The sequence below is a fragment of the Saccharopolyspora oryzae genome (genome assembly GCF_027853915.1).
Lineage (GTDB): Bacteria > Actinomycetota > Actinomycetes > Mycobacteriales > Pseudonocardiaceae > Saccharopolyspora > Saccharopolyspora oryzae.
Map to the genome: position 1 here is coordinate 1 of NZ_JAQGLA010000001.1, position 113380 is coordinate 113380.

The following is a 113380-nucleotide window of genomic DNA, read 5'->3' on the forward strand; positions in this document are numbered from 1 at the left end:
GGGGCGGCCCCCCCCCCCCCCCCCCCCCCCCCCCCCGCGCCCACATCACGTCGAGGTGATCGGAATCGCGTGTCATGCCAGCAAACGCGAACTCGCCCGCCAGCCCCGCCGAAACCCCACAACACCGGGCTGTTCTCCGGGCACTGTCCCGAGCCCGCGGATACATCGTTCGTTGCAGATCGCGATCCGCTCAACTGGCGAGCAGATCGGACTGAGCACTGTGTACCGAGCTGGTACGCCTTCGTCACATCGGGCCTGGCGCACACCGATGGCACGACAGCAGGCCCCGTTGCGCTCGACGAGTCGTCGGCTCGCCAGACTTCGAGCAGTGCATTGCGGTGTCACTGCGCGTTCCGTGGAGTAGTTGTCTGGACTGCGATGGTCCTGCTGGGAGCGTCGTCCAGGCTGGCGCGGTCGACGAGGATGAGAGGGACTGCAATCGCGGCGAGGACGGCTCCGATCAGGCAGACCCAGGTGAGGGCAGCGCCGTGGGTCAGCGCGACTGCCGCGAGGACGGGAGTGCAGCTGATGCCGAGCTGGAATGCCGACACGGTCGTCGCCCCGGCGAGGGTCGGTGCGTCTCCGGCGATGGCGAAGACACGGCCGTAGATCGCGGGGTTCAGCACGAAAGCAGCGACGCCGAGCAGGAACACCGTGGGGATCACCGCCCAGGCGTTGCCGATCGTGATCATCAGGGTCACCGAGAGGATCACGATAGCTGCCGCCCCGCTGAGGAGGGCGAGGTGCGGGCGCCGGTCGGAGATGCGTCCGCCGATGGACAAGCCGACGAATGCGCCGATGCCGAACAGGGCAAGGATCGCAGGGATCCAGACCGCCGGGATTCCCGTGATGTCGGCGAGCATCGCCGAGAGGTAGTTGAACGTGATCATGTACGCCGCTGTGGTCAGGATCGTGATCCCGTAGATGCCCCACAGCCGCGGTGTGCGGACCGTGGTGAGCTCCCGCGAAACACTCGGTCGTGCGGTCCGGGAACCCGTGCTGGCTGCGGGGATTCCGACAGCGCACCCGATGAGCCCGACGAGGGTCAGGGCGACCACGGCCCAAAAACCGCCTCGCCACTGGGTGAAATGGCTGAGCAGGGTGCCGGCAGGTCCTCCGGCCACCATGGCCACGCTCAGACCGCTGACGACGACCCCCGAGGCGCGGGCATTGCGGTCCGGTGTGACCAAGCTGATCGCAGTCACGGAAGCAACGGCGAAGAAACCAGCGTAGGCGACGCCGGAAATCACCCTGCTCAGCAGCAGGACCTCGTAGTTCCCCAGCAGCCCGGCGGCGATGCTGGCCGCGAACGCGCTTTGAGTGGCGATCAGCGCCGTGCGCCGGGGCCACCTCAGGCTGAGCACGGCGAACGGCGGACCGCCGACCACAACACCGAGCGCGAACGCGGTGATGAGGAACCCGGCTGAGGACAGCGGGACCTCGAGATCGGTAGCCACGGCTGGCAGCACGCCCGCCAGCAGGAACTCCGCGCTGCCCATCGCGAACAGGCTGAAGGCGAGCAGGTACACGCCGACGGGCAGCCTCGCGGAGCTCCGGGACGTCTCGACGGGGTTGCGGGTCATCAGCTCGCACCCCCGTTGTCCGAGACTGCGGCGGCAAGCTCGCGGTCGAGCAACCAACTGGTCATGGCGATGCCCGCCGTGCAGCCCGCACCCGCCGCCGCGACGACCTGAGCGCGCGGGTTCACCACGTTCCCCGCGGCCCACACTCCCTCAACGGCCGTGGCACCAGCGGCATCGACCGGGACCAGCCCGCTCACCGGGTCCTTCGCCGCGCCCAACGTGGTCATGATGGCGTCGTGCGGCACCGGACGGGTCCCGACGAAAATCGCATCGCACGTCACCGTTCCGCCGTCGTCCACTTCGATCACCACCGGCGCTCCGTCGCCGTCGACCGCTGCGACTCGTGTGACACCTGCGTCAACGAGACGCACGCCGTAGGCGGTGAGGCGCCGTCGTTCGGCGGCGCCGACCTCGACTCCGTTGACGCAGAACGTCACCGAGGGGCTGTGGCGGCGCATCAGAGCTGCCAGGTGCGCCGAGTGCGGAGCCATCGCGCTGCCGATCACTGCGATGGTGCGCCCCCGCTCCTCGTAGCCGTGGCAGTGCGGGCAGTGATGCACCAGCGACGCCCACCCTGCGGACAGGCCGGGAACGTCGGGGAGATCGTCGGTCAGACCCGTGGCGACGAGAAGCGACCGGCTGCGCAGCAAGCGCCGGTAGTCGAGCCGCAGCTCGAACACACCGTCCTCGGCACGGCGCACATCGGTCACCGTCGCTCGTGCCAGCGTTCCGCCGTAACCGGTGAACTCGTCCTGCCCGGTCGCGAGGAACTCCTTCGGCGCCATGCCGTCCCGCGTCAGGTACCCGTGCATGTGGTCTGCCGGGCCGTTCCGCGGCGCACCACCGTCCACGACCAGCGTCGCGAACTGGGCCCGCGCCAGCACGATCCCGGCCGACAGGCCGGCCGCCCCGCCACCGACGATGACGCTGTCCCACACCGTCTCCGCGAGCGATTCGCCCAGTGGGTACGTTGTCGTGTCCATTCGGATCACCTCCACGGACAGGATCGGGAGGTCCGACCGGAATCGACAAACAACGTTGCCGTTTCCGGGACGCATTGGTTGACTGCGTCGCATGGAAGACCAGCCCACCGTCGACGGAGTGATCGAGCAGATCGCACCCCGCCTGCGGCGCGCCCGCGACAAGAAGGCCGTCAGCCTCGCCGATCTCGCGCGCTCCACCGGCATCTCGACCAGCACGCTGTCCCGACTGGAATCGGGTCAGCGCAAGCCGAGCCTCGAGCTGCTCCTCCCGATCACCGCAGCACTGGGCATCCCCCTCGACGAGATCGTCGCCGCGCCCCGGATCGTCGATCCCCGCGTGCCCCAGCAACCGGCGAAGAAGGACGGGCGCGTGCTGATCCCGCTCTCACGGCACCAGGGAGAACCCCGCGCCTACAAACTGATCATCCCAGCGCACGACGAACAACCCCACCTGCGAACCCACGACGGACACGAATGGCTCTACGTGCTTCGTGGGCGCCTGCGTGTACGTCTGGGAGACCACGACTTCATCATGGGTTCCGGAGAAGCAGCCGAGTTCGACTGCCACATCCCGCACTGGTTCGGCGCCACCGGCCGCGGCAAGGTCGAACTGCTCAGCCTCTTCGGAAAATCAGGCGAACGCATCCACCTGCGCACCAACCGCCGCTAGCTCGACTAGCCAGCGAGGTCGGTCCACCGCACAGCTGTCCCGGCGAATGCTGACAGCACTTGTCGGTCCGAGCCGTGGCTGAATCGCTCCTCGTCGGTGTTGTGCTGAAGGGGGTAGTTGAACGATCATCAAGGCCGTCAAGGTGTCGGGAGTGGGGACGAAGATGGCGCTGGATGATGCGGTGAACGGCAATGCGGACCTGGACGACGTGGACATTTCGCGTCCCAGCGCCGCCCGGGTCTACGATTTCTGGCTCGGTGGAGCGAACAACTTCGCTGTGGACCGCGAGATCGGCCAGAAGATCGTCGACGCCGTACCGGAGGTGCCCGCCGCCGCCCGCGCCAACCGGTCGTTCCTGCGGCGGGCCGTGCAGTGGTGCCTGGCGCACGGCATCGACCAGTTCTTGGACCTGGGCTCGGGCATCCCGACGGTCGGCAACGTGCACGAGGTGGCGCAGCAGGGCAACCCGCACGCGCGGATCGCCTACGTCGACAACGAGCCGGTCGCCGTCGCCCACAGCAAGAACCTGTTGCGCGGCAACCCGTACGCCTCGATCACCCACGCGGATCTGCGCGATGTGGACGCGGTGCTCACCGCGGACGGGGTCGCCGGCCTGCTGGACTTCGACCGGCCGATCGCGTTGCTGACGCTGATGGTGCTGCAGTACTTCCCGGACGACGAGGAGACCACCGAGCTGGTGCGGCGCTACCACGAGAAGCTGCCGTCCGGCAGTGTCCACCTCGTCTCCCACGTGACCGCGGACGACCCGGTCGTCGACGGCGGCACGGCCGCCCGGATGAGCCAGGCCATGGCGACTCCCACCTACGCCCGCGACCATGACGCCTTCGAAGCACTGCTCGGCGGCGCGCCGCTGGTGGAGCCCGGGGTCGTCTTCGCCCAGGAATGGAACCCGGACCAGAACAACAGCGAACCAGAGAACTCCTGCGTCTACGTCGCGATCGCCCGCATCGACTGAGGTCGTTGAATCCGTCCGCTGCGCCTGAACACCAACATCCATCCACGTTGAGCGGCCCGGTTGCTCAACCGGGCCGCTCAACTTCGTGCCCGAACGCATCGACCTTTCCAACGCCGTGGAGCTGGAAGCCGACGGTTTCCCGCTGAACTGGCAGGACTTCCGATGGAATGCGTATCCCTGTTCGACGACGTCACTCGCCCGGCGCGCGGTAGCCGAGCTCCTTCGACACGGCCTCGTCGACCTCGGCGGGAGTCATCAGGACGACGGTATCGGTGCGAGCGGCACCGGAGCCGCTGACGGCCAGTCCGATCGACGCCGCCGAGGCGTTGTCCGGCAAGTCGATGATGACGTAGGTGTCGTACTCGCCGAAGGCGAAGTAGAACGACTCCAACTTGCCGCCGAGCTTCTCCGCCACGCTCCGGATGGCGTCCACCCGAGCCGTGCCGCCCTTCTTGCTCAGACCCTTGACGCCCTCGGCGGTGTAGACCGCTCGCACCAGGTACTTGGTCACTTCGATCACGCCCTCGATCCGTCGTTCGCAGGCAACAAAATTGCTGGTCGTCGAGAAGCGTGATGCCGTCGACGGGATGTCCGCAAACGCTCTCCCCTGAACGGGTCCGAATGCCGTGTATTGGCCATACATCAAGTCGGGCACCCGGAGTCCAGGCGGGCGCTGAGGTTCCGCTACCCGCACCGCCCCGCAGGACGAGGATGAAAACCCTCAGTTGAAATGACGTGACCGGAACGGTCGGCGTTCTGTCCGCTCCGGCGATTCCGCAGGTCTTTTCGCGTTCGTAACCTGCACCTTACCCAGGAGCGCTCTGCGCGACGCGAACGAGGAGATGTTGCCATGCCTCTGGAACCAGCATCCCAGGCTTTCCTGGCACAACTCGCCGAGTCGGGTGGCCCGGCAATACACGAGTCGACACCCGCGATCGCACGGATGAGCGGACCGATCTTGGCCGGTATGAGCGGGCCGGGCCCGGCGGTCGCATCGGTGCAGAACATCAAGCTGGAGGGCGCGGGCGGGCAGTTCCGGACTCGGGTTTTGACGCCCGAGGGCACGCCGAAGGCGATCATCGTGTACTTCCACGGCGGTGGCTGGGTCCTGGGTGACATCGATCTGCAGTACGACCACTTGGGCCGCCAGCTGGCGAACATGACGCAGTCGACCGTCGTCCTCGTCAACTACCGCAAAGCCCCCGAGCACCCCTTCCCGACCGCGATCGAGGACGGCTACGTGGGCCTGACCTGGACCGACGAGCACGCCGCGGAGCTCGCGCCCGAGGGTGCGCCGCTGATCGTCGCCGGTGACAGCGCCGGCGGGAACATCAGCGCGGTGATGACGCTGTGGGCTCGCGACAAGCAGGGGCCGAAGATCGACTACCAGGTCCTCGTCTACCCCGTGACCGACTGCGACCTGAACACGGCGTCCTACCTCGCACCGGAGAACCAGCTGCTGCTCAGCCGGGACACCATGGTCTGGTTCTGGGACCACTACATCCCGGACGAGCAAGCACGCGAGAACCCCGGTGCTTCCCCACTGCGCGCCGCAAGCCACGCGGGCCTACCTCCAGCCCTGGTCTACGTCGCGGAGTGCGATCCCCTGCACGACGAAGGCGTCGCCTACGCGAAGGCACTGGAGGCCGCCGGTGTACCCGTCGCCCTCGAAGAGGCCAAAGGGCAGATGCACGCGTACTTCCAGATGGCGAAGATCCTGCCCGGGTACGACGAGGGCGTGCGGCTCGTCGCCGAGCACATCAACGAGTTCATCGCTTCGTTCGGTGAGGAGGGCTGAACCGTGCTCGACCACGACGTGATCATCATCGGTGCGGGGTTCGCGGGGCTGTACCAGCTGTACCGGCTGCGCCAGGCCGGTTTCGACGCGCGAGTCATCGAGGCCGGCGACGACGTCGGCGGCACCTGGTACTGGAACCGCTACCCGGGTGCGCGGTGCGACATCGAGTCGGTCGAGTACTCCTACTCCTTCGACCCCGAGCTCGAGCAGGAGTGGGACTGGAGCGAGCGCTACGCCGCGCAGCCGGAGATCCTCGCCTATGCCCAGCACGTCGCGCAGCGGTACGACCTGCGCAAGGACATCACCTTCAGCACGCGGGTCGAGAAATTGGACTGGGACGAGGACGCGACCCGGTGGACGGTGACGACCGACGACGGGCAGAGCCGGACCGCGGCGCACGTGATCGCGGCGACCGGCTGCCTGTCGAAACCGTCCCGCCCGCGGTTCGAGGGCATCGATGACTTCGCAGGCCTGGTGTACTGGACCTCCAACTGGCCGCACGAGGGAGTCGACCTGGCGGGCAAGAAGGTCGCTGTGATCGGCACGGGCTCGTCCGGCTTGCAGACGATCACCGCGATCGCTCCGATCGTCGGGGAACTGACGGTCTTCCAGCGCACGCCGAGCTTCGCCGTCCCCGCGCACAACGGACCGAACGAGCGACTCGCCCGGGTTAGGCCGCACTACCAGGCCTATCGCGAGGCCAGCCGGATGACGCGGCTCGGGTTCCAGTGCGACGACGGCACCGGATTCCTCGCGGAGACCGATCCCGCGGAAGCTGCGGCAGAGCTCAGCCGACGCTGGGACATCGGTGGCCTGTGCTACAACTCCGGCTTCCGGGACATCCTCACCGATGCGAACGCCAACGAGGTCGCCGCCGAGTACGTGCGCAGCCGGATCCGCGAGAAGGTCGAGGATCCCGAGTTGGCCGAGAAGCTGTCACCGCGCACATACCCGATCGCGAGCAAGCGGATGTGCGTCGACACCGGCTATTTCGAGGTGTACAACCAGGACAACGTGTCACTGGTCGACATCAACGAAGAGCCGATCCACCGGATCACCTCGACGGGAATCGTCGCAGGCGGCATCGAGCGCGAATGCGACGTGATCATCATGGCCACCGGTTTCGACGCGATGACGGGCGCGCTCGGAGCGATGGAGATCCGCAACGGCGACCGGACCCTGCGCCAGAAGTGGGCCCACGGTCCGCGGACCTACCTGGGGCTGATGTCGGAGGGCTTCCCGAACCTGTTCACGATCACCGGGCCGCAGAGCCCATCGGTGCTGTCCAACATGATGACCTCCATCGAATACCACGTCGACTGGATCACCGGCGCGCTGAAGCACCTGCGCGAGCAAGGGCTCAACCGCATGGAAGCGGCACTCGACGCCGAGGACAACTGGGTCAACACCACCAACGACGCCGCGGACCTGACGTTGATGCCGCAGGCCGCGTCGTGGTACATGGGTGCCAACATCCCGGGCAAGCAGCGCGTTTTCATGCCGTTCACCGGCGGAGTCGGAACCTACAAGCAGATCTGCGACGGGATAGCCGTGGCGCACTACCACGGCTTCGAGTTGAGCTGATGCGCCGACAGCGGCATTCCAGGGACGCACCGCCGGAAACGGGTGGACTACTGGGCTGTCTCGCCCGTCCACCGCCGGAACGCGCGCACGAAGCTCGAGCCCTCCGCGTAGCCGAACCGCTGGGCGAGCTCGGCCGCGGAGAGCGTCTCCCGGCGCATCGTGTCCTGGACGATGGTCAGCCGGACGTCGTCGATCAGCCGCCGGTACGTGGTGCCTTCTGCCGATAGCTTGCGGCGCAGCGTTCGGGATGACATGTGCAGCCGCCTGGCCAAGTGCTCCACCCCCGGGCCCACCCCACCGTTCTCGATCAAGTACTCGCGCACCGCCTTCGCGACCCCGCCGGCACTGCGTTGGGCCAGCAGCCGGTCGCACAGCCTTCGGCAGACCTGCGCGGTGTGCGGATTGCCGTGCGGCATCGGGCGGTCCAGGTAGTCGCCGTCCAGGTACAACGCCGTCGTCGGTGCGCCGTACCTGACCGGAACCCCGTAGTCGGGAAAGGGCAGCCCACCGGAGGGCTCGGGGAAGCCGAAGTCCACCTGCCGCAACGGGATCGGATCGCTGCCCTCGAACATGTGCTGGTGCATCACGACAATCGCCGCGCAGTCGCGCTCGACCAAGAACCGGCGCACATCGGCGGGGATGCGGTGCCCGCGCATCCGCAGCACGAACCGGCCGAGTTCGTCCACCTCGCCGGTGATCCGGGAGAAGGCGAACGTCAGAGCGGCATAGCGCAGGCCCACCTCGACCATGTCGCGCACGGTCGGGCTGCTGATCAGGGCATATCCGTAGATGCCGAAGGTCGTCAAGTGGTAGTGGCTCCCGACCTCGAGACCGAGCCCGGGTGGGCTGCCGACCTCGCGGAGGATGTTGCGCACCACCGCCAGCTCCTGGGAGGCCTCGACCAGCAGATCGGGATCGTGCAAGGTGTCCGGATCGATGCCCGAGCCTGCCAGGCACGCCACCGCCGACATCCCACGAGTCGCCGCGAAGTCGAGAAGCAGCACCAATCCGGCGGTGGTTCGCGGGAAGTCCCAGTCGTCGAAGCCGCTGGCGATCACGTGCGGCCGTGCAGGCTCCGCATCCGCAACCGGGGACATGCCCGACCTCCCGTTCCGCCCTGGACAGCATCACTGGCGAACCGGGGGCGGTCGCCGGTGACCTGGCAGTTCCGAGCTCTCGACGGCGAGTCCGCTCGACCACCGAAAACCCGCGCGACGTGGTGGCACCACGAACTCGCCGAGGTGCCCCGCGGTCACGTCGCAACATCCGCGGTTCCTATCGCAGCACGACTCGGCCAGCGGATCAACTTCCCCCACGGAGTCCGGAACCATCGCTGCACGGCAGTCGCCGAGCTCGCTGAGGTGCGCCTGCTTCGCCTCAACACCTGCTGATCCGCTTCGCCCTATCTCGCTGTCTCCCACGCTTTCGCTGCGCTGCGACTCAACGCCCAGTCGGGTATTAATGATCGCGTCGGCGGGTAGGACGTGGTCATGGCTAAGGACAAGAAGACAAGCAAGATCGTCACCGATCCGGATCAAGCCCTTGCCCGCGCGCGGGCGGCCGCCGAACAGGTCAAGCCGAAGAACGAGGCGCTGTACTGGGCGATGATGGCTCAAGCTTTGTTCTTGAGCGAGCTGCGCGACATGATTCGCGAGACACGCACTCCCCGAAGTGGGAGCGTGGAGCTACCCGACCAAGCGCCGCCACGGAGAACAGCCAGGGTTGACGTCGTTGAGAAGTAGCACGCCGTGGATATCGTCGGTGCTTCCACGCAAACGCCCAGGTCCCGCCTCGTGCGCACCACCTGAGGCACGACGCGCAGAAGCACACAGCCAATGCATCCACTAGCTGGAGCCGCGATGCCGGGCCAGTCTTCTCGAGCCCCGACCCCGCTTACCAGTACCGGCTTTAGCTGCCCGAGCTGTCGGGATGGCACCCTCAGGTGGGAACGTCTCCTCGGCCGGCCGAGCGCTCGCCTCAGTCGAGGCTTCGGCTTCTTCAGGGGTCTGTTCCCGGCCGAGTGAAGGTTCCACTGGTTCCTTCGGCGAGCGCAACAGACGATAAGCGACGTACGCCATGGCAGCCGCTGCTGCGCTCCCCGCCGCCACCATGCCCGTACGCCTCGAAAGCACCATCCTCCGCTCGTGGACCTTTGACCGCCAGGCAAACCTGTGCTTGCCACGACGCCTCGGCGCACGAGCTTCGAACACGTCCTGGACAACCTTGCCAACGCGGCGCAATGCGATCTTTGCCATGTCCCAGAGGTGCAGCAAAGATCCGAGGAGCGCGGCCAGAAACGCCTTGATCTTTATCATGTCCCGAGCTTCCAATCACCGTTTTCATCACACGCGCGAGCAGTTGCAGTCCATTCTTCAGGCGCAGGGGTCTGGACGCCATTCACGAGGCTGTCGATCATCACGTCCCTGAGCGAAAAAGGTCGCCCATGTGAACTCGCTACGAGCCCGGTGCCACCTCCAAACATCGCTCAATCTAGTGAGGCGATCAAGCGTCAAAGCTCGCGCGAAAAATCCGAAGCACGTGTCCAGAGCCTCCAGCCGCGGTGACTCAACCGCGCTGCGTTGCCGCGCGAAACGCCGCCACCACGGCACTCACGATCAGCACCAACAAGACGATCACAACCAACACGACCAGCAGCATCGCCAGCAAGATCGTCCCCACCACCAAGACAAATCTGGCCTGCCAGCTCATACCGGCCGGTGAACCGTCCATCGCTTCCCAGGCCGGACTCTTCCCGAGGGTGGCTGCAGGAACCTGTGAGCTCGACCGGAAGACACGAACACGTTGCGATCGGGCTGTCCTGATCGGACCTGTTCGCCTCGTTCTGCGCGTGTGACTACCACTCACGCTCCTGAATACGTGATTCCCGGCGCCAGCCGGGCTGATTCTTCCCCTTAGCATCCTGGCCAGTACCGCGGAACTCGCCGAACTTCTCCTTGGCGGCGTCGATCATCCCCTTGGTCTTACCCTTGGCCCCGCCCTCAGCCATGCTCTGCATCAGCTCTGGAAGGTCCTTGCCGCCCGTCTGATCCAGGTCCAGCCTGTTGGTCGCCTCGGCGAACCGCAGGTAGGTGTCCACGCTGGCCACGACGACGCGCGCATCGACTGTGAGGATCTCGATCCCCACGAGCGAGACACGCGCGAAAACGTCAATGACCAGGCCCTTGTCGAGGATGAGCTCAACTACATCTGCAAGATTGCCTCCAGTTCGCCGCTGTACCGGGGACCCACCGCCGCCTTGCATGCTTGCGACGGTCATGCGATCACCTTCTCCGACTGGGTATCACAGGTTCACGGCGACGCCGTCCGTGTTCTTCCTCATCCTCCTCGTCCTCGACGAAGCCCTAGGCACTTCCGGGTACTCCTCGACCTAATCGCCGTCCTCGTCTCCTTCGCGCTCCTCGGTTTCGAATTCCTCATCCACTTCTCCGCAGTCCCCGTCTCGCGCGGCAGAGGGGGTATTTCCTCCCGTGGCTTCGTGCAGCCGGCGGAGGACGTCTTTAATGATCTTCCGGTTTGTCGGGTGTGCGAGGGGGTTTCCCCTGTGGTCAGTCATCGCGAGGTAGCAGAGGGCCGAGCGGCCCAAGGTCCAGGTTGAGGTCCTCAACGGCGAAGCCGAAGCGGTCGCGGAGTTCAGCCATCGCCTCTTCCAGCTTCATCAGAGCCAAGCCCAGCTCTTCCACCTGGTCCTCGTCGAGGCCGCCTTCATCCACACGGCGCAGGGCCTGCCGTTCCATCAACTGGCGCAGCAGTTCGATGATGGTCAGGACGAGCCGGACCAGGTCGCGTTGAACCGACTCCGCGTCGGTTTCTATGCGGTGCGGTAGTCCCCGCTGCCTCTCTGGTCGGTGGTAACGCGAAGATTCACCCATCGTCGACCTGCTCCCACGAGTCGACGTCCACCGTGGCCTCATGGATCGAGGTGATGATGGCCCGCAAAGACACCCGCACCAAGTCGACACCTGCCAGCGAGATGGTTACGTCGCCGGCCAGCACGACGCCGCCCGCCAACAACCGATCGAGCAGATCGACGAGTGCGATCTCCCGGGAGTCGCGAACCGTGAGCGGGCTGATGTCGCGGCCCGCGGCAATCGCGCTCACCGCTGATCCGCACCTTCCACCATCACGAACGAGTACGGGGCCCACGGCCCAGTCAGCTCGATCCGCATGGCGCTCTCCGCGGCGATGCTCTCCACCGCCGCGATGAACTCCTCGGTGCGCGCATCCTCCACCAGGTAAGCGCCGTTGAGCACCATCAGCCCCTGATAGCCCGCCAGATCGCGATTCTGCGGCGGATGTACTCGGTTCGCATGAGACACATCGCTGAGCGCAGCGTGGATCTCCTCGGCTTGCCGCCACGCATCGCGCTCCGCCTCGGCCTGTCCCTTCCGCCGTTCCCGGAGCTTGCCGAGGTATGCCTGCCCTGGCCGATCTTGGGCCCCACCGGGCTCCGAGGTCGTGGACTCCCGCTGCTCCTTCCTGCTGACGTCAGCGAAGGCCTTGACCCCCCACTCGACATGACCGGAGACGAGCTCCAGGATGTCGGCGAACACCGGTCCTCGTTCCACGAGTGCGGCCCGAACGCGGTCATCGTTGTAGTAGACCGTGGCAAGGGCCAGCGGGGCGACAGGCGCGGCGGTGACGGCGGCCTCGACGACCCGGCTGTGCGCCCGGACCGTGGTTGCCAGCCACCCCATGTCTTCCAGGTTCTTGCGCAGCCCTTGTTCGCCGAACTCCGCGGCATCGACAGTGCTGACAAGTGCGGCAAGGCCACCGGACGTGACCAGACGGACCTCTGACCCGGCGATTCCTGCCACACGCTCGGAAATGCCCACGCCCGCTCGCAAGATCGCGTAGACGTAAGAGAGCGTTTCAGCCATGGTCCTGCTCCTCAGTGCTGCGTTCGCGCACCTCCCGATGAGGTTCGGGGAGCGGCTCGTCCGCACCTTCCTCCAGCGCGGCCCCGGTCGTGCTGCGCCCAGATTCGAGCTCGCGCACCTGCGATCGCAGCAACCGGTTCTCTTCGACCAGGTCCCGGTGGCCGGACGACAGCGTGGGGTCGTGCTCCCACCAGTCGATCCCCATTTCGCGGGCGCGCTCGACCGAGGCTACGACCAGCCGGAGCTTGATAGTGAGCAGTTCGATGTCCAGCAAGTTCACCTGGATGTCACCGGCGATGACGATGCCCTTGTCCAACACCCGTTCCAGGATGTCGGCGAGGTTCGCGGACTGCGGCTGCGCGGGCGTCGTACCGCGCTCTCCGTACCACGTCGGTGCGCGGGCACCGCCTCCTCGCACCGCTGGAGCGGTGGTCCGGTCGTTTCCGTCATAGCCGTTCATCGTTCGTTGCCTCGCCCTCTGGCATAGCGGTCGACCCGGCGGTAGGAAACGAGATCACCGTCCTCGTCCAGTTCCGCCTCGTACACGGCCAAGATGTCGGCCGTGTCCGGAACCCGGCGGCTCTCGACCACCTCGACGTCCACGACCCAGCCCGTTTCGGACCGCTCGAGGGACGTGACGCCTTCCGGCTGTCGACCGGTCAGCTCGTACACCTGGCGCACGGCCATCCGGGCCACTTCGGCCGCTTTGAGTGAATGCTGTGCTCGCACTCGGCCTTTGTCATCGTCGCTGTCGTGTTCCTGGCGCGGCGGCCGCTTCGGCTCCCGGCCCCGCTCCGGGCTGCTCTTCGTCGTAGGTGTCTTGGATCCCGTCTGCCGCGGGAGATTGCGCCGGCGGGGCTCCGCAGGCGGCTCGCGATCTCCTGGTCCCTCGCGCCGCGCCGTGGCCACCGGGTCACATCTCCTTTCCTCGACGTCGCAGATTTGCCTCGAACAGCCTGCTCAGCAATTCGTCGTGCAACCGGTCGCGTTCGGAGTCGGATAGCTCACCGGCTGCGTAGGCATCGTCGACGTCCGCGATTTGGCGCTGGATGAGCGCGGGGTCGTAGTACTGCTGCTCCGCCTGCTGCTTGACCTGTTCGGCGGCCCACACGACACCACGTACTGGTGCCAGGGGCAAGGTGAGAAGTCCGGTGATGAGTCCCATGTTCAGTTCTCCGGCACGAAGTCGTAGGGAGCGAGCGGACCGATCAACCGCAGGTCGATCCGTCCCGCCCACCGCTCCCCCAGTTCGTCCATGGCCTGCTCGAACTGCGGGATCTGCTCGCGATCGACTAGGAACGTGACGTGCACGGCATCGTCTTCGGCTGCGACCGCATGTGGAAGTGAAGCAACGGAGAACGGTTCGAGCGAGGCCACTAGCGTCTCCGCATCGGAGTCGCGCTTCTCGTCGACGGCGTTGCTGACCAGTTCACCCAGTCGCACGCGCTCTGCGTAGCCTGCGTCTTCCGGCAGACCGCTGAGATCTTCGCGGAGCTGCCGGACCTCGGGCACTTCATGCACGATCTCGCGCAAGTGCGCGCTCTCCGCGTATCTGCCCCGAACGGTGAACTGAACGAGTCCTTCGAGTTCGGTGAGCATGGCCTCGAAGCGGTCGTGATGGGGTTCCAGCAGCTCCTCGACGACCGCGTCCGCAGTTGTCACGACCGAACCAAAACGCATCGGTATCACGGTCGTTTTGGCGGCGAGGGTGTCCAGGACGCGCTCGTGCGCAAGCAGATCTTCACGGGTGCCGAGCGGTCGAACCAGCCGCACCTCGCTGATCAGCGCAGAGAGCTCGCCTCGCGAGGCCAGCACGACCTCGGCTTCGTCGTCCCCGACGGAGGGAAGCACGTCTGGCAGTTCTTCTCGGCGACCGATGATGCCGTAGACGTACACAGCTTTCTCGACATCACCCCCTGGTTTGGTCTGGACATCCTCGGCGCGCTTCGCATGCGTGGTCATCGTTCACGCTCCCGACTCCGCGTGCGCTTGACTGGCTGCTTCTCCCGCTTCTCCGCCTGATGGTCACTCCGGAATTCGTCGAACTTGTCCTTGGCAGCATCGATCACTCCCCTGGTCTTGCCTTCGACGCTGCTCTGCGTAACGCCCTCCACCAGCTCCGGGAGGTCCTTGCCACCCTTCTGCTCCAGGTCCAGCCTGTTGGTCGCCTCGGCGAACCGCAAGTAGGTGTCCACACTGGCCACTACAACCCGCGCATCAACAGTGGCGATCTCGATTCCCACCAGGGAAACCCGAACGAAGACGTCGATGACGAGCCCCTTGTCCAGGATGAGTTCGACAACTTCCGCCAAGTCGCCCGACGATCCGCGCTGCACCGGCGATCCGCCGCCCCCTTGCATGCTCGCGACGGTCATGTGATCACCTTCTCCGGCTGGACGTCATCGCTTCGCGGCGGCGTCGGCCGCGCTGCTCCTCTCCTTCGCGGCCTTCGCCCTCGTCGTACTCCTCATCGCCTCCACCCTCATACTCCTCGGCTTCCGATTCTTCGCCGTGGTCCGCCTCCCCCTCCTCTTCTTCGCCGCCGTACTCGCCCTCCTCTTCCTCTCCGTATTCCTCGCCTTCCTCTTCCTCTCCGTATTCCTCGCCTTCCTCGCCCTCCTCAGCGCCCTCTTCGGCTTCGCCGTACTCGCCCTCGTACTCCTGGGGCTCTTCCTCGCCGCCCCCAGGGGCGTACTCCGCTTCTTCCTCTTCGCGCAAAGCGTCTTCGTGGGTCTTCACGACCTCACGATCTCGGATCTCGCCGCGCCAACCTTCGACCGTGTCCGGCTCCAAGATCGTCCGCGTCATCAGGTGCCGCTTTATGTACTTGAAGTCGGCGCGAACACGGCGGCCCTGCGCACGCCACATGTATGCGGTCTTCTCGAAGAACCCCTGCGGGTAGTACTCGATGACGAGCAGGATCCTGGTCATGTCCGGCGCGAGCGCGTGGAAGGTGACGGAGCCATCCACGGTCCCCTTCGCCCCTGTTGAAGTCCACACGATCCGTTCGTCGGGAACCTGTTCGACGATGGTGGCTTGCCAGCTCCGCTTCGAGAGGAAGATCTGCGCCTGCCAGTTGACCTTCTCGTCCGATTCCTGATCCACACTGAGGACTTTCTTCGTCATATTTGGAAAATCCTCGAATCTGGTCCACTGGTCGTACACGACGCGAACCGGAAGCCCAACATCATTGTGCTCGATGATGTTCACCACCTTGGACTTCCCCTTCTTCCCCCCTTTTCCGCCACCCATGCCCAGTGCACCTTTAATTTTTTGCCCCAGGCCCGTCAGACCGGCCTTCAGTCCCGACTTGACCGGGGATCCCCCTTCAGCCATCTCCTTGGCGCCCGTAACCGCTGCCATCAGTCCGGCGCCGCCGTTCTCCGCCGATTCGGTCAACCGCTCGGTCATTTCTTCGACCTTTTCGCCGACCAAACCGGCTGCACGCTCCCCGGCCGACGTCAGTAGCTCCTTGGCACCAGCCTTCAACGGCTCAAGCGGCAGTTCTCGCAACAAGCCACCCGATCTGGATTCGCGACTTTCGCTGGACGGTTGCGCCATGATCATCACCCAGCCCGCTCAGGAGGTCTTCTTGGGAGCCGAAGGCTTGGACCTGGAGGTCGCCGGCTTGTGCTGGCCCTGCCCCGCAGAACCGCCGATCCGGCGCTCCGCCCGGCCGCTCGAATCACTGGAGGACTTGGTCGCAGACGTCGTCTTGCCCCGCGCACTGGATTGCGACGTCCTCGAGGTTTCCTTCCCCTCGGCGGCATACCTCGGCCGCCGCCCGCTCAAGCGTGCGGAGTGCGCGGGCGTGCGGCGGCGTTCCGTTCTGCCTTCCACGGACTTCTCCGCAGTCCGTTCTTCTTCGTGTCCCTCGGACTCGGTCTCTTCCTCGGCCGGAGTCCCTTCCGAGCTCGCCCTCCGCCGGGTTGCCTTCTTGCTGAGGTTGGCCACTTCTTTCCCGGCGCCCGAAAGTTGCTCTTCGGCGTCTTCGACGTTGACCGCACGCAGACCGGCGGCGCGTCTCGTCAGATTGTCACCGAGCGATTCGATCTTGCTCGTCGCAGCAGCCAACACCGCTGATTTGGCCGCGTCCAACAGTCGCTCTCGCGCCTCTCCCGTGAGCTTCTGCACCTCTGGAGAGGCTCCCAGCAGTTTGCCGCCCTTGGCCAGCAGTTCCTTGGGATCCGAGAAACGTCGTCCCGCCAACATCCCCGCAGCTGCGATCGCGAGCTTCATCTTGCGACTGCGCCCGAGGGCATAACCGACGGCTACCGCCAGCGCGATTTGAGGTCCTGATTTCATGATCAGCTCCCTGCCCGAACAGCCGGGCGGGCCTGTTGCCCGCAGTCACGATCGATTCACGCAACCGAATACCAGGGTTCGGCGCTGTCATTTCGACCAAGCGCCGAAGCCCGATCAGCCGACTTCCACGACCACCGTAGTCGGCTACCCGCCCACTGGACACCGGACACCTGCGTCGCGGGGCGATTTCGTGATTTTGAAATACATCAAACTTTGCCATCACGGCTGTCACCCACGATGGAATATCATTGCCTGGACTTGAAAACGAGATCACTGGACCACGCCGGCCCGCTGAAGTTCCTCGTCCACGATCCCGCTCACCCAGCCTCGCAGGGACCACGGAGGTTCCGAGGTGTCGTGCTCTCGTCGATACCGGCGCCGCGCCTGCTCACCACACAGCTTCGCGGATTCTTCATCCGCTGATCCTGAACATATGGTCAAACCGATCAGGGCGGTCAGCACGCTTCGGCCGGCTGCGAGCGTCGCCAAAGTCCCCCGCGCCGGCGGCACGGGTCTGAAACTGCCCAGCAGCAGCGCGTCACTGATGTCGGTCATCACGCGACCTACTACAGCCAGTCGCAGCGGATCCGGGCTGGGCGCGAACACCAGGGCCAGCCCCGATACGACGTCTCGGGCACCGATGCCCCGGCAAAGCGCCGCCGTACCTGGGGAAGTCGTTCCGGCTGTGCCGGTGAGCCCGCATGGAACGGCCAGCGTTTCTGGACGAACAACGACGGTCGCACCAATCGCGGCCGTACCGATGCCGAGCAAACGAGGGAACCACGACATGGTGCCGCCCCCTTCTTCGAGATGCGAATGCCCTAACCGGACAGAGCGTCTTCGATCAGTGGAGCACCCCACTGGCATGCTCCACCGGACGCACGAACACCGTGCTCGCCGACCAGTATGCGCTTGGCGCGTGCAAGACGAAGATGGACGATGTGCGGTAGCCGTCGATGCTTGCACGGTGGTCTTGATGACCGAAGTCCTCTTGGCGAAACCCCGCCTGACAGGTAACTTCCAGCGCCCGAGCTAATTGGCCGCGGCCTGAGTCAGCGCTGGGCCCCCTTCTTCGCTGACTTCTTCTTCGCTCTTGCCTTGGGCTCGCGCGCTGCCGGGATGGCACCTTCTGGTGGAACGATTGCTTCGTCCGCACTCTCGCCTAGCGGCGCAGCTCCTTCCACCGGAGCCCCTGCCGGTTGCTCGGCTTCGCTGGTTTCGAGCGCGACCGAGCGGGTCATGCGATAGGCAGCGTAGGCAGCTCCAGCCCCGGCCGTAATGCACGCCGCAGTTATACCTGCGCGCTGCAGGAGCAGCTTTCTGCGATTCGAGGCTGCCCGTCGGCGGGCAGGTCTCATGCTGCTCAGCTTCTTGCGCGCCAGCAGGCGCGCGAGGCGCAAGGCGGCTTTCCCCATGTGCCATCGGCCCAGCAGGTAGCCGATGAAAGCCGCCAGGTACATCTTGATTCGAACCAACATCACGACCCCCCGATGCCAAGATCGCGGTATGCACGCCAAGATCCGAACTTGACCTGCGCTGCCCTCTTCCGTTTCCCAGTGTTCACCTCCATTCCTCAGGGCTTCCCGACGCAGTCAGTCGATGAAGGTTCAAGGGCTCATGGCGGGGTTGGCGATAGCCTGCGCTCGGAAAGCGACCGCGACGCGCGGGGCTGCAACTCTCGATCACCCCATCACCACCGCGAAGTAACGAATTCCTCACTGTGCCGCAGTCGCATCGTTTTGATCACGGCGATGACCAGGAATACCAAGAGCAGCACGAGCAACACAGGCCCCAGCAGCAAGGCAAGGGCGAGGCCGAGGACCAGGAGAACCTTGACCTTGACGCTCAGTCCGGCGACCGCGGCCTTCACCGCCGGCCACAACGGGTGCTTTCCCCTCATGGCAGCGGAAACCCCTGCCAGTCCAGATTGCACGCTCGGCGAACCGCTCGCCGAGTCGGCGAGTTTGTCCAGCCAGGCGGGAACCTTTCGGTAAAGCCTGACCAGCAGGTCGCGGACGATTCGCCCGGCAGCCTCCCGTAGCCACCCGGCCGATCGGGCCAGGAATTTCCGGGTCCTGGCGCTGGCCCTGCCCAGCGTAGCCATGCATCGAGGCTACCCACGGGAGGCCGCCACCAACCGATCCAGCGCGCTGGTCGGACCCTTTCCGACGTTGCCACGGAATGCTTCTGCTCGGGTCGGTGGCCGGGCCCTGGTCAGCGGCGCCCTGGCGCTGCTGATTGTCCTGTTCGCGTCCTGCCAACGCTGGCGACGAGCTACCCCACAGCCATCGCCGCAGTCGTCCTCTATGGAACGATCGGATTCTCCGACACCACACCGCAAACACACCGGCTGATCAGCGCCGAGCCAGCCAACGCCGCGTTCCGACGCAAGATGAGTGCGGCGGACCTGACCTACCTGACCGTCGGTCGCAAACGGCTACCGACCACCGAGCTGGTGCGGCGCTACCACGAGAAGCTGCCGTCCGGCAGTGTCCACCTCGTCTCCCACGTGACCGCGGACGACCCGATCGTCGACGGCGGCACGGCCGCCCGGATGAGCCAGGCCATGGCGACTCCCACCTACGCCCGCGACCATGACGCCTTCGAAGCGCTGCTCGGCGGCGCGCCGCTGGTGGAGCCCGGGGTCGTCTTCGCCCAGGAATGGAACCCGGACCAGCACAACAGCGAACCAGAGAACTCCTGCGTCTACGTCGCGATCGCCCGCATCGACTGAGGTCGTGAGTGCGCAACCGCCGTAGAACCTGATCGCGCTACCCGCACGCTTCGCCGCTGTCCAGGCCACCAAGAACCGCTCGCGCACCAGGACAGCCGAAGATCACGAGTCACGTCGCCCACCGCAGCGGTGCTCAGCAGGTGGGTGCTGGACTTCCCCCTGCTGACACACCTGGGCACGCATCGCCTCCAACGCCCGGTGCCGAATCCGTAGCACCTCCTGCCGGGACTGCGACCCGAGCAACAGCATGTCGCTCTGACCGAACGACGAGATCGATTAGACAGCGGCGAGCGGGTCGGAAAGGCTTCCAAGGACCCTGTGCCAGGTGCTCTGCGCGAGTTGTGTCGACGAGCCGCCCGCGCGGTAGCCGGCCAGGCAAGCCGCCGTGGCCCATCCGCGCCGCGAGCGGTCGAGCAGCCCTTGGCGCGGGTGGGGCGTGCGGCGACACTGGGGATGTCGCTGCAGAGGGGGCCGTGATGCAGCCAGGTGCACCGGTGACCGGACAGGCCTACGACCAGCGGAACCAGCAGTGGGATCAGGAGCTGACCGCGGCTTTGCTGGCCGAGTTCGGGCCCGATCAGGGGCGTGCGGTGGCCGCGGTGTACGGCAGCGCGTTCTCCTCCGGCTACCGGGAGGACTCGCCGGTGACGCAGGCGGTGGCCGACATCGCCTGCCTGGAAGGGGACGAGGCCGGGCCGCCGCTGGGCCGGGTGTACCGGTCGCCGCAGGCGGTGGCCGGGTCGGTGCGGTTCCGGATCTGCTGGGCGGGTGAGGCTCCGCTGCTGCAGGAGGTGCTGCCGATCTTCGCCGGGCTGGGGCTGCGAGTGGCCGACCACCGCAGCTACGAGATCCAGCCGCGTGGGCGGCGTGCGGCCCGCGTCGACGATTTCGGGTTGCGGCACGACATCGACGAGCTCAGCGGGCACGCGGCGGCGTTGGTGGAGGACGCCTTCGCGGCGATGTGGCACGGCCGCGCCGAGACCGACGGGTTCAACCGGCTGGTGCTGACCGCGGGCCTGGACTGGCGGCAGGCCGCGCTGGTGCGCGCCGCCTACCACTACCTGTGGCAGGCGGGGTTCGCGTTCTCCCGCCCCTACGTGGAGGCGACGTTGGCGTCCCGGCCGCGGTTCGTGCGGGCGCTGCTGGAGTTCTTCGCAGCCCGCTTCGACCCCGACCAGCCGCGAGGGCCGGTGCCCGCGGAGTTGGAGGAAACGCTGCAGGAGGTCACCGGGCTGGACGAGGACAAGACGTTGCGGGCGGTGCTGGCGTTCTTCTCGGCGGTGGTCCGCACCAACTACTTCCAGCGCGACGCGGAGGGGAAACCGAAGGAGTACCTGGCGTTCAAGATCGACCCGTCGGGCATGCCGTTCGTGCCGCGGCCGCGGCCGTTGTTCGAGGCGTTCGTCTACTCCCCCGCGGTGGAGGCGCTGCACCTGCGGTCGCGGCGGGTGGCGCGCGGCGGTATCCGCTGGTCGGACCGGCCGGAGGACTTCCGCACCGAGGTGCTGGGGTTGATGAAGGCCCAGACGGTGAAGAACGCGCTGATCGTGCCGGGCGGCGCCAAGGGCGCGTTCGTGGTGCGGCGCTCGCTTGCCGGGCTGGAGCGCGCGGAAGCCGATGCGCAGGTCCGGGCCTGCTATGCGACGTTCATCCGGGGGATGCTCGACGTCACCGACAACCTCTTCGACGGTGCGGTGGTGCCGCCGCCTCGGGTGGTCTGCCACGACGAACCGGACCCCTACCTGGTGGTGGCCGCGGACAAGGGCACCGCGCGGTTTTCCGACCTGGCCAACGAAATTGCCGCCGAGTACGGGTTCTGGTTGGGCGATGCTTTCGCCTCCGGGGGTTCGTCGGGGTACGACCACAAGGCGATGGGCATCACCGCGCGCGGGGCGTGGGTGTCGTTGCGCCAGCACTGCGAGCAGCTGGGCTGGGACCCCGATGTCGACGAGTTCACGGTGGTGGGCATCGGGGACATGTCCGGGGACGTCTTCGGCAACGGCATGCTGCTGTCGCAGCGGATCCGGTTGATCGGCGCGTTCGACCACCGGCACATCTTCTTGGATCCCGACCCGGATCCGCTGCTCTCCCACGCCGAGCGGGCGCGGTTGGCGGCGCTGCCCGCCTCCAGTTGGCTCGACTACGCCCCGGAGCGGATCTCCGCTGGCGGTGGGGTGTTCTCGCGGCGGGCGAAGTCGGTGCCGATCTCCCCGCAGGTCCAGCAGCGGTTGGGGGTGCAGGCCGCGGAGCTGACGCCGCCGGAGCTGGTGCAGGCGTTGCTGCGGGCTCCGGTGGACGTGCTGTGGAACGGTGGGATGGGCACGTTCGTCAAGGCCAGCACCCAAAATCACGCCGATGCCGCCGATCCGGCCAACGACGCGGTGCGGGTGGATGCCGACGGGTTGCGGGCGCGGGTGGTCGTCGAGGGCGGCAACCTGGGGTTGACCCAGCCCGCGCGCATCGAGTACGCGCTGGCCGGCGGGCGGATCAACACCGACTTCGTCGACAACTCCGCCGGGGTGGACACCTCCGACCGGGAGGTGAACCTGAAGATCCTGCTGGATGCGGCGGTCCGCGACCGCGTGATCGATGGCGGCGAGCGCAACCGGTTGCTGGCCGAGGTCGCCGATGAAGTGGCGGCGGCGGTGCTCACCGACAGCCGGTTGCAGTCACGGGTGTTGGGCGTGGTGGAAGCCGAGGCACCGGTGCTCCTGGACCAGCACGCCGGAGCCATCCGCAAATTCGAGCAGATCAGCAAGCTGGACCGGGCGCTGGAGTGCTTGCCCGACGAGCCGGAGCTGGCGCGGCGCAGGCGGGCCGGGCTGGGGTTGGCGCGCCCGGAGATCGCGATGTTGTTGGCGCACGCCAAGAACAACCTGGCGCAGGAGCTGGTGAATTCGCCGGTGCCCGATGATCCGCACCTGGCCGCGCAGCTGCTGGAGTACTTGCCGGTGGCGTTGCGGGAGCGCTTCGGAGCGGCGATGGCGCGGCATCCGCTGCGGCGGGAGATCCTGGCCACCGCGTTGAGCAACGACCTGGCCGACCACGTCGGCACCGGCTTCGTCTACCGGCTCGAGGAGACCACCGGGGTGGACACCCCGGATACGGTGCTGGCGTATTTGGCGGTGCGCGAGATCTTCGGGTTCAACGCCTTGTGGTCGGACGTCGACGGACTGGGGTCGCGGTGTCCGCCGGGAGTGCGCGCCGAGATGTTCCACGAGCTGCAGCGGTTCTGCCAGCTGGGCGCGTTGTGGTTCTTGCGCCACCGGCGGCCACCGGTGGACGTGGCCGCGGAGGTGGCGCATTTCCGCGGGCAGGTCCGGCAGTTGGTGCCGGTGTTGCCGGCGGCGTTGGCCGGTTCGCAGGCCGAGGCGGTGGCCGCGCGCACCGCCGAGCTCGAGGGGCTGGGGGTGCCGGGGTTGTTGGCGGGGCGGATCGCGGTGCTGGGCCCGTTGGCGGGGTCGCTGGACGTGGTGGAGATCGCCGGTGATCGCCGTGATGTGGGGTTCGTGGCCGCGGTGTATTCGGCGCTGGACGTGGGGTTGGGGATGGACTGGTTGCAGGAGCAGATCGTCGAGCTGCCCTCGGAGTCGCATTGGGAGTTGCTGGCCAAGATCTCGCTGCGGGACGGGTTGTTCGCGCAGCGGCGGCGGTTGACCGCCTCGGCGTTGGCCGGGTTCGTGCCCGGGGTAGGTGTCGATGAGCTCGTGGCGGAGTGGTTGCAGGGCAATGCGGGGCCGGTGCGGCGCTGTCGGGAGACGTTGGGGCAGTTGCGCGAGGCCGGCCGGGTGGATGTGGCGATGTTGTCGGTGGCGTTGCAGGACCTGCGCAATCTCGTGCAGATCAGCGCTGATCCGCGCGTCCGTTGATCAGGTCCGCTGGCCGGCGAGCTCGACGAGAGCGGTGACGGTTTTCCAGTTGGTTTCCGCGCTCGAAGCGCAAGTGCGATCGGCACCCGTTCCCAGGGTCGCCGGACCCGGTTGCTGGGGTATTCCCTACCTCCGTGCGGGTGCATGCCCCATGTTGCGCAGCGGTCGCGGCGAGTCACGCTGAGATCAGCGAAGTGCGGGGAGGCGACGATGATCGTGCAGCGCGAGTCCGGTCGGGTCGGGTGGGCCAGGCGGAAATCCCTCGAGCAGCAGCTGCACGACGGCCCGGCGCTGCGGCTGGCCGCGCTGGCCCTGCGCTTGGGCGTGTGCCGGCACCGCGTCGAGCACGACTCGCGGGTGCACGAATGCTTGACCGGTGTGCAGGACGAGCTGCACGAAGTGCTGGAAGAACTGCGGGAACTGGCCGGGGAGATCTACCCGCGGGCGCTGGCGACCGCCGGACTGGCTGCCGCGCTGGAGGCGCTGGCCGAGCGCAAGGGCATCCCGGTGGCGATCCGGGTGCCGGCGCAGCGCTTCGACGCCGAAGTGGAAGCGGCCGTCTACTTCGAGGTCGCCGAACGCTTGGCGGAGCTGCCCGCCGATGCGGCGTGCGCGCAGGTGTCGATCCAGCGCAAGGGCGCGGAGCTGGTCGTGGCGATCGGCTCCGACGAGCACGACACGAGCCTGATGAGGATCCCATGCGAGTAGCGATCGCCGAGGACGGAGCCCTGTTCCGCGAAGGCCTGGTGATGCTGCTGGACGACGCCGGCCACGAAGTCGTCGCCTGCGTGGACAACGGCGATTCGCTGTTCGAGGCGCCGGAGACGGCGACCGCCGACGTCGCGGTGCTCGACATCCGGATGCCGCCGGAACCCGATGGTGGCATCAGCACCGCCGAACGGCTGCGCGCGAAGTACCCGAAGCTCGGGCTGCTGCTGCTTTCGCACTACGCCGAAACGCACTACCTGATGCGGATCCTGGACATCGGCACGGAACGCATCGGCTACCGGTTGAAGGAGAAGATCGCCAGCGTCGAGGTGCTCACCGACACCCTGACCCGGATCCAGGACGGCGAGATCGTCATCGAGCCGGTGCTGGCCAAGCGGCTCGTGGAGCGGCCGCGCGGCAAGGAGGAGAAAGCGCTGGCCACGTTGACCGAACGGGAAGCCGAGGTGTTGAAGCTGATGGCCGAGGGCCGCTCCAACCCCGGCATCGCCAACCGCCTGTTCGTCAGCCCGAAGGCGGTGGAGAAGCACGTCGCCAGCATCCTGTCCAAGCTCGGCATCCCACCGGAGGACACCCATCACCACCGCCGGGTACTGGCCGTGCTGACCTACCTGCGCGCCCACTGGACCGAGTCCTGAACCCCCGACTTTGTGCCCTGGTGGAGGCATCACCGCGGCCTAGGGTTGGGGTCGTTCGGGGGGAGTGATGCGCGGGAAGGGTCTGGTCGCGCCGTTTCACTGGTTGGTGTTGGTCGGATTCGTCGTCTTGACCTACATCACCGTGGTCGGCGGTGCTGCCCTGCTCTTCGGGGCCGGGCGGCCGATGATGGTGCCCGCGTTCCTCGCCGCTGCGGTGTGCGTCGCTGGTCTCGCCGTGCTGGACCGGCGGATCGGGCGGCTGCCACCGGCACCGTCGACCGAGATCGCCGCGGTCGCCGGGAAGCTGCCCGCCACGGGCTCCTGGGAGCAGACGCTGCCGACTCTCGCCCGCATTCTGGCCGAGAGCACGCGCGCGGAGCACGCTTCGCTGTGGCTGATGGCCGGCGGCCGGTTGGTCAACTCGGCAGCTTGGCCGTCGGCGCTGGCCGGCACCACGCACACCGTCGCCGACATCGACGCGCTTCGGGCAGTGCCCGGGGTGCGGCATGTGGTGCCGGTGGTGGACGGCCACATCCAGCGCGGCGCGCTGGCCATCGGCAAATCCGAGTCCGCGCCCGAAACCCAGGAGCGGCGGATGCGCGACGTCGCGAAGGGCACGGCTCTGCTGCTGCGCAGCGTTTCCCTCGCGAACGAGTTGCAGTCCCGGGTGCGGCGCGCCCAGGAGTTGGCGGACGAGCTCGACGCCTCGCAGCAGCGGCTCATGCACGCGCGCGATATCGAACGCCGCCGCCTGGTCGGCGACATCGGCACCGTCTCCGAGGACGGGCTCAACGCCATCCGCACCGAGATCCAGCAGCTCAGATCCGCCCTCGACGCAGATCCCGAATCCGCCGCGGAGGTGCTGACCAGGTTGCGCGCGACGTTGGAAGGCGTCATCGAGCGGTTCCGCGCCGTGGTGCGCGGCGTCTACCCCGGCGTGCTGCGCGATGGAGGCCCGCTGGCTGCGCTGCGCGAGCTCTGCGCCGACCTCGGCCGACCGGTGCGGGTCACCGGCGAGCTGACGCGGCGGGTGGACTGGGAAATCGAGTCGGGCCTGTACTACCTGGCCGCTTCGGCGGTCCGGCTGTTCACCGGAACCGAGGACGACCCGGTGCTGGTGCACTTCGCGCAAGAATCCGACCGGATCACCGTGCGCATCACCGCGCCGACGCCCGCGGAACCGGCCGACCTGGGAGCCGCGCTCGCCAACGACGACGACCGCATCGCCGCTCTGGGCGGCGAAGTGCGCTGGAGCCAGGACACCCGGATCAGCGTGGTCGGCTGGCTTCCGGACCAGCTCACCCCGGTGGTCGAGGAATCCGCACCCGAGCCGGCGGAGTCCGGGGCCGCGCCGGACGGCGTCGAACCGCTGCCCGACCGGATCAATCGGCTCTTCCAGCTCGTCTCCGACGCCGTCGAGGTCCGGATCCCGATCAGCGCCGAGGCTCCCCCGGAGCGGGCGGCGCTGGATGCCCTGGATATCGCTGTGCGGGACCTGCCCGCAGGCGATCCGCGCCGCGCGGCGCTGATGTTCGAGCTGGCGCAGATCCGCAGCAGTTCACACGACCTGCTCGAAGAAGAACTTCTCGATCTGCTGCGCAACAACGGCACCGCGCTGTCCGAAGACGACCGGCGGGGAGCGGCGCGACTGCTCGGCGCGGTCGGCCGCGCCCCGTGCACCCGGCTGGCCTTGCCGGTGGGCAGCCCGCCGCAGGAGATCCAGCGGACAGCCGGTGCGCAGCTCGAGCACTGGCGCAGCCGTGCGGAGAATCCGCTGGCACCGCGGGAAGTGCGGGAGATCTGCCGGGGTGTTGCGCTGACCTGCGAGGGGCTGCTGCAGATCAAAGCGGAATGAACCCCTCCACCACGGTGCCCTGCTCCGGTGCGGAGCGGACGGTGAGCCGACCGCCGACCGCACCGGTGCGGTCGGCGATGTTGTGCAACCCGCGCCCGGCATCGTCGCCGCTGGTCTGGAAACCCGGACCGTCATCGGCCACCTCGAAGTGCACCCCGCGGTAGTCGTCGCGGATGGTGACGGTCACCGCGGCTCCCGGCGCGTGCTTGAAGGCGTTGTTGACCGCTTCCAGGCAGGTGAAGTAGACCGCTGTTTCGACCTCGAGCGGGAACCGACGTCGGGCCACCGCTTCGTCGAGCTCGAGGGCCACCGTGGACTGATCGGGGCCGAACTCGGCCGCCAGCGCCGCAGCCAGCCCGTGGTCGGCCAGCACGACCGGGAACACCCCGGCCGCGGTGTCGCCGAGCACCCGGCGCGCCCCCTCCAGCTGCGCCAGCAGGTGGTCCAGGCGACCGCGAGCGGATTCTGGCCGGTCGTGGGTGATCTCGTGCTCCACCGACCCGACTGCCATTTGCAGCGCCACGAGGTGGTGCTGCGCCCCGTCGTGCAGGTTGCGCTCCAGGCCGCGGCGCTCGCTGTCCATGTCGGCGATGGCGCGGCGGCGCGACTCGGCGATCTCGTCGGCCCGCTGCAACGCGGTGTTGAGCTGCTCCTCCAGTTCCAGACCGAGCCTGCTGTTGTGCAGCACCGGACCGAGGATGCCCACCAGGTCGTCCAGCAGTCGGTCGCGCTGCCCCGGGACGTCGGTGGCGCTGGTCCGGTCCACCACGAGCGAACCGATTGCCGAGCCCCCGAACCTCACCGGCAGCACGACCGGTTCCGGCAGCTCCGCCTGATCGGCCGGCCACCGGAAGCACCGCTGGCCACCGGACACGTCCAGCCGCAGTTCGCAGAAGTCCGCGCCCAGCCCGCGCGCGATGACCTCCGCCAGGTCGGTCAGGTCCGGGTGGTCGCGGCCGCTGGAGACTTCCGCGACCTGCTCCAGGACCGTGGCGGGCTCCGGGCGGCGGCCGAACACCAAACGGTCCACCAGCCGTTCCGCACCCGTGTGCACGGGCAGGAAGACCAGCGCGGCCACCACGACCGCCGCGAGCATCCCGATGACGGCGTTGATCGGTTCGACTGCGGCCAGCACCACGAGTGCCGCGCTGCCGACGAGAAGGACCACCAGGGTGTGCACCGACGCTCGGCTGAACAGGTGCTCGGTCTCCCACGGGCGGGTTCGGCGGGTCACCGTGATCAGCGCGCACGGGACCACCGCGAAGACCAGCCGGGCCGGCCAGAACACCACGGCCAGCGACTCGGGGTAGGGCTTCCCCGGCTGGCGCACGGTCGGGTCGAACAACGTCAGCCCCGGCGTGCGCAACGACCACAGCAGTGCGGTGACCGCGCCCAGCACGGTGATGACGATCAACGCCACGGCCAGGGCCTCGCACAGCAACCGCGACTCGCGCCGCATCTCCGGGGTCGGGCCGGTGCGGGCGTGGTGCCGCTGCGCGAAGACCCCGACGACCGACACCAGCAGCCCGAACAAGATCACGAAGCCGATCGTGTGCGGGTAGTTCAAGGTGGAGATGGCCAGCAGATAGAGCACCCCGGCGACGCTGACGCCGACCGCGACCCGCGTCGGCCAAGACGTGAGTCCGATGCGGCCCAGCCTGCCGGCCGGGAACACCACCAGCGCCAGCACGTAGGCCACGCCGCCGACGACGTGCAGCAGCAGCACGTGCCACCAGCCGATGTCGAAGTCGAAGGCGGTCTCGACGACCGGTGCCGAGGCGTGCGCCTGGAGGTTGACCGCCCCGGCCGTGGCCACCAGGGCGATCGTGAGCAGCCGGGTGGCGACATCGCGCCTGCCCGACCGCCAGAGCGCCGCGGCGACCACCAGGTTGAGCAAGCTGAGCAGGTAGTCCAGTAGCGCCAGCCCGGCGAGTTCGCTTTGCTCCGCACCGGCGAGCAGCCCGCGCGCCCACCGGGCGTCAGACACCACCAGCAGGTCGTGGAAGCCGGGCGAGTAAGCGGCGAGAGCGGCCAGCGCACCGATGGTCAGCCATGCCGCGGTCAGCACCACGAATCCGGCGAGCACGGCGTTCAACACCGCGCGGCCAGTCCGTCCAGCGGTGCGCTCGGTCATGGGCTTCTGCCCCCACGTGCCAGTGTCCGCCCCGCAGCGCCCGGAGCAGTAGGTCATACGGCCCTATCGAGAAGATCGTCAACGACGTCCGGGCACAGCCGAGCGACTGACCTTTTGCGGGTCGGGAAGTTCGGCTCCGTCCGCTGCGGGCACCGCCCGGCTACGCAATCGCGACCACGTCCGCCGTGGACAGATCGATCGGCGGTCAGGCCGCCACGTGCAGCGATGTGTTGTAGGCGAGCGTGCCGCCCGCGTGGTGCAGGCTGCGCGCCAAGGCGGTGGCGTGGTCGTTGGCCTGCGCCAGGTGCGGGCCGACCGTTGCCCAGCTGGCCAGGTCCCGGCGGGCCTGGTCCGCCAGGCGGCCGACCAACTCGGCGATCGCGGCGAGATCGGTGAGGACGGCCACCGGGTCGGTGCCCGCGAACAGATCCGCGGCGCCGAGCGCGGTGCGGGCGTCGGTGATGTGCTGCTGCGGGTTCATGGCGGTCGCCCCCTTCGGCTTCCCGGTGTTGTCGATACCCAAATGCTCCCGCTGCCCTCTGACAATTCCGATGGAGCGCGCCCCCGAACCGCCGGTGCACGACCACCGGATTGCGGTGGGGTTCTCCCCACCCGACCGAGCGAGACGATCAGGTTCTGCGCAGTCAAAGGTGACTTGGAACTGCTTGACGGACGCCATCGGCGCGGGAAAGGGCCGGGCCCGGAGATGCAATTCCCGGACACGACCCTCAGCCGCTAGCGGTTGTTCAGTTGCGCGGTGTATCTGTCAGTACCAGTCCGACCCCATCCACTGGTTGATCTTGGCGTTGTTGTCGCCGCTGCCGTCGTTGCTCTGGTTGACCTTGGCGTTGTTGTCGCCACTGCCATCGTTGCTCTGGTCGACCTTGGCGTTGTTGTCGCCACTGCCGTCGTTGCTCTGGTTGACCTTGGCGTTGTTGTCGCCACTGCCATCGTTGTTCTGGTCGACCTTGGCGTTGTTGTCGCCACTACCGTCGCTGCTCTGAGTGATCACGGCGTTGTTGTCAGCATGCGCCGGGGAGGCGGCCATAGCAGTGGCTGGCATGAATCCAATAGCGCCGATCGCGGCAGCGATACCGATGGCCCGGGTCGTCTTGTTCATGGCTATCTCTTTCGGGTTGATGATGCACCGAGTCCGGAGGGAGGTCCTCTGGGTCGTGTCTCTTTTGTGCTTCCTTCACGGCTTGGATTTTCTGTTCCGTCGCCGATGAAAAAATGGTGCACTCAGGCGATCCCCGCTTTCGATGGGGAGTTCCCCCTGAATTGCCAGGGAGATCCCCCGAACCCCGAGTGGGGCCACCCCCCATCCCGCAGAAGAGACAACCCGAAGGCGACGGATCAGCTGGCCGCTCAGGATCTCGAGCAGAACGGCCGAAATTCAATCAGGCTAAGCCGAAAGCACAAGGGAGCAGCCCCATAGAGGATGTCTCGCTCGGATCTTGGTCGGCGTTGCGGGCATGATCTTGGTTCGTGGTCGATGAGTTGTCACCGGCGTCATTCCCCTGTCCGCCCTCGGGCCGACCCCGATCGTGCCGCTGCTCGGCGACCGGCTGCTGACCACGGCCCTCGGCGCGACGCTGGCCTTCCTCGCCACATTCCTGTTGCGGCCCAGTCCCTCCGCCGATTCGGTTCGTGCCGAGCTGGCCTCGATCCTTCGGGCGCTGGCCGAGGTGTCCTCCGATGACCAGGAAGAGGAAGGCACGCAACGGCACGCCATTCTCACCTCCGCGCTGGACACCGGGAACAACTTCCGCCGAATCCTGTCGGAGGTCCGGAACGCGCCGTCGGTCGCGGGACTGTGGCCGGTTTACCTGGCACTGCAACGACTCAGCTTCCAGCTGGCGGCCACACCTCCGTCGAGACTCGACTGCGAGCGAGGACGATCCGTCAGCGCACCACGAATCGGCTCTGCTGCAAGGCAGACTTCGCGACCACCAGGGCAGTCCCGTCGGAAACGCCGTGCTGGCCCCGATCGACGCGGTCGAGGTTGCGTCATGCGAAGGGATGCAAGGCGCGGCGGAGCGCGGCGCGGGTTTCAGTGGCCTGACGCCGGGAAACCGCTGCTCCCGTGAGCACCGCCGAGCGGTGGAACGTCCCGGGGAACAGGTGCAGCTCGACGGACACACCCGCGCGCAGCAGGCCGGAGGCATAAGCCAAGCCCTCGTCCCGCAGCGGATCGTTCTCGTACACCGACATGTACGCCGGAGGAAGCCCGGAAAGATCGTCCGCCCGAGCTGGAGCCGCGTACGCGGGAACCTCCCCACTCCACCCACGCAGGTAGTGCCGCCAGCTCAGCACCGCGTCGGCGTGGTTCCACAGCGGTGTCTCATCGAACGTGCGTGCCGAGAACGTCTCGACGCGATCGTCGACTTCCGGGGCATCGAGCACCTGGAAGCACACCGGCGGGCCACCCCGATCCCGAACCAGCAGCGTCAGAGCCGCGGCGAGCCCACCACCCGCGCTCATGCCGTACACACCGATGCGCGCAGCGTCCACGCCGAGCAGCTCAGCCTCCGAAGCGATCCAGCGGAGCGCGGACTCGCAGTCCCGCAACGCCGCCGGATACGGATGTTCGGGAGCCAGGCGGTAGTCGACGGCGCAAACGACCGCAGGCACATGTGCGCACAGGTCCACCGCCTGCGCGGTGAGGGACTCCAGGCCTCCCATCACGAACCCGCCCCCGTGCAACAGGAGCACGGCAGGCAGCGGAGCGGCAGCGTCGGACGGCCGGAACACCCGGACCGGCACCGGCACACCCTCGACACCCGGAACCTCGTGATCGGTCGGGGTGACCTCGCCGGTCACCACCTGCCCGGCGTTCGAGGCGAGCTCCGCCATCCGCGCGCGAGCCCCGTCGAGGTCGTCGATGTGCAGGTCGGGCAGAGCAGATAAGGCTGCCGCCAATTCGGGATCAAGATGCACGGTTCGCCCCCAGCAGTGCGGGATGGCGCCACGGTCCCACCGAACCAACCCGACCGCACTGGAAGCTGACCGGAGGTTCCATCCTTTCGGCTGGCGAGGGCCGCCTGGATGCGCACCGGACGCGGACAGCCGATGGGATCTGTGCCAAATTCGAGGCGTCCACATGCCACGCCCTGAGGATCCACCCGCCGTGAAGCGGCCGAGGAGACGGGGGGAGCTGATGTCATCCAGCGGCTCGAAACACCCGAGCTCGGACGACGGAGGCGACCGAGGCCGCCTCAAGCGCGTGGGTGCCGCGTTTTGGCTTCCGGCGGCCCGGGCTGCCGCGCGCACTCGCGCCGTCGCGGTGCGCGTGGCCGCCATGGTGGCGGTTCTTGTGACCAGGATTGCCGCTCGTGCCCGGGCCGTGGGGCGGCGGATCGGGCAGATACCCCCGCCGCCGGGCCCGTTTCGTCCCGGATTCTGGCGCAGTCCGATCCGCGGAACCTGGCTGACCTCAGTATTCGGTCTGGTTCTGCTGATCGGCATCCCGCTGCTGTTCGTCACCGGGGTGCTGTCCTACGCCGCCTACAACCCCGGACTCGACCCGGTCAACGACCAAACTCCGGACAAGGGCCTGCTGGGTTTCTACCTCTTCGACTGGCCCACGAATCCGTACTGGCTATACCGCCTGACCCAGGGCGTGCACGTCACGCTCGGCGTGGTCCTCGTGCCCGTCCTGCTGGGCAAGTTGTGGTCGGTGATCCCGAAGCTGTTCGAGTGGCCACCGACCCGCAGCCCCGCCCACGCCCTGGAGCGGCTGTCCCTGCTGATGCTGGTCGGCGGGGCCATCTTCCAATTCGCCACGGGCATCCTCAACATCCAGCTCTACTACGTCTTCCCGGGCTCCTTCTACACCCTGCACTTCTACGGCGCCTGGGTGTTCATCGCCGCCTTCGTCCTCCACGTCTGCCTCCGATTCAGCCGGATGACGCGTGCCCTGCGCTCCCGCAGCCTCGCCGCTGAACTGCGCACCGACCTCGCCCACACCCGCTCCGAGCCACCCGACCCCGACCACCTGGCGCCCACCGCCCCAGCGGCGCCGACGATGACCCGTCGCGGCGCGCTGGGACTGGTCGGAGCGGGATCACTGCTGCTGCTCGTGGTCACCGCGGGACAAAGCATCGGCGGCTGGTTGCGCAACACCGCCCTTCTCGCACCGCACAACCGCGATCCGGGCAACGGCCCGAACGGCTTCCAGATCAACAAGACCGCCGCTTCGGTCGGCGTCACGCCGGCGCTCATCGGCCCGAACTGGCGACTTGAAATCCACGGCCACGGGCCGCCGCTGATCTTCACTCGCGAACAGCTCCTGGCCATGCGCCAGCACACCGCCGACCTGCCCATCGCATGCGTGGAAGGATGGTCCACCGGAAATCAGCGCTGGAGCGGCCTTCGACTGGCCGACCTCGCCGCCGCGGCCGGACTGCCCCACGCCGGAAGCGTTCTGGTGGAGTCCGTCCAGCCCTCCGGTCCCTTCAGCACGGTGGCACTGCGGGGAAACCAGGTCGCGGACCCCCGCTCCCTGCTGGCCCTGCACGTCAACGGCGCAGACCTCTCCGTCGACCACGGTTTCCCGGCACGCATCATCGTTCCCGCCAACCCCGGCGTGAACAACACCAAATGGGTCCACCGGCTCACGTTCAGAGAATGACCATGACACGCTTCCTGCGCTGGTACGGCTCCGGTCCGTTGCACCTTCTCGTCCTGATCTGCTCGTTCGCCCTCGCCGCCTACGCCCTGGTACGGCTGTTCGCCGTCCGCCCGGTCGAGGTAGCGATCTGGTTCGTCGGCGCAGCGATCCTCCACGACCTCATCCTGCTTCCGCTGTACTCGCTGGCAGACCTGTCGGCCCGCGCTGTACTGCGGCATCGCCCCACCCGTCCACCACGGGTCCCGTGGATCAACTACCTGCGCGTGCCCACTTTCCTCTCCGGTGTGCTCCTGATCGTCTGGTTCCCCCTCATCCTCGATCTCTCCGAGCTCTACCCGAGCGCTGCCCGGCTGCCTGAAAACGTCTACCTCGGCCGATGGCTGGCCATCACGGCGGTGCTCTTCGGTGCCTCCGCACTGGCCTTCGCCATCAAACTCCGCCGCGCCGCACGCTTCGAGCAGAAGCACGCCGCACCAGGCGAGGACACCCCACCATGACCACCGGCACCGGGCGGCCCTCCAACCGTGGAAGACCCCTCCAAGTCGAACTGGCTAGCGGTGTTCGGGGTTTTCGTAGTCGTGGCGGCAGCCGGCGTCCCAGGCGGTGCGCTGGTTGCCGTAGGCCGGGATGCCGCCGAAGTCTTTGAGCATGCGGGCCAGGTGCAGCAGATTCCAGGTCATGAAGGTGGTGTTGCGGTTGGTGAAGTCGTTCTGCGGGCCGCCCGAGCCGGGGTCGAGGTAGGAGGGGCCGGGGCCTGCCTCGCCGATCCATCCGGCGTCCGCCTGAGGGGGGATGGTGTAGCCCAGGTGCTGCAGGCTGTAGAGGACGTTCATGGCGCAGTGCTTGACGCCGTCCTCGTTGCCGGTGATCAGACAACCGCCGACACGGCCGTAATAGGCGTACTGCCCGGCGTCGTTGAGCAGGGCGGAGCAGGAGTAGAGGCGTTCGATCACCTGCTTCATCACGGAGCTGTTGTCCCCCAGCCAGATGGGACCCGCCAGCACGAGGATGTCGGCCGCCAGGACCTGCTGGTACAGGTCCGGCCACGCGTCTGCCTCCCAGCCGTGCTCGGTCATATCGGGCCACACGCCGGTGGCGATGTCGTGGTCCACCGCCCGTATGACGTCGACGTGCACTCCTCCTGCGTTCATGATGGTGGTGCTGTGGTCGATCAGACCCTGCGTGTTGCTCGTTTTCGGTGAGCGTTTCAAGGTGCAGTTGATCACCAGGGCCCGCAGATCGTCGTACCGGGCGGGCGGTGCATCGGCAGCGGGCGACGAAGCAGTCACGCGGTCCTCCTGGAAATCCCGCCGCCCAGCGAACGGCGAAGCGTCCACATCCGGATTCAGTCTGCGGGCGGGCCTCGGAAGGCACCACAACAACACCTCGGAATGGCCCGAGCGGTGCTCGAGTTCTGTCGACCACCGCCACCGACCACCGCGCTGATGGGTGACTGGCAGTGGCCGGGTTACCCAGCGTCGTTGACCGGTTCCCGGCCTGGGCGCACTGGTCATTCGCCGACCAATGGCCCGCCCGGAGAACCGCCCTGGAGCTCGTGTTCGGCGGAGGTGAGGCGGTCAGGACCGGCTAGCGCAGGGCTGGGATGGCGGGGACTTCGGCGGCGTTGGCGATGTCCTCGGCGGTCAGCTTGAAGCTGTCGGGATAGCTGTCACGCCGGGTACGGCGGTCGGGTTCGCTGGTGCGCCACATGTAGCGGCACGGAAGGCATTGCAGCACTTCCCACACCCCGGGCACCGGGGAGGTCGTCACGCTGCGGATCTCGGCGGCGGCGCAGCGCGGGCACGCGGTTTCTTCGGCGCTCATCGGACTTTCCTTCCTGGAAGCGGGATTTCAGCGCGTGGCGAGCAGCGAACGCAGGCGATCGGCCCACGCCGCGGTCTCGGGCAGGTCCTTGGTGGGGGTGCTGAAGTTGCCCCGCACGTCGGGCTGCACCGGGGTCGTCGCGTCGATGATCATCTTGCTCGTGATGCCCGCGGGTTGGGAGGCCGGAGCCAGTTCCACCACCGACAGGTTCGGGACGACCACCACGTCCTCGGCGGGGTTGACCTTCGCCGACTGCGCCCACATCACCTGCGGCAGGTCGAACGGGTCCACGTCCTCGTCGACCAGGATCACCTGGCTGACGTAGCCGAGCCCGTGCGGGGTGGTCATCGCGCGCATGCCCACTGCCTTGGCGAACCCGCCGTAGCGCTTCGCCGTGGAGATGATCACCAGCAGTCCGTGCGTGTACATCGCGTTCACGGCGCGCACCTCGGGGAACTCCGCGCGCAGCTGCTTGAGCAGCGGCACGCAGGTGTTCGGACCCACCAGGTAATCGCACTCGGTCCACGGCATGCCCAGGTACAGCGACTCGAAGATCGGGTTGCTGCGGAAGGAGATCCGCTCGATGCGCACCACCGGCATCCGCCGGCCGCCCGAGTAGTGCCCGGTGAACTCCCCGAACGGGCCCTCGAGCTGCCGCACCCGCGACTCGATGCGGCCCTCGATCACGACTTCCGCACCCCACGGCACGTCGAGGCCGGTCAGCGGCGCGGTGGCGATGGGCATGGGGGCGCCGCGCAGCGCGCCGGCCATCTCGTACTCGGACTGGTCGTAGGCCATCGGCATGCCCGCCACGATGGGCACCACCGGGTCGTTGCCCAGCGTGATGGCCACCGGCAGATCCTCTCCCCTCTCCTCGGCCTTGCGCAGGTGCTGGGCGATGTCGTGCATCGGAACAGGCTGCAGCGCAAGGCGATCCCGGTCGATGACCTCGATGCGGTAGATGCCCAGGTTCTGCCGGTCGAAGTCCTCCGGCGCGTCCGGGTCGCGGGAGATCACGGCGGCCTTGTCCAGGTAGAACCCGCCGTCACCGTCGTTGAGCCGGAACAGCGGAAGCACGTCGAACAGGTCGATGTCCGCGCCGCTGACGGTGTTCTCCCGCCACGGCGCGTCCTCCCGGCGCTCCGGCGCGACGGGGAAGTCGTCCCAGCGCCGCGCGAACTCCTCGACCTGCTCGCGGGTGGAGGTCTCCTTGGGCAGGCCCAGGGCCAGCGCGTGGTTGCGCCACGAGCCGTGCACGTTCATCGCGATCCGCGCGTTGGTGAAGCCCTTGACCTGGTCGAACCACAGCGCGGGCGCGCCCTCCCCGATGCGCCCGGCGGCGTTGGCGGCCGCCGCCAGGTCTGGCTCCGGGAGCACCTCGTCGGGGATCCGCAACAGCTGCCCCTGCTGCTCCAGGGTGTTCAGGAACGACCGGAGGTCGTCGTAGGCCATGTGCTCCTCCTCAAAAGAACTGTGCGGCAAGGGAAAGTTTCAGGATGCTGCGCGGTTGCGCAGCCGAGCCGTCCGCAGGCCCTCCCACCGCTGCGCGGCGGGGGCGGGCAGGTCCAGCTGGTCCAGCACGCGGGCGGTGACGTGTTCGACGACGTCGTCGAGGGAGGCAGGGTTGTTGTAGAACGCGGGCATCGGCGGCACGATGCGCACACCCATCCGGGACAGCGCGAGCATGTTCTCCAGGTGGATCTCGCTCAGCGGCGTCTCGCGCGGCACCAGCACCAGCGGCCGACGTTCCTTGATCGTCACGTCCGCGGCGCGCGCGACGAGCCCGTCGGCGTAGCCGGCGCGGATCCCGGCGAGGGTCTTCATCGAGCACGGCACTATGACCATGCCGCCGGTGCGGAAGGACCCGGAGGAGATGCTCGCGCCTTGATCGTCGGGGTTGTGGACGACGTCGGCGAGCTTGCCGATCTCCTTGGCGGACAGCCCGGTCTCCAACTCGACAGTCGCCCGGGCCCACCGGCTGATCACCAGGTGGGTCTCCACCTCCGGCAGCTCGGCCAGCCGTTCCAGCAGCCGGAGGCCGAGCGGAGCCCCGGTCGCCCCGGTCATGCCAACGACGAGTCGCATGCTTCTCCTTTTCGGTCACTCCAGCTCCGACACCCCCACACTAGGAGTCGATATCGCAGGTGAGCAGGTACGCTGGCGACAAACCATGGGAATAATCGGACAAGAACGGTTGCACGGATGCCCGAGATCACCGATGTCGCCTACCGGCCGTGGCTGAGCACACCGATCGGGATGGACGTGGTGGATTTCGCCGAGCTGCGCGAACGGGGCAAGCGGCGGGAGATCGACCTGGCCGCCCCGCAACGGCCCGACTTCCACCACCTCATCCACGTCGCCGGGGACGCCGAACCGCTGCCGCACGTGGTGGACTTCGCCACCCACCTCATCGAGCCGGGCGGTTGGCTGTGGGTGCGCCCGGGCCAGGTCCACCAGTACGCGGCCGAGCCGGGCGGTGCGCTGACCCGATCCTGCGGCGCCATCGTGATCTGGCGCCCGGGTTTCGTGACCGTCGATCCGCCGCTCAGCGAGGCCCCGGTGCTGCCGACCCGCTCGACCGCCCGCCTGGTCGACCTCGCTCGCCAGCACCTGTTCGCCGAGCACGAGGAGCTGGGCACCCTGACGCTGGAGGACCACAACCGGGCACTGCGCATGCTGTTGGCCGTCCTCCTGCTGCGCCTTGCCCGCGCCAGCCCGGAACCTCCTGCCGCGGCACTGCCGGACGGGCCGTTCGCGCGGTTCCGCGCGGCTGTCGAGCGCGACTTCACCCGCACCCACCGCGTCGCCGACTACGCCGCCGCCCTCGGCTACAGCACCCGAACCCTCACCCGCGCCGCACTGGCCGCCTCCGGCACCACCGCCAAGGCCTACCTCGATGCCCGCATCATCCTGGAGGCCAAACGCCTCCTGGTGCACACCGACGCCACCTCGGCCGACGTCGCCCGCCACCTCGGCTTCGAAAACCCCGGCGACTTCAACAAGTTCTTCCGCAAGCACGACGGTCGAACGCCGCTGGCCTTCCGCGCCGAAGCACGCGGCACGACGGAGCCGTGAATCCCCGCGGTCATCGGCGACGTCGTCGTCTGCGGCGTCGCCGATGACCGCGACCTACGCCCGCACCCTCAAGCCGTGGCCCGACGAGCAACTGTCCTCACTGGAGGTCTTGCCCTGATCTCCGTCCTCAGCGCTGGACCGGGTCGCCGTCGGCGCCCAGGAAGGCCTCGAGTTCGGCGGGGGTCGGGGCGGCCTCCCAGTCGCCGGGGGTCGTGCACATCACGGCGCCACAGGCGTTCGCCCGGGCGAGCTTCTCCTCGACGCTCCAGCCTTGGACGTCGCCACTGAGGTAGCCGGCCACGAACGCATCCCCCGCTCCCACCGTGTCGACGACATCGACGCGATGGCCAGGAGCGTGGACCACGGTGCCCCCGGTGTACGTCGACGCACCGTCGGCGCCCCGCTTGACGACGATCTCGCGCGCGCCCGTGGGGTCGAGGGCGCGGGCCAGCTCGTCGATCGCCGAAGAATCATCCGCCACGCCACCGGGAACCCCGTACGCCAGCTCCTCGGGGGAGCCGAACACGAGGTCCGCCTCCCCGACGAGCTCGCCGAGCACCTTCGCGGCGACGTCCGCGGGAGCGAGCGTCGACCGGTAGTTCACGTCGACGCTCACGCGCACCCCGGCGGCCCGAGCCCGCCGCACGACGGAAAGACACGCCTCGCGCGCGGAGTCCGACAGCAACGGAGTGATACCGGTGAGGTGCACGAGCCCGACGCTCTCGACGAGACCCGCGGGCACGTCCGCGGCTGCCAGCCGCGAACCGGCGGAACCCGCGCGGTAGTAGTACACCCGCGACGTCCCCGGTCCCGTGCGCTCCTTGACCATGAGCCCGGTCGCCGCCGCTGGGTCGAGCTGTGCCCGCACGTCGACGCCCTCGCCGCGGACCTCGCGCACGACCCGTCTGCCCAGCGAGTCGTCTCCGACCCGGCCGATCCACGTGACCGGAACTCCGAGCCTGCTCAGGCCGACGGCGACGTTCGTCTCCGCGCCACCGATCCCCACGTGCGCTTCGGACACGTGCGCGAGCGAACCGATGCGGCTGCCGGTGAGCAGGCCCATCGTCTCGCCCAGCGTCAGAATCCGGGAGACCGTCATTCGGTTCCACTCCCCGCGCACACCTCGACGAACCGCCGCGCCCGTTCCGCGAGCGCACCGAGTTCGCCGCCCTTCATCGCGTCCCCGAGCAGCGGGCCACCGACGCTCACCGCCGCCGCACCGGCCGCGAGCCACGCCCGCGCCGATTCGAGGTCCACCCCACCGGACGGGACGGCGGACAGATCCGGGAACGGACCGCGCAGATCCTTCAGGTATCCGGGACCCACCTGGCCCGCGGGGAACACCTTCACCGCGGAGACGCCGCGGTCCCAGGTGGAGAACAGCTCCGTGGGAGTGAGGCCGCCCGGGACGATCGCGATGTCGCGTTCGAGGGCCCTGTCGACGGTGGCGAGATCGGAGACCGGCGTGACGAGGTAGTGCGCTCCCCCATCGGCGGCAGCGTCCACGTCGCCGGGCCGCGTCACGGTGCCGATACCGATGTCGGCCGTCTCCGCGTACCGTTCGACGAGCCCGGGCAGCGCGGCGAACGTCCCCGGAGTCGTGAGCGTGAGCTCGAAACTCCGCACCCCCGCCTCGACCATCGTGTCGATGACCGGTACGTAGTCCTCGGCGCGCTCGCCGCGGATCACCACCACGAGCCGCGAGGCGGCGGTCCTCCGGGGCAGGGTCTGGCGCTCGCTCATGACGTCCGTCCTTTCTCGACTCACCAGTCGTGCACGGTGCCGTCGAGCAGGCGGTTCACCGGGAGGTAGGCGGTGGTGTACGGATGGCGCGCGGCGAGCTCCTCGTCGAGTTCCACGCCGAGACCGGGGTTGTCGCCGGGATGGAGGAAGCCGCGGTCGAACGTGTACGACGTGCGGAACGTCTCCAGCGTCAGCTCGCTGTGCGGCATGTACTCCTGGATGCCGAAGTTGTGGATCGCCAGGTCGATGTGGAGCGCGGCCGCCATGCCGATCGGCGAGACGTCGGTCGGACCGTGGATGCCGGAGCGGACTCCGTAGATGCCTGCGAAGTCGAGGAGCTTCTTCATACCCGTGACGCCGCCGGTGTGCGTGGGCGCCGACCGCACGTAGTCGATGAGCCGCTCGGTGATGAGCGTCTGGTAGTCGTACACCGAGTTGAAGACCTCACCGGTGGCCAGCGGGGTCGTGCTGTGCTGCCGGACGAGCCGGAACGCCTCCTGGTCCTCGCCGGGCGTCGCGTCCTCGAGCCAGAACAGGTCGTACGGTTCGAGCGACTTCGCCAGCCGGGCGGCCTCGATCGGTGACATGCGGTGGTGTCCGTCGTGGAGCAGCCGCAGCTCCGGTCCGAACTCCTCGCGCACCTTCTCGAAGATCGACGGAACGTGCCGCAGGTACGCGGGCGTGTCCCAGTCCTCCTCCTCGGGACGCGTCGCGGCGCTGCCGTCGGCCGCGCGATGCGCGGGCTCGTAGTCGTACCTCTCCCCCGGCTTCGCCGTATCCGAGACGCCGTACACCCGGCCGAGACCGGGAACGCCCGTCTGGATTCGCACCGCGGTGTAGCCCTCGTCCACGTACCCGCGGATCGCCTGGGCCAGCGCCTCGTAGTCGTTGCCGGAGGCGTGCGCGTACACGCGGAGCTTGTCGCGGCTCGCTCCGCCGAGCAGCTGGTACAGCGGAACGCCCGCCTTCTTCGCCTTGATGTCCCACAGCGCCATGTCGACGGCGGCGATCGACGCCATCGTCACGGGGCCGCGTCGCCAGTACGCGCCGCGGTACAGGTACTGCCACGTGTCCTCGATGCGGTCCTCGTCCCGGCCGATGAGCGTGCTCGCGAGGTGGTCCCGCAGGTAGGCCGCGACGGAGAGCTCCCGCCCGTTGAGCGTCGCGTCGCCCCACCCGACGACCCCGTCGGACGTGACGATCTTGAGGGTGACGAAGTTGCGTCCGGGGCTCGTGACGATGACGTCGACGGTCGAGATGCTCACGGTGCTCGCTTCCTCCAGAGGCAGCTTGATCAGTGGTGTACGTCGAAAGTGGACGGTGTGGGAACCGCCTCGGATGCGGCTCGCCGCCGCACCCGAGGCGGGTGCTCAGACGGCGTTGCGCGGATCCCTCAGGTCGCGTCCTGCGACCTCGGGCATGAGGAACGTCCCGATGAGCGGGCAGGCCGTGAAGATGCCGAGCATGATCGCGATCGGGATCCACGATCCGGTCGTCCCGGCCACCCAGGCCGCCACGACGACGGGGCCGATACCGGTGGCGATCATCGCGGCGACCTCCCTGATGACACCGGTCGCGGCGTACCGGTGACGGGCGCCGAAGATCTCCGGCAGCGTGAGGTTCTCCAGCGAGGCGAGCGCCATGACCGACACGTTGTGCATGACGATGTAGCCGACGAACAACTGCGGGACGTCCGCTCCCGCGATCGCCATCATCGTCGGCACGATGAGGATCAGCGAGATCACGCTCATCACCTGGTACATCCGGCGACGGCCGAACTTGTCACCGAGCGCGCCGACGATCGGCACCGTGACGAACGCGCACAGCGAGGAGACGATCACGACGCTCGTGCCCACCGCGGCCGACATCGCGAGCGTGACGGTGATGAACGAGACCATGTAGGTCTGCAGGATTCCCGAGTTGCCCGCCTGTCCGAATCGCAGCAGGAACGCGGGTACGAGCGCCCGCCACTTCTTCTGCTCGAGCGCCTCGAGCATCGGGATGTCGTTCTCCTGCTCCGCCTTCGCCCGGATCTCGTCCGTCGTGAGCGCCACGCCGTCGTTGACGTGGGAGCTCTCCTCGAACACCGGGCTCTCCTTGAGCCGGAACCGGATCCACACGGCGAACAGCAGGATCACGGCGCTGCCGAGGAACGGGATGCGCCAGCCCCACGCGAGGAGCTGCTCCTCGGAGAGAACGGCGACGAGGATGCCCCAGATCGCCGACGCACCGAGGGTGCCGCAGTTCGTGCCCAGCGCGACGAGCGACGCGATGATGCCGCGACGCTTGGTCGGCGCGTACTCGGCGAGCATGACACCCGCGCCGGAGATCTCCGCACCGGCGCCGAAGCCCTGCACGAGGCGCAGCACCGCGAGGAGGATGGGCGCGAGGACGCCGATCTGGTGGACGGTCGGCAGGGCGCCGATGAGCGTCGTCGCACCGCCCATGAGGGCGATCGTGATGAACAGGACTTTGGTGCGGCCCACCCGGTCACCGAGCCGTCCGAAGTACCACGCACCCACGGGGCGGGCGATGTAGCCGACCGCGTACGTCGCCATCGCGGACACGACCGCGAGCGCAGGGCTTTCGCCGGCGAAGAACAGCTGGCCGAAGACGAGCCCGGCCGCGAGCGAGTACAGCTGGAAGTCCATGAACTCGAGCGCGGTGCCGAGCCATCCGGACATCGCGGCGCGTGCGAGATCGCCGGTGCTGCGTTCGGCCGTACCGTCCTTTGCGGTGCCCGTGCCGGGCGGTGGTGCTGAAGTGGACATCGTTGTTCCTTCTTCGGTTTCGCGCGGGGAGGGGGAAGGTCAGAACTCGATGAGGACCTTGCCGGAAGCAGCGGAGTCCTTCGCCGTCGCGAATGCCTCCACCGCCTCGGTCGCGGGGAGCACGTGCGTGATGACCTGGGAGATCGAGGGGTGGGCCGCGAGCATGTCGACGGCCTCGTCGATCTCCGTCGAGAAGCGGAACGTGCCGCGCAGCTGGACTTCCTTCGACACCAGCGGCGCGAGGTTCACCCCGATCGCGGTGTCGGCGAGCATGCCGACCTGGACGACGACGCCTGCGCGGGCCGCCGACGCAACCGCTTGCGTCAGCGACGCGGGCGCACCCGAGCACTCGAACACGACGGGATAGGAAGTCGTCGGGACGTCGTCGCGTCCGATGAGGAACGTCTCGTGGGCGCCGAGCGCGCGGGCTCGTTCGAGGGCGGATTCCTGGATGTCCCCGACGGCCACGTGCTCGACGCCGCGCGCGGCGAGCGCCGCGACGATCAGCAGGCCGACGGGCCCGGCGCCGAGCACGAGCGCGCGAGCACCGACGTCGCCGTTGGCGATCGTGAGCGCGTGCAGCGCGACGCCGAGAGGCTCAGCGAGCGCTGCGTCCCGCAGCGACAGGCCTTCGGGCAGCCTGCGGAGCATGGGCTTCTCGACGAGCACGTACTCCGCGGCGGCGCCCTGCCGGTGCGGGAAGTCCGCGGCGCTGCCGAGGTAATCGCCGCCGGGCCACAGGTGCGGCCGGTCCGCGATGCCGTCCACCGGGGTGCCGTACCGCGCGGGGTGCACGGTCACCGGCGTGCCCTTCGCCCACTCGCCACTCGGATCGGCTTCGACGATCGCGGAGAACTCGTGACCGGGTGCGAAGGGCTCGCGGACCAGGTTCTCCCCGTTCTTGCCGTGGAAGTAGTAGTGCAGGTCCGAACCGCAAATGCCGACGTACCGCACGCGCAGCAGCACCTCGCCGTCGGCGGGTTCGGGGACGGCGACGTCCTCGAGGCGCATGTCCTCGGCGCCGTGGATGAACAGGCCTTTCATCGATGATCAGCTCCAGGAGGTCGGCGGGGGATGCTCAGCGGGAGGCGGCGACGTCGGCGGCCGCGGCGCGCACACCGCCGCGGATGATGAGGGTGAGCAGGTCGGCGACCCTGGCGGTGAAGGCATCCTGCTCGGCGAGGGCGTCCGGGAAGAATCCGCCGTTCATGATGCGGCGCACGTGGTCGGGAACGGTCACAGCGCCGTCGACGGCGGCGGCGAGCCGGTCGCGGGCGGGTTCGACGATGCGCTCGGCGAGCGGATCCGGGGTGAAGCCCGTCGGCGGGGCGACGCACGCGATCCACGCGGCGGTGCACAGCGCGAGGTGGTGCGGCATGTCGCCGCGCCGGAGGTGGAGCAGCGCCGCGTCGGGGATGCGCTGGAGGAGCTTGACGGATCCGTCGGTGCCCACCTGGGTGGTCGCGTGCCCGATGCGCGGGTTGCGCCACCGGGCGTCCAATTCGGACACGTACGCGCCGGCGTCGAATCCGGTGGGCGGGGTGAACGTCGGGAGGTAGTCGTCGGTGATCCCGTTCAGGACCGCCTCGCGCACGAAGTCCTGTCCCCACGCGACGTCGATCGTCGGCGCGCCGGAGAGGATTCCGAGGTAGGCGATGAGCGAGTGCGATCCGTTGAGCAGGCGCAGCTTGACCATCTCGTACGCCTCGAGCTCGTTCGAGAACGTCGCGCCGGCCAGATCCCAGGCGGGACGGCCGCCCGCGAAGTCGTCCTCGAGAACCCACATGGTGAAGTCCTCGGCGGGGACGGGACACAGGTCTTCGACGCCGAGCAGATCCGCGACGAGACGTGAGTGCTCGTCGGTCGTCTTCGGCACGATGCGGTCGACCATCGCGTTCGGGAACGACACCGACGAGGACACGAAGGACAGCACGTCCTCGCTCACGCCTGCCGCCTGCAGGAACTCCTCGACCACGGCGCGCGTGACATCGCCGGAGGACTGGAGGTTGTCGCAGGACAGGACGGCGAACGGCTCACCCGAGGCGGCGCGCTTCTCGAGACCGCGGGCGATCATGCCCACCGCGGTGCGCGGCGTCGAGCCTGCCGGGAGGTCCGCGGCGACGTCGGGGTCGTCGAGCGCCAGCTTGCCGGTCGCGGGGTCGCGCGTGTAGCCGACCTCGGAGACGGTGAGCGTGACGATGCGGTGCGCCGGATCCGCGATCGCGTCCACGACCGCGGCGGGGTCCTGGGCGGCTACGCCGGTGTTGCGGTGGACATCGACCACGCCGGCCTCGACGCCGTGTTCGGAGAGCTGGAGGATCGAGTAGACGTTGTCCTGGGCTCGCATCGGAGCTACGACCCGCTCCGACGAGTGCGCGAAGCCGCGGATGCCCCAGTCGCCACCGGCGGCGGCCATCGCCTGCGCGGTGTAGACCGCGCCGTGCGCGCGATGGAAGTTGCCGAGGCCGAGGTGGACGATTCCCGTCCGGTCCGGGGCGGACGCTCCGAGGAGCGATCCCGCGGGCACGCTCTTCCGGCCCAGTGGCTGTGTCATGACGTCTTCGTCCTTCCACGACGTACGGGCTGTGGTCCAGCGCTGCCGCGCATTGCGTTTCACATTGCGAACCGACCGTTTTGTATGTTGGACCATAAGCTAGACTCGCGTTGAGCGAGATGCAATATCGACCGGGACGACAATGGAGCCATGGAGACCGAACCCACATCGGAGACGCCGCCCGTCACGAGCCTCGACCGCGCACTCGTCGTGCTCGAGACGGTTGCGACAGCGGGCCCCGAGGGACTCGCGCTCGGCGAGATCGCGGCACGCACGGGGATCAACAAGGGGTCGGTCCACCGGCTGCTCCGCGGCCTCGCGCACCGCGAATACGTGGCGCGCGACGGCGAAGACCGCAACTACGTCCTCGGCGAGGCGCTCCGGCGGATCGTGCGGACCTTCGGTGCGGACGACAACCTGCCGCTGCTGTTCCGGCCGCTGCTGCTCGAACTGTCGCGCCGGACGGAGGAACTCGTCCACCTCGGAGTGCTCGACGGACGCCGCGTCGTCTACCTCGACAAGATCGAGCCGGAGCGCTCCGTCCGCGTGTGGTCGCGTGTCGGTCGACGCGCGCACATCGCGAGCACGGCGCTCGGACGCGCGCTCATCGCCGCGGCTCCCCCGAACGACTCGCTCCTGACCAGCTACGCCGAGGAAGCCGACCCAGACCACGAGCACCCCGCGCTCGGCGACCGGTTCCGCGACGCGGTGAACACCGCGCGCAGGCGAGGATGGGCGATCGAGAACCAGGAGAACGAAGCCGGGATCGCCTGCGTCAGCATCGCCCTCACGTCCACGACCTCGCAGGACGTCGCGATCAGCGTTACCGGCCCCGCCGAGCGCATGACCACCGATCGCCTCGCCGAGATCGGCGCCCTGCTCCGCGAACTCGCCGCCGACCTCGCCCCGGAGGAGTACACCCTCATGCCGACAGCGGAGTGACCGAGCGCGGAACGCCTCGCGGCTTCAACGGCCGCCTATCGCGTCGAGCCGTAGCGCCTGGTTCCCAGTACTGCTCACCCAGATCGGGCTACGGGACCCCGATGACCGGCGAAAGCATCGCGACGGCTCGCTGATCCGATCCCCCACACCTCCCACGGGCGCAGGGATCAGGGGATGGGGATTTCGTAGTGGACCGCGGGGCTGTGGCCGGGGTCGGTTCGGCCGTCGTGGATTTGCTTCGCGACGCTGTTCCAGAACGGTTCGGCGCCGGCGATGTCGGCGTTGGTGTGCAGGTAGATCGTGTCGTAGCCCGGGGTCACCGCGACGAAGCGGCAGGCCATGTCGACCAGCTCGCGAGCCAGGCCGTTGCGGCGGTGCTCAGCGCGGATGTAGACGCGGAAGATCTGGGCCGTCGTGTCCGAGGGGTAGCGCTCGGCCAGCCAGGGGGCGTGCGGCGGGCTCTTCGGCCCGTCCGCTCGCACCGCGGTGGTGCCCACGATCTCGTCGTCCAGCGCGGCCACGAACAGCGCCTGGCGGGGGTGGGAGAAGTAGACGCCGTCCATGTCGATGACGTCTGCGTGCCATTGGGGCCGGTAACCGTGGCCGAAGACGTGGTAGAAGGTGTCGAGGATGACCGACCGCGCGCCGTCGGCATCGGCTGGTCCGGCTTCGCGGATCACGTACTGACCGACCCTGCGCTCTTCGAGTTTCGCCACGGTTACCTCCCTCGTCGGAATCGTTGTTGAAAATCATATTCAATTAGTCTGCGGCTATATTTCCTGACCTGCAGTTTTCGGCGAGGAGGCCTGAACCAGCGCACGGGTGGCCGGGTGGTTCGGCGAGTCGAGCACCTCGCCGGCGCGGCCGTGCTCCACCACCCGCCCCTCGTCGAAGACGAGCACCCGGTGCGACAGGGCGGCCACCGCGGGCAGGTCGTGGGTGATCATCAGCAGCGCGCAGCCGGTGTTGCTCTGCAGCTCGGCGAGGTTCCCCAGCAGGTCGTCGCGGCGGCGTGCGTCGAGGCCAGAGGTGATCTCGTCGCAGATCAGCACGTCCGGCCCGGCGAGCATGGCCCGCACCAGAGCTGCCCTCTGCAACTCACCGCCGGACAACCCCGAGGCCCGCCGCATGGCGCTGGACTCGGGCAGCCCCAGCGCGGCGAGCTCGTCGGCCGCGCGGGCGCGCGCCTCGGTCCGGTCGAGCCCGCGCAGCCGCTCTGCCGTGCGCGCGACCTGGTGCAGCACTGGGGTGAACTCGCTGAACGACGCGCGGGCATCCTGGAAGACGTATTGCACCCGCGCCAGCTGCTCTCTTGACCGGCGCCGCAGCACCGGTGACAGCGACTGGCCGTCGAGCAGGATCTCTCCGCTGCGGAAGCGGTGCAGCCCTGCGATGCACCGCGCCAGGGTCGTCTTGCCGCTACCGGAACGTCCCAGCACCGCCACCCGCTCCCCTGGAGCGACTTCGAGGTCGACGTCGTGCAAGGTGTCGCCGTCGCGGTGTCCGGCGCGCAGCCCGCGCACCCGCAGCACCGGGTCGGCGGCCTGCCGTTCCTGCGGTTCCACCGGTTCCGGCCGGATGGGCGAGTCCACATCGGACTCCGCCAGCCGGCCTTCCTCGATGACCAGCACCCGGTCGGCGATCTCGCGAACCAGGTCGAGGTCGTGGGTGAGCAGCAGGATCGCGATGCCCTGCTCCGCCACCGCACGCAGCTCGGTGGCCAGCTGAGCGCGGATCACCGGGTCCTGACCGGTGGTCGGCTCGTCGGCGATGAGCACCCCGGGCCGTCCGATCAGGGCTTGGGCGAGCACCACCCGCTGCTGCTGCCCGCCGGAGAGCTGGTGCGGGAAGCGCCGCAGGTACCGCTGCCCGTCGGGCATCTGGGCCTGCCGCAACGCCTCCAGCACCCGCTCCCGCACCTGCGCCTTCGGCACGTGCAGCCGCGCGATCTCGGCGAGCACCGACCCCACGCGGCGCACCGGGTTCAGGGCCGCTGAGGGCTGCTGCGGGATGTAGCCGACGGTTCCGGGGCCGAACGACGAATCCACAGTGGATCCCTCGATCCGCACGCTGCCCGAAACCGCGATTCCGCCGGAGGTTTCGCCGAGCAGCACGCGGGCCAGCGTGGTCTTGCCGCTGCCGGACTCGCCGACCAGCGCGGTGATCTGCCCGGCCTGCAGGGTGAATGACGCCGCCGAGAGCAGCGTCCGATCTCCTGCGGTGATGGTCACGTCGTGTGCGACGACTGCGGTCACCGGGCCTCCAAGAAGTTCACGTCGCGATTGCGCAACCAGCGGTCGAACAGCAGGTTCACGCCGACCGACAGCACCACGACCAGCACTGCGGGCACCACCACCGCCCAGGGCTGCAGGAACAGCCCGGAACGGTTGCGGTCGACCATCGCCGCCCAGTCGCTGGCGCCGGGGGCGACCCCGACGCCGAGGAAGCTCGCCGAAGCGGCCAGGTAGATCGCCCCGGTCAGCCGGGTCCCCAGGTCGGCGGCGAGAGTTCGGCGCATCGCCCGCGCCACGTAGCTCACCGCGATCCGCGCGCGGTGCTCGCCCTGCAGGCGCATCGCCTCCACCGCGGGCCTGGTCGACAACGACAGCGCGGCGGCGCGGCTGATGCGCACCACGTCCGGAAGGTTGATCAGCACCACGACCCCGACCAGCACCCACATGTTCCCCGGTGCCAGGGCGGCCAGCAGCAGCAACATCAGCATCGAGGGCAGGGCCAGCAGCACGTCGAGCGGCCGCATCAGCACCTCGTCGAGCAGCCGGCTGCGGGTCATGCCCGCCACCAGGCCCATCGGCACGGCCAGCAGGTACGTGCAGGCGGTGGCGGTCAGGGCTGTGATCACCAGGGACCGGCCGCCGAGCAGCACCTCGTTGGCCACGTCGCGGCCGAGGAAGTCGGTGCCGAACAGGTGACCACCGCCGAGCAGGAAGGCCACGTCCTTGGTGGTGTCCTCGGATGCCAGCAGCGGCCCGAGCAGCGCCAGCACGACCGGCACCGCCACCAGCGCCCCCGGAAGCAGGTACTTGATCACCGGCCGACCTCCGAAGCCGGGGACAGGACGCGGGCAGCGATGTCCGCGCCGAGGTTGACCAGCACCGTCGTGCAGGCGAACACCAGGGCCAGCCCCTGCACCACCGGCAGATCGCGTGCCGAGACCGCGTCCAGCAACGCGGTGCCCAGCCCCGGCACGACGAAGATCGCTTCGACCACGATCACCCCGCCGAGCAGCCAGTCGGCGGTGCGCGCCAGCTGCTGCACCGCCGGAACGGCCGCGTTGGGCAGCACGTGGCAGAAGCGGATGCGCGCCGGCGAGAGCCCGAGCCGACGGACGTGCTGGACGTGGGGCGAACGCTGGGCATCGATCACACCGGCCCGGACGAGCCTGCTCAGCGAGCAGATCGGCCGCAGCAGCAGGACCAGCACCGGCAGCACCAGCAGTGCGGGGTCGGCGATCAGGGAGCCGCCGATGGCCGTCGGCGGGAACCAGCCCAGCTGCACCGCGAACACGGTGACCAGCAGGATCGCCATCGCGAACTCCGGTGCGGCGTAGAGCCCCAGCGTGGTGCTGGTGATCGCCCGGTCCACCCGGCCACCCTCGCGGTGCGCGGCCAGCATGCCCAGACCGGTCGACAGCGGCACCAGCAGCGCCAGCGCCAGACCGGCCAGCAGCGAGCTCGGCCCGATGGCGGCGCCGATCACCTCGACCACCGACCGCGGCCCCACCAGCGAGGTGCCGAGATCGCCCTGCGATGCGGCGACCAGCCAGTCGGCGAAGCGTTCCCACACCGGCCGGTCCAGTCCGAGCTGCTCGCGCAGGCCGGCGATGACGGCCGGGTCGGGGTAGTCGCCCGCGATGGTCACCGCCGCATCACCCGGCAACGCTTCGGTGAGCGCGAACACCCCGACCGCGACCAGCAGCACCTGCAACACGCCGAGCAGCAGTCGGCGCGCCACGTAACCGATCACGCCAACCACACCTTGTCGAAGCGGGCCCAGTTGAGCGTGTTGGCCGGCGACGCGTCGTCGATGCCGCCCACGTTGGGGGCCGAGCCGACGATCCAGTCCGACACTCCCCACCAGACGAAACCGCCCTCCTCGAACAACTGGCGCTGCATCCGCGCGTAGATCTCGGCACGCCCACGTTCGTCCAGAGTGGACTGGGCGGTGTTGTAGAGCGCGTCGAACTCCGGCCGCCGCCACGCCGTGTTGTTGGTGGTGGAGGTGGTCAGCAGCCGCTGCGAGAAGTGCGAGTCCAGCGGCATCCCGCCCGAGCGGTAGCTCGCGAGCACGCTGTTCTTGGCGATGTCGGACCAGTACGTGTCCTTGTTGCCCAGGCGCACGTTGAGGTTGAGCCCGATCTGGCGGGCCTGGTCGCTGATGGCCAGCGCGGCCTCCTTGAGCCCGGTGGAGGCATCGGAGGTGTCGAAGTCGATGGTCATGCCCTCGGCACCGGCCTTGCGCACCAGGTCCCGGGCCCGGTTCAGGTCCTGCTTGCGCTGCGGCATCTCGGCGTAGTAGCGGTAGCCCTGGCCGTAGACGTCGTTGCCGACCTGGCCGGATCCCTGCAGCACCGAGCGGACCAGTTCCTCGCGGTCGATGAGGTGGAACATCGCCTCGCGCAGCTCCGGCCGGTCGAACGGCGGCCGGTCCACCTTCATCGCCAGGCCGTGGAAGTTGCTCCGCGGCAGCCGCAGCACCCGGATCTGGCCGCCTGCCTCGTAAGTGCGGGCACTGGTGAGCGTGAGGTCGTTGGCGTACTCGACCTGCTTGCCCAACAGGGCGTTGACCCGCGCCGCCTCGTCGTTGGTGACCACGATCTCCAGCTCGTCGAGCAGCGGCGCGCCGTCGAAGTAGTCCGGGTTGCGCTCGCCGAGGAAGGCCCGTCCCGGCTCGAAGGACTTCAGCTTGAACGGCCCCGAGCCGACCGGCCGGGCGAAGTCGGTGGTGCCCTCCGGGATGATGTAGGCGCCGAGCGTGGCCAGCGCGTTCGGGAACTCCGCGTAAGGCCGCTTGAGCCGGAACTCGATGGTGCGGTCGTCGACCGCGCGGCTGCCGGGTAAGTCGATCACCGACAGGCTGGACTTGGCCCGCCGGCTGCTGCCGGGCTCGGTGATGCGCGCGTAGCTGTGGAGCACGTCGGCGGCCCGCACCGGGCGGCCGTCGTGGAAAGCGGCCTGCCGCAGGGTGATCCGCCAGGTCAGCAGATCGGCGGCGGGCTCCCAGCGTTCGGCCAGGCGCGGCTGCGGGGACATGTCGTTGCCGTAGTCGGCGAGCTTGTCGAACAGCGCCTTGGCGCGGGCGATCTCGACGTAGAGGTCGCAGTCGTGCGGGTCGAGCACCTCGGCGGAACCACCACCGGCGAAGGCGGCGCGCAGCCGGCCACCGCGCTGCGGCGCACCCACCGCGGGCGCACCGCTCGGGGAGCAGCCCGCCAGCAGGGTGCCGGTCGAGACAGCCCCCGCCGCGGCCAGGCCGAGGAAGCGTCGTCTGTCGAGGTTGAACATGTTCGGTCTCCTAGCTGTTGGGGTCGGTCAGTCGATGCGGCGGGCTACCAGGTGGAGCCGGTCACCGGACATGCGCTCGGACAACTCGGCGTCGGCGCTCCACGGGGTGTCGGTGCGCGGTCCGGGCTCGTCGAAGAGCGCGAGCACCTCGAAACCGGTGCGCGCGGCGAAGTAGCGCAGTTCCTGCGGGAACAGCAGCCGCCAGGCGGAGCGCTGCACGAGCTCGTCATCACCGGGCAGCCGCCAGCAGCGCTCCCGGCGCAGCAGCTGCGCGGCGTGGTCGATCCACAGCCGGGTTCGGGAGCTGTACTGCTGGCCGTCGTAGCTCAGCGCGCGCTCGGCGACGCCGTCGAGCAGCTCGGTGTTGCCCAGGAAGAACGCCCCGTTGCGGGCCTCGGCGATGAGCAGTCCGCCGGGTCGCAGGTGGTCGTGGCAGCGGGTCAGGAACCCCTCGAGCTCGGAGTTGTCGTGGCAGTACAGCAGCGCGCTGTCCAGGCAGGTGATCACGTCGAATTCGCGCCGCAGGTCGAACGAGCGCATGTCGTCCACGACGAACTCGGCCCGCGGGCAGTGCTCGGCGGCGTGGGCGACCATCGCCGGTGAGCTGTCCAGCCCGGTGACCCGGTAGCCCTGCTCGCACCACCACCGCGCGTCGCGCCCGGTTCCGCAGCCCACGTCGAGCAGGTCGTCGCCGCCGCCGAACCGGCGGACCACGTCGTCGGCGAACCGGGCCGCCACGTGCTCGGGGTCGGGGAACCACGCCTCGTAGACGGCCGGGTTGTCGGTCAGGAAGTTGGCGTGTGCCACGAGGTCTCCTCATCCGTGGTGGGGCGGGGGCCGATTCCGCTGCGCCGGTGGACCACCAGCACGGCCAGGGCCGAGGACGCGCCGATGGCCACGCACAACACCGAGGGCAGCCACGGCAGATCGGTTCCGGCCAGATCGGTCACCCACCCGATCAGCGCGTTGCCACCGGCGGCGGTCACCCCGGAGGCCAGGTAGAACACGCCGAAGTAGGTGCCGGACAGGTCTTCGCGGCCGAAGGCGGGGATCAGCTCGTAGACGAACGGCTGGGCCAGCATCACGCCGACCGACAGCGCGAACGCGGTGACCAGCACCGGCGCCAGCCGCAACGCGGTCTCGCCCGGGGAGCTCGCCGGCTGGCCCGGCATCGCGGTCGCGGCGATCGCGGTGACCGCGAACCCGCCGCCCATCACGGCCAGTCCGGTGGAGATCGCACGCCCCCGGCTCCAGCGCCCATCGCACCAGCGCGTGATCCGCACCTGCAGCGCGAGGCTGGCCACCGTGGTCACCAAGAAGATCACCGACACCGAGATCGCAGTGCCGGTGAAGCTCTCGGCGAGCATCGGCAGCACCAGGTACAGCTGGTTCTGCAGCGCGAACAGTCCGGTCAACGCACCGGTGAACAGCACGAACCGCCGATCGGTGAGCACCTCGCGCCAGTCGGTGAGCACCGAGGTCCGCGGCCGCGGGACTCCGCGGGCCGGCAGCACCATGACCTGCGCGACCGTCAGCGCGGCGAAGATCAGCGCGGCTCCGATGGCCGAGGCCTGGAAGTCCACCAGCAGCAGCACGCTGCCCAGCAGCGGGCCGATCAGCATGCCGGTGTTGGCGAAGACGTTGAACAGCGAGAACATCTCCGCTCGCCGCTCACCGGCCTCGTGGCTGAGGTAGGAACGCACCGCCGGGTTGAACAACGCCCCGGCCAGTCCGGACAGCACCGAGGCCGCCAGCAGCACCGGCAACGAAGTGCCGAAGGCGAACAGGCCGAAACCCACCGAACGCAGCGCACAACCGGCGATGATCACGCCGCGCGCCCCGAGCCGGTCGGAGGCCGAACCGCCCAGCAGGAACAGGCCTTGCTGGCTGAGGTTGCGCACGCCGAGGACGACGCCGACCGCGGCGGCCGACAGGCCCAGATCCTTCCCCAGGTATCCGGCGAGGTACGGGATCAGCAGGTAGAAGGCCGTGTTCACGCCGAGCTGGTTGACCAGCAGCACCTGCACCGCCAGCGGGTAGCTGCGGAAGAGTCGTACCGTGGTCACGCGGGGCGCACCCCTAAGCCGGTGCGTCCGGCGATGCGCAGCAACCCGTTCTCCCCGCCCAGCCCGGTCCACGGGTCCTGGGCCAGCAGCAGGTGACCGTCGAGGTCCACCCAGCGCGCCATCCCGCACAGGTGCACGGCCGGCGCGATGCCCAACGAGCTGGCGACCTGGCAGCCCAGCATCACGTCGACGCCGAAACCCTCTGCGGTGTCGATGATCTCGCGAGCCGCGCGGATGCCGCCGCACTCGGGGAGCTTGATGTTGATCCCGTGCACCCGCGAGCCCAATCGGCGCACGTCCTCCGCGGTGCGCGCGTCCTCATCGGCGATCACCGGGATCGGCGAGGCCTCGGCGACCTCGGCAAGCAGGTCCGGAGTTCCCGGCGCGATGGGCTGTTCCACCGCGTCGATGTCGAATTCGGTTGCCGCGCACAGCATCCGCTTGGCCTCCTCGAACTCCCAGGCGCCGTTGGGGTCCAGCAGGATCCGGGCACCCGGGGCGGCTTCGCGAATGGCCGCCACCCGCGCGAGCTCATCGGCACCGGAACCGAGCTTGACCTTGAGCACCTGGAAGCCCTGCCCGACCAGCTCGGTGGCCGCCGCCACCGCCTGCTCTGCCGAGGTGATCCCGATCGTGCGCGCGGTCGGTACCGAACCCGGTGGTTCAGCCCCGACCAACTCGTGGACGGCGACGCCTTGCTTGCGCGCGAGAAGGTCGTGCAGCGCCGCGTCCAGTGCCGCGCGCACCCCCGGGGCGGCTTGTGGCAGGTCGGTGCGCAGTGCCTCCTCCGGGGTGAGCTCGGCCAGTTCCGCCTGCGCCTCGGCCAGTTCCGCTTGGATGCGTGGCACGTCGAGCCCGTAGTAGACGCTGGTGACGACCTCGCCGTGGCCGCGGTGGCCGTCGTGGTCGAGAGTCAGGGTCACCGCGTCGCGTTCGGCCATCACCGAGCGCGAGATCCGCAGCGGCTCGCGCAACGCCAAGCCGCTCGCCCGCCAGTCGAGCTTCACGCGGGCACCTCCACGTTCATCAGGGGATCGACGACCGTCCGGCAGCGCGTCCACCCGGTGGCCTCGACCTCCGGGTGCGCGACTTCCACCGGGCGGGTGGCGATCGGGGTGTCCAGCAGTCCCCGGGCCTGGCAGTAGTCGTCGTCGAAGACCGTGCCCAGGTAGCGGTGCGGGCCGTCGGGGAAGACGGTCACCACGTTGGCGCCGGGATCGACGCGTGCCGCCCACGCGGCGACCATGGCCACCGCGCCGGTGCTCCAGCCACCGGTGACGAACGCGTTGCGGGCCAGCGCCCGACAGGTGACCACCGCCTCGCCGGGGCCGACCCAGTGCACTTCGTCGAACTGCGGGTAGTCGACGTTGCGCGGGTGGATGCTGCTGCCCAGCCCGCGCATCAGCCGGGGCCGGGCGGGCTGGCCGAAGATCGTCGAACCCACGGTGTCCACACCGATCAGGCGCACCTGCGGCCAGCGCTTGCGCACCGCGCGGATCATCCCGGCGCTGTGCCCGCCGGAACCGACGCTGCACACCAGCACGTCCACCCGGTCGAGCTGACGGCAGATCTCCGCGCCCATCTCGGCGTATCCGGCGGGGTTGTCCGGGTTGTTGTACTGGTCCGGCCAGTAGGCGCCGGGCAGCGAGCGGCAGATCTCGTGCACGCGGTCCAGCCGCGCCTGCTGCCAGCCGCCTTCGGGATGCGGCTGGTCGACGATCTCCAGTCGCGCGCCGTGGGCGCGCAGGAGTGCCCGCATGCCGGGTTCGAGTTCCTCGTCGACGACCAGCACGACGGGATGTCCCAGCGCGTTGCCGGCGAAGGCCAGCCCGATGCCCAGCGTTCCGCTGGTGGACTCCACCACAGGGGCGCCGGGCAGCAGTTCACCTCGCCGGTGCGCGCCGCGCAGCATCGACAACGCGGCGCGGGCCTTCATGCCACCGGTGCTGAGGCATTCCAGCTTCGCCCAGAAACCGGGATGCGGTTGCGGGAGCGGTGCCGATACTCGGGCGAGCGGGGTGTCGCGGACCAGGTCGAGCAGGTCCGGGTTCATGCAGCATCCTCTCCGGGGTAGCGGTAGAGCGAACTCGGGCCGCCGTCGAGCCAGAAGAACGGGTACGGCTCGGCCGAGACGGCGGTGACTCCGGCGCCCAGGAAGCACGGCAGGATTCCGCTGCCGGTCTGGGCGAAGAACACCAGCGGCTTTCCGGTGGCGCGGGTGTGCTCCAGCAGCGGCTGGAAGGTGCCGTTGCCCAGCACCATCCCCGAGGCCAGCACCGCGTCGCATTCGGACAGCTCGGCCAAGGCGTCGGTGCGCACCGGTTCGCCCCACTCGGTCCGCCCGCCCTTGTAGTCGCAGGCCCGGTAGTCGACTCCGCGCTCGCGCAGGTGGTACAGCAGCGAGTTGACCACGCCGATCACCAGCACCCGCCGCACCGGCGGCAGCAGGTCGACCACGAGCTTGGCCCGGTGCAGCGACTTCTGCAGCGAGCTGCCGCGCCCGACGGCGACCTCCTCGGAGTGCCGGTGGTGCGGCCGCACCGACTGCAGGTAGCCGTCCAGCGCGGCGACGCGCACCGCAGCCGACGGGTGCCGCAGCAGCTCGGCGACCGGGGTGCCGACGCAGTCCAGCACGACGTCCTCGGCGAGCTCGCCGGGTTCCACCGCGCACGAACCCACGGCGTCGGCGACCCGCAGGCTCAGCACGTGGTTGCGGTAAGAGGTGTTGCGCGAGGCGTGCCGGACGCCTTGCTGGGTCAGGAACCCCACGCTCACCGCGGCATCAGCGATCTCCTCGCCGTAGTGTCCGTTGTGGACTTTCTCGATCAGGTCCGCCAGCGAGCGGGGCGCGCTCATCCGATCTCCTCGGCGTAGCGCACGTCCAGCCGCTCGACCAGCGACTCGGCGTGCGCACGCGCGGCACCCTGACGACCGCTGGTGACCATGACGTGGCCCAGGTAGTTGTTGTTGCTGGTCGCCGCACCCGCGTGATGTCCGGCGGGCTTGAGCCGGTAGTCGACCACCGCCGCGTCGCGCAGTGCCTCGGCACCGCGGATCTCCTCGATCGCGCCGGTCCGGGGCGGCAGCAGGAATGAGATCGCCGCACTGGCCGCTCCGGTGTCCACTGGGTCCAGTTCGGGCTTCTCCCCCAGCGCGACCTGCGCGTAGACCGCGGCCAGGTCGATGCCGGTGACCCGCCGGATGAGCTCGGTGATCTGGTTGCCTGCCGGGCGCGGATTGACCTCGACGATCTTCGGCCCGTCGGCGGCGAGCTTGAGCTCGGTGTGGCACACCGCGTTGTCCAGCCCCAGCGCCTCGACCGCGGCCACCGCCGTGTCGGACACTACGCGCTCGGTGTCCGCCTCCAGCGCGGCCGGGAACATGTGGCCGGTTTCGACGAACCACGGTGCGCCGGCGATGCTCTTGTCGGTCACACCGACGACCGTGGTCCGCCCGCCGAAGGTGACCGTCTCCACGCTCACCTCGGCACCGGTCAAAAGCTCCTCCAGCAGCACCACGGGACTGCGCTGCTGGCCTCGCGCGTTGACCGGAAATCCTTGCAGGGCCTCGAAAGCCTCGCGCAGCTCGTCGGCATCGCCGACCTTGCGCACGAACATCCCAGCGCACAGGTCCACCGGCTTGACCACCAGCGGGTAGCCCAGCGCCGCGGCACCTTCTTCGAGTCCGCGCAGCGTTTCGGCCAGCGCGAACGCCGGTCCGGGCACGCCGGCCTCGCGGAGCGTCCGTCGGGTGCGGTCCTTGGCGCAGGCCGCCTCGACCGCCTCCGGCGGCGGGCCGGGAAGGCCCAGCCGCTCGGCCAGCCTCGCGGCGGTGGCCAGGTAGTAGTCGCACGAGGTCGCGACGCCGTCGAAGTTCAGCACCGGCTGCAGCCGCTCCAGGTGCGGCAGCAGCACGTCGGGATCGTTGGTCTCGACGGTCAGCACGTTGTCGGCGCCCAGCAGCGGGTGTGCCCCGGGGACCGGCGCCGAACGCAGGTAGTGCTGCAGATCCCGGGTCACGAAGCTGAACCGGTGGCCGCCCTCGCGGATCGCTCTGGGAAGCAACGTGCTCATCGCGCCGACCCAGCTCTCCACCAACAACAGGTGCCCCACCACGACTCCAATCCGACCGTTTACACGCAACGGTCGGTGATGATAATCGTTTTCAACAAGGTGCTCAACCCGCCATCCAGTGAAGGTGGATGTGACTCAACGTGAACAAGAAGATGTCTGCGGCGGCGGCCGCGGTGCTCGCCGTTCCCCTGCTCAGCGCCGTGCCCGCGAGCGCGGAACCACTGGTCTTCGGGCCCTGCCCGTTCGAAGGTGCCGAGTGCGCCGAGCTCTCCGTACCACTGGAGGCCCGCGAACCCGACGGCGAGGAGATCCTGATTTCGGTGTCACGCGTTCGGGCCACCGGCACCCGGGAGGAGTACCGCGGGGCCCTGCTGGTCAATCCGGGCGGACCGGGCGGCTCCGGGCTGGAGTACTCGGTGAGCAAGGGCAAGAAGCTGCCCCAGCAGGTGCGTCGGTCCTACGACATCATCGGCTTCGACCCGCGCGGAGTGGGGCGAAGCGCCCCGCTGGACTGCGGCGAGCTCGGTGGGCTGTTCAATCATCCTGCGCCACAACCAGTTCCGGCGGACTCCGCGCAGGAACGCGCCCACCTGGACCGATTAGCCGACATGGCGCAAGACTGCCTGCGGCACAACCCGGACGCAGCGGCGATGAACACCATGAACACCGCGCGCGACGTGGACCGCATCCGGGAGGCCCTCGGTGAGCCGAAGCTGAACTTCCTCGGGGTCTCCTACGGCAGCTACCTGGGCGCGGCCTACGCGGCCGAGTTCCCCGAGCGGATCGGCCGGATGGTGCTCGACAGCGTGGTCAGCCCGGACCGCTGGCACGACTTCGACGTGCAGCAGGCCCACGCGATGCTGCGGCAGCGCGACGTGCTGTTCGACTGGATCGCCGCCCACCCCGAACTGGACCTGGGCGCTACCCGCGACCAGGTCCGCGACACCTACACCCGGGCGCGCACCAGCCTGGCCGAAACGCCGGCCCGCGGCACCTTCGGCGCGGCGGAGTTCGACAACCTCGTCTACAAAACCCTTTCGCGCACCGAACGCTGGCGGCCGTTCGCCGAGGCGTTGGCCGCGTACGTGAACTCGGGCAACGCCGACGGCCTGGAGCCCGCACTGCCCGGAACCGACGCCGAATCACGCAACTACGAAGCCGCACTGCGCACCGTGAAGTGCAACGACAGCACGCGGCCGAGCCGCGCGGAGGTCATCGGCGACATCCGCGAGCTGCGCGAAACCGACCCGCAGCCGATCCTCACCGGACTCGAGGGGACCACCTGCGCCTTCTGGGACAGGCCCCGGGAAACCGCACGATTCGGCAGCTCCGGCATGCCCCCGATCCTGCTCACGCAAGCCGAGCACGACCCCACCACGCCGTACGAAGGCGCCACCCGCATGCAGGCCGAACTCCCGGGTTCCCGCATGATCACGGCTCAGGACAGCTACTCCCACGGCCTCTTCGCCAGCCAGCGGATCGCCTGCGTGGACGATGCGACAGCCGCCTACCTGGTCGACGGCCGCCTCCCGAACCAGGACCTGCGCTGCCCGGGCCCCGGCCTTCCCGAATGAGCACCCCACCGCCCACGACGAACGGAACTCGACCCGCGAAGCAGAAGGCAAGTCGGTCGGACACGCGGGCAGGTCGGAGTTGGCAGAATCGGCCTCGTGAAATACGTGCTGCTGATCTGCGATGACGAGACCGTCTCACCGAGCAACGAGGAAATCGAGGCGGATCCGGTGCACCAGGCGTGGGTGGCGGATCTGGAACGGCGTGGCGCCAGGCTCGTCGGTGCGCGGTTGCGTCCGGTGGTGGACGCGACCACGGTCCGGGTCCGCGACGGCGAGACCTTGGTTTCGGACGGACCGTTCGCCGAGACCAAGGACTTCGTCGGCGGTTTCGTGATCGTCGAATGCGCGGACCTGGACGAGGCGATCGAGATCGCCGCTGGACACCCGTACGCGCGCTGGGGCGGGGTCGAGATCCGCCCGGTCTGGGAATGACCGTGCCCGGCGACCAGGTTCGAGCGGCCGTCGAAGCCGCCTGCCGGGACGAGTGGAGCCAGGTCCTCGCGACGCTGATCGGGTTGACAGGAGACTGGGACCTGGCGGAGGACTGCACGCAGGACGCGTTCGCCGCCGCGCTGGCGAGGTGGCCGCGCGACGGTGTTCCGCGTCGGCCGGGCGCGTGGCTCACCACGGCGGCCCGCAACCGCGCGATCGACCGGCTGCGCCGCGACGCCGCCGGTGCGGCCAAGCTGCGCGAGCTCGCCGCGCTGGCCCGCGACCCGGACGAGCCGGTGGCGGAGGACGTTCCGGACGAGCGGCTGCGGCTGATCTTCACCTGCTGCCATCCGGCGCTGCCGTTCCCGGCCCGGGTCGCGCTCACCCTGCGCACGCTGGCCGGCCTGACCACCGCCGAGATCGCCCGAGCCTTCCTGACAGCCGAGTCCACGATGGCGCAGCGGCTGGTCCGCGCCAAGCGCAAGATCCAGGAAGCCGGCATCCCCTATCGGGTCCCGCCGGCCGAGCTCCTCCCACCGCGACTCGCCGCCGTCCTCGCCGTGCTCTACCTGATCTTCAACGAGGGCTACGACGAGCGGCGGCCCCTGACCGCCGAGGCCATCCGGCTGGCACGCGTTCTGGTCCGGCTGATGCCGTCCGAACCGGAGCCGCAAGGCCTTCTCGCGCTGATGCTGCTGCACGAGGCCCGGCGTGCGACGCGCACGGACGACGGCGTGCTGGTCACGCTGGAGAACCAGGACCGGTCCCGGTGGGACCAGGCGCTGATCGCCGAGGGAGTCGCGACGCTCGACGAGGCGCTGGCGACGCGGCGGCCAGGTCCCTACCAGGTCCAGGCCGCGATCGCGGCCTGCCACGCCACTGCGCCGGACGCGGCGAGCACGGACTGGCCGCAGATCGCGGCGCTTTACGCCGAGCTGGGCCGGTTGGCGCCGTCTCCGGTCGTAGACCTCAACCGCGCCGTCGCGGTCGCGATGGCGGACGGCATCCCGGCCGGTCTGGAGCTGGTCGACGAGCTGACGGCGTCGGGCCGGCTCGACGGGTACTACCTGTTGCCCGCGACCCGCGCCGACCTGCTCCGCCGAGCAGGCCGTTCCGCAGCGGCCAAGGAGGCGTACGAGCAGGCTCTGCAGCTGGCGCCGACCGAAGCCGAGCGCCGCTACCTCGCCAACCGCATCCAGGAGTTCTGAAAATTTCCGCGCCGCCGATGTCGATTCCGGGCGGCACTCCTCGTCGGTAGGTCGACAGTCCACCGCGACGAGGGAGAATCACATGACCATCGACCACCGGACCGGAACGCGTGAGGAGTGGCTCGCGTCCCGCAGGAAGCTGCTCGAGGCGGAGAAGGAACTCACGCGCCGCAGCGACGAACTGGCGCAACAGCGGCAGGAACTTCCGTGGGTCCCCGTCGACAAGGAGTACCGGTTCGACACCGACGACGGTGCCGCATCCCTGGCCGACCTCTTCCGCGGCCGCTCGCAGCTCCTGATCTACCACTTCATGTTCGGTCCCGACTGGGAGGCCGGGTGCCCGTCCTGCTCGGCGATCGCGGACGGCTTCAACGGCATCGTCACCCACCTGTTCAACCACGACGTCGCGTTGTCGGCCGTCTCGCGGGCTCCGCTGCCGAAGCTCCAGGCGTACAAGCAGCGGCTGGGCTGGAGCTTCCCCTGGGCCTCGTCGTTCCACAGCGACTTCAACGCCGACTTCAGCGTCTGGTTCACCGAGGAACAGCAGCGCGCGGGAGGTATCGAGTACAACTACCGGCGCGAGGCGGTGTTCGAGTGGCGCACCGGCCAGGAAGGTGGCGGCGAGAGCGCGGAAGCCCAGCTCGCCGACACGTGCGGAACCGACGTCGCCGACTACCACCGCGATAGGCCCGGCCTGAGCGCGTTCGTGCTCGATGACGGCGTCGTCTACCACACCTATTCGGCCTATGCGCGTGGGCTGGACGGCCTGTGGGGCATGTACCAGTGGCTCGACCGGGCGCCACGAGGCCGCAACGAGACCGGCGGCGTCTGGTGGCGCCGCAACGACGAGTACGTCAACGGGTAAGCGCACGACGAGAGAGGACGAACGGTGGAGGGGGAATCGCGCGCCGACTACGGGTACGCCTCTCCAGCACGGGGCACCCGTCGCCGGTGGTTCTCGTGCTGGGACGGTCCGGCCGTTGCCTCGGCGATCCACGGGCCGTCGATGGACGGGTCGAAGATCCCCTCCTCCAGCCAGGAGTAACGGCCCTCCAGCACCGCTCGCGCCAGGGCTCGGTCGTGGGCATCGGTGTTGTGCCACAGATCGCGGAACAGCCGCTCGACGCGACACCGGGCGTGTCGGCAGAAGGTGTCGGCCAGCTCCACCGCCGACTCGTCCTGCTCCTCGGACCGCGCGTACACGCAGGCAGCGCTCATCGCGTACAACTCGGCGCCGATGTCCACGATCCGTCCCAGGAACAGCTGGCGGTGCTCCAGCTCCGCCTGCCAGCGCGACATCCCGTAGAAGGTGTGCCGGGCGACCCGGCGGCTGGCGCGCTCGATGAACCGCAAGTGCCCGGCCAACTGCCCATACCCGGCGAAGCCGGTCGGCAGTTGCCCCTTCCCGACCGCCAGCGACGGCAACCAGCGGGCGTAGAAACCACCAGCGCGGGCAGCGGCGCTCGCCTTGCGCGAAAGGTCCGCCTTCGGGTCGATGAGGTCGCCGGCCACCGACAGGTGCACGTCCACGGCTTCCCGCGCGATCAGCAACCTCATGATCTCGCTGGATCCCTCGAAGATCCGGTTGATGCGCAGATCTCGCAGCAGCTGCTCGACCGGTACCCCGCGTTCGCCGCGCGCTGCCAGCGACGCGGCCGTCTCGTACCCGCGCCCGCCGCGGATCTGCACCAGCTCGTCCGCGACCTGCCAGGCCAGCTCGGAACCGTAGAGCTTGGCCAGCGCCGCCTCGATGCGGATGTCGTGCCGGTCGGCATCGGCCAACCGACCGGACACCTCGACCAGGGCCTCCAGGGCGAACGCGGTGGCCGCGGTGAACGAGACCTTGCCGGCGATCGCCTCGTGCGCACCGATCGGCCTGCCCCACTGCACCCGCCGCGCCGACCACTCCCGTGCGATCTTCAGGCACCACTTCGCGGCTGCCGCGCACATCGCGGGAAGGGCGAGCCGACCGGCGTTGAGCGTGGTCAGCGCGATCTTGAGCCCCTCCCCCTCCCGGCCGATCCGATTGCCCGCGGGGACCACCACGTCGTGCAGCCGGGTCACGCCGTTCTCGATCCCGCGCAGGCCGAGGAACGCATTGCGGTTCTCCACGGTGATACCGGGAGCGTCGCCTTCGACGACGAACGCGGTGATGCCACCGCGGTGCCCTTCCGAGGCGGGCACCCTGGCCAGCACCACGAGCAAGTCGGCCAGCACACCATTGGTGGTCCACAGCTTCACCCCGTTGAGGGTGTAGCTCTGCCCGTCCTCGCCGGGCACCGCCGTGGCCGCCAGCCGTGCCGGGTCGCTGCCCACGTCCGGTTCTGTGAGCAGGAACGCGGTGATCTCGCGGACGCAACGCGGCAGGAACGCCCGCTTCTGCGCCGGGGTACCGAACAACTGGACCGGCTGCGGCACACCCACCGACTGGTGCGCCGAGAGCAACGCCCCGATCGACGGGTGAACCGTGGCGACGAGCATCAGCGCGCGGTGGTAGTCCACCGCCGACAAGCCCAGCCCGCCGTACTCCTCTGGAATCCTGATGCCGAAGGCCCCGAGCGCTTTGAGGCCGTTGATCACCTCGTCCGGGATCCAGGAGTCGCGTTCGATCTGCTGCCCGTCCACCTCGTTCGCGCAGAACTCGCGCAGCCGTTCGAGGAACTCCGCACCACCGGTCGCGGGTTCTTGCTCGGGCAACGGATCGATCAGGTCGATCCGCAACCGCCCGAGGAACAACTCCCGACCGAAACTCGGCCGATCCCAGCGGGACTCGCGGGCCTCCTCGGCCACCTGCCGGGCCCGCGCGGACTCGTCCACCGTGGACATCGCCACCCCCAGCGGCACGGCACGTGCGACGGGAACGAGACCATGTTACCGCTAACGGGTTACAGCGGGAAATCGATCGACTCGCCCCGTTGGCCTGGGCGGCGAGGTCGCCGGCGCGTCGAAAAGCCGACCGGAAAGCTGAATATCAGGCAGGACGAGTTCCAGGTGCAACCGGCGCGCGGCGGGTAGCTCGGACTGCCGAACGACACGAACGTGATCTACGAGCTGCACATCCGGGACGGAGCGGTAAGCTGGCGGCCATCTTTGCTCGGGCAGACATCACAGTCGGCGGTAGCTCGCTTCACCGGTCCACAGTGGATGTCCGGTACTGACTGGTGTTGCGCTGAGCGGACGAAGCAGGACCGACCTGTCAGAAGGATGCCGTGTCGTGACCAGCGTCAACGAAGTGCTGGAGCTCTACCCCGAGCTCGCGATCATTGTTGGCCTCCACACGCTGTGGACCTTCTGGATCTTGACCGACGCACTCGGCCGCCCGGAGTGGCTCGTGGGTGTGCTGAGCTGGCCCGAGCACACCGATGCGCTCTGGGTCGCCAACCGGCAACGGGCGCTCGGTGTCCGACTGCTCGTGGCAAGTCCTGGCAGCGGCGTCGTCTGGCAATCGTCGGGCACCCTCGCCGCCACGCTCGAAGCGCTGCGCGACCTACCCGCGCCCGATGCGCCTGGCGCACCGAACAAGATCCTCAAGTCCGGGCCGTTCTGGCCACCATGCGGGCTCTGCTGACAACCAGCCCCGCGAGCACCTCAGCCGTGGTCGAACGCATCGACTGACGACGTTGAAGGACCGCATGCGAACGCCTGTCCTGTCGGATCCGCAGCCGACGCTGCACCGTCGACTCGAATCCCTGTTCCAACGATGAGAGCGGGCCGGGCGGAGCTGGACCACCATTCCCGGGCCCGAAGACGCGCAGCACGAAGCCCGGCATATCGCTACCCCGGGTGACAGCGGTGAGTTGACCTCGCTGCGCCGTGGTGCGGCACCCATGATGGTTTCGCCGTCACCGATTCGGCCTACCTGCGAAGATCGTGGCTGGGGAGGCCGTTCACCGGGTTCGCGGCGTTCAGATATCGCGCTCCAGTTGGGGGGTTGGAGGCGCAATGAATGATGTTGTTCCGGCTCGACCTGATTTTGCCGGGCGATGGCGCGGGTTCGATCGGGCGCAGGTCATCGAGCACGTCGCCCTGCTCGAAGCCGAAGTACGCCGGCTCCGGGACGAGCTTTCGGCCAAGGATTCCGGCCCAACGCCTGACTCGGAGATCGTCGAGTTCGCGGAGAAGCGGGCGACCACGATCATCGAGCAGGCGCAGGCGCAGGCCGAGGTCGTCTTGGCCGAGGCCGAGCAGGCGGCTGAGCAGATCAGGACCCAGGCCAGCGACCTCGCCCGCCGCTTGGCGCGGCGCCAGGCTGCCCTGGATCGAGAAGCGGCCCAGCTGAAGAGGGAGCACCACGAGCGCGAGCACCGTCTCCGGCGGAACGTTCGGCGGGAATACAAGCGGATCACCTCGATAGCGCAGCACGACGCCGAAGGTCTGCTCGACCGAACACGGCAGCGATGCGAGCGGCGAAACGCCGAGAGCGAGGAACGCAGTCGCCGGATCTGCGAGCAAGCCGAAAGGCAGAGACGGGAGGCGGGCACGGCTTTGGAGTCGCTGCTGCACGAGGTCGTCAAGCAGTCGACCGAGTTGCGAGGACTGAGCCTGCCGAATGCCGTGCGCGGCGAGCCCCGCAGCGAGCAAGTGGGGCACAGGGGCTACGACCTCAGCGTGGCTTCCGAAACCGACGCTGAGGAACAGCACCTTCATGGCGCATGATGAGCTCTCAACGCAGCCAGCTCTGAAAGAGGCGTGTCCCGGACTCGTGCTGTGCCCGGTCCGGGGCACCGCCCGCAGCACGAAAGTCGACTTCGCACGGCCGCACCCAGGATGGCTACCATCTGTTCAGATCTTCCGAGAACTGGTGCTCTGCACCATGTTCGGCTAGTCGGTCGGATCGTACCGTTCGATTCACGTGCGCCGTGATCATCAACGTGCCGGTGCCCGGGATGAAGCTCAGCGACGCGATCCCCCACGCCGACCACTGTCCCCCACCCACACCGCTGCGAGGACGCAAGTGACGCACAAGCCGCGGCGGGCCGCGCCCACACCCCCGCACCACAACATCGTGGTCCAGCTGGAGCTGGATCCGCCCCGCTGGGTGCTCGGATTCGTCGACGTGGACGGGACGTGGCACGAGTCCGTCACCATGCCCGCCACCCCCAGCGAGGACGAACCCGCACAACGCGCCACCCGCGACGGGGTCCAACCCTGGGCGGCCCGCATGCTCGACCGCCCTCACGTCCGTCTGCACCGGGTGACCGACACGCGACGAGCAACGTGGTGGGTCACCGCACCCCACGACGACCAACGCTCGACGGACGAACCGGCCACGACCCGGCAGCCGCTCGACGACCCGGAATGATCCCGCCGGCGACCACCCGACCCGCGAGCAGGGCGTCCGGCAAGGAGGGCACCAGACGCCGGCTCACGGGGAACCCGGATCCTGGGAACGTGATCTTCAAGGTTGATCCGGGGAGGGCAGGTGGAAGCGGAGGTGGAACTTCCCGATCCACACCGCGTCCCCGTCGGCGAGCTCGGCCCGATCGACGGGCCGGCCGTTGACGAAGGTTCCGTTCAGCGAGCCCACATCGGCCAGCACGTAGCGGTCGCCGATCAGCAGCAACTGGGCGTGGAAGCGGGACACCGTGGGATCATCGAGCACCGCATCGCACCCCCGATCGCGCCCCAGCACGCAAGGCGGCTCCACCTCGAACCCCGTCCCCGCATCAGGACCGCGGGTGTAGATCAGTTGCGGCCGCCGCACATGCGCACCGGGTTCACGAGCAGGACGTGGGATGCTCACCGACTCGGGGATCTCCGCAGAAGGCCGGGCAACTCCCTGCGGCTCCTCCGTCGACCCTGAACTCGGCATGCCGGCTGGAGTCTGCATAACACCTCCTGACGGGCAAGAGGGCGACTGGTTGATCAGGAATCGACCAGCCGACGAGAACGGTTCGCGAAGCGAAAATCAGCAACGAGAAGTGGCCACACCGCCGTCCGCGCCGTCGACGACAGGGCCAGCCGCGTGGCGATGGCATGCATGTTCCACAGTAGACGCGCACGGTGCAGGACAGAAGAAGACGCGCTGCACTGCGGAGCCCGCGCTCGCCCACAACCAGACGACTCACCGCCGTCACCCTCGCCGACAATGGAGACATTAACCGAAAGGGAAAGCAGTTGGTGAATATCCGCCGGAGCGACCGCTAAGCACATAGCCAACGCGGCGGGCTCCACCGGTTCGCGGCGAATTCCACCGTCCGGGGTTCAGCCGATGGCAGGTTTCACGCATCGCAGGTATTTCGTGCGACGTTGCTCCAGCAAGTCGGATCGCTCGACATCCGACTGCTCCACCTAGGCCTGCATGGCGCTCTGACCACTGACCCCTGATCCGCGCCGGACTCTCGCCCCCCTTCCTCGAAGGCCCGGAAAACATCGCAGCCACACGAGATCTAGACAGTCCACAATAGACTTATTGCCACCGAAGGTGGACACTTTTCCGGCTCATACTGCCGAGTTCGCCTGAGGAAGAACTGAACGCTTGTACACATGGTCGCTAAAACTCAATCCCTGCAAGAAACATGTACCTGCCGATACTACACGCCTTGGTGATCCGACCTGGCCCCGCCGTGCGATCTTTCCAGCTCGGTCATAGCTTCGATTCGCCGGAATAACCGAATGTGAAAGGTGAAAATGATGACTGCTGGCATGGCGACACAGCAGATTTCCCCGCAAGTTCAGGTTCCCACCCAGATGTCCGGTATGGGGCAGGGCGTGCAGCAAACTCCGTACGGCGGATTCGGACAGCAGATGCCGCCCGTTCCGCAGCAGCCCGGCCAGGTGCAGTACGGGCAGCAGTTCGGTCAGCGCGGAATCCAGGAAGGGATCTTCAGCATTTCCGCGGCGGCGTTGACCGCGGTGTTGGACCACCTGCAGCGGGATCCAGCAGCGCGCCAGTTCCTCGCGGTTCAGGGGCAGCTCACACCGCAGGCACAAGCCAACGTCACGATGGAGGCGGCACGACGCGTGGCACCGATCGTGCTCGAAACCGTCAAATCGATCTGCGGCAGCCAGCAGTCGTTCGGCCAGCAGCCCTGGAGCCAGCAGCAGCCGTGGAGCCAACAGCCTTGGAGCCAGCAGCCCTGGAATCAACAGCAGGCCTGGAACCAGCTGCAGCCGTGGAGCCAGCAGCAGCCCTTCGGGCAACAGTCCTGGAACCAGCAGCAGCCCTGGAGCCAGCAGCAGCCCTTCGGCCAGCAGCCGTGGAGCCAACAGCAGCCCTTCAGCCAGCAGCCGTGGAGCCAACAGCAGCCCTTCGGCCAGCAGCCCTTCGGACAGCAGCCCTGGAGCCAGCAGCAGCCGTGGAGCTCGCAGCTCTGGAGCCAGCCGCCGTCCTGGACGCAGGAGCAGTTCGGCCAGCAGCAGCTGCCGTTCGGGCCGCAATTCGAGCAGAACCCGTTCGGCTGGTGATCTCCCGCTGGTGATCTTCGATTCGACGGCGCCGCCGATGGGCCGCCGGACATGATTTGCGAAATGTCGACCGGGTGTCGTGCGCATTGGCGCGACACCCGGTTCGGATGTGAAAAGGGCTGATGGGCGATGTCAGACAAGAAGAACAACAACAAGATCAACGAGCACGGCGGGGCCGCCGGGAGCAGTTCCGGCAATGGCAGGCGCCCGCAGTCGGATGCGGATGCAGCGGGCACGATCCACCAGCGTCCCGAGCACTACCTGGTCGCGGTGCGCCCACCACACCTGCTACCGCCGGGCGTGCAGCCAGCGGCGGCCGATCCCGACGCCCTGTTCCAGTGGCTGTCCGAACAGCCGGACACCCGGCTGCTCGCCCGGTTGCCCCGACGGCAGGGCTCGAGGACGGCGATCGAGCCGGCCTGCCCGGAGATCGCCGTGGTCGAGATGCCGCCCGAGCGCGCCGCCTCCCTGCGCGGCTCGGTCCAACTCCTGGTCGAACCCGACATGCCGCTCAGCTACGGCGACCCCAATCCGGTGGTCAACCCGCTCGCCCTGCCCGACCCCGACGTCATCGTCGGGCTCCGCGAACCAACCCGCGTGCCGGTGCTGGTCACCGACAGCAAGCACGTCCCGCTCGAAGGGATCGACGTGATCCTGCTCGGCGCCACCTGGCCGGCGCGGGGTCGCACCGGCGCGGACGGTCGGGTCGTGCTCGAACTACCCGACGACACGCTGGAGACCGTCCGCGAACTGCGCGTGCAATCGGCTCAGGACCACTGGAGCCGGCGGGTCGAACGTCCGGCGCTGTCGGCGGACGAGAACGTCGTGGTGCTCAAGAGGATGTCGGAGACCTTCGAGCAGTTCCCCCAGCGCCAGATCACCGGATGGGGCCACGAAGCGCTCGGATTGGACCTCGTCCCCCCGACCCACCGCGCCGACGGCGTGCGGATCGCGATCCTGGACTCCGGCGTGGACGTCGAGCACCCGGATCTGGCCGGCCGCATCGTGGCCGGCCACGACTTCACCGCGGACGACGCCGACACCTGGACCGCGGACGAGATCGGTCACGGCACGGCCTGCGCCGGCATCATCACCGGCACCGACGACACGACGGGCATCTCCGGCATCGCCCTGGACGCCGAAGTGCACGCGTGCAAGATCTTCCCGAACGGCCGGTTCAGCCATCTGATCAAGGCGCTCGACTACTGCATCGATCACGAGATCGACATCGCGCACCTCAGCCTGGGCAGCACGCACGCCTCCGAGCTGGTCGCCCTCAAGGTCCTCGACGCCTGCAACGCCGGCATCGCTTGCATCGCTCCCGCGGGCAACAACGGCGGAATGGTCACCTTCCCCGGCACCCTGCCGTCGGTGCTCACCGTCGCCGCCCTGGGCAAAGTCGGCGAGTTCCCCGTCGACAGCCAGCACCGCCTGCAGGCCAGCGGCCGGCGCACGAGCGCTGACGGCTACTTCTCGCCTGCCTTCAACTGCTTCGGCCGCGAGGTCGACGTGTGCGCGCCGGGCGTGGCGATCCCGGTAGCCGCGCCGGCGGACGGCTACACGCTCCGCGACGGCACCGCGATCGCAGCGGCGCACATCACCGGCCTCACCGCACTGGTGCTGGCCCACCACGACGGCTTCCGGGACTGGTTCCGGGTCCGCAACGCCGCACGCGTCGGATACCTGTTCCACACCATCTGCACCAGCAGTCGACTGGTCGCCCCGGCGGACCCCACCCGCTCCGGTGCCGGACTGCCCAACGCCGCCCGCGCACTCGGACTCCTGCTGCCGGAGATGGCCACCACGCCAGGCTCACCAACCGCGACCGAATTCAACCAGCAGGCTGCGGCTGATCGGCACTAGCCCACCAGCCACACACCGCAACAAACGCAAGTGTCCACAGTGTCCAATGCACTATCCCGCGGCTCGGCCTCATCAGGAGTTATGAGGCCGAGCCGCAGCTCATGCACCGCGTGAATGGCGGAGGCCACGCCGTACCCCGACAGCGGTTGGCCGGCGAACTCGGACAAATCGAGGAGGCGGAGCGCGGCGGCGACGCCCGGTCATCCGAGGGAAAGAAACGCCGCGCGCCACCGCCGCTAGAGAGCGGATCAACTTCGATAGCGGAGAAGCCGGAGCCGGGGAACCGCCGGAGATCGCTCCCTGAGGCGTTCGCGACAGTTCGGGGTAATCGCGAACATCCTGCAAGCGACCTTACGACGGTACGTGCTGACTGTCCTGTTGAGACGATCGGATTCAACCCGCTCGTGGCCGATACATCCTTGACTGCGCAAGAAAATTCTCGGACGCCGTAATTCAAAAGACTTGTTGCACAACAAAATCACATAACCGGGCGCGATCTTGACGACCTGCACTGCTGAACTGTCGATCAGGCGGGCGTCACCTCAAAGGGTCGAGCAACTTGTGACCGGTCGGAGCAGTGCCAGGATCACGCGACATGGAACAATCACAATCACACCGGAGAGGTTGGCTGCTGCGCCTTCCGCTCTGGATCGCATTCATCGCACTGTTCAGCTCTGCCATGTGGTGCAACGTCCGCCTGATCGGTCTGGTGTGGACCGGCGAAATCACAACCGAGTCCACGAGCGAGAACTGGTACACGCAGGCACTGCTCGTGTCCCTGGTGGGAGCGGGCTGGTTCTTCGGCCTCGCACTGCTCTGCGGGAAGCCGGGGTCGACCCGCTCCGGCCGTCAGCGCAAGCACTGCCCGACCACGATCCGCGGCGCCGAGGACGGCTGGCCCCTGCCCCGATGATCGCCCGGCCGGTTTCACGAGAACAGTTGGAGCGACGCGGTCGCCGCGCGCCGACTCACTCAGCGGAGACCGGCCATTCGGGGGCAGCGGTATCGAAATGGGCATCATCGGCCGACTGGCCGTCGAGGAGTTCGGCAAAGCTGGGCGGTGGCGGCACGCTCCACGTCTTCTCGGGGTCGCACAACAGCTCACCGATCAACGTGTCGTAGATCGGTGACTCGCTGCCGGTAGTCATCACGGGCCCTCCCGTCATGGTGGCGTTGCGCCGCCGACTTTCCGCAGCGGCGACCAAGACGCACCAAAGTCGACGAGCCAACGCTTGCTGGGTTCACGGCAGTCCCCTCCGCCTGCTGCCCCAGCGCTCTGGGATGCGAGCCACCGAACACCCCCGGTCGACATACACCAAATGCACGCGGCGAGACCACCCAAATGGATGATCGCAGGTGCGCCTCGCCGTAGCAATAGGCCGTGAACCGGCTGGCGGGCTCAACCCGGCTGGTCGGCGAAGAAGGCGTCGACCGCTTCCCTCCCGTGGTGGATCAAGGCCTGCACCATCTCGGGGTCCACGTCGAACTCGGTGATGCCCACCTCCGCCGTGTCGATGGTGATCGTGCGGTCGCGGACGTCGGGGCGGTCGAGGTGGGTCTGGTCGTTGCCCACGAACGCCGTGACGACGACCTTCTTGAGCACTTCGAACGGCGGCGGCAGCGGCAGCCCGAGCGTGGGGAAGACGTGGTCCATCCCCGTGGGCAGGTCGGGCATGATCCGGACCCCGTAGGTGGGCCAGCGCGCCTGCCGCCCGTCGGTGCGGTCGAAGATCTCGACTGCGAAGTTCGACAGCACCGCACCATCGACGACCACCGAGGTCTCCCCGGTGACCGGATCGGTGAGCTGCTGGGGCTCGAAGAACAGCGGGATGGACATCGACATCCGCACCGCGTCGGCGACGGACTGCCGGTCGGGATCGAGGTGGAACCGGTGGTAGTCCCACGGCAACCGCAGCAGCCGACCACGGGTGATGTCCGTGGCCAGCACGACCAGCTTGTAGCGCTGGTCGTCGTGCAGGTTGCCGTCGTCACCGTCGGGCTCGCGGCGCAGATCGCCGAACGTGGTGACGCCGAGCGCCTGCAGCTCGCGGTCCAACCAATCCTTCAGGTAATCGCCCTCGTAGGCACCGTTCCGGGTGAACAGCGCGAGCGCTTCGCTGATCAGCGGCACGTGCGGCGGCATCCGGTCCGGCACCTGGGACAGTTCGAGCCGACCCATGGCTCCGCGGAGCTGCCTGGTGTCGGCACCGGCGGCCACCAGCGCCGCCACCACCGCCCCGACGGAGGTACCGGCGATCCGCGGAAACGCGTAGCCGCGCTCCATCAGCCCGAGGACGGCACCCACCGTGCCGATCCCCTTGACCCCGCCGCCTTCGAGCACCAGATCCGCCTGCATCACCCAGGTCCTCCCGCTCCCGACCGCGCCCTTCGGGACGCGTCCAAAGATGCTGCGACCTGGCAACGACCACCGCCACCCGCCGGCCGCCCGTTCCGGTACCGAACCGGATCGGTGCGACCACGACGGCAAGTGATCATCCTGGTCCGGCGCGGAAGTCACGTCTCGCGCGGTAGGTCCGGTCGACGTGCCGTTCAACGATGATCAATGACAGGTGCGACCGTCGCTCGTGCCGGCTCTTGCTGACCGGTCAGGCCGCTGCCGAGGCGGAGCTCTGCGCCTGCGCGCGAGCACGGCGGCTTTCGTGCGCAGCGGCCAGGCTGGCTCGGCAGGTCCGGACGACCTGCCGGTTCGCCGCGGTCTCGAGGACCTGGCGGCACCGCGTGCACACCACGGTCACCGATCCGGTCAACTCGTCGACCGCGACGGACGCCTCGGCCTCGCAGCGGCGGCACCAGCGGTGCCCGGTGACGGGGATGACGTGCATCGGCGAAGCGATGCATTCATGTGTCCAGCGACGGTGAACGTGGCAGGTGATGCGCTCGTGAGCCGAAATCTCCTCGCGCTCCTCCACCGCATCCTCGAGGATCAAGGTGTCCGCGAGGTGCCGGTCACGGAGGTCCGCGTAGCGCTCTCCGTACCGCAGTACCTCCGCGGCGCTCGGTCGGGAGGGCCGCGACGAGCGCCGGGGCCGCGGCTCGGTTCGGTCGGGAGGGGACAGGAGATGCATGGTCTCGCCTTGAACGGATCTGCTTCGTCGGATTGACACCAGTGTCTTTAGTCCCGAATGCGCGAACATCGGTGGTACTACGTAGCCCTTGCGTATCTACCTGAAGTGATCGGGGGTTCAGTCTCAGGAGACCTTCAACGCCCCCGCGTCATGGCCGATCCGGCCGCCGACGACGGTGGCGCCGACGGTCAGCTCCCCGATGCGTTCCGGCGCCACCCCCAGCAAGTCGTCGCTGAGGACGACGAAGTCGGCGAGCATGCCGCGGGCCAAGGTCCCCTTGATGCGCTCTTCGTGGACGGCGTAGGCGGAGCCGATCGTGTAAGCGCGCAACGCTTCTCGCACCGTCACGGCTTCGTGCGGACCGATCGGCGCTCCCGAGGCGGTCCGCCGGTTGACCATGTCGTGGATGCTCAGCAGCGGGTCACCGGCGACGACCGGGGCGTCCGTGGAACCCGGGAGCTCCACCCCCGCATCCAGGAACGAGCGCATCCGGTAGGCCAGTTGCCCCCGATCCGGGCCGAGGGCCGACAGCAATCCGTCACCGATCTCCGACAGGAACCGGCCCTGCGGCACCGGGATCAGGCCGAGCTCCGCGATGCGGGCGACCTGCGCATCGCTGGTGACCGCCGCGTGCTCGATCCGGTGGCGCACGTCCGCGCGCGGGTGCAGCCGCTGCGCCTCCGCGTAGGAGCCGAGGACGACGTCCAACGCGGCGTCGCCGATGGCGTGCGTGGCGACCTGCCAGCCGCAGCGGTGCGCCTCGACGACGTACCGGCGGATCTGCTCGGCCTCGTACTGCAGCAACCCGCTGTTCCCGGGGGAATCGTGGTAGTCGCAGCACATCGCCGCGGAGCGGCCGATCAGCGAACCGTCCGAGAGGATCTTCGTCGGCCCGATCCGCAGCCACTCGTCGCCGAAGCCGGTGCGCATCCCGAGGTCGAGGCCGTACCAGGTGGTGCCCGGCTCCAACGCGCCGCAATCGTGCAGTGCGGTGATGTAGGGCATGACCGTCATCCGGACCCCGAGCAGGCCGCGCTCGCGCGCCCGCAGGTAGGCGTCCAGGTCTGCCGGCCCGTTGCCGATGCCGTCGACGACGCCGATGCCCGGTTCGGTCGCGCTGGTCAGGCCGACTGCGAGGGCGGCCTGCGCCCCGGCTGCGATGTTCGCGGTCCACTCCTCGGTCGGCTCCGGGCGGAGTGCGCGTTCGACCAGCTGCATCGCGGTTTCCTGCAGCAGCCCCTCGGCCCGCCCGTCGGCGTCGCGCACGACGTGACCGCCTGGCACGTCTGGCAGTGCTGCGAGGTCGGCGAACCCCGCCCGGGCGAACGCTTCGGTGCTGGCCACTGCCATGTGGTGCGAGGTGTGCATCAGCCAGACCGGACGGCCTCGAGCCACCCGGTCCAGTTCCGCGGCCGTCGGATGGGCGCCGATCTTGTTCTGGTCGTAGCCCGCGCCCAGCACCCAGGCATCGGCGGGCAGCGTCGCCGCCCGCTCGGCCACCGCCTGGTACAGCGCGTCGAGGCTGGGCGCTGCGGTGTAGGACACGTCCAGCTCGCGCAGCCCCTTGCCGACGAGGCTGAGGTGGTGGTGGGCATCGTTGAAGCCGGGCACCGCGTGCGCGCCGTCGAGATCGACGACCACATCCCCGGTGCAGCCGTCCAGCTCCTCGTCGAGCGCGACGATTCGACCGCCCAGCACACCCACGGCGCGAGCCTCGGGGCGGGCCGGGTCGAGGGTGCTGAATCGTCCATTGTGGAACACCGCGTCGAGGCGCAAGGTCGTCATCTCCTTGTCGTTCGGGAGTCGTCAGAGAGCTGCCGGAGCTTGAACCCGGCTCGTGCGCCGCGCGGTGGCCCTGGCGAGCGCGGCGACGCAGCCCGTGGTGATCAGCAGCAGGGCCGCGTAGAACCCGACCACCGGCCAGATCGAGCCGCCGGCGGTCAGCAGCGCCTGGGCCGCGAACGGCGTCGTACCACCGATGAGCGTCGAGCACAGCTGGTACGACAGCGAGATGCCGGTGTAGCGGACCCGGGAGGTGAACGCGCGGGCGAGGAATCCGGCCAGCACGGCGTAGTACCCGGAGCCGGCGATCGTGGCGAGCGCGATGCCGACCAGGACCAGGACCGGTTGCGCCGTGCTGACCAGCAGGAACATCGGCCCGGCGAGGACGACGTTGGCCAGCAGCGAGCACACCATGAACCGGGTCTCACCGACCCGCTCGGAGATCAGCGCCGCCAGCGGCTGCCACAGGAACTGCACGACGGAGACCCCGAGCAGGACGTAGAGCATCGTCTGCCGGTTCATGTGCAGCTCGTTGGTGGTCCAGGACAGCACGAAGGTGTTGGTGAAGTACGCGGACGAGATGCCCATGATCGAGGCACCGATGCCCAGCAGCACGGTCCGCCAGGCGGTGCGCAGCACCTCGGCGATCGGCAGCTGCACCACCTCGCCGCTTTCCCTGACCTGCTCGAACTCGCTCGACTCCGCGACCTTCATGCGGATCACGAGCCCGACCACGACGAGCACACCGGACAGCAGGAACGGAACCCGCCAACCCCACGCGGCGAAGGCCGCGTCGTCCATGGTCCCGGCGGCCAGGAAGACCAGCGTCGCCAGGATCGCCCCCGCCGGGGAGCCTTGCTGCACCAGCATCGCGAACAGCGACCCGCGCCCCTTCGGCGCGCTCTCGGACGCCATCAGCACCGCCCCGCCCCATTCGCCGCCCACGGCGATGCCCTGGACGGCGCGCAGCAGTGCCAGCAGGAACGGTGCCGCCACCCCGATCTGGGCGTGGGTGGGCAGCACCCCGATGAGGAACGTGGCCGCACCCATCATCAGCAGCGTGGTGACCAAGGTGCCCTTGCGGCCCATCCGGTCGCCGAAGTGGCCGAACACGATGCCGCCGAGCGGACGGGCCAGGAAACCGACCCAGAACGTCGCGAAGGAGGCGAGAACACCGGCGGCGGGTGAGGCGTCCGGGAAGAACAGCTTCCCGAAGACCAACGCGGACGCCGTCCCGTAGATGTAGAAGTCGTACCACTCGATGGTGGTGCCGACGAACGAGGCGAGGCCCGCGCGACGGGCTTGGCCCGACGCACCGGCGAGCCCGGCGGGGCGTGGAACAGTCATGGAGCCTCCGGGGACGCGGTTCCTCCGGATCTGCGCCGGAGGAACCAAGGCGGACAGCCAACAGTTTGAATTCGGCCACCGATGCCGTCTAATACTTGATTCCTACGATCCTCATGCCTCGCAGGCATGCCATCCGGGAGGTCACCGTGGAACTGCGGGTGCTGCGCTACTTCCTCGCCGTCGCCGAAACCGAGTCGGTCACCGCAGCGGCACGCCGATTGCACATCGCTCAACCGTCCATCTCACGCCAGCTCGCCGCCTTGGAGAAGGACCTCGGCGTCGCCCTGTTCACCCGCGGCGCCGGTTCGCTGGCGCTCAACGCCGCTGGTCGGCGCTTCCGCCCCGTTGCCCAGGACTTGGTGCGCCGCGCCGAGCAGGCCGTCGACACCATGGCGGCCGTGGGCCGGGGTGAAGAGGCCGCGCTGACCGTGGTCGCCCCTCCGGCCACGGTCGCGTACCTGCTGGCACCGTTCATGGCGGGCGGTGACACGGCGGGACCCGCGCTCCGCGACGCCATCCAGGAGGAACCGAGCAAGGTCTTCGACACGCTGCTGCACAGCGACGCCGACATCGGCATCTCCACCAATCCCGCGCCGGCTCCGCTGGAATCGGCGTTCCTGGGCCGCACTCCGGTCACCGCGCAGGTGCCTCCCGACCACCCGTGGGCCGAGCGCACCACGATCAGCCTGGCCGAGCTGGTCACCGAGCCGCTGATCCTGATGAACCGGGCCAATGCCGCCCGGCTGGTCCTCGACGACGCCGTCACCCGCGCGGGCCTGACCCTCACCGGCTCCGCTGAGACCGGCTCGTCGGCCTTCGCCCAAGCGCTGGCCGCGGCGGGCCGCGGGATCTGCCTGGTCACCGACGACGCCCGCTTCGACCTGCGGGAGCTGATCGTGCAAGCCCCCGACGGCCCGCTGGTCGTTCCCCTGTACGCAGGTTGGGACGCATCCCACTACGCACGCCCGGCCATCCACGCCCTCGTGGACGGCCTGCGCGCCTACCGGAACCAACGCATGCGGCGGTTCCCGGGCCTGTCGCCGGACGAAACGGGGGTGGGCGACCTCAGCTGAGATCGCCCACCCCCGCCCTGCGGTCAGAACATCCAGGGCATCTCGTCGTGACCGAAGTCGTGGAAGTCGCCGAACCGCCCGGAGTAGAACGCCAGGCCGGTGCCTTCCCGGCATCGGAGGTTGCGCACCAGCCCGTAGAACACCGCGTGATCCCCGACCTGGTGTGCACTGTGGACATCACATTCGGCCTGCACCAGGGCGTCCTCGATCATCGGCACCCCGTACTCGCCGTACTCGCAGTCCAGACCTTCGAACCGGGCGCCACCGCGGGTGGCGAACCGGCGCGCGATCGCCTCTTGGCGCGCGGCGAGGATCGAGACGGCGAACCGCCCGGTATCGGCCACCATGCCCGTGGTCCGCGCACCTTCGGTGAGCGAAACCAGCAAGATGGCCGGATCCAGGCAGATCGACGTCAGCGAGCTGATCGTCATGCCGCAGGCGCTGTCCCCCACCCCGCTGGTCACGATGGCCACGCCGGTGGTGAAGCGGCCCATGCTGCGGCGCATGTCGGCCGCGTTCGCCGCTTGGAACGCTGGAAGTGCCATGGCCGGCCTACTCGCTGCGGTAGCGGACTTCGAAGGTGACCACGCCTTCGTCCGTGCGCCACGGACCGTGCGGCATGCCCGGCGGACGGCAGGCGTACATGCCGGCGGTGAACGTCTCGCCGAGGCTCAGGTCGGTGAACGAACCTTCCAGGATGTACACCTCTTCCCAGAAGTCGTGCTTCTGCACGCCCATCGGGGTCGAGTCGGCACCGGGTTCGTAGCGCAGGATGCGGCTGGCCACGCCGGATTCCGGGTCCTTGGACAGGATCCGCTCGGTGATCTTCGGGTCGTCGCCGGGGCAGACGGTGTACTCGACGTCGCTGGCCGGGAAGAATTCGTACTCGGGCTTCGCCATGATGACCTCTCAAGCCGTTTCGATCTTGTAGGAGTTCAGGAACTGCTCGACGTCGTGCAACACCTCTTCGTATCCGTAGTTCCGGTAGCTGTAAGCGCCTTTGACCACGAACGGCGCTCCGGCGTAGAACATCTCGTACTGCTGGTGCCGACCGGCGAACTCGGAACCGATGATGTCCCAGGCGAGTTTGAACAACTTCACGCGTTCTTCCGATGGCACGCCCGGTGATTGCACGTAGTGCGCGACGTCGCCGGCCGTCACCGGGCTCGTGAGATCGCGGACGCTGGACGGCAGCTGCAGCACTCCGCCGCCGACGAGGTCGCGCAGGATGGCCAGCACGCGCGGGTAGGTCTCCGACTGCAGCCCCATCGAGCCGTAGAGCGCGCGTTTGCCCGGCAACCAGACCCCGGCCTCGTCCGGTTCCGCGGTGTACTCGGCGGCCAGCACCGCCGATTCGACCCCGGAGACCAGCGCCGCCAGCTCCCCCAGCTTCTCCTGCACGCTGGGGATCTTGTCCACGCCGTTGACCTGGGTGACCCGCCGCGCCACGCCGGCGATGAACTTCAGCTTGGTGGCGAACCGGATCTGCGCCTGCCAGTTGCCCAGCGCGTGCGCCCCGGTGTCGAAGAACTGGCGCCGGACACCGGCGGTGTCCCGGTTGACGAAGACGCGGTCCCACGGGATCAGCACGTCGTCGAACACGACCAGCGCGTCGGGCTCGTCGAAGCGGCTGGTCAGCGGGTAGTCGAAGGAACTGGTCGCGGCGGGCGCGTACGGGCGCCGGCAGTACAGCTTGAGCCCCGGTGCGGCAGTGGGCACCACGAAGCCGATGGCGAAGTCCTGGTCGTCCGGGCCGAGCGGTTTGATGCACGACACGAAGATCTCGTCGGCGATGGCCGCACCGGTCGCTAGCATCTGCGAGCCGCGCACGACGATGCCTTCGTCGGTTTCCCGCACGACGCCGACCTGGAGGTAGTCGCCGTCCCAGCCTGAGGCCGTGGTGGCCCGGGAGACCTGCGGCGGGATGATCGCGTAGGAGACGTAGAGGTCCTCCTCCAGCAGCCGCCGGTGGAACGCGGTGACGTTGGCCGAGAAGTCGCGGTCTCCTTCGGCGAAGAGCTCCGGATGGGCGGCGAACGCGGCGAGGAAGGTGCCGACGTGGTCCGGACTGCGCCCCACCCAGCCGTGGGTGTGCTGGGCCCAGGTCTGGATCGCCTCGCGGCGCAAGCGGAGTTCTTCCCTGCTGCGGGGAATGCCGAAGGTGCGGTTGGCGGCCGCGCCCGTTTCCGGGGCGGTGTACTGCATTCCGCTCGCCGGGTCGGCGGCGATGTCGAAGAGCTCGGCGATGGTGCGAGCGACCGGGGCGAAAGCGGGGTGGGTGGTGACGTCGACCTGCTCGCCGTCGACGAGCACGACGCGCCCGTCGTCGAGGGAAGCGAGGTATTCGGCTCCGGTGCGCATGTCAGTTCCCTTCGGTCGTGCGGTAGGTGTGGGTCAGCTTCCGGCCGTCCGGCAGGACCAGTTCGAGGTCCCAGCGGGTGCCCGGGGTGAACGCGCCGGTCAGCAGCGGCAGGGTGCCTGCGAAGCAGATCAGGTCGCCGCCGTCGTCACCGGCGCGTTCGTCGAAGATGCGCAGCAGGTCCAGGGGGGTGCGCAGGTTCGCCAGCGTGCCGTCCTGGTACGGCTCGCCGTCGACCCAGCTGCGGGCCCGGCAGCCGTCCCAGTCGAAGCTCTCCCAGTCCGGGACCTCGACGACGACCGGGCCGATCGGTTTGGGGCAAGCGCGTTTGGAGTCCCCGATGTCGATGGTCTCCATTTCCCGGTCGGTGTGGTCGGATCCGATGCCGAGGAAGTACTTCCCGCTGTGCCGCACGATGACCGGTTCCACCTCGCCGGAGGTGTTGGCGGCGGAGATCGGTGTGCTCGCGGCGGTGGAGATGCTCTCCGCCGCGACCGGGTAGAACATCGGGACTCGTTCCGGCGGTGCGACGCCGATCGCTGCGAGCTCCTCGATGTGGTGCCGCACAGCTTCCTCGTCCCGCCCGGTGTATCCCGCGATCAGGGCGTGGAAGTCGCGGAACAGCAGTGGTTCCCGGGACTCCAGCGGTTCGAGGGTGAGAACGTCCGCGGTGGCGCCGATCATGCGGTGCCCCCTTCTGGGTGTTGGTGTGGAAAACGTCAAGCGAGTTCGAGCGAAGGCAGGGATGCCTGCAGGTCCCGCGGACCGCAGCGCTCCTCGGTCAGCGAGTGGGCGCAGTCGGCGTGCCGACCGCCGAGCCGTCCGCACCGACCTTCGCCAGGTCGACGGTCCGGGTCTCGGTGGCGACGAGTGCCGCGCCGAGGGAGATGGCCCCCATGACCGCCAGGTAGGCGGCGATCGCGTAGCCGCTCCCGAACGCCGAGTAGAGGGCGATCGCGATGATCGGCGCCAACGAGCCCGCGAGCACGGAGGCGAGGTTGTAGGCCAGCGAGACGCCTGAATAGCGGACTTCGGTGGGGAAGAGCTCCGAGAAGAACGCGCCGATGACCGCGCTGTACGCGCTGAAGATCAGCAGTCCACCGACGACCGCGACGACGATCGCCATCGGATTCCGGGTGTCGAGCAGGGCGAAGAAGGCGAACGCCCAGGCGATCGTGGCCAACGACGCTCCGATGTAGACGGGTCGACGGCCGATCCGGTCGGCGAGGACCGCGAACAGCGGAATCGCCAGCAGTGCCACCACCATGCCGACCATCACCGCGTTCAGCCCGGCCGCTCGGTCCAGGCCGTTGATCTGGGTGACGTAGGTGATGACGAACAACGAGAAGATGTAGAAACCGGCGTTCTCGCCGAAGCGGGTGAACGCGGCCAGCAGGATCTGGCGCCAGTGGTCCCGGACCGCAGTCCCGATGGGCATCGCCGCGGGGCGATTCGCGTTGTCGGCACGTGCCTGCTCGAACAGCGGCGTCTCCGCGACGTAGAGCCGCAGGACCAGGCCGATCACCACGAGGAGGGCCGAGAGCCCGAACGCGATGCGCCAGCCCCAGGACAGGAACGCCGCTTCCGGCATTGCTCCGCTGAGCACCGCGAGAACACCGGCGGCGAGGAGATTTCCCAGCGGTGGACCGAGGTTCGGCCACGCGGCCCAGAAGGCGCGACGCGTGGAATCACCGTGCTCGGACACCAGCAGGACTGCTCCGCCCCACTCGCCGCCGAGGGCGAAGCCCTGCACCAGACGGAGCAGGACGAGGATGATCGGCGCGAGGACGCCGATCGACCCGTAGGACGGCAGGAAGGCGATGAGGAAGGTCGAGACGCCCATCAGCACCAAGCTGGCGATCAGCGTCGCGCGCCGCCCCTTGACGTCGCCGTAGTGCCCCAGCACCGCGGCTCCGAGCGGTCGGGCGATGAACCCGACCGCGTAGGTCGCGAACGCGAGCAGGGTGCCGACCAGCGGATCTTCCGACGGGAAGTAGAGCTTGTTGAAGACCAGCGCGGCGGCTGTCCCGTAGAGGAAGAAGTCGTACCACTCCACCGCCGTCCCGGCGAGGCTCGACCCCGCGATCACGGGCAGGCTGGTGTGCGTTCTTCGATTGCTAGAATTGTCCCTGGCAGTTGCCATAGTCGACTCCTGGGTCGAACCGTCGCTGTCTGACGAGCTGCGCATCGCCCGTCTACCTGGCCGTAGACGACAACGACGAGTGCGCAGATGGTGCTGCCCGGCTCGGTGGTTGTTGGCGCAACCGCCGAGCCTTCTTACTTCCAGCCCTCGTTCCCGGCTGTGAAGTCCTCGCTCGAACAAGCGGTGTACATGTTGTATACGACACACCTGACGGCGCGCAAGACTCCTCGCGAATTTTTATTCCGTATACGTCCTACTCGACCTGACGAGGTATAGTCCGTGCACGTCCTGGCACGACCGAGGAGGCGGGAAGTGACATCCGAGGCAGACGTCGCCGAGGTGCTGACGGCCGCCATCGGCGGGCTCGGCCCCCTGACGCGCCGGCTGTACCAGGTGCACACCCGGCTGTGGCACGAGCAGGTGGATCGCGATCTCACCGGTCCGCAGTTCACCGTGCTCAGCCTGCTGGACATCCACGGCGACATGGACCAGGGCACGTTGGGTTCGCTGGCGCACCTGGACAAATCCACCGCGGCACCCCTGCTCGACCGGCTGCGCCGGCGGGGCCTGGTCGAGTTCGCCAAGGACGACGCCGACCGGCGGCGCAAGCTGGTCGCCCTCACCGCCGACGGCCGGGAACTGGCCGAACGGTTGGCCCCCTCGGTCATCGCGATCAGCGAGCAGATGCTGGCGGTGTTCACCCCGGAAGAACGCCAGCACTTCCTCGTCCTCCTCCACCGGCTGCTGGAAGCCCCGCAAACCGAAGAGCCGTGACGGAAAGCCGTCCTCAATGGATTCCCGGGGACAGCGTCCGGGCGGACTTCAACTCTCCGGCATCCGGATCGACCACCGGCTTGTCGTTGATCGCTCGGGAGACGGTCCGGTACGACACCCGCGCGACGACTAGCCGGTCCGGGTGCGGCGTTCGATTTCCTCGATCACGGCGGGGAGCACCTCGTGCACGTCGCCGATCACCGCGTACGCGGCGCGGGTGACCATGGGGGCTTGGGGGTCGGTGTTGATCGCCAGGATGGTCTTGGCGTCCATGCAGCCGACCCAGTGCTGGGTCGCACCGCTGATCCCGCAAGCGATGTAGAGGTCTGGTGCGATCTTCGTGCCGGTCAGGCCGACCTGGTTGCTGTGCGGGCGCCAGCCGTTGTTGGTCGCCACCCGGGAACAGCCGACCGCGCCGCCGACCAGCTCGGCGAGTTGCTCCAGCTCCGCGAAGCCCTCCGCGCTGCCCACGCCCCGACCACCGGAGACGACCACGTTGGCCGTCGCCAGCGTGACACCGGATTCGCCCGCGGTGCGGTCCACGATCGCGGTGTGCACCATCCCCTCGTCGATGCCGGGCGTGAAGGTGACCACCTCCACCTCGCCGTCGGCCAGGCCGGCTTGCGCGACGTCCGCGCCGCCGGGTGCCAGCGTGATCAGCTTGACCGGCGCGTGCAGCTCCGCGTCCTCGAGCAGCACACCGCCGACGCGTTGCCTGGTGAGCGTCCACGACTCGCCGGTCGCCACGGCGACGCAGTTGGCCGCCATCGGGAGACCGGTGCGCGCAGCCGCCTGGGCCATCAGCTCGTTGCCCCGGCTGGACGCGGCGGCCAGCACACCGTCCGGTTCGACCTGGCGGATCAGCGCAGCCAGCGCCTCGCCCCAGCGTTCCGGCGAGTACTCGCCCAGGAGTTCGTGGTCGAGCGCGTACAACGTGGTCACGCCGTGCTGGGCCAAGTCCGCGGTGAGGTCTCCGGGCACGGCGAAGGTCACCGCACCGACCGGCACGCCCAGCTCACCGGCCAACGCGTGCGCCCGCGCCACCGCGCTGGCCGAACCTGAGGTGAGGGCACCGTTCTCGGCCTCGATCAACGTCAGCAGCATGGTCACACCACCCCGAGCTCGGTCAGCACGTCCACCACCGGCCCGGCGGCCGCGGCACCGTGCCCGAGCACCACCGTCTCCCGCTCCGCCTCCGGCGGCAGGCGCAGCCGAACCTTGCGCAGGCCACCGTCTTTCAGCTCGGGCCGCAGGATGCGCAGCTGCGTCTTCTTCGCCCGCAACCGGCCCTTGATGCTCGGATACCGGGGCAAGTTCAGCCCCTCCTTGACCGCCACGGCCGACGGCAGTGGTGCCCGGTACACCTCGACCCCGTCGTCCACCGGGCGGCGGAACGCCACCTGCCCCGCCGCCAGGTCCAGCTCGATGCCCTTGACCCCGCCGACGATGGGCAACCCCAGCGCGTACGCCACGCGGATGCCGACCTGGTAGTTGCCCGCGTCGGCGGACTCGTTGCCGAACATGATCAGGTCGAACCGCCGGCCGTCGGCCTCCAGCTCGCGGATCGCCGCGATGATCGCCGACGCCGTAGCCTCCGGATCGGTCTCGCCGGACCCGGTTTCCACCAGCACGCCGTGGTCGACGCCCATCGAGATGGCGTACCGCAGTTGCTCGTCGGCCTCCGGCGGGCCGACCGTGAGGACCGTCGAGCTCCCGCCGAACCGCTCGACGATGCGCACCGCCTCCTCCACCGCGCACTCCTCGTGCGGGCCGATGGTGAATCCGAGGTGGCGGGTGTCGACGTCCTCCCCGCCCTCGGTGAGCGGGATCTTCGCCCCGGTGGCCGGCACCCGCTTCACGCACACAAGGACGTCCATCGGAAGTCCTCCCTTCGGTTCGGGTCAGGCCTTCATCCGCTCGTCGTCCGGATCGAACAGCGGAGTGCGGCCCACCCGGGCCACGGTCACCGGGTAGCGGTGACCCATGTACTGCACGGCGAGCCGGTTGCCCTCCACCGCGTGCTCCGACGGCAGGTAGGCCATCAGCAGGTAGGCCCCGAGCGACGGCCCGGATCCAGCGGAGGTCACGTAGGACGGACGGCCCTCGCGGTCGACGATCCGCTCGCCGTCCCGGGTGAGGATCGGCTCCCCGCCCTGCGGGTAGCGGCGCATCCCGGACGGGTCGGTGTGGTCGTCCACCACGAGCGTGCACATGACCGCCACGCGCTTCTGGTCCCGGGCGCGCAGGTACGCCTCCTTCCCGATGAAATCGGCCGATTTCACCTTGGGCAGCGCCAGATCCGCTTCGACCGGGCCGTACTCGGACTCCAGCTCGGCACCCATCAGCCGGTAGCCCTTCTCCAGCCGCCCGGTGGTGCCGTACACGCCGATCCCGGCGGGCACCACGCCGAACGGCTGACCGGCCCGCCACAACGCGTCCCACAGCCGCAGGCCCTGCTCGAACGGCGCGTGCAACTCCCACCCCAGATCGCCCACGTACGACAGCCGCAGCGCGAGCACGGGCACCCCGTCGACGGTGATCCACCGCCCGGTGCCGAACCGGAAGCCCTCGTCGGACACGTCGTCCTCGGTGGCTGCGGCCAGCAAATCGCGAGCGCGCGGGCCCCACACCCCGATCGTGCACACGGCCGATGTCAGGTCGGCGAACCCGACGGTGCCGTCCTCGGGGAGGTGGTCGGTGAACCACTTGCGGTCGCGGGCGCCGTCCGCGCCGCCGGTGACGATGCGGAACCGGTCCTCGGCGAGCCGCACCACCGTCAGGTCGCTGCGGAAGCCACCGCCCTCGCCCAGCACCGCGGTGTAGATCAACCGGCCCACCGGGCGGTCCAGCTGCGCCACGGTCATCCGCTGGACGTAGTCGAGCGCGCCCGGACCGAACACCTCGAACTGGGCGAACGCGGTGAGGTCGATCATCGCGACCCGTTCCCGCATGGCCAGGTGCTCGGCGTTGATGATCGGCGACCACCAGCGGGCGTCCCACTCGTGCGGCCGGTCCTCGACCTGGTCGGCGAACTCCTCCAGCAGCGGCCGGTTCGACTCGTACCACTGGGGTCGCTCCCAACCGCCCACCTCGAAGAACTGGGCGCCGAGCTCCTTCTCGCGGACGTGGAACGGGGACAGCCGCTGCTGCCGGTTGGACTCCCACTGCTCGCGCGGGTGCACGATGCCGTAGGTCTTGTTGAACCCTTCCGCGGCGCGGGCGCGCACGTGGTGGCGGGTGCGCTGGTTCGGGTAGAAGCGGGAGATGTCCGCGGCGTGCAGGTCGATCTCGGCGCTGCCCTCGGTGATCCACTGCGCCATCATCCGGCCGACGCCCGGGCCTTCCTTGATCCACACCGCCGCGGCCGACCACAGCCCACGCACCTCGGACGTCTCGCCCAGCAGCGGGGAGCCGTCCGGGGTCAGCGAGAGCAGCCCGTTGATGGCGTGCCGGATCCCGGCGCCCTCGGTGGTGAGGAGCTCCGGGAACAGGTCCAGGGCGTCCTGCATCTGCGGGTCGAAGTCATCAGCGGTGAACGGCAGCTGCGTCGGGGAGAGCTGGGCCGCGGCGATCGACGGGATCTCGTCCGGCTCGTGCAGGATCGGCCGGTGCGCGTAGGAGCCGACCTCGAGATCGGCGCCGCTCTGCCGCTCGTACATGAGCGTGTCCATGTCCCGGACGATCGGGTAGGCGATCTCCGTGCGGGTCGCCGCGAACTCGGGGATCGGGCCGACGTCGATCATCTGGTGCACCGCCGGGGTCAGCGGGATGGACGCCCCGGCCATCCGCGCGATCCGCGGGCTCCACACCCCGCAGGCGATCACCACCGTCTCGGTCTCGATGTCTCCGCGATCGGTGCGCACCTTCGCGACTCTCCCCCGCCTGGTGTCGATCCCGAGCACTTCGGTGTGCGGGGAGACGGTGAGCGCACCCAGCGCGGTGGCCTGCTCGCGCATCAGCGCACCGGTCTGCAGCGGATCGACCACTGCCACCGACGGCGTCCAGAAACCGGCCAGGACGACGCTCTTGTCGATGAACGGAACCAGCTCGGCCACCTGGTCGGGGGTCACGAGCTCGGAGTGGATGCCCCAGGCCGCCGCCGAGGCCATCCGCCGGTCGAACTCGGCGACCCTGGCCGGTTCCCGGGCGACCTCGACGCCGCCGCAGGTGGTCAGCGTGCCGAACTTCTCGTACTGGCGCATGGAATCCTGCGTCAGCGCGGTGATCTCCTTGGAGTGGTCCACCGGGAAGATGAAGTTCGACGCGTGCCCGGTCGAGCCGCCCGGATCCGGGAGCGGCCCCTTGTCCAGCAGCACGATGTTGCGCCATCCCAGGTCGGCCAGGTGGTGGGTCACCGAGTTCCCCACGATCCCGGCGCCGATCACGACGACGTCGGCGCGGTCCGGCAAGCTGCTCATGGGCTCCTCCTCCGGGAGTCGGTGGGATGTTCAGAGCACGGCGCGGATCTTGTCCTCGAAGTCGGCGACGTGCCGGCGCAGGATCCGCTCGGCGGAATCCGCGTCACCGTCGCGAATCGCGACGAGCAGGTCGATGTGCTCGCCGACCGCGTGTTCCAGGTGGGACAGGTGGTCCAGCACGAGGAACCACTGCCGCAGGCTGTGCACGAAGTACTCCTCGAGCGTCGCCGCCAGGAACGGGTTGCCGGTCGCCCGGTACAGCAACCGGTGCACCCGCTGGTCGAGCCGCACCAGATCGCGCTGGTCGGCCGCGGCGGTGCGCCCCAGCTCGGCCAGCAGCTCGTCGACGGCTTCGAGGTCCTGGCTCCTCGCTCGCCTCGCCGCCAACCGAGCGGCGTACCCCTCGAGCTCGACCCGCACCTCGCTGATCGACCGCAGGTCGCCGAAGTCGACGTGGCTGGCGAACATGCCCCGCCTCGGCACGACGTCCACCAGCCGGTCGTCGGCCAGCCGGCGCAGCGCTTCCCGGATGGGCGTGCGCCCCAGACCGAGCTCGCGCTGCAGCGCGCGCTCGTCGATGGTCGAACCGGGCGCCAGGTCGAGCGTGATCAGCCGGTCGCGGAGCAGGTAGTAGGCCTTCTCGCTCAGGCTTCCGACGCTCCGCACACCCGGATCGACCGTGATCAGCTCCGGCAGTGCGTGCCTGCCGTCGTGCTGGGATACCGCCATCCCCGTCACAAGTACACGGTAGATATATCAGCGCATAGAGCAACAGGTCTCTCCATGCGGAACAACACGAGGGTATGAAGATCGCCGCCGACTTCTGGTGGGCGACCGTCCGCGCAGCCGAACCCCGGTGTTGATGCGCCCCTGATGCGGCTGCTGGGGATCCTTACACGCTGCTGACCCTTCACCGTCCCAGCGCGGAGCTACGGTGATGCCGCTGGGCGAATCGCCCGACTCGCATGCGCAGAGGACTGCCGGGCTGCGATCGGACCTGGTGTGGCCGAGCCTGGGGTCATGACCGATCTGGTGTGGCTGGTGTTGCTCGCTGGTGCCTTTGCGGTGCTGGTGATCACCTTGCGGGGATTGGAGCGGTTGTGAGCGCATCCGGCTTGGTCGCGAACGTGGTCGGCGGCGTCGTGGCGCTGTTGTTGCTCGCGTACCTGTTCGTGGCGTTGGTGCGTCCGGAGCGGTTCTGATGTCGTCCGCCGTGGCGGGACTTGCCCAGGTCGGGCTCTTGGTCGTTGCCCTGGCTGCGGTGTACGGGCCTTTCGGCGCGTACCTGGCCGGGGTCTATTCCAGCGACCGGCATTGGCGCGTCGAGCGGGTGCTGTACCGCCTGGTGGGGGTTGATCCGGACGCCGAGCAGCGCTGGGGTGCCTATGCGGCCGGTGTTCTCGGGTTCTCGTTCGTTTCGATCGTGCTGCTGTACGTGTTGCAGCGGGTGCAGGCGTGGCTGCCGTGGAACTTCGGGCGCGGACCGGTGGAACCCGGGATTGCGTTCAACACGGCGGTCAGCTTCGCGACGAACACGAACTGGCAGTCGTACGTGCCCGAAGAGGTGCTCGGCCACACGGTGCAGATGGCCGGGTTGACCGTGCAGAACTTCGTCTCCGCAGCGGTGGGGATGGCGGTCGCGGTCGCACTGGTGCGCGGGTTCGCCCGCGCCAATGCCGACCGGCTGGGCAACGTGTGGGTGGATATCACCCGCGGTGTGATCCGGGTGTTGTTGCCGCTCTCGTTCGCCGCCGCGGTCGTGCTCGTGGCGTTGGGGGCGGCGATGAGCCTGGCTCCGGGGATCGCGGTGACCGGGCTGGACGGGCAGACCCACGTCATCGCCACCGCGCCGATCGTGAGCCAGGAGGCGATCAAGGAGTTGGGCACCAACGGCGGCGGCGTGCTCAACGCGAACTCCGCGCACCCGTTCTCCAACCCGAACGGCTGGACGAACCTCTTCGAGACCTTCCTGCTGCTGGTCGTTCCGGTGAGCTTGACGCGCACGTTCGGGATCATGGTCGGCGACCGGAGGCAAGGGCACGCGATCCTGTCGGTGATGGGCCTGGTCTGGGTCGTGATGCTCAGCGTGGCGTGGTGGGCCGAGACGCATCCGAACGGTCCGGCAACGCTGGCCGCGGGGGCCGCGATGGAGGGCAAGGAGACCCGCTTCGGGATTCCGGCGTCAGTGCTGTGGGCGATCTCCACGACCGGCACCTCCACAGGCGCGGTCAACTCCATGCACGACAGCTTCACCGGTCTCGGCGGCGGGATGGCGCTGCTGAACATGCTGCTCGGCGAGGTCGCCCCGGGCGGGGTCGGCTCCGGGTTGTACGGGATCCTGGTGCTGGCGGTCATCGCGGTGTTCCTGGCCGGGCTGATGGTCGGCCGGACTCCGGAATACCTGGGCAAGAAGCTCGGGAGGCGCGAGGTCACCGCGGCGGCGATCGCGATCTTGGCCATGCCCGCTGTGGTGCTGCTGGGGACGGGAGCGGCATTGGCCCTGCCCTCCACTGTGGACGCGATGAACAACACCGGGGCGCACGGGCTGTCGGAGGTGCTCTACGCCTACGCCTCGGCGGGCAACAACAACGGCAGCGCGTTCGCCGGGATCACCGCGACCAACGACTTCTTCCAGTCCACGCTGGGAATCGCGATGCTGCTGGGCCGGTTCGTCCCCATCCTGGCCGTGCTGGCACTGGCAGGCTCACTGGCCGCGCAGAAGCGCATTCCGGTCTCCGCGGGGACGTTGCCGACCAGTGGCCCCTTGTTCGTCGGCCTGCTCACCGGCACCGTCGTCCTGGTCGCCGCCTTGACGTTCCTGCCGGCCTTGGCGCTGGGCCCGATCGCGGAGGCGTTGGCATGACCAGCACACTGCAACCAGATCGGTATCCGAAGCGGCGCCCGCCGGAGGATTCCCGTCAACTGCACGCCGAACGCACCGGCCGGGTTCCCAGCGGCGCGTTCTCCCCGCGGCAGTTGTGGGCTTCGCTGCCGGATGCGCTGCGCAAGCTGAACCCGCGCCACCAGGTGGGCAACCCGGTGATGTTCGTGGTCTGGGTCGGCGCGGTGCTGGTGACGGTGCTGACCGCGGTCGCCCCCAGCACGTTCAGCATCGCGGTCGCGGTGTGGCTGTGGTTCACGGTGCTGTTCGCCAACCTCGCCGAGGCGGTCGCCGAAGGCCGCGGCAAGGCCCAGGCCGAGCACCTCCGCAAGATGAAGCAGGAGACCACCGCTCGCCGGCTGCGGCCCGACGGCGGCGAACAACGGGTTCCCGGTGTCGACCTGCGGATCGGCGACCGGGTCGTGGTCGAAGCAGGTGAGCTCATCCCCGGTGACGGGGAGATCACCGAGGGCATCGCCACCGTGGACGAATCGGCGATCACCGGTGAATCCGCCCCGGTGATCCGGGAATCAGGCGGGGACTTCTCCTCGGTGACCGGCGGCACCACGGTGCTCTCGGACCGGATCGTCGTGGAGATCACCGCCAAACCCGGTGAGTCCTTCGTGGATCGCATGATCAGGTTGGTGGAGGGAGCGCAGCGGCAGAAGACGCCGAACGAGATCGCCCTGACGATCCTGCTGTCCACGCTGACGATCATCTTCCTGCTCGCCGTGGTGGCGTTGCAGCCGATGGCCGGGTACTCGGGCTCGCTGCAGTCGGTGATCGTGCTGACCGCCCTGCTGGTGTGCCTGATCCCGACGACGATCGGCGCGCTGCTGTCGGCGATCGGCATCGCGGGCATGGACCGGTTGGTGCAGCGCAACGTGCTGGCCAAGTCCGGCCGCGCGGTGGAGGCGGCAGGTGACGTGGACACGTTGCTGCTGGACAAGACCGGCACCATCACCTACGGCAACCGCCAGGCCACCGAACTCATCCCGCTGGTCGACTCCGGTGTGCAGTCGCTGGCGGTGACGGCTCGGTTGTCCAGCCTGGCCGATGAGACGCCCGAGGGCCGCAGCATCGTCGCGCTGTGCGCCGAGAAGTACGGCCTGACCGCGGAAACCACGCCGTCGGAGCAGGCCGGTGAGTTCGTGCCGTTCACCGCTCAGACCCGGATGAGCGGCATCGACCTCGACGGGCGGCAGGTCCGCAAGGGAGCGGCCAGCGCGGTGGCGACGTGGGTGGCCGAGCACGGCGGCAGCGTTCCCGACGCGGTCGGCGAGATCGTCGACCAGATCGCCCAAGACGGGGGCACCCCGCTGGTCTGCGCGGAGCTGACCGACGGCCGGGCCCGGGTGCACGGGGTGATCCGGCTCTCCGATGTGGTCAAACCGCTGATGGCGGAGCGCTTCGCCGCACTGCGGGCGATGGGGATCCGCACGGTCATGATCACCGGGGACAACCCGCTCACCGCGCGGGCCATCGCCGGCGAGGCCGGGGTCGACGATTACCTGGCGGAGGCCAAGCCCGAGGACAAGATGGACCTCATCCGCCGCGAGCAGGAAGGCGGGCGACTGGTGGCCATGACGGGTGACGGCACCAACGACGCGCCCGCCCTGGCCCAGGCCGACGTGGGGGTCACGATGAACTCCGGGACCACGGCGGCCAAGGAAGCCGGCAACATGGTCGACCTCGACTCCGACCCCACGAAGCTGATCGAGGTCGTCGAGATCGGCAAGCAACTGCTCATCACCCGGGGTGCGCTGACCACCTTCAGCATCGCCAACGACCTGGCGAAGTACTTCGCCATCCTGCCCGCGATGTTCGTCGCGATATACCCGCAGCTGGACGCGCTGAACGTCATGCGGCTGGCCACGCCGACCTCGGCGATCCTGGCCGCGGTGATCTTCAACGCGCTGATCATCGTCGGCCTGATCCCGCTGGCCCTGCGGGGCGTGCGCTACCGCCCCGCCAGCGCCAGCGCGCTGCTGCGGCGCAACCTGCTCATCTACGGCCTCGGCGGCATCATCACCCCGTTCCTCGGCATCTGGGTGATCGACCTGCTCATCCGCCTCGTCCCAGGAATCGGGTGAACCATGCGCTCCACGCTCGCGCGGCAGACGTCGGCCGGCCTGCGGTTGCTGCTGGCGATGACCGTCCTCACCGGCATCCTGTACCCGCTGGCCGTCTGGGGCGTGACCCGGCTGCCCGGCCTGGTCGGCAACGCCGAAGGCTCGATCATCACCCACCACGGCAGCCCGGTCGGCTCGGAACTGATCGGCATCGACCTGGTCGACCCGCGGGCACGAGCCGACCCCGCGCTCGATCGGTACTTCCACACCCGGCCCTCGGCCTCCGCCAAGACCCCGCTCGGGCCGGGCGATCCCGCGACCACCGGAGGCTCGAACCTCGCCGCGGACAGCCGCGCACTGCTCGCCGCGGTCCAGGAACGCAAGCAGGCCATCGCGCTGCGCGAGGCAGTGGCACCGCAGCAGGTGCCCGCCGACGCGGTCACCGCCTCGGCCAGCGGCGTCGACCCGCAGATCAGCCCCGACTACGCCCACCTGCAGGTACCTCGCGTGGCCCGCAACAACGGCCTGCCCGAACAGCAGGTGCGCGCGATCGTCGACGCCCGCACCCGCGGCCGCGATGGCGGGTTCCTCGGTGACCTCGCCGTCAACGTGCTTCAGCTCAACCTCGCGGTGGCCGAGGCCGCGCACAGCTGACCCGAACGCGCATCTGTGGGACCGGGGCGAGCACCGTAGGACACTGGAACCATGACCGGCACGACTCCCCGCAACCGGGGGGAGCTGCGCATCTACTTCGGCTCGGCTCCCGGCGTGGGCAAGACCTACGCCATGCTCGGCGAAGCCCACCGCAGGCTCTCGCGCGGCACCGATGTGGTCGTCGGCTACGTCGAGACCCACGGCCGCGCCAAGATCGCCGAACAGCTCGAAGGGCTGGAGACCGTCCCCCGCAAAACGCTGCACCACCGGGACGTGGCGCTCACCGAGATGGACCTCGACGCCGTGCTGGCCCGCCAACCCGAAGTCGCGCTGGTCGACGAACTCGCCCACACCAACGTGCCCGGCTCCCGCAACGCCAAGCGCTGGCAGGACGTCGAGGAACTCCTCGACGCCGGGATCACGGTGCTGTCCACGGTCAACGTCCAGCACCTGGAAAGCCTCAACGACGCCGTCGAACGCATCACCGGCATCCGCCAGCGCGAGACCGTCCCGGACGAAGTGGTCCGCCGCGCCGAGCAGATCGAACTGGTCGACATCACCCCCGAAGCCCTGCGGCGGCGCATGGCGCACGGCAACATCTACCCAGCCAACAAGATCGACGCCGCCCTGAGCAACTACTTCCGGCCCGGCAACCTCACCGCGCTGCGCGAACTCGCGCTGCTGTGGGTGGCCGATCAAGTCGACGTCGCCCTGCAGCGCTACCGCGAGCAGAAGCACATCAGCGACACCTGGGAAGCCCGCGAGCGGGTGGTCGCGGCCATCACCGGCGGCCCCGAGAGCGACACGCTCATCCGGCGCGCCCGGCGGATCGCCGCCCGCGCCGGCGCCGACCTGCTCGTGCTGCACGTGCTGCGCAGCGACGGCCTCGCCGGCACCTCCCCCGGCAGCCTCGCCCGCCTGCGGGAACTGGCCGACAGCGTCGGCGCGACCTTCCACACCGTGGTCGGCGACGACGTGCCCGAAACCCTCCTGGACTTCGCCCGCAGCGTGGACGCCACCCAGCTCGTGCTGGGCACCTCGCGCCGCCCCCGCTGGGCCAGGACGTTCGACGAGGGCATCGGCGCCACCACGGTGCAGAAGTCCGGCACCATCGACGTGCACATGGTCACCCACCCCGAAGCCCGGCGCGGACTGCGCTTCCCCCGCGCACCCCGCAACCCGCTCTCGCGCACCCGGCAAAGCTGGGGTTGGGTGCTGGCCCTGCTCGCCCCGGCGATCGTCACCGCGACGACGCTCTGGCTGGAAGCCCGGATGTCACTGGTCAACGCCTCGCTCGGCTACTTCCTGGCGACCGTGCTCGTCGCCCTCGTCGGCGGCATCGCACCCGCGGTGACCACCGCGCTGCTCGGCGGCGGACTGCTCAACTTCTTCCTGACCGAACCCCGCTACACGTTGGCCATCGCCGACCCGCAGAACGTCGCCACCGTCACCATCATGGTCCTGGTCGGACTCCTGGTGGCCGTCGTGGTCGACCGCGCGGCGCGCCTGGCCGAGAAGGCCGCGCGGGCGCGCACCGAAGCCGCCCTGCTCGCCTCCTACTCACGCACCGTGCTCACCCACCCCGAACCGCTGCAACGCCTGCTGGAGAAGGTCGTGGAGAACTTCGGCCAATCCTCGGCGGCCCTCGTGGAACGGCGAAACGGCCAGTGGCACCTCGCCGCCTCGACCGGCCTCAACCCCTGCACCAACCCCGCAGCGGCCGACGTCGACATCGAGATCAACCCCGACGTGCACCTCGTGCTGCGCGGACGCGCCAGCAGCGGCAGCTTCGACCCGGCGGACCGGATCGTGCTGGAAGGTGCTGCCGGCCAGGCCTTGGTGGCCCTGCGCCAGCAGCGCACTGCCCAGGAAGCCGTCGAAACCCAGCGCGAGGCCGACGCCGCCCGGCTGCGCACCGCCCTGCTCTCCGCCGTCGGCCACGACTTGCGCACCCCGCTGGCATCGATGAAGGCCACCGTCAGCACCCTGCTGTCCCCGGATGTCGAACTCGCCGAGTCCGACTCCCACGAACTGCTGGTCGGCCTCTCCGAGTCCCTCAACCAACTCACCAAGCTGGTCGGCAACCTGCTGGACTCCTCCCGGCTGGCCACCGGCGCCGTCACCCCCCAGCTGCAGCCCGTGACCTACGACGAGGTCGTCGCGCAAGGCCTGGCGCAGCTGGACAAGAAGGGCATCGTCACCACCGACATCGACGAGCAGCTCCCCGCCGTGCTCGCCGACCCCGGGCTGCTCGAACGCGTGGTGGCCAACGTGCTGAACAACGCGCTCACCCACGGTCGGCACCCCGGTCAGGACCCCGACGTGCTCGTCCAGGCCAGCGAATACGCCGGACGCGTCGAACTCCGCATCATCGACCACGGCCCCGGCCTGCCCAAGCACGCCGCAGACATCCTCTTCGCGCCCTTCCAACGACTCGACGACCGCAACCACACCGGCATCGGACTCGGCCTCAACGTGGCCAAAGGCTTCACCGAAGCCATGAACGGGGAGATCCGCGCCGAGGACACCCCGGGCGGCGGACTCACCATCGTGATCTCACTCCCCGCCGCGCCGCACCCCTGACCGTCGACGACCTCCACGAACCGCGCACCGCCCTCCTCTCGCGAACCCGACCAGGCATGATGTTCACCTCAGCTCGCGTTTGAGGATCTTCCCGGTAGCGGTCATCGGGAGCGCGTTGACGAACTCGACAGCGCGCGGGTACTTGTAACCCGCGAGTCGCTCCTTGGCCCAGGCGATGATCTCCTCTTCCGTCGTCCGCGCCGTCTTCTCCAGGACCACGTACGCCTTGACCTCCTCGCCGTGGCTTTCGTCCGGAATCCCGACGACCGCCGCCAGCGAGACGGCGTCGTGCCCCATCAGCACCTCTTCCACTTCGCGCGGGTAGACGTTGAACCCACCTCGGACGATCATGTCCTTGGTGCGGTCGACGATGTAGTAGAAGCCGTCGTCGTCCCTGCGAGCGAGATCACCAGTGCGGAACCACCCGTTGCGCATGACTTCGGCGGTCGCCGCCGGCCGGTCGAGGTAGCCCTTCATGACGTTGTGGCCGCGGATGGCGATCTCCCCGACCCTGTCGGCTCCGGCGACCGGGTTCCAGTGCTCGTCGACCAGCTCGACCTCAACACCCCACACCGGCACGCCGATCGATCCCGGGCGCGGAGGATGGCCCGCGGGGCTGAACACGGCCAGCGGCGAGGTTTCGGACAGACCGTAGCCTTCGCGGATCTGCACGCCGAAGCGCTGCTCGAACTGCTCGTGGATGTCCACCGGCAGGGCCGCACCACCGGAGATGGCCAGTCGCAGATTTCGCGCGATCCGTCCGACTTCCACGCCGTCGTCCAGCGCGCCGAGCAAGGCCCAGTACATGGTCGGGACACCGGCGAACACCGTGACCTCTTCACGCCCCAGCAATCCCAGTGCCGCACCCGCTTCGAATCGCGGCAGCAGGACCAGGGTCGCACCGACCGAGAATCCCGCGTTCATGTTGATGCTCTGCCCGAAGGAGTGGAACAGGGGCAGGACGACCAGATGGGTGTCGCGCTGCGCGGGAGTGCTTCCGAAGAGCTGATTTGCCGTCAGCGCGTTCAGCACCATGTTGGCGTGGGTGAGTTCGGCGCCCTTCGTTTTTCCCGTGGTGCCGCTGGTGTAGAGGATCACCGCCGTGTCGGTGGCCTCGCGCACGACCGGCTCGAACTCCGCCGACTGGTTCGCGAGGGCACGGGTCAGGGTCTCCGCGTTCTCGATCGAGGAGATCTCGGCCGGTTCCGGGGTGATGACGAACAAGTCGCGGCAGCTCGCTGTCCGGGCGAAAGCTGCGGACCCATGCCGTCCCGTCTGCAGGACCGGGGTCCCTTCGAACGCGAAGTAGGCCCGTGCACCTGAATCGGCCAGGTGGTAGGCGATTTCCCGTTCCTTGAGCAGCACGTTGAGCGGTACTACGACTGCCCCGGCCTTGAGGATGCCGTAGTACACGGCGGCGAACTCCGGCAGGTTCGGGCAGCTGATGGCGACCCTGTCGCCGGGCTCGATTCCGCGTGACACCAACAAGTTGGCGATCTGGTCGGCCTGCGCACCGAGCTCCGCGTAGCTGAGCCTGCGGTCACCGCAAACCACAGCATCCCGCTCCGGGAAGCTGCGAACCGAGTCGTCGAGGAGCATTGCCAGGTTCAGCACGACTCACTCCTGGAACGTTGATCTGGAGTTGCCACTGGGGTCACGAGCGGCCTTCCTCGCGGTCGAGGTCATCGATGAGTTCTTCGGCTCGTGGCCATGGTCCGTAGCCCGCGGCTGGGTTCAGGTGTCCGGCGGCCCCGATGTCGACCAGCCTGCTGCCCCAGTCCCGAGCCATCTCGGCGACTCGGTAGAAGCGCGCAAGGGGGTCGTTGGTGCTCGCCGCGACGATGCTGGGGAACGGGAGAGCTTGTCGGGGTGTGGGGAGCCAGCCGTTGCGGCGCAGGTCGTCGGGTGTCGGATATCCGTCGGGCAGCGGCGATTCGAAGTCCGGTGGAGTTGCCAGGAGCGCGGCGCGGACCTCGCGGGAATGCCGCTGCGCCCAGTGCGCTGTGATCATCACACCGGCGCTGTGGGCGACCAGGATGACGGGGCCGTCGATGTCGGCCAGGACACCGTCGAGTGCCGCCACTCGAGCTTCCCGGCTGAGCTTGTCGTGTTCGAGCGGCGGCACGGTGCGCACCTTCCGCAGCTTCCCGGCCAGGTGGGTCTGCCAGTGATCGGCGACGTGGTCGCGCAGTCCTGGGACGATCACGACCGTCGCGGTCCCTGCTTCGTTCACCTGTGACTCCGATCTTCTGCTCCGGTCAGGCCGGAGGCTGGTGGGTGTTCAGTGCCGCGAGCCGCCGCAAACCTGCCGGGTAGGTGCGCTTCCCGACCAGCAATGCGGTGACCGCTCCGATGTAGACGAGGGGCATCAGCTGCAGTGCCGCCAGCAGCCCGAGGCCGTCGGCCAGAATCCCGACGACGAAGGGACCCGCGGCCAGGCCGAGCAGGCTGTTGGACAGGGTGAGCGCCCCGAACCCGCTGGCGCGCAAGGACGAATGGGTGAGGTTGGCGACCATGGCAGTGGCAGGACCGGAAGCACCTGCGGAGAAGAACGCACCGAGCCCGAGCACGACGAGCTGCAGAGAACTCGCCTGGAGCTGGAATCCGATGGCGAGCAGCAGCGCTGATGCGGCGCTGTAGCTGATCGCGGTGGTCCACTTCCGCTCCGGACGCCGCTTGCTCGCCCGGTCCGTGATGACGCCGCAGACGATCATCCCGGCACCGATGAGCAGGACCAGGATCGCCGAGACCAGCCCCGCGGTGTCCGGGCTCATGGCGTGGTAGCGGTTGAGGTAGCTGGGTGTCCAGACCAGCAGAACTGCGGCCACGAACATCTGCAGGCCGCTGCCGAGGTAGACGCAGCACACCGAGGCGTTGGAGAACAGGCTGGAGAACGGCGCGCGCTGCCCGGCGTTCGCCGCCAGCTCGTCGACAGCGGTCGCCTCGTCCTCGTGCTGGTACCGGTCCAGTCTGCGCTGGGTGACGACCAGTCGGAACAGGACGATGAGCACCAGACCGATGGCGGCCATGAACGCCAGCGCCCAACGCCAACCGAACTGGACTGCGATGACGCCGCCGAGGGCGACGCCGATCGTCGAGCCGAACGACCCACCTGCCATGAACGCCCCGCCGAACGTGGCGCGGACGCTCGGTGCGAACACGCTGAGCACCACCGCGATCCCGACGCTGCCGTAAGCGGCTTCACCCGCTCCGACGAGGAATCGCGCACCGAGCATCTGGTCGTAGTCGCCGGCGATCGCGCACAGCACCGTCGCCAGGCTCCAGATGGTTGCCATCAGGACCAGGCTCCGGACCCGCCCCCACCGGTCCGCGAGTATCGAGAGGGGGAAGGTGAGCACGGCTACCGTCAGCGCCACCACGCTGGTGAGCGACGCCAGCTGGGAATCGGACAGCAGCCATTCGGCCTTCAGGAAGGGGAAGACCGCGTTGAGGACCTGCCTGGACATGTAGTCCGACAGCAGCAGCCCGAAGGTCAGGGCGAACACCGCCCACGGGTAGATCCTCGACCTCGGCACCTCGCGGTCAGGTCTCGTGGGCAGTTCTTCGGCAGGCAGAGCACGTGACTTCATCGTCACTCCTCGACTCGCAGTTCCGTCCGATGTGGAGCTCGTCCCCCTGGTGAAGATCCAGGACCGGGGCGCGGATCCCGGTGGGGTTCCGCGCCCCGATCTCTCCCCTGGCGCCCGGTGGGTGTCCCGGCGCCTAGTCGTGGTGGGTGAAGCCGACCTGCCCGGGCTTGCGGTTCGGCGCGAAACCGACCTTGGCGAGGGTTTCGTCGGCGTCGGCGTAGGTTTCGCCGATCCTGTAGATCTCGCGGGCCTCCTTGCCGGTGGCGACCTCGCGACCGAGCTCGCCCGCGATGCGCACCAGCTGCTCGATCTGCTGGACCGAGGTCTTCTTCTCACCCTTGCGCCCCCACAGGGTGTCCTCGTTGCCGCACCGGGCGTGCAGACCCATGGCGATCGCCATCGCGTTGACCGGCAGGACGCTGCGCATGAGGGTTTCCAGCGTCAGCACCGCACCATCGGGGCACCGCCGGACGAACTCCATCATGTTGTACGGGTTGGGGCCGTCGAAACCACCGCCGATGCCGACCCAGGTGACCATGAACGGTCCGCTGTAGACACCGCGCCGCATGAGCCGCTCAACGGTTTCCAGCTGCGGGATGTTGGCCAGCTGGAAGTGCGGCTGGATGCCCGCGGCCCGCAGGCGCTTCAGGTGCTCCTCCACCCAGCCCGGACCGGCCGGCACGAACATCTCCCGGTAGGCCTCGGCCACCGCCGGGCGGGTCAGCGAGGTGCCCGCGATGTCGTCCTCGGTCATCAGCTCCATGATGTTCATCTGGTTGGAGTTGATGGCGATGGTCACCTGGTCCGGTGCGGGGTCGAGCTCGGCCAGCATGTGCCGGGTGTCGTCGCTGAGCCACTTGGCCTCCGCGCCCTCCCCCTCCGGCGCGAACGAGATCGAACCGCCCACCTGCAGGATCATCTCCGGGACGGCTTCGCGCAGCCTGCCCAGCAGTTCGTTGAACTTCGACAGCCGCTTGGAGCCCTTGCCGTCCAGCTCCCGCACGTGGATGTGCAGCACGGTGGCCCCGGCGTTGTAGCAGTCGACCGCCTGCTGGACGTGCTCGTCCATCGTCAGCGGCAGGTCCTCCCGGAAGTCGTCCGGCTCCCACTCGGGGCCGTAGGGGGCGACCGTGATGACGAGCTTCTCCTGGTTCTCCGGGAACAGCGAATCGTCGTGGAAGTGCATGCGTTCCTCTCCTTCTCCGGGTGACGGGTCGAAATCTCGCCGGGGAGCTCAGAACGGCCGGTCCCCCACGATCCCGGCACGTTCCATCTTCCGGACCGCGGGCCAGTAGTCCTGCACCGCGTAGTGCTGCGTGGACCTGTTGTCCCAGATCGCGACGCTGTTCTCGCTCCACCGCCAACGCACCTGGAACTCCGGGATCGCGGCCTGGCGGATCAGGTAGTTGAGCAGTTCGCCCGCGCCGGGGGCGTAGTCGCTTCCGAAGCGGACGTTCTCCGGTGTGTGGTAGTTGACGAAGTGCGTCGTGAACGCGTTGACGAACAGGACCTTCTCGCCGGTTTCGGGGTGGGTGCGCACCACCGGGTGCTCCGCGTCGGGGAATCGCGCCTTCAACTGGTGGCGCTCCTCCAGCGGCATCGCGGCACCGAAGCTCGCCTCGATGCTGTGCCGGGCGCGCAGCCCTTCGATCCGGTCCTTGACGTGGTCCGGGAGCTGCGCGTACGCCGCGGCCATGTCGACCCAGATGGTGTCGCCGCCGACCTCCGGTCCTTCCACGCACCGCAGCACGCATCCCATCGGCGGGTTCTGCCGCCAGGTGGCGTCGCAGTGGAAGGCGTTCTCGTAGTGCTCGGCGGGGCTGTCGAGGTCCTTGTAGATCCGCACCAGACCCGGGTGGTCCGGATCGCTGCCGGCCACCGGGTGATCTTCGAGCGCTCCGAAGCGCTGCGCGAGAGCCACGTGGTCGGCCCGGCTGAAGTCCTGGTCGCGCAGGAACAGGACCTTGTGCTCCAGCAGCAGCGAATGCAGTTCGGCGAACAGCTCCTCGTCGCGCGCGACATCACCCAGGTCGACGTCGAACAGCTCGGCGCCGATGGTGCAGGTGAGCTTCTGGTACTTGATCCCGGTCGCCCGGGACGTCTGGACTGCACTGGACATGACAGTTCCTCCGCAGGTTGGTTGATCGTGCTGCTGCCGCCTGGAACTCCGGTCGTTGTGGAGAATCGCGGTGTCAGACGGAGAAGACCGAGGAGCCGATGCTGCGGCCCGATTCCAGGTCGCGGTGGGCCTGCACCGCATCCTCGAGGGCGTACCGCTGGTTGATGCCGATCTCGATCCGCCCGTTGGCCACGTGGTCGAACAACTCACCCGACAGCTCCGCGCGCTCGGCCGGGTCGGCGATGTAGTCGGCGAGCGCGGGACGGGTGACGAACACCGAGCCCTTGACCGCGAGCTGCATCGCATCGATGGGCGGAACGGGGCCGGACGCGGTGCCGAAGCACACCAGCAGACCTCGTCGGGCCAGCGAGTCGAGGGAGGCTTGGAAGGTGGCCGCGCCGATGCTGTCGTAGACGACCGGAACGCCCGCCCCGTCGGTGATCTCCCGGACCCGCTCGGCCACGTCCTCGCGCTTGTGGATGACGACGTGGTCGCACCCGTGAGCACGTGCGACCGCGGCCTTCTCCTCGGTCGACACCGTGCCGATCACGGTGATCCCCAGCAATTTCGCCCACTGCAGGAAGATCAGCCCCACTCCCCCGGCCGCCGCGTGCAACAACACCGTGTCACCCCGCTTCACGGGGTAGATCCGGCGCAGCAGGTAGGACGTGGTGAGGCCGCGCATGGTCATCGCGGCGGCCGTCTCGAAGGCGATCGGGTCCGGTAGCGCCATCAGCGACGCAGCCGGCATCACGCGCTCAGTGCTGTAGGCACCGAGCGGACTTCCCGTGTACGTGACGCGGTCGCCAACGCCGACGTGGTGCACTCCGGGCCCCACCGCCTCGACCACGCCCGCAGCTTCGACGCCCATCCCGGCGGGGAGCGCGGCCGGGTACAGGCCGGTGCGGAAGTAGGTGTCGGCGAAGTTCAACCCGACCGCCTCGTGGCGGATCCGGACTTCTCCCGCACCGGGTTCGCCGACCGCGACCCGCTCCCACCGCATGACCTCCGGAGCGCCGGTCTCGTAGAACCGGATGGCGTGCGCCATGTTCTTCCTCCCATTTCAGTACTTCCGCATCGGCACGGCGATGCCGCGAGTTGTTCACGCCCGGAGGCGCTGCTCGTCCACGACGTCCCGGGGTGCGACACCGCCGCGGCCGTGCGGACCGCCGTAACCCGGGGTTCTCCACGTGAAGTCCGGCGGCAACGACCGTCCATCGTGGAGGGTCAGCCAGAGCTGCAGCGCGTGATCACCAGCGTCGGAGACGGCGTGGCAGCGCTGTTGGACGTGCGAGTGCAGAACCGCGTAGTTGTTGAACAGCTGGATGTCACCGGGATCGACGCCGAAGGAGAACCGGAACTCCGCCGCGGCCGCCAGGCCGTCGATCAGGTCGAGCAGCTGCCGGTCCGCATGCCCCAACCGGCGAACCCCCGGGAACCGCTGCGCCGACTCGACGTCGCCCCGCCGGTAGCGGAAGCTCAACTTCCCGTCGTACCAACGAACCAGCGGAAGCGACCGGTAGGGCGGCTCGCCCGGGAGCTGCTCGCCCCCTCGGTCGAAACCGAAGCGCCCGTACATCCGCTCGACCAGCATCGGATTCCGCCGCAGCACCTCGTTGTAGAGGGCGGCCGAGCTCACGACCGAGCTCTGCCCGCCGAGCCGCGGCCCCAGCAACGCCGTGACATCGGAGCCACCGGTCCGCAGCTCGACGTCCGCAGCACACCTGCCACCCCGGCTGGCCGCCGCACTCGGGAGGCGGCCGAGCTTGCGCCCGAAGGAATCCTGCGACACCGGAAAACCCAGGTACTGCGCCATGCCCCAGAAGATGGTGCTGATCTCGGCTTCGTCGTACCGCTCAACCGGAACGCCCTTGATCACCGCGAATCCCGGCCCGTGCTCGAGACTGCGGGCTACGCGCTCCAGCACCCTTCCCAACGTGGGAAGGCGAAAACGGTCGCGGGTGATCTTCAGGAGTACGATTCCGTACTTCCGCGTCTCGCGCAGCGCCGACTCCAGTTCTTCGAGATGGGATGGCGCGAGCTCCACCGTCCACGCGACCGGATCGACGAGGTCCGCCGCCAGCCACGCGGCAGGGCTCCGGCAGGGCTCCCGAAGCACGTCGACAGCGGGCCGCCAGCCGGAATCAACTGGCGCGGAGCCGCACCGCACTGCTTCGGCCATGACGTCCTCCATCCGGATCCGGAACCAGCTGTGATGGGGACGACATTAGGCCGACGAGAACCTCCTGGCTTATCCTCGCGGGACATGATGCTTATCATTTGGTGACAGCACTTGCCGAGGTGGTCATGAAACCTCTTGCCCGGTACGCCGCGCTGAACAGCTACATCGAGGTAAGCCAGGCAGTGGGGCTCGAACCGGCACGGCTGCTGCGGGGCGCCGGACTCGACCCGGCGAGCCTGGCCCTCCAGGACAGATGGGTTCCCGCCGGCGCGGTCGCGCGGCTCCTCGAACTGTCCGCAGTGGAATCCGGGCAGCAGGACTTCGGGCTGCTGCTCGCCGAGCGCCGCCGCTTCGCCAACCTCGGTCCGCTGAGCCTGGTGATCCGCGAAGAACCTGATGTCCGCAGCGCGTTGACCGTCCTGATCCGGCACGAGCACATGTACAACGAAGCGCTGCGAATGCGGATGTCGGTGCTCAACGGGCTCGCCACCATCCGCGTCGGTTTCGAGTTCGGCGAACAGACCGAGACCAGGCAGGCAACCGAGTTGGCCCTCGGCACCCTGCACCGACTCCTGCTCGGCTTCCTCGGGTCGCTCTGGCAACCGCTCGCCGTCTGCTTCACCCACCACGCACCTGCCGACCCCGGCACCCACCGACGGCTGTTCGGCTCCGCGGTCAAGTTCGAGCAGGAGTTCAACGGGGTCACCTTCTACGCCGACGACCTCGACGCCCCCAACAAGATGTCCGATCCCCTCATGCGCAACTACGCGTACCAGATCCTCGACACCCTCGAACCACCCAGGGAATCAACAGTTCTCAACCGGGTCCGGGAACTGATCGAGCTCCTCCTGCCCACCGGGCAGTGCTCGGTCGAGCAGGTCGCGCGCAGCCTCGGGGTGGACCGCCGAACGATCCACCGGCAGCTCTCCGACGAAGGCGAGACGTTCTCGTCGATCCTGAACGCAACCCGCACCGAACTCGCCGGGAACCTGGTCGCCACCCACCGCTACACGCTCACGGAGATCGCCGACCTCCTGTCGTTCTCCTCACCGGGCAACTTCTCCCGCTGGTTCCGGGGACAATTCGGGTGCAGCCCCAGCCAATGGCGCAATCGCGAGCACCGCGAAGCGTGAACCTAGGGGAAGACGATTCGCCGCAACGTTTCCCGGAGCTGGGCCACGGACTCGGCGGGGAGCCCCTCGAAGTATCCGCTGTGCGCCTGGTCCACCAGCGCTTGCGCTTCGTCGCGCACCTGGCGCCCTTCTTCGGTGGCCGCGATCAGCCTGTTTCGCCGGTCCGCCGGGTCCGGCGTGCGCGCGACCAGGCCGCGCTCCTCGAGCTCGTCGATCAGTCCGACGATCTGGCTGGGATCTAGTCCCATGGTCGCCGCGACAGTGCGCTGGTTGACCCCTTCCGCGTGCTCGCAGGCCAGCACCAGCACCGAGTAGGAGCGCACCTTCAGGCCGAGCGGGACCAGCGCCTTGTTCACCGCGCCGAGCACCATTCCCCCTGCTCTGGAGAGCAAGAACCCGATGTCGTCCGCGAGCAGCTGCGGCTGGTGCTGTGCCATGCGTCCTCCTCGATGCGTTCCCCGCAAGACTAGCAAATCTCAATCATTGACTTTCTCAATGATCGATGGTTGCCTGTGATCCACCCGACAGGAGGAGCATCGATGGATCTGAGCGGCAAGGTCGCCATCGTCACCGGCAGCGGGCGGGGACTCGGACTCGCGTACGGGAAGGAGCTCGCCCGCCGCGGCGCAGCGGTGGTGATCAACGACGTCGACCGGGCCGGTGCGGACTCGGCCGTTGCCGAGATCGCCGCCGCAGGTGGACGGGCCACCGCTGTCGTCGCGCCGGTCGGCACGTCCGAAACGGCCGGGGAACTGGTGGCCACCGCGGTCGAGGCGTTCGGCCGGTTGGACGTGCTGGTCACCAACGCCGGGATCCTGCGCGACAAAGTGCTGTGGAAGATGACCGACGAGGACTTCGACGCGGTGATCGACGTGCACCTGCGCGGCACCTTCACCTGCGTGCGCGAGGCCGTGCTGCGCTTCCGGGAACAGGGCGGGGGCGGCCGGATCATCTGCATCGGCTCCCCCGCCGGCCAACGCGGCAACTTCGGGCAGACCAACTACTCGGCGGCCAAAGCCGGCATCGTCGGCATGGTCCGCACCTGGGCCATGGAGCTGAAACGGGCCGGCATCACCGTCAACGCGGTCTGCCCGGTCGCGGCGACCGCGATGACCGAGACGATCCCGTTCCTCGCCCCGCACGTCGAGTCGATGAAGCGGGGTGAGCCGCTGCCCGCGATCATCCGCCGCGAGGTCGGCATGGGCACCCCCGAGGACGCTGCCGGGATCGTCTCCTTCCTCGCGTCCGATGCCGCGGCCGAGATCACCGGCCAGGCGCTGTCGGTCGGCGGGGACCGGCTGGCGCTGTGGTCGCACCCGCAGCTGACCACCACCGCATTCCACGACGGCGGCTGGGCCGCCGAAGACATCGCGCGATCATGGGATCAGACCTTCGCGGGCTCGATCGAGTCGGTGGGCGAGGAATTCCCGGAGGAGGTCATGCCGAAATGAGCCCGGCCCGGTACGAATGCGGCGTCGACTTCGACGCGATCGAGGCCATCGACATCCACACCCACGTGGAGATCGACAGCCACGGGCATCGCTCGCTGGACGACGAGCTGATGGCCGCCTCGGAGAAGTACTTCAAATCAGGCGAGGAACGCACGCCCGGCATCGACTCCATCGCCGAGCACTACCGCGAGCGCAACATGGCCGCCGTCGTGTTCACCGTCGATGCCGGCTCGGCCACCGGGCACAGCCCCAACTCCGTCGAGGAGATCGCGGAGCTGGCCGCCGCCAACAACGACGTGCTGATCCCGTTCGGTTCGGTCGACCCCTGGTGCGGCAAGGCCGCGGTGGAGCGGGCCCGCACGCTGCTCGAGGGGTGCGGCGTGCGGGGCTTCAAGTTCCACCCGAGCATGCAGGGGTTCGAGCCCAACGACCGGCGGTTCTACCCGCTGTACGAGGTCATCGCGGAAGCAGGGGTGCCCGCGCTGTTCCACACCGGGCAGACCGGCATCGGTGCCGGACTGCCAGGCGGGCACGGCATCAAGCTCCGCTACTCCGACCCGATGCTCCTCGACGACGTCGCCGCCGACTTCCCGGACCTGACTATCGTGATGGCCCATCCAGCGGTGCCGTGGGTCGACGCGCAGATCTCCATCGCCACCCACAAGGCCAACGTGTACCTCGACCTGTCCGGCTGGTCCCCGAAGTACTTCCCGCCGCAGCTGGTCCGGGCGGTGAACTCCGTGCTGCGCGAGAAGGCGCTCTTAGGCTCCGACTTCCCGGTGATCCAGGTAGACCGCTGGCGCAAGGACTTCGCCGCTCTCGACATCAAACCCGAAGTGGCACCGCTGATCTTCAAGGAGAACGCACTGCGCGTTCTGGGCATCAAGCGCTGACCAGCCGCTCACCGCACGAACCGACAGGAGTCCCATGTCCACCACTCGCGTCGCGACCCTCTCCGACCTCAAGCCCCTCGAGGGCCGGCACCTGGGCACCAGCTCGTGGATCGAGGTGCCCCAGGACCGGATCAACACCTTCGCCGACGCCACCGACGACCACCAGTGGATCCACGTCGATCCCGAACGCGCTCGGGCCGAGAGCCCGTTCGGCGGTCCCATCGCGCACGGCTACCTGACGCTCTCGCTGATCATCCCGATGTGGGCGGAGGTGCTCGAAGTCGACAGCGTGACCATGGCCGTGAACTACGGGTTGAACAAGGTCCGGTTCACCAACCCCGTTCCCGCAGGTGGCCGGGTGCGGCTCAACGCCACCCTGAAGCAGATCGAGGAACTGCCGAAGGGCGGCGTGCAGCTGACCGTCGACGGCCAGATCGAACTCGAGGGCGCCGACCGGCCCGCAGTGGTGGCTGAGCCGGTGTACCGCTTCTTCGAATAGCAGGACGCCGAACCGTCCCGCTGCGCCGACGCATCAGGAGCTCACCAGTCGAAATTTCCCGAGGAATACGGAGAGAAGCGTGCCAGCCAGACAACTGCGCAGGAGATCGGTCTTCGCCAAGACGGCGGTCGCGACTTCCGTGGCCGCGATGGTCTTCACCGGAAGCGTCAGCGCGGAACCGGAGGAGGACTCGCTGTCGGCCAGGCCCGGACCGGCCGGAACGACGTTCTGGGACGTCCACGAGCAGCCTCCGGAGACGGCGAAGCCCGGCGACATCTACTGGGTCCAGCCGCGGTCCGACGCACCGAGCGGAGCCCGGGGGTGGAACGTCATCTACGTCTCGGAGATCCAGCCCGGCGTCGAGAAGTACGTGTCCGGCGAGATCTACGTGCCAGCGGGCAAGAGCCACACCCCGCGGGACGTGGTGCTCTGGAACCACGAGACGACCGGATCGGCCGACAGTTGTGCGCCCTCCCGCAGGAGTCTGGGCGAGGGCGACCAGTCCCGGGTACCGGCCATCCGAGCTCTGCTGGACCAGGGGCACGTCGTCGCGATGAGCGACTACCCCGGGCAGGCGCTGCCCGGCCCCTCCCACTACATGGTCGGCCAGGACAACGCGCGGGCCTCCCTGGACATCCTGCGCGCCGTGCGGAACCTCCCCGAGCTCAACGCGTCCAACAGGTTCGTCCAGTACGGCTGGTCTCAGGGCGGCCAGACGACCATGCACGTCGAGTCGATCGCACGGACCTACGCCCCGGAGTTCGAGGGGCTGGGATCCGCGCTCATCGCGCCCGCCGTCCGGATCCGCGATCTGACGCTCAATTCGATGCAGAGCCCCGAACTGGCAGGGTACGTCATCGCCACGCTGCCCGGGATCAAGGCCGCTCATCCGCAACTGCGCTACAGCGACTTCCTCACCGGCGAGGCCATGGAGCAGCTACCGGTGCTGGCCGACGGGTGCTTCGACATCTGGGACAGCGCCAGCGCATTGCGCGACCCCTACCAGCCGGACGCCATGTCCCCTGACAGCGCTTGGTCGAAGGCACTCACCGAAGTGGACGACTTCCGGCCCGCGGGCTCGATACCCTTCGCCATCTACCAGGGCTCGGCCGACACGACGACCCCGGTCGAGCTGACGAACCGCGAACGCACGGCCCTGTGCGCGGCAGGGTCCTCAGTGGACTACCAGGAGTTCGACGGGCTCGACCACGAGTCCGTCGTCCCCGAGGCCGCGGAGCGCTTCCCCACCTGGGCCGCGGATCGGTTCGCCGGCACACCGGCGCCGAACAACTGCCCCCAGGGCTGATCCATCGGCCCACCACGCCGGTCGGGCGCGGGGACCCCGTCGCCGCGCCCGACCGAGCCGGGACATTCCGAAGGAGATCCACCGCATGCGCAACCTTGGCACTGGCACCTGGCCGTTCCGACGCGTCCGCCTCTCCCCGGACAAGACCGCGATCACCTTCCGAGGCCGCACCACGACTTATCGCGAACTCGACGACCGGGTCACCCGGCTGGCACACGCGCTGCGCTCGCTCGGTGTCCGCAGCGGAGACCGCGTCGCGCTGCTGAGCGCGAACCACCCGGCCTACCTCGAGACGCTGTTCGCAGCCGGGTTGCTCGGTGCGATCTTCGTACCGCTCAACGCCCGGCTCGCCGCACCCGAAGTGGAGTACGCGTTGCGCGACTCGGGCGCCGCAGTGCTCATCCACTCCCCAGCGCTCGACGAGGTCGCGCGGTCCGCCGCCGGTTCGGCGACCCGCGTGGTGCTCGACGACGCCGGCTACGAGGCGCTGATCGCAGACGCCGACTCGTCCCGCATCGACGAGCCGGTGTCCCACGACGATCCGTGCTTCATCATGTACACCTCCGGAACGACCGGCCGCCCCAAGGGGGTGGTCCTCACCCACGGCAACATCGTGTTCTCCGTGATGAACGCGGTCATCGACCTCGACCTGGACAGCTACGAGGCGGCGCTGGTGTGCGCACCGCTCTTCCACACCGCTGCCCTGGACTTCGTGGCGCTGCCTACGCTGCTCAAGGGCGGCAACGTGGTCATCGAGGAGGGCTTCGAACCGGGCCGGGTCCTCCAGGTGCTCGAACGCGAGCGGATCACCTACACCTTCGGCGTGCCGACCATGTTCGACGCGCTCAGCACCCACCCCGCCTGGGAGACCACCGACCTGACGTCGATCCGGCGGGTGATCGTTGCCGCGGCCCCCGTCCCACCGCGCACGCTGCGCACCTACACCGGGCGCGGCATCAAGATCTGCCAGGGCTACGGCCTGACCGAGACCGGCCCGGGCGCGCTGATCCTCACGCCGGACGACGTCGAGCGCAAGCTCGGCACGGCCGGAGTCCCGCACTTCTTCACCGACGTCAGGATCGTCGATGCCGACGGACGCGAGGTGGGCCCCGGCGAACGCGGCGAAATCCAGATCTGCGGCCCCAACGTCATGCGCGAGTACTGGAACCGGCCGGACGCCACCGACGACGCCTTCACCGACGGCCGGTGGCTGCGCTCCGGCGACATCGGAGTCGCGGACGCCGACGGGTTCGTCACCGTCGTGGACCGCCTCAAAGACATGATCATCTCCGGGGGCGAGAACATCTACCCCGCCGAGGTCGAGGCGGCGATCCTCGACATGCCGGGCGTCACCGGCTGCGCGGTCTTCGGTGTGCCGCACGAGAAGTGGGGCGAGGCGGGATGCGCAGCCGTCGCACTGGACGACGGCTACGACCTCGACCACGAACGGCTCGTCGCGTTCCTCGCGCCCCGACTGGCCAAGTACAAGATCCCCAGAACGCTCGTCGTGGTCGACGAAATCCCCCGCAACGCCACCGGAAAGATCCGCAAGGACGAGCTCCGGCGCCTGTTCGCCTGAACCACCTCCACTCGGATCACGTTCGAAGGAGCCCCGATGTCCGCTGCCGATGCGGCCGAGCACCTCTCGGCACCCGAACGCGCCGAGGAAGCGCGCCGAGTCGTGCTGTCGAGCTACCTCGGCAGCACCCTCGAGTACTACGACTTCCTGCTCTACGGCACCGCTGCCTCGCTCGTGTTCGGTCCGGTGTTCTTCTCCGACCTCCCGCCCGCCGCCGGCACGATCGCCTCGCTCGGCACGTTCGCGGCCGGGTACCTGGCCCGACCTGTCGGCGGAATCCTCTTCGGGCACTTCGGCGATCGGGCCGGGCGGAAGGCGATGCTCATCCTCGCCATGACCGTCATGGGCGTCGCGTCCGTCCTCATCGGCCTCGTTCCGCCCGCCTCGGTCATCGGCCCGTGGGCAGCGATCATCCTCGTCACCTTGCGGGTGTTCCAAGGCGTTGCCATCGGGGGCGAATGGGGCGGCGCCGCGCTCATGGCCCTCGAACACGCTGAACCGAGGCGCCGGGGCTACATGGCCGCGTTCACCAACGCCGGCGCCCCCACCGGCGCCGTGCTCGGCACGCTCGTGATGACGCTGTTCGCGCTGCTGCCCGAAGACGAATTCATGCTCTGGGGCTGGCGCATCCCGTTCCTGCTCTCGGCCGTCATGCTCGCGATCGGTCTCTTCGTGCGCAACAAGGTCTCGGAAAGCCCCGTCTTCCGAGCCGCCGCCGAACGTGCCGATGCCGACCGCGCCGAGAGCAAGAAGGACATCCTGCCGATTGCAGGGGTGCTGCGGCGCCCCAAGGTCGTGTTGCTGGCCGCGGTCGCGTGCCTGGCCAGCTTCGCCCTGCAGACCGCGTTCACCACGTTCGGAATCACCTACGCCGTCGACCACGGCACGCCGAAACCGGATGCCCTGCTGGGCTTCGCGATCGGCCAGTTCTTCGCGATCTTCTTCATCCTCGGTTACGCCCGGCTCTCCGACAGGTTCGGCCGACGCCCGGTGATGCTCTTCGGCCTCGGCGCGATGATCGTGCTGGTCTTCCCGACCCTCCAGCTGCTCGCCACGGGGAGTTTCGCCGCTGTCGCCTTCGCTTTCACGCTCTTCACGTTCTGCCACGGCGCCACGTACGGACCGATGGCCGCCTACATCTCCGAGCAGTTCGGCACCCGCACCCGCTACACCGGCGCCTCGCTCGGCTACCAACTCGCCACCCTGCTCGGCGGCGGGTTCACGCCGGTCATCCTGGCTTCCCTGGCCGCAACCTCCGGCAACTCGGTCGTCCCCGTGGGCGGCTTCATCATCGCACTGGGCATCCTCAGCGGCGTTGCCCTCCTCGCCACCCGCGAGACCAAGGACAACGACCTGACCGCTGTCCAGTAGTCCCACCGGCTTCACGCGCTCAACTCGAGGAGTTTCCTGCCGGTGCTCGTGGTGACGAGCAGCTTGGCGACCTGGTCGCGAGGAATCGAGGACGCTCCGGACAGCCGGGCCTCCCCGGTGGGGGTTCGCGACCACGTGGCGGCCTGGTCCATGCGGCCGTCGCTGGCCACCACCCACGCCACGAAGCGGTCGTCGGGCGGCAGGTCCTCCACGTGCAGGGACACCGCAGTCCCCCACGGACGGCTTTCCAACTTGCCGTGCCCGTGCGAGGTCACACCGACCGCGGCCACCAGGTCGGCGCCCTGCGGTGACCAGGAGGCCGCGGCCATGCCGCCGAGCGCTCCCGCACCGAGCAGGACCGCTGCCGCCGCGGCCAGCAACCACCTGCGCTTGCGCGGTGACGCCGGTCGTTCGGTGCGGGCTTTCAGGATCAGCTCCGCCCACATCGATTCCGGCGGTTCGACCGGCTCCGGCGGCGGACCGGCGCGGTGCAGCAAGCCGGGCAGGCCCGCGTAGCCGGACAGCTCTTCCCGGCACTCGGCGCAGCGGCCGAGGTGCTCCTCGAGCTGTCGGCGCTCGTCCGGGTCCAAACCGCCGAGCACGTAGGCCCCCAACAGCTCGCGGATCGCCGCGTGCTCCTCGTTCACCGGACAACCCCCATTTCTTCCAAGGTCATTCTCAACGATCGGACCGCGTAGTAGGCGCGGGACTTCACCGTTCCTCGCGGAATGCCGAGCTGCTCCGCCGTTTCGGCCACGCTGAGCCCCTGGAAGTACAGCGCGACGACGACGGTGCGGTGCTGGGCGGACAGTCGTTGGAGCGCCTCGCCGACGAGCCAGCCGTCCAGCATCCGGTCCAGACCGTCGGCGGCCGGCAACGATTCGACGGCACCGTCGTCGCGCACGAACCGCGGGCGGCGCTGGTCGGCACGCCAGTCGTCGATCAGGATGTTCCGCGCGATCGAGAACAGGTACGACCGCGGGTCGCCGCGGTCGGGGTCGATCGAATCCAGATTGCGCCACGCCCGCAGCAGGGTCTCCTGCACGACGTCCTCAGCGCGCTGCCGATCGGCCGTGTACCGCAGGACGAACGCGATCAGCATGCCTCCGTACTCCTCGTACATCGCGCGGAGCAGTTGCTCGTTCGCTGTCATCGCACTCCGTCCAGCATCGACCGATCCCTCCTGCACCCGGGTGTACGTCGCGAACGCACCCGCGGTTCGGGGATCCGCCGGCTGATTTTCCCCTTGAACCGATCGACGGCGGCGGTCAGCAGCCGCTCTACTGCTTCGCCCAGGACACAGCGACCGGAGACACCGAGGATGCAGGTCTGGTACCTCGGTCGACCCCGGAGGTGAAGCGATCAAGACCGCTGCACCGGCAGGTCGACTGCGAACCGGTCGCCCGTGGCCACTTCCCACGGGCGACCGGTTCTCGCACATCACCGCAGCAGCTGGAAAGCCATTCGCACGTCGTGCTCCGCGACATCGCGACCGAGCACCACACCGGCTTCGTCAGCGGTCCGCGTGTGCAGACCGGACCAGACCCGGGCGTCGACCACTTCGGCGGTGAGCTGCGACCATTCCGCGTAAGTGCGGTACTCCCCCGGAGCCGTCGAGCTGCCGATGGTGACGGCTTCGTCCGGT

The 113380-nt window shown here is 68.7% G+C and carries 109 protein-coding genes (1 of these 109 cut by a window edge); 38 read left to right on the top strand and 71 right to left on the bottom strand.

The window, feature by feature from the left end; genetic code table 11:
• Positions 1-341: 341 nt before the first annotated feature.
• A complete protein-coding gene (locus OU415_RS00005; RefSeq protein WP_270946359.1) occupies positions 342-1583 on the bottom strand; it encodes an MFS transporter in 1242 nt (413 codons plus the stop codon).
• On the bottom strand, positions 1583-2566 hold the full coding sequence (locus OU415_RS00010) for an NAD(P)/FAD-dependent oxidoreductase (RefSeq protein WP_270946360.1): 984 nt from the start codon (positions 2564-2566) through the stop codon (positions 1583-1585). The genes OU415_RS00005 and OU415_RS00010 overlap by 1 nt, the downstream gene beginning before the upstream one ends.
• Positions 2567-2657: 91 nt before the next feature.
• Between OU415_RS00010 and OU415_RS00015 the strand changes: the two genes are divergently transcribed.
• The gene (locus tag OU415_RS00015; protein WP_270946361.1) at positions 2658-3236 is read left to right on the top strand and encodes a helix-turn-helix domain-containing protein; all 579 of its coding nucleotides are present in this window, start codon (positions 2658-2660) and stop codon (positions 3234-3236) included.
• Between the two features lie 151 nt (positions 3237-3387).
• Positions 3388-4212, top strand: a complete 825-nt coding sequence (locus tag OU415_RS00020; protein WP_270946362.1) for an SAM-dependent methyltransferase — start codon at positions 3388-3390, stop codon at positions 4210-4212.
• Between the two features lie 190 nt (positions 4213-4402).
• On the opposite strand, the gene OU415_RS00025 is transcribed toward OU415_RS00020, so the two are convergent.
• Positions 4403-4732 carry a GYD domain-containing protein gene (locus OU415_RS00025; protein WP_270946363.1) on the bottom strand — a complete coding sequence of 110 codons (330 nt, stop codon included), beginning with the start codon at positions 4730-4732 and terminating at the stop codon, positions 4403-4405.
• Positions 4733-5155: 423 nt separating this feature from the next.
• Between OU415_RS00025 and OU415_RS00030 the strand changes: the two genes are divergently transcribed.
• Together OU415_RS00030 and OU415_RS00035 are read left to right on the top strand one after the other, a co-directional pair.
• Positions 5156-6010 carry an alpha/beta hydrolase gene (locus OU415_RS00030; RefSeq protein WP_270946364.1) on the top strand — a complete coding sequence of 285 codons (855 nt, stop codon included), beginning with the start codon at positions 5156-5158 and terminating at the stop codon, positions 6008-6010.
• A 3-nt stretch (positions 6011-6013) separates the two neighbouring features.
• On the top strand, positions 6014-7594 hold the full coding sequence (locus OU415_RS00035; RefSeq protein ID WP_270946365.1) for a flavin-containing monooxygenase: 1581 nt from the start codon (positions 6014-6016) through the stop codon (positions 7592-7594).
• A gap of 47 nt (positions 7595-7641) precedes the next feature.
• Here the strand turns inward: OU415_RS00035 and OU415_RS00040 are convergent, their stop codons facing one another.
• Complete coding sequence (locus tag OU415_RS00040) at positions 7642-8691, bottom strand: AraC family transcriptional regulator (protein ID WP_270946366.1); 1050 nt, start codon at positions 8689-8691, stop codon at positions 7642-7644.
• Positions 8692-9084: 393 nt separating this feature from the next.
• On the opposite strand from OU415_RS00040, the gene OU415_RS00045 reads away from it, so the two are divergent.
• Complete coding sequence (locus tag OU415_RS00045) at positions 9085-9336, top strand: hypothetical protein (RefSeq protein WP_270946367.1); 252 nt, start codon at positions 9085-9087, stop codon at positions 9334-9336.
• Positions 9337-10159: 823 nt separating this feature from the next.
• Here the strand turns inward: OU415_RS00045 and OU415_RS00050 are convergent.
• From OU415_RS00050 to OU415_RS00120, 15 genes are all read right to left on the bottom strand, one after another.
• Entirely contained in the window at positions 10160-10303 is a 144-nt protein-coding gene (locus OU415_RS00050; protein WP_270946368.1) for a hypothetical protein, read from the bottom strand.
• Between the two features lie 145 nt (positions 10304-10448).
• Positions 10449-10871 (bottom strand): gas vesicle protein GvpJ, encoded by a 423-nt coding sequence (gene gvpJ / locus OU415_RS00055; protein WP_270946369.1) that lies wholly within the window; start codon positions 10869-10871, stop codon positions 10449-10451.
• Between the two features lie 289 nt (positions 10872-11160).
• Entirely contained in the window at positions 11161-11484 is a 324-nt protein-coding gene (locus OU415_RS00060) for a gas vesicle protein K (RefSeq protein ID WP_270946370.1), read from the bottom strand.
• The gene (locus OU415_RS00065; RefSeq protein WP_270946371.1) at positions 11477-11713 is read right to left on the bottom strand and encodes a gas vesicle protein; all 237 of its coding nucleotides are present in this window, start codon (positions 11711-11713) and stop codon (positions 11477-11479) included. The genes OU415_RS00060 and OU415_RS00065 overlap by 8 nt, the downstream gene beginning before the upstream one ends.
• On the bottom strand, positions 11710-12492 hold the full coding sequence (locus OU415_RS00070) for a GvpL/GvpF family gas vesicle protein (protein WP_270946372.1): 783 nt from the start codon (positions 12490-12492) through the stop codon (positions 11710-11712). Before OU415_RS00070 ends, OU415_RS00065 begins: the two co-directional genes overlap by 4 nt.
• On the bottom strand, positions 12485-12952 hold the full coding sequence (locus OU415_RS00075; protein ID WP_270946373.1) for a gas vesicle protein: 468 nt from the start codon (positions 12950-12952) through the stop codon (positions 12485-12487). The genes OU415_RS00070 and OU415_RS00075 overlap by 8 nt, the downstream gene beginning before the upstream one ends.
• Positions 12949-13401 carry a gas vesicle protein GvpO gene (locus tag OU415_RS38230; protein ID WP_333776741.1) on the bottom strand — a complete coding sequence of 151 codons (453 nt, stop codon included), beginning with the start codon at positions 13399-13401 and terminating at the stop codon, positions 12949-12951. The genes OU415_RS00075 and OU415_RS38230 overlap by 4 nt, the downstream gene beginning before the upstream one ends.
• A 4-nt stretch (positions 13402-13405) precedes the next feature.
• Positions 13406-13657, bottom strand: coding sequence for a gas vesicle protein GvpG (locus OU415_RS00085; protein ID WP_270946375.1), 252 nt, complete (start codon positions 13655-13657; stop codon positions 13406-13408).
• A gap of 2 nt (positions 13658-13659) precedes the next feature.
• A complete protein-coding gene (locus OU415_RS00090; RefSeq protein ID WP_270946376.1) occupies positions 13660-14454 on the bottom strand; it encodes a GvpL/GvpF family gas vesicle protein in 795 nt (264 codons plus the stop codon).
• Complete coding sequence (gene gvpJ / locus OU415_RS00095) at positions 14451-14867, bottom strand: gas vesicle protein GvpJ (protein ID WP_270946377.1); 417 nt, start codon at positions 14865-14867, stop codon at positions 14451-14453. Before gvpJ (OU415_RS00095) ends, OU415_RS00090 begins: the two co-directional genes overlap by 4 nt.
• Positions 14868-14871: 4 nt before the next feature.
• Complete coding sequence (locus OU415_RS00100) at positions 14872-16053, bottom strand: SRPBCC family protein (protein ID WP_270946378.1); 1182 nt, start codon at positions 16051-16053, stop codon at positions 14872-14874.
• Positions 16054-16071: 18 nt separating this feature from the next.
• Positions 16072-16797, bottom strand: coding sequence for a hypothetical protein (locus tag OU415_RS00105; protein ID WP_270946379.1), 726 nt, complete (start codon positions 16795-16797; stop codon positions 16072-16074).
• A gap of 270 nt (positions 16798-17067) precedes the next feature.
• Positions 17068-17586 carry a hypothetical protein gene (locus OU415_RS00110; protein WP_270946380.1) on the bottom strand — a complete coding sequence of 173 codons (519 nt, stop codon included), beginning with the start codon at positions 17584-17586 and terminating at the stop codon, positions 17068-17070.
• A gap of 263 nt (positions 17587-17849) precedes the next feature.
• The gene (locus OU415_RS00115) at positions 17850-18275 is read right to left on the bottom strand and encodes a hypothetical protein (RefSeq protein WP_270946381.1); all 426 of its coding nucleotides are present in this window, start codon (positions 18273-18275) and stop codon (positions 17850-17852) included.
• A gap of 212 nt (positions 18276-18487) precedes the next feature.
• On the bottom strand, positions 18488-18901 hold the full coding sequence (locus OU415_RS00120; RefSeq protein WP_270946382.1) for a hypothetical protein: 414 nt from the start codon (positions 18899-18901) through the stop codon (positions 18488-18490).
• 288 nt (positions 18902-19189) lie between these two features.
• Here OU415_RS00120 and OU415_RS00125 point away from each other — a divergent pair, with 288 nt between their 5' ends.
• The 5 genes from OU415_RS00125 to OU415_RS00145 all read left to right on the top strand — a co-directional run bounded on the left by OU415_RS00125 (position 19190) and on the right by OU415_RS00145 (position 26619).
• On the top strand, positions 19190-19531 hold the full coding sequence (locus OU415_RS00125; RefSeq protein ID WP_270946383.1) for an SAM-dependent methyltransferase: 342 nt from the start codon (positions 19190-19192) through the stop codon (positions 19529-19531).
• A 494-nt stretch (positions 19532-20025) separates the two neighbouring features.
• On the top strand, positions 20026-23400 hold the full coding sequence (locus tag OU415_RS00130; RefSeq protein ID WP_270946384.1) for an NAD-glutamate dehydrogenase domain-containing protein: 3375 nt from the start codon (positions 20026-20028) through the stop codon (positions 23398-23400).
• Positions 23401-23610: 210 nt separating this feature from the next.
• The gene (locus OU415_RS00135) at positions 23611-24108 is read left to right on the top strand and encodes a histidine kinase (protein WP_270946385.1); all 498 of its coding nucleotides are present in this window, start codon (positions 23611-23613) and stop codon (positions 24106-24108) included.
• The gene (locus tag OU415_RS00140) at positions 24099-24764 is read left to right on the top strand and encodes a response regulator transcription factor (protein ID WP_270946386.1); all 666 of its coding nucleotides are present in this window, start codon (positions 24099-24101) and stop codon (positions 24762-24764) included. The genes OU415_RS00135 and OU415_RS00140 overlap by 10 nt, the downstream gene beginning before the upstream one ends.
• 67 nt (positions 24765-24831) lie before the next feature.
• The gene (locus OU415_RS00145) at positions 24832-26619 is read left to right on the top strand and encodes a sensor histidine kinase (RefSeq protein WP_270946387.1); all 1788 of its coding nucleotides are present in this window, start codon (positions 24832-24834) and stop codon (positions 26617-26619) included.
• Here the strand turns inward: OU415_RS00145 and OU415_RS00150 are convergent.
• From OU415_RS00150 to OU415_RS00165, 4 genes are all read right to left on the bottom strand, one after another.
• On the bottom strand, positions 26606-28753 hold the full coding sequence (locus tag OU415_RS00150) for a sensor histidine kinase (protein WP_270946388.1): 2148 nt from the start codon (positions 28751-28753) through the stop codon (positions 26606-26608). The two genes, OU415_RS00145 and OU415_RS00150, sit on opposite strands and share 14 nt — an antisense overlap.
• A 205-nt stretch (positions 28754-28958) precedes the next feature.
• Positions 28959-29234: a hypothetical protein gene (locus tag OU415_RS00155; protein WP_270946389.1), complete on the bottom strand. Its 276-nt coding sequence runs from the start codon at positions 29232-29234 to the stop codon at positions 28959-28961.
• Positions 29235-29519: 285 nt separating this feature from the next.
• Positions 29520-29873, bottom strand: a complete 354-nt coding sequence (locus OU415_RS00160) for a hypothetical protein (RefSeq protein WP_270946390.1) — start codon at positions 29871-29873, stop codon at positions 29520-29522.
• A gap of 890 nt (positions 29874-30763) precedes the next feature.
• Positions 30764-31693, bottom strand: coding sequence for an alpha/beta hydrolase (locus tag OU415_RS00165; protein ID WP_270946391.1), 930 nt, complete (start codon positions 31691-31693; stop codon positions 30764-30766).
• A gap of 376 nt (positions 31694-32069) precedes the next feature.
• On the opposite strand from OU415_RS00165, the gene OU415_RS00170 reads away from it, so the two are divergent.
• Both OU415_RS00170 and OU415_RS00175 read left to right on the top strand, forming a co-directional pair.
• Positions 32070-33386, top strand: coding sequence for a molybdopterin-dependent oxidoreductase (locus OU415_RS00170; RefSeq protein ID WP_270946392.1), 1317 nt, complete (start codon positions 32070-32072; stop codon positions 33384-33386).
• Entirely contained in the window at positions 33383-33883 is a 501-nt protein-coding gene (locus OU415_RS00175; protein ID WP_270946393.1) for a hypothetical protein, read from the top strand. Before OU415_RS00170 ends, OU415_RS00175 begins: the two co-directional genes overlap by 4 nt.
• A gap of 54 nt (positions 33884-33937) precedes the next feature.
• Here the strand turns inward: OU415_RS00175 and OU415_RS00180 are convergent, their stop codons facing one another.
• The 4 genes from OU415_RS00180 to OU415_RS00195 form a co-directional block, all read right to left on the bottom strand.
• A complete protein-coding gene (locus OU415_RS00180; RefSeq protein WP_270946394.1) occupies positions 33938-34675 on the bottom strand; it encodes a flavodoxin family protein in 738 nt (245 codons plus the stop codon).
• Positions 34676-34973: 298 nt separating this feature from the next.
• Positions 34974-35210 carry a non-oxidative hydroxyarylic acid decarboxylases subunit D gene (locus OU415_RS00185; RefSeq protein ID WP_270946395.1) on the bottom strand — a complete coding sequence of 79 codons (237 nt, stop codon included), beginning with the start codon at positions 35208-35210 and terminating at the stop codon, positions 34974-34976.
• Between the two features lie 27 nt (positions 35211-35237).
• A complete protein-coding gene (locus OU415_RS00190; protein ID WP_270946396.1) occupies positions 35238-36662 on the bottom strand; it encodes a non-oxidative hydroxyarylic acid decarboxylases subunit C in 1425 nt (474 codons plus the stop codon).
• A 39-nt stretch (positions 36663-36701) separates the two neighbouring features.
• A complete protein-coding gene (locus tag OU415_RS00195; protein ID WP_270946397.1) occupies positions 36702-37295 on the bottom strand; it encodes a non-oxidative hydroxyarylic acid decarboxylases subunit B in 594 nt (197 codons plus the stop codon).
• Positions 37296-37412: 117 nt separating this feature from the next.
• On the opposite strand from OU415_RS00195, the gene OU415_RS00200 reads away from it, so the two are divergent.
• Complete coding sequence (locus OU415_RS00200) at positions 37413-38285, top strand: helix-turn-helix domain-containing protein (RefSeq protein ID WP_270946398.1); 873 nt, start codon at positions 37413-37415, stop codon at positions 38283-38285.
• Positions 38286-38412: 127 nt separating this feature from the next.
• Here OU415_RS00200 and OU415_RS00205 read toward each other — a convergent pair whose 3' ends face one another.
• The 6 genes from OU415_RS00205 to OU415_RS00230 all read right to left on the bottom strand — a co-directional run bounded on the left by OU415_RS00205 (position 38413) and on the right by OU415_RS00230 (position 45353).
• Positions 38413-39384, bottom strand: a complete 972-nt coding sequence (locus OU415_RS00205) for a sugar kinase (protein WP_270946399.1) — start codon at positions 39382-39384, stop codon at positions 38413-38415.
• Positions 39381-40028 (bottom strand): bifunctional 4-hydroxy-2-oxoglutarate aldolase/2-dehydro-3-deoxy-phosphogluconate aldolase, encoded by a 648-nt coding sequence (locus OU415_RS00210; RefSeq protein WP_270946400.1) that lies wholly within the window; start codon positions 40026-40028, stop codon positions 39381-39383. The genes OU415_RS00205 and OU415_RS00210 overlap by 4 nt, the downstream gene beginning before the upstream one ends.
• A 20-nt stretch (positions 40029-40048) precedes the next feature.
• Positions 40049-41293: a D-mannonate dehydratase ManD gene (manD, locus tag OU415_RS00215; RefSeq protein WP_270946401.1), complete on the bottom strand. Its 1245-nt coding sequence runs from the start codon at positions 41291-41293 to the stop codon at positions 40049-40051.
• 105 nt (positions 41294-41398) lie between these two features.
• Complete coding sequence (locus tag OU415_RS00220) at positions 41399-42799, bottom strand: MFS transporter (RefSeq protein WP_270946402.1); 1401 nt, start codon at positions 42797-42799, stop codon at positions 41399-41401.
• A gap of 39 nt (positions 42800-42838) precedes the next feature.
• On the bottom strand, positions 42839-43843 hold the full coding sequence (locus OU415_RS00225; protein ID WP_270946403.1) for an L-idonate 5-dehydrogenase: 1005 nt from the start codon (positions 43841-43843) through the stop codon (positions 42839-42841).
• 34 nt (positions 43844-43877) lie between these two features.
• Positions 43878-45353 (bottom strand): mannitol dehydrogenase family protein, encoded by a 1476-nt coding sequence (locus tag OU415_RS00230; protein ID WP_270946404.1) that lies wholly within the window; start codon positions 45351-45353, stop codon positions 43878-43880.
• Between the two features lie 150 nt (positions 45354-45503).
• Here OU415_RS00230 and OU415_RS00235 point away from each other — a divergent pair, with 150 nt between their 5' ends.
• Complete coding sequence (locus OU415_RS00235) at positions 45504-46295, top strand: IclR family transcriptional regulator (RefSeq protein ID WP_270946405.1); 792 nt, start codon at positions 45504-45506, stop codon at positions 46293-46295.
• 167 nt (positions 46296-46462) lie between these two features.
• On the opposite strand, the gene OU415_RS00240 is transcribed toward OU415_RS00235, so the two are convergent.
• The 11 genes from OU415_RS00240 to OU415_RS00290 are packed head-to-tail and all read right to left on the bottom strand — an operon-like array spanning position 46463 to position 57995.
• The gene (locus OU415_RS00240) at positions 46463-47011 is read right to left on the bottom strand and encodes a GNAT family N-acetyltransferase (RefSeq protein ID WP_270946406.1); all 549 of its coding nucleotides are present in this window, start codon (positions 47009-47011) and stop codon (positions 46463-46465) included.
• A gap of 54 nt (positions 47012-47065) precedes the next feature.
• Positions 47066-48550 carry an ABC transporter ATP-binding protein gene (locus OU415_RS00245; protein WP_270946407.1) on the bottom strand — a complete coding sequence of 495 codons (1485 nt, stop codon included), beginning with the start codon at positions 48548-48550 and terminating at the stop codon, positions 47066-47068.
• Complete coding sequence (locus OU415_RS00250) at positions 48547-49344, bottom strand: ABC transporter permease (protein ID WP_270946408.1); 798 nt, start codon at positions 49342-49344, stop codon at positions 48547-48549. The genes OU415_RS00245 and OU415_RS00250 overlap by 4 nt, the downstream gene beginning before the upstream one ends.
• The gene (locus OU415_RS00255) at positions 49341-50279 is read right to left on the bottom strand and encodes an ABC transporter permease (RefSeq protein WP_270946409.1); all 939 of its coding nucleotides are present in this window, start codon (positions 50277-50279) and stop codon (positions 49341-49343) included. Before OU415_RS00255 ends, OU415_RS00250 begins: the two co-directional genes overlap by 4 nt.
• Entirely contained in the window at positions 50276-51817 is a 1542-nt protein-coding gene (locus tag OU415_RS00260) for an ABC transporter substrate-binding protein (RefSeq protein ID WP_270946410.1), read from the bottom strand. The genes OU415_RS00255 and OU415_RS00260 overlap by 4 nt, the downstream gene beginning before the upstream one ends.
• Positions 51818-51844: 27 nt before the next feature.
• Positions 51845-52624, bottom strand: coding sequence for a class I SAM-dependent methyltransferase (locus OU415_RS00265; RefSeq protein WP_270946411.1), 780 nt, complete (start codon positions 52622-52624; stop codon positions 51845-51847).
• Complete coding sequence (locus OU415_RS00270) at positions 52603-53883, bottom strand: MFS transporter (protein WP_270946413.1); 1281 nt, start codon at positions 53881-53883, stop codon at positions 52603-52605. The genes OU415_RS00265 and OU415_RS00270 overlap by 22 nt, the downstream gene beginning before the upstream one ends.
• Positions 53880-54890: a dipeptide epimerase gene (locus tag OU415_RS00275; protein WP_270946414.1), complete on the bottom strand. Its 1011-nt coding sequence runs from the start codon at positions 54888-54890 to the stop codon at positions 53880-53882. Before OU415_RS00275 ends, OU415_RS00270 begins: the two co-directional genes overlap by 4 nt.
• A complete protein-coding gene (locus tag OU415_RS00280) occupies positions 54887-55936 on the bottom strand; it encodes a PLP-dependent cysteine synthase family protein (RefSeq protein WP_270946415.1) in 1050 nt (349 codons plus the stop codon). Before OU415_RS00280 ends, OU415_RS00275 begins: the two co-directional genes overlap by 4 nt.
• The gene (locus OU415_RS00285; RefSeq protein WP_270946416.1) at positions 55933-56739 is read right to left on the bottom strand and encodes a Rossmann-like domain-containing protein; all 807 of its coding nucleotides are present in this window, start codon (positions 56737-56739) and stop codon (positions 55933-55935) included. Before OU415_RS00285 ends, OU415_RS00280 begins: the two co-directional genes overlap by 4 nt.
• Positions 56736-57995 (bottom strand): ATP-grasp domain-containing protein, encoded by a 1260-nt coding sequence (locus tag OU415_RS00290; protein ID WP_270946417.1) that lies wholly within the window; start codon positions 57993-57995, stop codon positions 56736-56738. Before OU415_RS00290 ends, OU415_RS00285 begins: the two co-directional genes overlap by 4 nt.
• Before the next feature lie 101 nt (positions 57996-58096).
• Here OU415_RS00290 and OU415_RS00295 point away from each other — a divergent pair, with 101 nt between their 5' ends.
• The 4 genes from OU415_RS00295 (at position 58097) to OU415_RS00310 (ending at position 62035) form a co-directional block, all read left to right on the top strand.
• Positions 58097-59530, top strand: a complete 1434-nt coding sequence (locus OU415_RS00295) for an alpha/beta hydrolase (RefSeq protein WP_270946418.1) — start codon at positions 58097-58099, stop codon at positions 59528-59530.
• Between the two features lie 96 nt (positions 59531-59626).
• Positions 59627-59962, top strand: coding sequence for a YciI family protein (locus OU415_RS00300; protein ID WP_270946419.1), 336 nt, complete (start codon positions 59627-59629; stop codon positions 59960-59962).
• A complete protein-coding gene (locus OU415_RS00305; RefSeq protein ID WP_270946420.1) occupies positions 59959-61170 on the top strand; it encodes an RNA polymerase sigma factor in 1212 nt (403 codons plus the stop codon). The genes OU415_RS00300 and OU415_RS00305 overlap by 4 nt, the downstream gene beginning before the upstream one ends.
• 82 nt (positions 61171-61252) lie before the next feature.
• Complete coding sequence (locus OU415_RS00310; protein WP_270946421.1) at positions 61253-62035, top strand: DUF899 domain-containing protein; 783 nt, start codon at positions 61253-61255, stop codon at positions 62033-62035.
• A 47-nt stretch (positions 62036-62082) separates the two neighbouring features.
• Here the strand turns inward: OU415_RS00310 and OU415_RS00315 are convergent, their stop codons facing one another.
• Positions 62083-63996 (bottom strand): acyl-CoA dehydrogenase family protein, encoded by a 1914-nt coding sequence (locus OU415_RS00315; protein ID WP_270946422.1) that lies wholly within the window; start codon positions 63994-63996, stop codon positions 62083-62085.
• Positions 63997-64384: 388 nt separating this feature from the next.
• Here OU415_RS00315 and OU415_RS00320 point away from each other — a divergent pair, with 388 nt between their 5' ends.
• The 3 genes from OU415_RS00320 (at position 64385) to OU415_RS00330 (ending at position 66472) form a co-directional block, all read left to right on the top strand.
• Positions 64385-64738, top strand: coding sequence for a hypothetical protein (locus tag OU415_RS00320; RefSeq protein WP_270946423.1), 354 nt, complete (start codon positions 64385-64387; stop codon positions 64736-64738).
• A gap of 374 nt (positions 64739-65112) precedes the next feature.
• On the top strand, positions 65113-65826 hold the full coding sequence (locus tag OU415_RS00325) for a hypothetical protein (protein ID WP_270946424.1): 714 nt from the start codon (positions 65113-65115) through the stop codon (positions 65824-65826).
• Positions 65827-66124: 298 nt separating this feature from the next.
• Positions 66125-66472, top strand: a complete 348-nt coding sequence (locus tag OU415_RS00330; RefSeq protein WP_270946425.1) for a hypothetical protein — start codon at positions 66125-66127, stop codon at positions 66470-66472.
• A 96-nt stretch (positions 66473-66568) separates the two neighbouring features.
• Here the strand turns inward: OU415_RS00330 and OU415_RS00335 are convergent, their stop codons facing one another.
• Positions 66569-67000 (bottom strand): FHA domain-containing protein, encoded by a 432-nt coding sequence (locus tag OU415_RS00335; RefSeq protein WP_333776757.1) that lies wholly within the window; start codon positions 66998-67000, stop codon positions 66569-66571.
• Between the two features lie 803 nt (positions 67001-67803).
• Between OU415_RS00335 and OU415_RS00340 the strand changes: the two genes are divergently transcribed.
• From OU415_RS00340 to OU415_RS00350, 3 genes are all read left to right on the top strand, one after another.
• Complete coding sequence (locus tag OU415_RS00340; RefSeq protein ID WP_270946426.1) at positions 67804-68577, top strand: hypothetical protein; 774 nt, start codon at positions 67804-67806, stop codon at positions 68575-68577.
• A 129-nt stretch (positions 68578-68706) separates the two neighbouring features.
• Positions 68707-70440: a S8 family serine peptidase gene (locus OU415_RS00345; protein ID WP_270946427.1), complete on the top strand. Its 1734-nt coding sequence runs from the start codon at positions 68707-68709 to the stop codon at positions 70438-70440.
• A 679-nt stretch (positions 70441-71119) separates the two neighbouring features.
• Complete coding sequence (locus tag OU415_RS00350) at positions 71120-71353, top strand: hypothetical protein (RefSeq protein ID WP_270946428.1); 234 nt, start codon at positions 71120-71122, stop codon at positions 71351-71353.
• Positions 71354-71408: 55 nt separating this feature from the next.
• Here the strand turns inward: OU415_RS00350 and OU415_RS00355 are convergent, their stop codons facing one another.
• From OU415_RS00355 to OU415_RS00375, 5 genes are all read right to left on the bottom strand, one after another.
• Entirely contained in the window at positions 71409-71588 is a 180-nt protein-coding gene (locus OU415_RS00355; protein ID WP_270946429.1) for a hypothetical protein, read from the bottom strand.
• A 251-nt stretch (positions 71589-71839) separates the two neighbouring features.
• Complete coding sequence (locus OU415_RS00360; protein WP_270946430.1) at positions 71840-72796, bottom strand: patatin-like phospholipase family protein; 957 nt, start codon at positions 72794-72796, stop codon at positions 71840-71842.
• 250 nt (positions 72797-73046) lie between these two features.
• On the bottom strand, positions 73047-73283 hold the full coding sequence (locus tag OU415_RS00365) for a hypothetical protein (RefSeq protein ID WP_270946431.1): 237 nt from the start codon (positions 73281-73283) through the stop codon (positions 73047-73049).
• A 366-nt stretch (positions 73284-73649) separates the two neighbouring features.
• Positions 73650-75311, bottom strand: a complete 1662-nt coding sequence (locus OU415_RS00370; RefSeq protein ID WP_270946432.1) for an amidohydrolase — start codon at positions 75309-75311, stop codon at positions 73650-73652.
• 21 nt (positions 75312-75332) lie between these two features.
• The gene (locus OU415_RS00375) at positions 75333-76655 is read right to left on the bottom strand and encodes an MFS transporter (RefSeq protein WP_270946433.1); all 1323 of its coding nucleotides are present in this window, start codon (positions 76653-76655) and stop codon (positions 75333-75335) included.
• Between the two features lie 113 nt (positions 76656-76768).
• Here OU415_RS00375 and OU415_RS00380 point away from each other — a divergent pair, with 113 nt between their 5' ends.
• The gene (locus tag OU415_RS00380; protein WP_270946434.1) at positions 76769-77728 is read left to right on the top strand and encodes a LysR family transcriptional regulator; all 960 of its coding nucleotides are present in this window, start codon (positions 76769-76771) and stop codon (positions 77726-77728) included.
• A 23-nt stretch (positions 77729-77751) separates the two neighbouring features.
• On the opposite strand, the gene OU415_RS00385 is transcribed toward OU415_RS00380, so the two are convergent.
• The 5 genes from OU415_RS00385 to OU415_RS00405 all read right to left on the bottom strand — a co-directional run bounded on the left by OU415_RS00385 (position 77752) and on the right by OU415_RS00405 (position 82176).
• Positions 77752-78273: a flavin reductase family protein gene (locus OU415_RS00385; protein WP_270946435.1), complete on the bottom strand. Its 522-nt coding sequence runs from the start codon at positions 78271-78273 to the stop codon at positions 77752-77754.
• Positions 78274-78280: 7 nt separating this feature from the next.
• Positions 78281-78628, bottom strand: coding sequence for a cupin domain-containing protein (locus OU415_RS00390; RefSeq protein WP_270946436.1), 348 nt, complete (start codon positions 78626-78628; stop codon positions 78281-78283).
• Positions 78629-78637: 9 nt separating this feature from the next.
• Positions 78638-80089: a 4-hydroxyphenylacetate 3-hydroxylase family protein gene (locus OU415_RS00395; protein WP_270946437.1), complete on the bottom strand. Its 1452-nt coding sequence runs from the start codon at positions 80087-80089 to the stop codon at positions 78638-78640.
• Between the two features lies 1 nt (position 80090).
• The gene (locus tag OU415_RS00400) at positions 80091-80771 is read right to left on the bottom strand and encodes a DUF2848 family protein (RefSeq protein ID WP_270946438.1); all 681 of its coding nucleotides are present in this window, start codon (positions 80769-80771) and stop codon (positions 80091-80093) included.
• Between the two features lie 97 nt (positions 80772-80868).
• On the bottom strand, positions 80869-82176 hold the full coding sequence (locus OU415_RS00405) for an MFS transporter (RefSeq protein WP_270946439.1): 1308 nt from the start codon (positions 82174-82176) through the stop codon (positions 80869-80871).
• Between the two features lie 366 nt (positions 82177-82542).
• Between OU415_RS00405 and OU415_RS00410 the strand changes: the two genes are divergently transcribed.
• A complete protein-coding gene (locus OU415_RS00410) occupies positions 82543-83004 on the top strand; it encodes a MarR family winged helix-turn-helix transcriptional regulator (protein ID WP_270946440.1) in 462 nt (153 codons plus the stop codon).
• A gap of 129 nt (positions 83005-83133) precedes the next feature.
• On the opposite strand, the gene OU415_RS00415 is transcribed toward OU415_RS00410, so the two are convergent.
• From OU415_RS00415 to OU415_RS00430, 4 genes are read right to left on the bottom strand one after another with little or no spacing between them, the layout of a single operon-like run.
• Positions 83134-84108, bottom strand: a complete 975-nt coding sequence (locus tag OU415_RS00415; RefSeq protein ID WP_270946441.1) for an electron transfer flavoprotein subunit alpha/FixB family protein — start codon at positions 84106-84108, stop codon at positions 83134-83136.
• Between the two features lie 2 nt (positions 84109-84110).
• Entirely contained in the window at positions 84111-84881 is a 771-nt protein-coding gene (locus OU415_RS00420; RefSeq protein ID WP_270946442.1) for an electron transfer flavoprotein subunit beta/FixA family protein, read from the bottom strand.
• A 24-nt stretch (positions 84882-84905) separates the two neighbouring features.
• Positions 84906-87422 (bottom strand): GcvT family protein, encoded by a 2517-nt coding sequence (locus OU415_RS00425; RefSeq protein ID WP_270946443.1) that lies wholly within the window; start codon positions 87420-87422, stop codon positions 84906-84908.
• Between the two features lie 30 nt (positions 87423-87452).
• Positions 87453-88151, bottom strand: coding sequence for a GntR family transcriptional regulator (locus OU415_RS00430; RefSeq protein ID WP_270946444.1), 699 nt, complete (start codon positions 88149-88151; stop codon positions 87453-87455).
• A 371-nt stretch (positions 88152-88522) separates the two neighbouring features.
• Between OU415_RS00430 and kdpF the strand changes: the two genes are divergently transcribed.
• The 5 genes from kdpF to OU415_RS00455 are packed head-to-tail and all read left to right on the top strand — an operon-like array spanning position 88523 to position 95612.
• Positions 88523-88624: a K(+)-transporting ATPase subunit F gene (kdpF, locus tag OU415_RS00435; protein ID WP_270946445.1), complete on the top strand. Its 102-nt coding sequence runs from the start codon at positions 88523-88525 to the stop codon at positions 88622-88624.
• Positions 88624-90285: a potassium-transporting ATPase subunit KdpA gene (kdpA, locus tag OU415_RS00440; RefSeq protein ID WP_270946446.1), complete on the top strand. Its 1662-nt coding sequence runs from the start codon at positions 88624-88626 to the stop codon at positions 90283-90285. Before kdpF ends, kdpA begins: the two co-directional genes overlap by 1 nt.
• Complete coding sequence (gene kdpB, locus OU415_RS00445; RefSeq protein WP_270946447.1) at positions 90282-92396, top strand: potassium-transporting ATPase subunit KdpB; 2115 nt, start codon at positions 90282-90284, stop codon at positions 92394-92396. Before kdpA ends, kdpB begins: the two co-directional genes overlap by 4 nt.
• A gap of 3 nt (positions 92397-92399) precedes the next feature.
• Positions 92400-93029: a potassium-transporting ATPase subunit C gene (locus OU415_RS00450; protein ID WP_270946448.1), complete on the top strand. Its 630-nt coding sequence runs from the start codon at positions 92400-92402 to the stop codon at positions 93027-93029.
• 51 nt (positions 93030-93080) lie between these two features.
• A complete protein-coding gene (locus tag OU415_RS00455) occupies positions 93081-95612 on the top strand; it encodes a sensor histidine kinase (protein WP_270946449.1) in 2532 nt (843 codons plus the stop codon).
• A 63-nt stretch (positions 95613-95675) separates the two neighbouring features.
• Here OU415_RS00455 and OU415_RS00460 read toward each other — a convergent pair whose 3' ends face one another.
• From OU415_RS00460 to OU415_RS00490, 7 genes are all read right to left on the bottom strand, one after another.
• The gene (locus OU415_RS00460; protein ID WP_270946450.1) at positions 95676-97226 is read right to left on the bottom strand and encodes a long-chain-fatty-acid--CoA ligase; all 1551 of its coding nucleotides are present in this window, start codon (positions 97224-97226) and stop codon (positions 95676-95678) included.
• A 40-nt stretch (positions 97227-97266) separates the two neighbouring features.
• On the bottom strand, positions 97267-97845 hold the full coding sequence (locus OU415_RS00465; protein ID WP_270946451.1) for an RBBP9/YdeN family alpha/beta hydrolase: 579 nt from the start codon (positions 97843-97845) through the stop codon (positions 97267-97269).
• A 25-nt stretch (positions 97846-97870) separates the two neighbouring features.
• Entirely contained in the window at positions 97871-99202 is a 1332-nt protein-coding gene (locus OU415_RS00470; protein WP_270946452.1) for an MFS transporter, read from the bottom strand.
• Between the two features lie 133 nt (positions 99203-99335).
• A complete protein-coding gene (locus OU415_RS00475; protein ID WP_270946453.1) occupies positions 99336-100388 on the bottom strand; it encodes a BKACE family enzyme in 1053 nt (350 codons plus the stop codon).
• A gap of 48 nt (positions 100389-100436) precedes the next feature.
• Positions 100437-101321, bottom strand: coding sequence for a TauD/TfdA dioxygenase family protein (locus OU415_RS00480; RefSeq protein WP_270946454.1), 885 nt, complete (start codon positions 101319-101321; stop codon positions 100437-100439).
• Positions 101322-101394: 73 nt separating this feature from the next.
• Positions 101395-102369 (bottom strand): quinone oxidoreductase family protein, encoded by a 975-nt coding sequence (locus OU415_RS00485; RefSeq protein ID WP_270946455.1) that lies wholly within the window; start codon positions 102367-102369, stop codon positions 101395-101397.
• Between the two features lie 54 nt (positions 102370-102423).
• Positions 102424-103503, bottom strand: coding sequence for a TauD/TfdA family dioxygenase (locus tag OU415_RS00490; protein WP_270946456.1), 1080 nt, complete (start codon positions 103501-103503; stop codon positions 102424-102426).
• Positions 103504-103628: 125 nt separating this feature from the next.
• Between OU415_RS00490 and OU415_RS00495 the strand changes: the two genes are divergently transcribed.
• Positions 103629-104636 (top strand): AraC family transcriptional regulator, encoded by a 1008-nt coding sequence (locus tag OU415_RS00495; protein WP_270946457.1) that lies wholly within the window; start codon positions 103629-103631, stop codon positions 104634-104636.
• Positions 104637-104638: 2 nt separating this feature from the next.
• Here OU415_RS00495 and OU415_RS00500 read toward each other — a convergent pair whose 3' ends face one another.
• Entirely contained in the window at positions 104639-105073 is a 435-nt protein-coding gene (locus tag OU415_RS00500) for a MarR family winged helix-turn-helix transcriptional regulator (RefSeq protein WP_270946458.1), read from the bottom strand.
• Between the two features lie 102 nt (positions 105074-105175).
• Here OU415_RS00500 and couN point away from each other — a divergent pair, with 102 nt between their 5' ends.
• The 6 genes from couN to OU415_RS00530 all read left to right on the top strand — a co-directional run bounded on the left by couN (position 105176) and on the right by OU415_RS00530 (position 111735).
• Positions 105176-106087 (top strand): 4-hydroxyphenyl-beta-hydroxyacyl-CoA dehydrogenase, encoded by a 912-nt coding sequence (gene couN, locus OU415_RS00505; protein ID WP_270946459.1) that lies wholly within the window; start codon positions 105176-105178, stop codon positions 106085-106087.
• Positions 106084-106980: a 4-hydroxyphenyl-beta-ketoacyl-CoA hydrolase gene (couO, locus tag OU415_RS00510; RefSeq protein ID WP_270946460.1), complete on the top strand. Its 897-nt coding sequence runs from the start codon at positions 106084-106086 to the stop codon at positions 106978-106980. Before couN ends, couO begins: the two co-directional genes overlap by 4 nt.
• Before the next feature lie 34 nt (positions 106981-107014).
• Entirely contained in the window at positions 107015-107479 is a 465-nt protein-coding gene (gene couM, locus OU415_RS00515; protein WP_270946461.1) for a p-hydroxycinnamoyl-CoA hydratase, read from the top strand.
• Positions 107480-107558: 79 nt separating this feature from the next.
• Positions 107559-108785, top strand: a complete 1227-nt coding sequence (locus OU415_RS00520; RefSeq protein ID WP_270946462.1) for a lipase family protein — start codon at positions 107559-107561, stop codon at positions 108783-108785.
• Positions 108786-108870: 85 nt separating this feature from the next.
• Positions 108871-110364: an acyl-CoA synthetase gene (locus OU415_RS00525; RefSeq protein ID WP_270946463.1), complete on the top strand. Its 1494-nt coding sequence runs from the start codon at positions 108871-108873 to the stop codon at positions 110362-110364.
• 36 nt (positions 110365-110400) lie between these two features.
• Positions 110401-111735 carry an MFS transporter gene (locus tag OU415_RS00530; protein ID WP_270946464.1) on the top strand — a complete coding sequence of 445 codons (1335 nt, stop codon included), beginning with the start codon at positions 110401-110403 and terminating at the stop codon, positions 111733-111735.
• An 11-nt stretch (positions 111736-111746) separates the two neighbouring features.
• Here OU415_RS00530 and OU415_RS00535 read toward each other — a convergent pair whose 3' ends face one another.
• From OU415_RS00535 to OU415_RS00545, 3 genes are all read right to left on the bottom strand, one after another.
• On the bottom strand, positions 111747-112382 hold the full coding sequence (locus tag OU415_RS00535) for an anti-sigma factor family protein (RefSeq protein WP_270946465.1): 636 nt from the start codon (positions 112380-112382) through the stop codon (positions 111747-111749).
• On the bottom strand, positions 112379-112888 hold the full coding sequence (locus OU415_RS00540; RefSeq protein WP_270946466.1) for a sigma-70 family RNA polymerase sigma factor: 510 nt from the start codon (positions 112886-112888) through the stop codon (positions 112379-112381). Before OU415_RS00540 ends, OU415_RS00535 begins: the two co-directional genes overlap by 4 nt.
• 287 nt (positions 112889-113175) lie before the next feature.
• Positions 113176-113380, bottom strand: partial view of a vanadium-dependent haloperoxidase gene (locus tag OU415_RS00545; protein ID WP_270946467.1) — the final stretch only. Its footprint extends 935 nt past the window's final position; only the last 205 of its 1140 coding nucleotides appear in the window; its start codon lies beyond the right edge, outside the window; its stop codon occupies positions 113176-113178.

Excerpts from the sequence above, each read along its gene's own strand:
- OU415_RS00150 (WP_270946388.1), bottom strand. The coding sequence starts at position 28,753 with ATGACCGAGCGCACCGCTGGACGGACTGGCCGCGCGGTGTTGAACGCC.
- OU415_RS00045 (WP_270946367.1), top strand. The coding sequence starts at position 9,085 with ATGGCTAAGGACAAGAAGACAAGCAAGATCGTCACCGATCCGGATCAA.
- OU415_RS00145 (WP_270946387.1), top strand. The coding sequence starts at position 24,832 with ATGCGCGGGAAGGGTCTGGTCGCGCCGTTTCACTGGTTGGTGTTGGTC.
- OU415_RS00310 (WP_270946421.1), top strand. The coding sequence starts at position 61,253 with ATGACCATCGACCACCGGACCGGAACGCGTGAGGAGTGGCTCGCGTCC.
- kdpA (WP_270946446.1), top strand. The coding sequence starts at position 88,624 with ATGTCGTCCGCCGTGGCGGGACTTGCCCAGGTCGGGCTCTTGGTCGTT.
- OU415_RS00070 (WP_270946372.1), bottom strand. The coding sequence starts at position 12,492 with ATGGCTGAAACGCTCTCTTACGTCTACGCGATCTTGCGAGCGGGCGTG.
- OU415_RS00375 (WP_270946433.1), bottom strand. The coding sequence starts at position 76,655 with ATGACTGTTCCACGCCCCGCCGGGCTCGCCGGTGCGTCGGGCCAAGCC.
- OU415_RS00395 (WP_270946437.1), bottom strand. The coding sequence starts at position 80,089 with ATGCGCACCGGAGCCGAATACCTCGCTTCCCTCGACGACGGGCGCGTC.
- OU415_RS00090 (WP_270946376.1), bottom strand. The coding sequence starts at position 14,454 with ATGACCACGCATGCGAAGCGCGCCGAGGATGTCCAGACCAAACCAGGG.
- OU415_RS00120 (WP_270946382.1), bottom strand. The coding sequence starts at position 18,901 with ATGGCTACGCTGGGCAGGGCCAGCGCCAGGACCCGGAAATTCCTGGCC.
- OU415_RS00455 (WP_270946449.1), top strand. The coding sequence starts at position 93,081 with ATGACCGGCACGACTCCCCGCAACCGGGGGGAGCTGCGCATCTACTTC.
- OU415_RS00235 (WP_270946405.1), top strand. The coding sequence starts at position 45,504 with ATGGAGACCGAACCCACATCGGAGACGCCGCCCGTCACGAGCCTCGAC.
- OU415_RS00005 (WP_270946359.1), bottom strand. The coding sequence starts at position 1,583 with ATGACCCGCAACCCCGTCGAGACGTCCCGGAGCTCCGCGAGGCTGCCC.
- OU415_RS00485 (WP_270946455.1), bottom strand. The coding sequence starts at position 102,369 with ATGGCGCACGCCATCCGGTTCTACGAGACCGGCGCTCCGGAGGTCATG.
- OU415_RS00105 (WP_270946379.1), bottom strand. The coding sequence starts at position 16,797 with ATGAAATCAGGACCTCAAATCGCGCTGGCGGTAGCCGTCGGTTATGCC.
- OU415_RS00420 (WP_270946442.1), bottom strand. The coding sequence starts at position 84,881 with ATGGACGTCCTTGTGTGCGTGAAGCGGGTGCCGGCCACCGGGGCGAAG.
- OU415_RS00015 (WP_270946361.1), top strand. The coding sequence starts at position 2,658 with ATGGAAGACCAGCCCACCGTCGACGGAGTGATCGAGCAGATCGCACCC.
- OU415_RS00470 (WP_270946452.1), bottom strand. The coding sequence starts at position 99,202 with ATGAAGTCACGTGCTCTGCCTGCCGAAGAACTGCCCACGAGACCTGAC.
- OU415_RS00190 (WP_270946396.1), bottom strand. The coding sequence starts at position 36,662 with ATGGCCTACGACGACCTCCGGTCGTTCCTGAACACCCTGGAGCAGCAG.
- gvpJ (WP_270946377.1), bottom strand. The coding sequence starts at position 14,867 with ATGACCGTCGCGAGCATGCAAGGGGGCGGCGGATCGCCGGTGCAGCGC.
- OU415_RS00335 (WP_333776757.1), bottom strand. The coding sequence starts at position 67,000 with ATGCAGACTCCAGCCGGCATGCCGAGTTCAGGGTCGACGGAGGAGCCG.
- OU415_RS00115 (WP_270946381.1), bottom strand. The coding sequence starts at position 18,275 with ATGTTGGTTCGAATCAAGATGTACCTGGCGGCTTTCATCGGCTACCTG.
- OU415_RS00525 (WP_270946463.1), top strand. The coding sequence starts at position 108,871 with ATGCGCAACCTTGGCACTGGCACCTGGCCGTTCCGACGCGTCCGCCTC.
- OU415_RS00365 (WP_270946431.1), bottom strand. The coding sequence starts at position 73,283 with ATGCACGTCATCCCCGTCACCGGGCACCGCTGGTGCCGCCGCTGCGAG.
- OU415_RS00135 (WP_270946385.1), top strand. The coding sequence starts at position 23,611 with ATGATCGTGCAGCGCGAGTCCGGTCGGGTCGGGTGGGCCAGGCGGAAA.
- OU415_RS00280 (WP_270946415.1), bottom strand. The coding sequence starts at position 55,936 with ATGAACCCGGACCTGCTCGACCTGGTCCGCGACACCCCGCTCGCCCGA.
- OU415_RS00075 (WP_270946373.1), bottom strand. The coding sequence starts at position 12,952 with ATGAACGGCTATGACGGAAACGACCGGACCACCGCTCCAGCGGTGCGA.
- OU415_RS00325 (WP_270946424.1), top strand. The coding sequence starts at position 65,113 with ATGAATGATGTTGTTCCGGCTCGACCTGATTTTGCCGGGCGATGGCGC.
- OU415_RS00185 (WP_270946395.1), bottom strand. The coding sequence starts at position 35,210 with ATGAGCGCCGAAGAAACCGCGTGCCCGCGCTGCGCCGCCGCCGAGATC.
- OU415_RS00260 (WP_270946410.1), bottom strand. The coding sequence starts at position 51,817 with ATGTTCAACCTCGACAGACGACGCTTCCTCGGCCTGGCCGCGGCGGGG.
- OU415_RS00500 (WP_270946458.1), bottom strand. The coding sequence starts at position 105,073 with ATGGCACAGCACCAGCCGCAGCTGCTCGCGGACGACATCGGGTTCTTG.
- OU415_RS00175 (WP_270946393.1), top strand. The coding sequence starts at position 33,383 with ATGACCATGACACGCTTCCTGCGCTGGTACGGCTCCGGTCCGTTGCAC.
- OU415_RS00540 (WP_270946466.1), bottom strand. The coding sequence starts at position 112,888 with ATGACAGCGAACGAGCAACTGCTCCGCGCGATGTACGAGGAGTACGGA.
- OU415_RS00050 (WP_270946368.1), bottom strand. The coding sequence starts at position 10,303 with ATGAGCTGGCAGGCCAGATTTGTCTTGGTGGTGGGGACGATCTTGCTG.
- OU415_RS00040 (WP_270946366.1), bottom strand. The coding sequence starts at position 8,691 with ATGTCCCCGGTTGCGGATGCGGAGCCTGCACGGCCGCACGTGATCGCC.
- OU415_RS00355 (WP_270946429.1), bottom strand. The coding sequence starts at position 71,588 with ATGACTACCGGCAGCGAGTCACCGATCTACGACACGTTGATCGGTGAG.
- OU415_RS00380 (WP_270946434.1), top strand. The coding sequence starts at position 76,769 with ATGCCTCGCAGGCATGCCATCCGGGAGGTCACCGTGGAACTGCGGGTG.
- OU415_RS00315 (WP_270946422.1), bottom strand. The coding sequence starts at position 63,996 with ATGTCCACGGTGGACGAGTCCGCGCGGGCCCGGCAGGTGGCCGAGGAG.
- OU415_RS00415 (WP_270946441.1), bottom strand. The coding sequence starts at position 84,108 with ATGCTGCTGACGTTGATCGAGGCCGAGAACGGTGCCCTCACCTCAGGT.
- OU415_RS00085 (WP_270946375.1), bottom strand. The coding sequence starts at position 13,657 with ATGGGACTCATCACCGGACTTCTCACCTTGCCCCTGGCACCAGTACGT.
- OU415_RS00370 (WP_270946432.1), bottom strand. The coding sequence starts at position 75,311 with ATGACGACCTTGCGCCTCGACGCGGTGTTCCACAATGGACGATTCAGC.
- OU415_RS00430 (WP_270946444.1), bottom strand. The coding sequence starts at position 88,151 with ATGGCGGTATCCCAGCACGACGGCAGGCACGCACTGCCGGAGCTGATC.
- OU415_RS00125 (WP_270946383.1), top strand. The coding sequence starts at position 19,190 with ATGAGTGCGGCGGACCTGACCTACCTGACCGTCGGTCGCAAACGGCTA.
- OU415_RS00340 (WP_270946426.1), top strand. The coding sequence starts at position 67,804 with ATGACTGCTGGCATGGCGACACAGCAGATTTCCCCGCAAGTTCAGGTT.
- couM (WP_270946461.1), top strand. The coding sequence starts at position 107,015 with ATGTCCACCACTCGCGTCGCGACCCTCTCCGACCTCAAGCCCCTCGAG.
- OU415_RS00480 (WP_270946454.1), bottom strand. The coding sequence starts at position 101,321 with ATGTCCAGTGCAGTCCAGACGTCCCGGGCGACCGGGATCAAGTACCAG.
- OU415_RS00285 (WP_270946416.1), bottom strand. The coding sequence starts at position 56,739 with ATGAGCGCGCCCCGCTCGCTGGCGGACCTGATCGAGAAAGTCCACAAC.
- OU415_RS00205 (WP_270946399.1), bottom strand. The coding sequence starts at position 39,384 with ATGACGGTCTCCCGGATTCTGACGCTGGGCGAGACGATGGGCCTGCTC.
- OU415_RS00530 (WP_270946464.1), top strand. The coding sequence starts at position 110,401 with ATGTCCGCTGCCGATGCGGCCGAGCACCTCTCGGCACCCGAACGCGCC.
- OU415_RS00360 (WP_270946430.1), bottom strand. The coding sequence starts at position 72,796 with ATGCAGGCGGATCTGGTGCTCGAAGGCGGCGGGGTCAAGGGGATCGGC.
- OU415_RS00225 (WP_270946403.1), bottom strand. The coding sequence starts at position 43,843 with ATGAAAGGCCTGTTCATCCACGGCGCCGAGGACATGCGCCTCGAGGAC.
- OU415_RS00220 (WP_270946402.1), bottom strand. The coding sequence starts at position 42,799 with ATGTCCACTTCAGCACCACCGCCCGGCACGGGCACCGCAAAGGACGGT.
- OU415_RS00345 (WP_270946427.1), top strand. The coding sequence starts at position 68,707 with ATGTCAGACAAGAAGAACAACAACAAGATCAACGAGCACGGCGGGGCC.
- OU415_RS00495 (WP_270946457.1), top strand. The coding sequence starts at position 103,629 with ATGAAACCTCTTGCCCGGTACGCCGCGCTGAACAGCTACATCGAGGTA.
- OU415_RS00100 (WP_270946378.1), bottom strand. The coding sequence starts at position 16,053 with ATGGCGCAACCGTCCAGCGAAAGTCGCGAATCCAGATCGGGTGGCTTG.
- OU415_RS00425 (WP_270946443.1), bottom strand. The coding sequence starts at position 87,422 with ATGAGCAGCTTGCCGGACCGCGCCGACGTCGTCGTGATCGGCGCCGGG.
- gvpJ (WP_270946369.1), bottom strand. The coding sequence starts at position 10,871 with ATGACCGTCGCAAGCATGCAAGGCGGCGGTGGGTCCCCGGTACAGCGG.
- OU415_RS00210 (WP_270946400.1), bottom strand. The coding sequence starts at position 40,028 with ATGAGCGAGCGCCAGACCCTGCCCCGGAGGACCGCCGCCTCGCGGCTC.
- OU415_RS00140 (WP_270946386.1), top strand. The coding sequence starts at position 24,099 with ATGCGAGTAGCGATCGCCGAGGACGGAGCCCTGTTCCGCGAAGGCCTG.
- OU415_RS00400 (WP_270946438.1), bottom strand. The coding sequence starts at position 80,771 with ATGATCGGCGCCACCGCGGACGTTCTCACCCTCGAACCGCTGGAGTCC.
- OU415_RS00230 (WP_270946404.1), bottom strand. The coding sequence starts at position 45,353 with ATGACACAGCCACTGGGCCGGAAGAGCGTGCCCGCGGGATCGCTCCTC.
- OU415_RS00385 (WP_270946435.1), bottom strand. The coding sequence starts at position 78,273 with ATGGCACTTCCAGCGTTCCAAGCGGCGAACGCGGCCGACATGCGCCGC.
- OU415_RS00060 (WP_270946370.1), bottom strand. The coding sequence starts at position 11,484 with ATGGGTGAATCTTCGCGTTACCACCGACCAGAGAGGCAGCGGGGACTA.
- OU415_RS00490 (WP_270946456.1), bottom strand. The coding sequence starts at position 103,503 with ATGGCCGAAGCAGTGCGGTGCGGCTCCGCGCCAGTTGATTCCGGCTGG.
- OU415_RS00200 (WP_270946398.1), top strand. The coding sequence starts at position 37,413 with ATGCCCGAGATCACCGATGTCGCCTACCGGCCGTGGCTGAGCACACCG.
- OU415_RS00305 (WP_270946420.1), top strand. The coding sequence starts at position 59,959 with ATGACCGTGCCCGGCGACCAGGTTCGAGCGGCCGTCGAAGCCGCCTGC.
- couO (WP_270946460.1), top strand. The coding sequence starts at position 106,084 with ATGAGCCCGGCCCGGTACGAATGCGGCGTCGACTTCGACGCGATCGAG.
- OU415_RS00160 (WP_270946390.1), bottom strand. The coding sequence starts at position 29,873 with ATGAACAAGACGACCCGGGCCATCGGTATCGCTGCCGCGATCGGCGCT.
- OU415_RS00475 (WP_270946453.1), bottom strand. The coding sequence starts at position 100,388 with ATGCACTTCCACGACGATTCGCTGTTCCCGGAGAACCAGGAGAAGCTC.
- OU415_RS00350 (WP_270946428.1), top strand. The coding sequence starts at position 71,120 with ATGTGGTGCAACGTCCGCCTGATCGGTCTGGTGTGGACCGGCGAAATC.
- OU415_RS00110 (WP_270946380.1), bottom strand. The coding sequence starts at position 17,586 with ATGTCGTGGTTCCCTCGTTTGCTCGGCATCGGTACGGCCGCGATTGGT.
- kdpB (WP_270946447.1), top strand. The coding sequence starts at position 90,282 with ATGACCAGCACACTGCAACCAGATCGGTATCCGAAGCGGCGCCCGCCG.
- OU415_RS00450 (WP_270946448.1), top strand. The coding sequence starts at position 92,400 with ATGCGCTCCACGCTCGCGCGGCAGACGTCGGCCGGCCTGCGGTTGCTG.
- OU415_RS00030 (WP_270946364.1), top strand. The coding sequence starts at position 5,156 with ATGAGCGGACCGATCTTGGCCGGTATGAGCGGGCCGGGCCCGGCGGTC.
- OU415_RS00390 (WP_270946436.1), bottom strand. The coding sequence starts at position 78,628 with ATGGCGAAGCCCGAGTACGAATTCTTCCCGGCCAGCGACGTCGAGTAC.
- couN (WP_270946459.1), top strand. The coding sequence starts at position 105,176 with ATGGATCTGAGCGGCAAGGTCGCCATCGTCACCGGCAGCGGGCGGGGA.
- OU415_RS00010 (WP_270946360.1), bottom strand. The coding sequence starts at position 2,566 with ATGGACACGACAACGTACCCACTGGGCGAATCGCTCGCGGAGACGGTG.
- OU415_RS00155 (WP_270946389.1), bottom strand. The coding sequence starts at position 29,234 with ATGAACCCGCAGCAGCACATCACCGACGCCCGCACCGCGCTCGGCGCC.
- OU415_RS00195 (WP_270946397.1), bottom strand. The coding sequence starts at position 37,295 with ATGCGACTCGTCGTTGGCATGACCGGGGCGACCGGGGCTCCGCTCGGC.